The sequence below is a fragment of the Vibrio sp. 10N.247.311.49 genome (assembly GCF_041467655.1).
GTDB classification, from domain to species: domain Bacteria; phylum Pseudomonadota; class Gammaproteobacteria; order Enterobacterales; family Vibrionaceae; genus Vibrio; species Vibrio crassostreae_C.
On record NZ_JBFSVA010000005.1, the window covers coordinates 80566 to 195908 of the forward strand.

Below are 115343 nucleotides of genomic sequence, written 5' to 3' on the forward strand. Positions count from 1 at the left end.
TAAGAAGTAAGAAGTAAGAAGTAAGAAGTAAGAAGTAAGAAGTAAGAAGTAAGAAGTAAGAAATTAGATTCAAGGTACAAAAAAGCCCCTAATGATTAGGGGCTTTGAACAAATATCATTGAGTCGCTTTCGAGCTTATAGCTAAGCTATCAAGGTTATTGCTCGGCTATCAAGATTATAATTCGGCTATCAAAGTTATTGCTCAGCTTCTTCAATAAGCTCTTGAACTGGGGATGCCGGTTTGTTTTGAGCAAAACCGCGCAGGCCAACAACATGTACGTGTTCGTGGTCTTTGAAGACCTTACGAACCAGTTTGTAGGTTGTGCCTTTCTCAGGGCTAATGTTCTCTGGTGCTGCAATCAAAAGTTGCATACCTAAACGGTCACACAGTTCGAACAAGGTAGAGATAGATTTCGCATCCAGACGAGCTGCTTCATCAAGGAACAACAAACGACATGGAACGATGTCTTTGCTACGAAGTCGACGAGACTCTTCTTCCCAGCTCTGAACAACCATCAGTAGGATAGACTGACCAGTACCGATCGCTTCACCCGTAGACAGTGCGCCCGATTCCGCTTGTAACCAACCGTCTGAACCACGGTTAACTTCAACACTTAATTCTAGGTAGTTGCGGTAATCCAGTAGCTCTTCACCTAGAACTTGTGGAGAACGTTGACCCATATCGATATGTGGGTTAACACGTTGGAACAACTTCGCCATCGCTTCTGAGAAGGTAAAGCGTGTTGATTCAAACAAGTCTTTGTGTTGCTCTTGCTGAGTCGCTAGCCCTGATAGCAAGATCTCGTGGCTTTCACGAATCTTAACGTTCAGACGTACGCCCTTAACCTGACCAAAGTAGATGTTCGACAGCCCTTGGTTCAGCATTCGAATACGGTTCTGCTCGCGCTGAATCGTTTTCTTGATGATGCTTGCTACCGACTCAGAGCTGATCGCCAAGCGGTTTTCACGCTGCGTCAGTTCTTCTGTTAATCGAGCGAGCTCAACTTCCATCTCTTCGATTGCTTCAACCGGATCATCCGTATGAATGATGTCTTGGCGAATACGCTCGCGAAGGTGTTGATAAACCGCAATGTAGAACAGAACCTTACGCTCTGGATGTGCGTTGTCTTCAGATAGACGCAGCGAATCACGTAGGTCGTCATTGTCAGCTACAGCTAGACGTAAAGCACCCAGTGATTTATCCGACATAGAACGAAGCTCGCCCGCCGTTAGGTAAGCCAGTTCACGCTTATGAAGACGACGTTCAACATCATTTTCACGAGCTAAGCGAAGTACTGAACACCAGCCTGCTTTTGCTGCAACAACGAAAGTACGAAGCTCTGTGTACTCTTTCTGAACTTTCTTAAGACGCTTAGCCAAGGCTTTCATCTCAAGTTCTGTTGACGTAATCGTTCGCTCGTATTCGCTCTTACGGCTGCGAGATGTGTGCAGACGTTCTTGAAGTTCATCACGACGACGTACAGCACGCTCTTCAGCGCCTTCGTCAGCGTTTACGCCGAACTCTTGTAGCTCTTGTTTGAACTCTTGAACCGTCTCTTGCTTCGCTTGATGTGAGCTCTTCAGTGCCGCCAATACTTGGTTGTATTGGTTCATCTGTTCGCGAGCTTGCTTCAAGCCATCGCGGCCTTTGGTTCGAGCTTGTTCAGCTTGAACCAGTTTCGCTTTTAATTGCTCGCTCAGTTCACTGCTCTTGTTAAGCAAATCAACAGAATCTGCGTAAGCAAAGTAGTGACGACGCTCAATCAGATCAGACAGTGCGAACACTTTGCCTTTTAGCGTTTGTAGCGCGTTATCAGATTGACGATATTCGGCTTCCAAAGCTTCGAACTGCTCTGGGTCAGCGTCTAGTGCAGATACGATCTGTTCTAGAGAAGCAAGCGCCTTGCCGTGCGTATTCAAGTAAGACTTAGCTTCACTCAGACGTTCTAGTTGTGCTTCTAATTCAGCTAAGCGCTCAGCCAATGTTTCGTCTTCTAAAATACGAACCATTGGAGCTAATTTATCTAGCGCACCTAGTGCCTGCTTGCTTTGTAGAAGCTGGCTACGTTGCTGCTGCTCTTTAGAGTTAAGCTCAGCCAGAGAACGAACAATTTGATTACGCTTATCACGAATCGCAGCAAGTGCTTGTTCTGGGTCTGCGTTAAACGCAACGTGCAGGTGCTTCGCAACAAAGCTGTTGAATGCTTGATATAGACGATTCAGCTTTTGAGAGTCAAACGCGGCTTTCGCGTGGTTCTCAACAACAACGTCACGCTCTTCGCGCAATTTCTCTAGACGTTGTTCACGAGCCGCACGGCCAAACAGTGGGATCTCAGGGAAACGTGAGTAACGCATTTGGCGATCGTTCAGCTGAACACATACTGCGCCTTCAAGCTCATCGGCATTAAATGAACTGTCATCAAACGCGTCGACATCGCCTTCTAGGATGTAAAGGTCTTCTGGACAATCATCAAGATCCACCAGCTTCTCTTTAATACCATCAAGATCAGAAACCACAATTGCGTGACGAGCTGGGCCGTACATCGCACTGAAGTACGGCGCATCACCAATCGTGATGTCATCGTAGATCTCAGAAAGCAACACGCCACCAAGCGTATCCGCCAGACCTTTCAAACGAGGATCGTTAGAGCCACCTGGCGAAGCTAAACGCTCAATCTCTTGCTCAAGTTCAGCTCGGCGCGTAGCCAACTGATCTTTTGCTACCGCTTGAGATTTCTCATCTTCAAGCACTTGCTGCATTTGAGTCATCACCGCTTGGCTATCTTCTAGCTCAGCGTCGGTTTGATCTCTTAATGCTTCAAGCGCATCGTTTGCCGTGATCCACGCTGGAGCAATGGACTCAAGCTTTTGAATCTCTTGGTCGTGGTTTTGTTGCACACGACGTTGCTCACTCTTCGCTTCACGCAGCTCTTCTTGAGCGTACTCAAGAGACTCGATCTGCATAGCATGACGTTCACGTTCTTCATCGAAAACCGCTTCGTCAGTCAGTGAGATGTTGTGTTGCTTTTGGTATTCAGTCGCTAGCTCTTTTGCTTGACGCTGCTGAGCCACATCACGAGCCATATCGCGGTGCTGAGCACGCCACTGCTGTTCATTTTCAACAACGTGTTTTGCGTTACGGCCTTTTTCTAAAGCTTGCTTAGCGCTTTGAGACGCTTCTTTACGCTCAACGTCACCCACAATACTTTTAACAAGAGCGAGCGCTTTGTCGAACTGCGCAGAAGCAGCAGAAGACATGTCTAGTTTATGTTTAGTAGACAGCAGCGTTTGAGTGCTTGATTCTTCTTGTGCTTTTAGCTCAGAAACCAGAGTTAGTGCGCTTTCTGCCGTAATAGACTCATCACCAAGTAGCTGCTTAGTTTTCTCTAATGCTTGAACCGCTTGCTGGTATTGAAGTGCACGAGTCTGCTGAACATCCAATGCTTGTTGGTAATCAGCAAGCTGAGTTTTCAGGCTATCCACTTCTTCTTCAGTGATGGTTGCCTGCTCTTCAGCAAGAAGTACTCGTTCTTGAGCTTCTTCAACCACCATAATCTGCTCTTCTAGACGCTCATTCAGCTCTTCTAGATCTTCGCTGTAGCGAGCAATTTTTTCTTGCTGACGAAGTGCAGTTTGAACCAACTGAAGATGATCCGATGCCGCTTGGTAATCTTGCTCTAGTGCCGATTCTTGATCGACAAGTAGTTCTAGTTCTTCTTGAACGCGATTCAACAAATTGTTTTGATCAAGCAAGGTTTCACGAGAACCGAACAGTTCACCACGGAACTTCATGGTTTGATCTAACTTGTTACGACGATCGTTTGCATGGCGCATGTAGTCCGCAGCCACGTAGTTCGTAGATTCAGTGATCAAGTGCTTGAACAGGTCACGATCCGACTGAGTCGTCTTGATCGCTTCTAGCGTCATGCGGTTTTCACGTAGTGCTGATTCCATGTCTTGGAATGCTTTCTTCACACCACCGTTTTGCGGTAGAAGGTAATCACGCAGAGAGCGCGTAATTGCACTTGAGATACCACCGTAAAGTGATGCTTCAATTAAGCGGTAGAACTTAGAACGGTCGCTGCTGTTACGCAGTTTCTTCGGTACCACACCGTATTCAAACATCTGTGAGTGGTAATCAACAATCGAAGAGAAGGCTTTAAAATGCGCGCCTTCGTATTGTGCAACCGCCGCTTTCACATCATTCAACTGACATACGCGAGCGTGGCTGTCTGAAACATTCTGAATCAACACATCCGTTGGTTTCACATGGCTTGGAAGGCCTTGGATTACGAACGGTTTGATGTCTACTTTCTTGTCACGACCGGCAACTTGCTGCAGTTTTACTGCAAACAATAGGCGTTGATTACGAGAGTTCACAACATCTAGTGCAGCATAACATGCGCCAGGTTGAAGCTTACCGTAAAGGCCTTTATCACGAGATGACTGTGAGCTACCCGCTTCCGTTGTGTTACGGAAATGCAGAAGGCTTTGGTCTGGGATCAGTGCTGTGATGAATGCCGCCATTGTGGTCGACTTACCTGCACCGTTACCGCCAGAAAGCGTTGTAACCAATCCATCAATATCAAAAGTACGTGCGAAGAAACCGTTCCAGTTGACCATGGTTAATGATTGATACTTACCTCTTTCAATCATGCTTCACCTTCTACTTTTGTTTGTTCGCCATCATTTGACTCAAGGTCAAAGCCGGCTTGATCGTTAAAAATGTCTTGTTGACCGTTTTCGTCTACGTCTGAATCTACTTCTGATACAGTTTCCGCTTGTTCTTCATTTAGCAAGCTGCCTTGGTTTGGCTCTTGGGTATGAACTACAGCTTCACCATCACGGATAAGACGTAATTGCGCTTCTTTCATGTCGTCGCCAACACGAACATCAGCACCAAAGCGGAACACCGCTTCGCTAATACGAAACTTGCCCGTCTCGCCTATCGCAATCAGCATCCCGATACGGCGTAAACGACGTAAAGAAGTGCGCACTTTTTCAAACAGCTTTTCTTTGTCTAGGTCAGAACCAGACGCGCGGTTTGTTGCGAGCTTCATGAGTTTTTTCTCATCTGCTAACGACATCAATTCATCAAACAGTTCTTGATTGGTGAAGATACCTTCATGAGCAAGACGTTCAGGGCTTAGGTATAAGAAACACAACACTTTACCAACCAACATGTCTAGTTCAGACAATACACTACGACCAATCAGAGACGTAGAGCGCGGACGCAGGTAGAAGAAACCTTCTGGCGCTTTCACCAATTCCGTATTGTAGCGTTGGTAGAAATGCTGAAGCTCAACTTCAAAATCAGACAGCAACGCGTGGTTATCTAGGTCTTCTGTTGAAACATGCTTACCTGAACGCAGCATGCTGTCTAGCGCAGGAAACAGTGGGTTCGCTATCGCTTTTACCAGTTTCTCTGGCATGTAATCATCAGTACTTGTTAATGACATTTGCTTGTACCTTTGCACCGAAATCGTTGATTGCCTGCCAATCTGGCTGAATAGCCTGATAGTCAGACTCTGAATAACCTAAGCGCACGGCTCGGTCGACAACAATTCTGGCTAAATCAAAATGGTGTGTGCGAGGGTGTGCTGCGAGGTAATCACGTAGCACAAGGCCAAGATCAATTGGCGCACCTTGCTGTTTGTGAGCTTTTAACATCTCTGCAATTCGGTCTGAAAGCAAATCATTCACTTGCTCAAATTCTTCGTACTCTACGTCGATCGGCGCTTGTCCCATCACTTCGTCATCACGAAGCACAAGCGCTTCATCACGAAGATCAGTCAGTTTATCAGCATCGGCGTAGGTCAATAACCATGGCGCATCAAAGTAGTCGGTAACCGACTGGCGCAAGCGTTGGCTAAAGGCACGGTTTTTATCCATATCAATCGCGGTACGGATAAACTTGTGAACGTGGCGGTCGTAGCCGATCCATAAATCGATGGCTTGTTGGCCCCAACTGGTGATTCGGTCTAGCTTCATCTGCAAGCCGAACAGGGTTTCGCCAACGAACTCGAGTTCATCGTCACCGTAAACAATTTCTTGAATATCGAGGATCTGTGTTTGCAGTTCATCCCCCGCCGCTTGCAAGGTGTCTTGCAATTCTTTTAGTGTGGACGAGGTTTCTGAAAGCAAGGTTTCACAGTTGTTAATCGCCTCTCGCCAATCCTTGTTTAAAAGGTCGGCAATTTGCTGTTTAACGGTTTGCTGCTGCTCATCCATAACACGTTGGTTAAGATCAATCTGATCGAAAATTTCACCAACAGAATACCTGAGCACGCCGTAAACATTCTTTCTCCAATGTCCTGGAGTTCCGCCTTTTTGTGCTGCTTCAATGGCTTTTGCCATCTCGTCCGCAACCATAGAAAGCTGGATAGACAGTTTTAACTTAGAGAACTGACGGTGGCGTAAGTAATAATCTGAAATACCAATCGCCAATGGTGATAAGCGATAAATACTCGCACCATCGGTGATTTCGCTGGTAAAGCGGCTAATCAACTTCTGTTTAACTAACTCGTTGATGGCATTGTTGGCACGAAACGCGGACGCTTCGCCAGTATCTTCAAACAGTCGAGTGACGATGGTAAATGCATCGTGCAGTTCACCCTCGCCCAACTCTTCATCGAACCTTTCATTGCTTAGTACTGCGATAGCAATCAAAAATGCTAAGCGCTCTGGTGGCAAGTTTAATGAAAAATCATGCTGCTTGACCCAGCCCACCAACTCATCAATTGGCTGCTCTTCGGCAGTTTGAGTCATTTCACTCATTGTGGTTCCTGTTACTGTTCTTCGTCATATCGAATGTATTAGATATGACGCCTATTTCTTTATGACGCGGGCTTCTTACGATTGCATAGCGCATGTTGTGGCTTCTTTTACCACATTCACCGCTGTTATTGCGCAGGTTTTTGAGCCCAAACGTGAATATAACGGCCTAGTGACAGATATGGCTCTTGACGACATAGCTGTTTTTCCAGTTCCAATACATCTTCAAATTGGTAATCGCCCATGTACTCCATATTACCTATGTAGTCACTGAAAGAGCGAATGCCTGATTTACCACAGATTTCTAGACCAGCGTCTTCTATCCATTGATAAACCTCTTCCGGCTTCAAGCCTTTTTGTGGTTGCAGCTTAAACCGTTTTCGATGTGGCATCCCATTCAATACATGAGGAATGTTGCCACAAATCACATTTTTCAGGACTAATCCGTGGTGGTTGTAAAACATTATCGAGGCAGAACCACCTGGCTTAACTTGTTCAAGCAATAAATCAAGCGCCTCTTTAGGATCGGCTAACCATTCCATTACGGCATGAAACATCACAAAATCGACTTTCTCATCGAGATGTTCTGCGACTTTTTGTACCGGTGAATGAATAAATCGATATTGCTCTAGCAAACCCGCTTCGCTGATACTTTCTTCGGCGAGCTTCAGCATTTCAGAAGAGAGATCACACAGAGAAACGTTATGCCCAAGCGACGCAATTTTTTGCGACATCTGTGCAAGGCCGCCTCCAGCATCAAGCACATGCAGCGGAGAAGCTGATTGCTCAAACTTGCTCAAAGCTTGTTCTAAATCTTCCCATACGATGATCTGACGGATCTCTCCTTTGTCAGAGCCGTAAATATTTTTTGCAAATTTGTGGGCAATATCGTCGAAATTACGGTCTTCAGTCACGGCTACTTGAGTTATTATGTCCTATCGTGCCTGCTATTCTGTCACAGGAATTTCAGGAATAAAGAGGCGATGTCTCTTTTTACTACTAAGTGATGTTTTTTCGGACTATTCGGATATGTTTGAGCTGAAAAAAGTAGTGTCTTCGCTATTGATGCCACTGCCAGCAATGTTAATTCTCGCTTTTCTGGGTTTAGCCCTAGTGATGTTTACTACCAAAAGGAAGACGGGTTGCTTAATCACCCTTTCAGCCCTATGTGGTATTTTCCTAATCGCTTTCCAACCAGTTTCTAGTCAACTTTTAATGCCAATGGAAAGGCAACACACCGCTTTTTTACCTGTCGATGAAACCGTCGATTACGTAATGGTTCTCGGAAGTGGTCACGTCGTAGACGACCAAATTCCACCGACATCAGAACTTAGCCGCACCGGCCTGATGCGTTTAAGTGAAGGGATTCGTATTCTACGCCTTTACCCTGGTGCAAAACTCATTTTGTCTGGCTATGGCGCAGGCACTGAAGTCAGTAACGCAAGAATGATGGCTAAAGTTGCATTAGCACTTGGCGTAGCAAAGCCCAACATCATTCTGCTTGAAACCGCAAAAGACACCTGGGAAGAAGCTCGCCAAGCCGCTGCGTTCGTTAAGAATAAAAAAATGGTTCTGGTGACTTCAGCGAGCCATATGACTCGTGCACTCAATGAATTCCATGCAGCTGGTATGAAACCACTGCCTGCACCAACCAACTACCTTGCACAAGAAGGCGTTGTTGAGCCTTGGAATAAGTACATGCCAAAAGCTCTCTACCTTGAGCAGACTGAGCGTTACTGGCACGAAACCATGGGATTAGTTTGGCAAGATTTACGTGATTGGCTTGATACAAGCAATGACATTGTTGAAGAGCCGGTGATTCCAGAAGCTTCCAGCTTAGTTGAAGATGACGGTGAAGTTTCTGCGGCTCAGCCTCAGTAAGCCAATTGAATCTTTAAACTCATACTGAGCAGACTGAGTCGGCAAGTATTTTTAGGTTCTCTGTTCGTTAACAATGAAAGCTAAGCAATAAAAAAGCCGAGACATCAATGGTGTCTCGGCTTTTTACGTTTAAATGTCGTTGTTGATTAATCACTTCCGAAGGAAATCAATCACCAGCGAACATGTAACCTTCACCGTGAACCGTCACAAAAATTTGTGGGTTCTTAGGATCAAACTCCATTTTTGCACGCATACGACGAATCAATACGTCGATAGTACGGTCATTAGGCGCGTCCACTCGGTGGCTAATCATATTCAAAATACGTTCGCGGCTTAATACTTGGTTAGGGTAAGAAGACAATGCCACTAGCAGTTCGTATTCTGCTTTGGTCAATTTCACCGGTTCGCCGTTTTTGCTTAACGCACGACGAGGGATATCAAATGTCCACTCACCAAAACGAACCACAGACTCATCTGATATTTCTTCGACTGCGCCCGCTGCTGTTTTACGAGCAGCAGAAATACGCCAAAGTAGGTTTTTAACTCGAACTAATAACTCGCGAAGTTCGAAGGGTTTAGTAACGTAATCGTCAGCGCCCATTTCAAGGCCAACGATTTTGTCGATGCTATCCGTGCGTCCAGTAACTAAAATAATTCCAATGTCTGATTGACTGCGTAATTCGCGAGTTAGCATCAATCCATCTTCGCCTGGTAAGTTGATGTCCAGCATAATGAGGTCAACGTTGTTTTCTTCTAACACGTTTCTCATTTGAGCGCCGCTTTCTGCTTCGCTCACTGTGTAACCCTCATTCTGGAAGTATCCAACCAGTTTACTGCGGGTTACCACATCATCTTCTACGACTAATACGTGATAGCTCATCTACACCACTTTTCTTATTTAATAGTTTCAGTGACTATTCTATTCATAACTAGTAACAATTCTAGTGGTACAGAAGATAAAAGCCAGAAACATGGATTTTTTTTGATACAAGACAATCTTAAACCTTGCTATTTATCGTCCATCGCAATTCAATATAGGCATTACTACTAACGAGTAACTTTGCGTTTCGCAAATAACCTTGTTATTCAGCCTTGGTGTGCTTATGCCCAAGTGACTTCAAGATGCATATAAGCAACATCACAAGACTAAGTCAGGATCTAACAAATGAAAGATACGAAAGCGTTCAACGAGCAAAGAGCAGAAATATACTGGTGGCTATCAAGCTTATTTGCCAAAGAGCTCACTCAAGAAGAACTCGATCACTACCACTCTGTTGAAATTCGTTCTTTCCTAACTGGTTTAGGCGAAAATGAGACACTAAAGCCAGCGATTGATAAGTTAGTGGATGCGCTGAACCGCCTACAAACTCGTGAAGATGCTCAGCTAGAACTGTCTGCAGACTTTTGCGATCTTTTCTTAAAGACAGATAAGCACGGCGCTCTTCCTTACGCTTCAATGTATATCGGCGAAACTGGCCTTTTGAATGATAAGCCAGCAAAAGATATGGAAGAGATCATGGCTAAGCACAACTTAGTTGTGAACCAAGATCTAAAAGAGCCAGCAGACCACATTGCTATCGAACTCGATTTCCTTGGTAACTTGATCATTCGTTCAAACGAAACGAATATTGAAGAAGAACTAGAGAATTCATTTGCCGCTCAACAGCAGTTTATCGAACAACAACTGCTGACTTGGTTACCAAAGTTCAACGTGAAATGTCATGACGTTGATGAATTCGGTTTCTACGCCTCCGTCTCATCGTTGCTACTCGCATTCTGTCAATTAGACACTCAATATTTAGCTGGTGAATAGCTTATTGGATGACTCGTTAAATAAATTCAGAAGAATGTGACAATTCACCCGGATTTCCGGGTGAATTTTATTGCGAGTAATTTCTAGTCAGTCTAAAATTGTGACCGCAAACGATAAAATATGAAACATTCACGAAATGCTATGCTTATTATAGTTTTGAGCATTTCGGTGTTAAGACAAGCCGCTCAATAGCGGTTTTTTGTTTTTTAGCACTTTTAGTACCCAAAGAGCCCTACAAATTTAAGCTCTTAGTTAGGTAGCTTAACGGCTACTTTATTCCGTACTTTGGGAAAGTAGCTTCTAATAGGATAAAACCATGGCCACTATAAAAGATGTCGCTCGCTTAGCCGGCGTATCAACAACAACCGTTTCTCACGTAATCAATAAAACTCGCTTTGTTGCAGAAGCAACGCAAGAAAAAGTAAACAAAGCCGTAGATGAACTGAACTATGCACCAAGTGCTGTTGCTCGTAGCTTGAAGTGTAATACAACACGCACCATCGGCATGCTAGTGACTCAATCAACTAATCTATTCTTCTCTGAAGTTATCGATGGTGTTGAGAGCTACTGCTACCGTCAAGGTTACACTTTGATCCTGTGTAATACGGGCGGTATCTATGAGAAGCAACGTGACTACATTCGAATGCTTGCAGAGAAACGTGTAGATGGCATCTTAGTTATGTGTTCTGACCTAACTGAAGAACTAAGAGAGATGTTAGACCGTCACGCTGACATCCCTAAAGTTATTATGGACTGGGGCCCAGAGAGTTCTCAAGCTGATAAGATCATCGATAACTCTGAAGAAGGTGGCTACCTAGCGACCAAATACCTTATTGAACGCGGTCACTCTAAGATTGCATGTTTAAGTGGCCACTTAGACAAAGCAGCATGTGTTGAACGTATTGCCGGTTACAAGCGCGCACTTAACGAAGCTAAAATTTCTGCCGATGACAATATGATCATCGAAGGCAACTTCGAGTGTGATACGGCTGTTCTTGCTGCAGAACAAATCGTTGAGATGGAAGATCGTCCAACGGCGGTATTCTGCTTTAACGACACAATGGCACTCGGCTTAATGAGCCGACTGCAAGAAAAAGGCATCCGCATTCCTGAAGATATCTCAGTGATCGGTTACGACAACATCGAACTCGCTGAATACTTCTCTCCGCCGTTAACGACAGTTCACCAACCAAAACGTCGTGTTGGTAAGAATGCATTCGAAATTCTATTGGAGCGCATCAAAGACAAAGACCACGAAAAACGCGTCTTCGAAATGCACCCTGAAATTGTTGAACGAAGTACAGTTAAGACGTTAAATTAATTGATAATTCGAGTTTAATTTCATCAAGCGCACCTTTAGGTGCGCTTTTTTTATCAGCAACTATAATGAACCCTTATGCATAAATGAAAGATCATTAATTGAAGCAGTATCACATTTTGAAATATCAAGTGTGAGCTTCATTCAACAAAAACTTTATTCTATTCAATCAGTCACGCACAGGGCAAACCACTCGAAAGAGTGAGACGCAAAGCTTCCGGCCTAAACCACTCGTTGGTATGGTAGCGGGGTTACCGATGGCAAAATGCAGTAACTACTAATAATTTAGTAATTTACAGCTTATTGACAATTTAATTGCAACATTTTGCTAATCTCTCGGACCTGCTTATTTGGTGGCGTAGTTCAAATACACCGAGATAAATAACATGGATAAACCGATACTAAAGGACTCGATGAAGTTATTTGAGTCCCTAGGAAAAATAAAATCACGCTCAATGTTTGGTGGCTTCGGTCTTTTTGCTGATGACACTATGTTTGCTCTGGTTGTAAATGACCAGTTGCACATACGCGCAGACAAAGGCACAACTAAACAATTCGAACAACAAGGGTTTCAACCGTACGTCTACAAAAAACGTGGTTTCCCTGTCGTTACTAAATATTTCGCTTTACCTGAAGGCCTCTGGCAAGACCAAGAGAAAATCTTGCAGCTTGCAACCACGTCTCTAGGTTTTGCTAAAGAAGAAAAAGCTGAGCAGTCTTCTGCTAAGCCGACCCGACTCAAAGATCTGCCTAATCTTCGACTCGCTACCGAGCGTATGTTGAAAAAGGCAGGGATCGATTCTGTAGAACGTTTATATGAATCTGGCTCTGTAAACGCATTTAACGCCATCAAAGAATCGCATGCGTCTTCTGTCAGTATTGAACTACTTTGGGCGCTAGAAGGCGCGATTAATGGTACACATTGGTCTGTTATACCGCAGCAGCGTCGCGAAGAGCTTATCAATCGCGTCAATTAACATTGTCAGTGCAATCTATATACATAACTAAGCCGCATTTACTGCGGCTTTTTTTATATCTGCTGAAAGTTAATCTATGCTTTGCCTGTCTATCTATACTATCGGTATGCATTGAAAATTTAGAGGAAGTATCAATGAGTAAGAAAATGATATTGGGTATTGTGTTGGTCGTAACCATCGTCTTGTTAGGCATCAATTTCGGCCAGTACTTAACGCTTGAAAATGCTAAGGCCCAACAAGCTGTGTTAAATGACTACATTGACAGCAACTTTATTGCGGCTGCCGCTATCTATTTTGTCGCGTATGTAATGATTACAGCTTTCTCCATTCCCGGTGCCGCTGTTGTGACCCTATTAGGGGCCGCGCTATTTGGCTTCTGGAACAGCTTGCTGCTGGTATCTTTCGCAAGTGCGATCGGTGCGACCTTAGCCTTCTTAAGTAGCCGTTACCTGTTGCGTGACTGGATTCAAACCAAGTTTGGTGACAAATTGGCGACGATTAACAAGGGGGTTGAAAAAGACGGCGCATTTTACCTGTTTTCTCTGCGTCTGATTCCTGTATTCCCATTTTTCCTTATCAACCTATTGATGGGTCTAACACCCATGTCAGTGAGTCGTTACTACCTTACGAGTCAAATCGGGATGTTACCGGGGACGGCGGTTTTCTTGAATGCTGGTACTCAGCTCGCAGAAATTGATTCACTTTCGGGCATCGTCTCCCCTTCAGTACTATTGTCATTTGCGTTATTGGGTATATTCCCAATAGTGGCTAAATGGTTGATGGGTAAGTTTCGTTCAGCGCCCGTAGCTGAATAATTTATAATAACTAAATAACACAGATAGCCGAATAAGGTTCTAATTCAATGAAAATCTTCAGTGCATCGAATCCGACAGAAGCTCATATCATCTGTGGGTTGTTAGAAAGCGAGAATATTGCCTGTGAAGTCCGTGGCGAGGGGTTGTTCGGATTGAAAGGGGAAATCCCATTCACTGAAGAAACTGACCCTTACGTATGGTTATATGAGCCAGAATTGGCCAGTAAAGCTCGCATGCTTGTCAATGACTACCAAAAGCAGCAAGATTCGATCATCTATGAAGAGTGGCGTTGTGGTGAGTGTCATGAAGTCAACGAAGCGCAATTCGGCTCTTGCTGGCAGTGCGGTGCTGCCTCACCTGAATAGCAGGGTTTCAGTGACCTGATAGAACGATTCGGTCAGATACCTCCTCCAATTAAAAACGGGAAGCTAAAGTTAGCTTCCCGTTTTTATTTCAATTCGATTAACTCATCATCTTTGATTTCACGCCTAGAAAATCACTGAATTTGTTTTTGAATAAACGCAATCGAACGCTGATTAAACTCTTCAGGGTTTTCCACGTTACACACGTGTCCACAATTCGGAATTTCTACTAGCTCACTCGACTCATGCGCTGCGACCATTTCTTTTACAGGCTTGATGAACATGTAGTCACGTTCTCCCATTAAATAAAGGGTTGGGATCGGCAATTCTCTGTCTTTGAAATACTTCATCAATGGGTTTACATCAGCCGTTAAGATAAACCAACGCTTAAACTCTTTTTGACACAGCTTTTTAGCTTCGCGGATAAAAAGATGACGAGACTCTTTTTGGCTCTTTTGTGGCATCACAACATAAGCAAAAAGGCTGTATAACCACATGTAAGGAATGATGTGCTTGCTGAGGTTACCCAACTTGATTAACACTTGAGAGCGAGTATTTAGCTTGGTGACAGCGCCACCCAGTACCATTGAACGTACACGGCCAGCCGCTAGTTCCGCAACGTTACGCACAATAATCGTGCCCAAAGACATGCCAACGAAATGTGCAGAACGGATTTTAAGATGGTCTAACACTTTAAGAATATCAAGCGTCACCGATTTGAACGTATAGCGATTCGAAATCAGCCCTTTAAGTATATTGTCTGATTTACCGTGCCCTCTCAGATCAATGAGAAGTAAGTTGAAATGCTGTTTATACGCTTTGATCTGCTTGAACCAGATGGAGGAACTGCCTCCTGCGCCATGCACAAATACAACCCACTCATCGCTCGTAGGGTGAGTAAATGTTTTATGAAATAGTAAACTCTCAGACATACCTATCGCTTTAATTATTGGAATGGAGCTATGCCTCATCACGAGGCGATGACTAAGGATATCACGCTATTAAGAACTTTAAGTGATAATAGTGTCAAACCTATCATTAGTCATGTGAATACCTACCTCACCTTTTCTACCTGACTAAAATGAGTTTGCAAGCTTTGTCTTCGTAAACGTGATGTGCTCTGACCAGGAAACAAAAAGGCACTCTACAATTAGAGCGCCTTCATTTATTACGAGCGGTTGTTGCTCGCCAGCTAATTTTAAGACTAAGTCAACAAGTTAAAGTGCTGAATGGTACATATCCAAGTATTCTTTAGCCGCATCTTCCCAACTAAAATCTTGCTGCATAGCATAAAGCTGAGCACGCTTAATTTCAGATGGGTTTTGTGCGTAAAGCAGTAATGAACGATGTAACACAGCCAATAACGCCTGCGGTGTTGGCTCTTCAAAAGCAAACCCAGTCGCGACTTCAGGATCCTCATCGTAATCATTCACACTGTCTTTTAAACCTCCCACAGAACGAACAATCGGCAAAGTACCGTAAGCCATGCTGTAGATTTGGTTTAAGCCACACGGTTCAAATTCCGAAGGCATCAAGAAGAAATCAGAGCCTGCTTCAACCAAGTGCGCAAGTTCATTATTGTACGCTTCCACGAACGAGAACTTATCTGAGTGAAGCGCTGATAGCTCTTTCAATTGACTCGCTAAAACCGGATCGCCAGTACCGACAATCACGATCTGCAGATCATTTTTCAAAAACTGTTCGATGATAGGCAGTAAGTAATGAACACCTTTTTGATTCGTCAAGCGACAAACCATGCCATAAACCGCGCAGTCGGCAACGGGTAAACCTACATCTTGTTGCAGTTTTTGCTTACAAGCTGATTTTCCGCGAGCCATGCTGTGCTTGGTCGCTTTGTATTTACGAGGCAGGAAAGCATCAGTTTCCGGATTCCAAGCCCCGTAATCACACCCATTCAAAATGCCGAACAGATCAGCCGATCTGTGTTGGAATTCTGCAGCCATACCGTGGCTACCTAATTCCGTTTTCAACTCTTCTGCATAGGTAGGACTTACTGCGTTCACTTTATCCGCGCACATCACACCAGCTCTTAGCATAGTGACATGAGTGTCACTCACTGAAGCTTCAGGCGCATGGTAACTGTGCATCTCTGGCAGGAATTGAAGTTCATCGTATGCGAACACACCTTTGAAAACCGCATTGTGGATCGAGATAACACTGCGCGTATTTTCAAAGAAATCGTGTTCTTGATAACGCGATTTAAGCAAGAAAGGAACGAAACCAGTATGCCAGTCATTTGCATGAATGATATCCGGTTGAAAACCAAGCTTAGGAAGCATATCAAGACAGGCTGCACTAAAGAACGAGAAGCGCTCTCCGTTATCAGCATAAGCTTGATTGTTTTCTGCGTACATTTCCGGGCGGTCGAAATACTTGGCACATTCAATACCAAAAACTGGAACGCCTTCTACGCTCAGTTTTTTAACTTGATAAGCCGTATGAGGCCAATGATCGAGTTCAGTCGATAAAATAACTTCTGCTGAATCAATGTTTGGAATGTTTCTATATGCGGGGATAGTCACTCGAACGTCCTGTTCGAGTGTTTGCAACGCTTTCGGCAGTGCCTTGGCTACATCAGCCAAGCCACCACTTTTAATCAAGCCTTCAACTTCAGACGCTACAAAAAGTACCGAGAGAGTCTTAGTAACCAACTCGTGCTCCTTTAGAAATCACTACAACACCATCGTCAGATACGTGGTAATGCTTTTTGTCTTCTGTCAGATTCACACCAATCTGTGTACCCGGTGCGATGTCTGCATCTTTATCAATGATAACGCGGCGCAAGATACAACCCTCACCCACTTTTACATCACCGAGTAAGATACTTTCGCTGATATCACACGCTGATGCGATATTGCTGCGGAAGCCCAATACACTCTTTTCAATACGCGAACCACGTACATAACTACCGCTACACACAAGGCTATCAATGATCTGAATTCGACCATTTGCCGAATCAGTAAACGTAGCTGGTGGTAGTGGCGGGTAATAAGTGTGTAGAGGCCATTTACGGTTGTATAGCGAGAATGGCGCATCTTTCTTAAGAAGGTCCATGTGCGCTTGCCAGTACGCGTCAATCGTACCTACATCGCGCCAGTAAACTTCTTCTTTCTCACCAGTAATACGGTTGGTGCTGAAATCATAAACAAACACATCACCACGTGGGAACATGTTTGGAATAATGTCTTTGCCGAAATCGTGTGTCGAACCTTCTCTATCAGCATCTTCCGTTAGTTCGGCAAAAAGCTCTTTCGCTTCGAACACGTAGTTGCCCATTGAAACGAGCGCTGATTCTGGATCGCCCGGGATCGACTTCGGATTTGCAGGTTTCTCTTCAAAGCCAATCATACGGCCGTCAGCATCAACCTCAATAACACCGAATTCTGATGCTTCAGCTAGCGGCATGCGCAATGCTGATACTGTTAGAGCCGCTTTCTTCTCTTTATGGAAATCAAGCATCTGTTTGATGTCCATCTTATAGATATGGTCTGAACCAAAAATACATACTTGATCAGGTTCTTCCAACTCCATAAAGCCCATGTTTTGGTAGATAGCATCTGCTGTGCCTTCATACCAACGCTTTCCTTTACGCATTTGCGCAGGAATTGGGTCGATAAAACGGTCTGTTATGCCACTGATATTCCAGCCTTTTTTCATATGGTGGAACAGTGACTGTGACTTAAATTGTGTTAATACGTAGATCTTCATTAGATCAGCATTAACGAAGTTGTTCAAAGCGAAATCAATTAAGCGGTAACTACCACCGAAAGGAACCGAGGGTTTGCTGCGAGATTCAGTTAAAGGTCTTAAGCGAGAGCCTTCACCACCAGCAAGAATCATTCCCAATACACCAGCCATTTTATTCTCCATATATCTATAGCTTGTCGATGTTAGTACTCGTAGAGGTATCTTCCTCTGGGGGATGAGCACCAACACTTATTTCGGTATTTAGCGAATATCCATTCACATACAGTGACAATATCCTAAGCCAAACGTTGTTATGTGTGCACTATTCTTTGCACTTGGTTTTATATACGTTATCGACTTTTCGGCCGAATTCAATTTTTAATACGCCATTCTGTGGTACGTAAGCTGATTGCTTTCCTAAGACTTAAAGCAGCTCACACTACACCGTCCAGACGAAACATTACATTAACACCCGACACACATCAGGTATACAACTAAACGCTGATCTGTGAGTTACAATATTTTAATTAAGTTACATTCTCGTTAAAGTTGCATAAGAAGATATGATTAATTACCGCCATTAATTTCGCGGTGTGAATTTAATAAATTCCGGCCGACGAAATACTAAGTCAACAAGTTGCATATTTAGTCATATTGAGATCAAAAAAAAAGCAGCCATTAGGCTGCTTTTTCATCAATAACGTTCAGTTACTTCTCTTTAGGCTTTTTACGCTTATCCGTAACTTCCCACTTACCGTCGATGTACAACGCAGTCCAACCGGACGGTTTTCCATCTACTTCAGTACGAACGTAGTTTTCTTTAGTCTTACGACTAAAACGAACCACTGTCGGCTTACCATCAGGGTCAGCAACTGGCGCTGATGCTAGGTATTGGAACTTAGGTGAGATACGGTCTTTAAAACGAACCAACTCTTCCACTAATGGTGCACGTGTTTCACGTGATTTAGGGAAGTTGCTCGCAGCCATAAATAGACCAGAAGCACCATCACGAAGAACAAAGTACGCGTCTGAATTTTCACATGGAAGTTCAGGGAAATGTACCGGGTCTTCTTTCGGTGGCGCAACTTCGCCATTTTTTAGAATCTTACGAGTGTTCTTACAATCGTCATTGGTACAATCCATGTATTTACCAAAACGACCGTTCTTCAGAACCATGTCAGAACCACACTTGTCACACTCAACAAGTGGACCATCATAGCCTTTCACTTTAAATTCGCCGTGCTCAACCACATAACCTTCACAGTTCGGGTTGTTACCACATACGTGCATCTTACGCTTATCATCGATTAGATAAGCATCCATTGCCGTTTCACAAATAGGACAACGCTTTTTAGCTCGAAGTGCTGCTGTTTCAACGTCTTCTTCAAGCACGTTGATAATGCCTTCTTCATCACCAAGGTTGATTGTTGTCTTACAACGCTCTTTTGGTGGAAGTGCATAGCCAGAACAACCAAGGAATACGCCTGTCGAAGCAGTACGAATACCCATTTTACGACTACAAGTCGGACACTCAATATCGGTTTCCACGATATGATTTGGCTTCATGCCACCAGCGTCTTCGTCTAAATCTGCTTTTTCCAAATCGCCAGTAAAGTCTTCGAAGAAGTTATCTAGCACGCCTTTCCAGCTTGCTTCGCCTTCTGCGATTTGGTCCAACTTCTGCTCCATACGAGCAGTGAAGTCGTAGTTCATTAGGTCGTTGAAGCTGCCGTCTAGACGGTCAGTAACAATTTCACCCATCTTCTCAGCATAGAAACGACGCTGTTCAACTTTTACATAACCACGATCTTGAATCGTCGAGATGATAGATGCGTATGTTGAAGGACGACCAATACCACGCTTCTCAAGCTCTTTAACTAGCGCCGCTTCAGTGAAACGAGCCGGTGGCTTAGTGAAGTGCTGTTTAGGGTCTAGCGCGATCAGGTCAAGCTTATCGCCGATCTGAACTGCTGGAAGGATCGTATCTTCGTTCTTACCCATTGGACGCTGAACACGAGTCCAACCATCAAATTTAAGGATACGACCTTTCGCTTTTAACGTGTACTCATCGGCTTTAACGCTTACTGTCGTTGAATCGTATTGAGCTGGTGTCATTTGACACGCAACGAATTGATTCCAAATTAGCGAATAAAGCTTGTGTGCGTCTGCATCTACGCCGTTTAGGTCTTCCGACTTAACATCTACACTTGAAGGACGAATCGCTTCGTGGGCCTCTTGAGCGCCCTCTTTGCTGCCGTATACAAGTGCTTTAGGTGGAAGGTATTGCGCGCCGTACTCAGAACCAATGTATTCACGAGCGGCTTCTACAGCTTCTGAGCTCAAGTTAGTTGAGTCAGTACGCATATAAGTGATGTAACCCGCTTCATACAGGCGTTGAGCCAGCATCATGGTTTTCTTTACGCCATAACCAAGACGCGTACTCGCCGCTTGTTGCAGCGTCGACGTGATGTAAGGTGCAGACGGCTTACTCTTTGTTGGGCGGTCTTCACGTTTACATACTTCGTATTGCGCTTTTTCTAAAACGCTAACAGCAGCTTGTGTTTGCGCTTCATTTTCAGGTTTAAACGCAACACCGTCTTTCTGTGCAACTTGCAGTCTAAAGTCGGTTTTCTCTGCTGTTTTAGTATCAGCATGCACATCCCAGAACTCTTCAGGGATAAAGGCGTTGATCTCGCGCTCACGCTCTACCAGTAGTTTTACCGCTACTGATTGAACACGGCCAGCGGACAGGCCTCGTGCTACTTTTTTCCAAAGCAGAGGTGACACCATAAAGCCAACAACACGGTCCATAAAACGTCGTGCTTGTTGTGCGTTTACGCCATCAATATTTAGCTCACCTGGCGTTTCGAAAGCTTGTTGAATAGCATTCTTGGTGATTTCGTTAAAAACCACTCGCTTGTATCGCGTTTCATCGCCGCCGATGATCTCACGAAGGTGCCATGCGATAGCTTCTCCTTCGCGGTCCAAATCGGTTGCGAGATAAACATGGTCTGCGTTCTCAGCCAGTTTTTGCAATTCAGCGACGACTTTCTCTTTACCAGGTAGGATTTGATAGTTCGCTTCCCACTCTTTATATGGGTTGATACCCATCTTTTTGATAAGAGCTTTGCGATCTTTTTCTTTTTTGATACGAGCTTTGTCTTCTGGGCTCATACCCTTGGTTGAAACTGCAGCAGCCTTTTGACCAGTACTTTGACCTGCCGTTGGTAAATCACGTACGTGACCTACACTCGACTTAACGACAAAGTCTTTGCCAAGATATTTATTGATAGTTTTAGCCTTGGCTGGCGACTCCACTATAACGAGCGATTTACCCATATTGACTCTAACGTCCTTAATCACGATGCTTCAGCACCAACAATTTAGCTTGTGGGCTTTTACGCATGATATTCTAAATTCATTGCTTCTTTTTTTACTATTGTGCGAGATTACTAGAAGATCAACCGCTTTTTTCAAAATTGGATCTGATCGCTCGACAATTCGACGACTCATAGATAAAAGGGTCACAATATAAAGAAGCTATAAAGTACTCACTAAGAATACTTGCAAGAGCCTATTCATCAGGCATTACGTCTAAACGGGCTCATACTAAGCTTGTCCGCGAATCTAACGCGAGCCCCATTCAATTATTTTTGCCGTAAATCACAAAATAAATTGTGGATGTTTGAAAAGACTCTCTTAATCGGTTGTGAAATCATTGAATTTCTAGTTCGACACCATAAACTCAACGTTATATTCAGTTATCAGAGATAAACTCATGACAAAGAAAGTAATAGCAGAATTTGATTTACTGCTTATCGCAAACCAAATTATCCAATCACATGATGACTACATTGAAGGCATGCGCGCAAACAGCGTAGTAGAAAAAGACGATGTACTCGTCTTCAAAGGTGAATACTTCTTAGACAGCAATGGAATGCCGACCGAGAATACAACCGCGGTATTTAACATGTTTAAATACTTAGCGCACCACCTTTCGAAAGAATTTACAATTCAGCAATAATTAAAAAGCTTGCCACTTAGGCAAGCTTTTTTGTTCCTAAACCTTTACATACTAAGCATTTTTATAGACTTAGCATTTTCAGCTTGTCGAAGTAATCAGGGAATGTCTTTGACGTACAACCTGGATCATTAATCGTCACAGGCGTATCGCTCAAGGCAACCAGCGAGAAACACATCGCCATACGGTGATCATCGTAAGTATCAATCGCCGCATGAGTCAGTTCAGCCACAGGGTTAACAATAATGTAATCTTCACCCTCTTCCACTTCAGCGCCGACTTTGCGTAGCTCTGTTGCCATTGCAGCCAAGCGATCTGTCTCTTTCACACGCCAGTTGTAGACATTACGGATTGCCGTTGTGCCTTTCGCAAACAATGCGGTTGTCGCGATAGTCATCGCAGCATCTGGGATATGGTTATAGTCCATATCAATGCCTTTCAGCTCGCCACAACGAGAAATAACGTAGTCGTCACCCCATTCGATTTCCGCACCCATTTTCTCAAGCGCATCAGCGAATTGGATATCACCTTGGATACTGTTTTTACCAATACCAGTGACCTTAATCTCACCACCTTTGATAGCAGCGGCTGCAAGGAAATATGACGCAGATGATGCATCACCTTCAACCAAGAAATCACCCGGTGCCGAGTAAGATTGCCCGGTAGGAATCACAAACTCTTGGTAATCATTATTGATCACGTCCACACCAAATTGCTTCATGATGTGCAGCGTAATATCGATGTAAGGTTTAGAAACCAATTCACCGTCAATTTTAATGGTCACTTCACCTTCAGCTAAAGGCGCAGCCATCAAAAATGCCGTCAAAAATTGACTAGAGATCGAACCGTCGATAGAAACCGTACCGCTCTTCAAACCGGTACCTGTGATCTTCAATGGCGGGTAGTTTTCGTTCTCTAAATATTCAACGTCGGCACCGGCTTCTCGTAGTGCTGTTACTAAGTGGCCAATTGGGCGCTCTTTCATGCGAGGCTCACCAGTAAGAACGTATTCACCGCGACCTAAACATAGTGCAGCCGCCAACGGACGCATCGCCGTACCCGCGTTACCTAAGAAAAGCTCTAGGGCTTTGTCACTTGAGAATGCACCACCAACACCTGTCACTTCACAAACGGTTTTGTCTGCAGACAACTGATAATCAACACCTAACTGAGTCAATGCATTCAACATATGACGAATATCATCACTGTCTAGCAAGTTTGTTAAGCGAGTGGTTCCCGTAGAAAGTGCAGCCAAAAGAAGTGCACGGTTGGAAACGCTTTTTGAACCAGGTAGGTTAACTTCCCCGTTCACTTTTTGAATTGGTTGTAACGTAAGGCTTTCCATTAAATCTTATAGTCCTTGTACCACCCGAAGTCACTGGTGCGTATTTATTTTCGGGTGATGAATAATTCTTCGTACTTGCAGACTAACGAACTTTTCCAACGAACTCCAGAGCTAATCCGGCCCAAACCGGTGATTAATTAGCCAATCAATCGTATTTATATACTAGTACGCGAGATCAACTCGAACACCATCTGAAAAATAGAGAATTCGTACATCATCGCCTCGGTTGAACAGCATCGAGTTATCGACATCTTGGATAATGTTGACCAACTTGTCGTCTTTGGTTTTGACCAATAACTCGACCAGTTTGTACTCTACTTTATATTGTGTGTTACCTCGGTTACGAGCAATACCCGCACCTGCTACTGCACCTACAGCTGTCGCCACTTCTTTACCAGTGCCGCCGCCAAACTGGTTACCAATCAAGCCACCAATCGCCGCACCTAACAAGGTTTCCCAACCATTCGCTTTCGACTCAACGATCTCTTGCTGAGTGATGTATCTGACCGTATCAATCTCACCATAAACCACCTCGTTTACTGGTCGAGCTTGGTTTCTGTTGTAAGCTGCATTTGCCAACATGGGCAAAACAAGTAAAATCCAAAGCAACTTCTTCATGGTAAAACTCCTAAAGACCTCTTGGTCAGTGATTAATCTGTAATGCGGTACTTATGACTATATACCTAACCGAACTTGATACTACTAGTATAGAGTTTCCTTCGCCTTTCGACGCGCTTGATGACCCCAACGGTCTGCTCGCCTTCGGTGGTGATTTATCACCAATGCGAATTTTAAACGCTTATAGCCAAGGTATATTTCCATGGTATGGCCCAGGTGAGCCTATACTTTGGTGGAGCCCTGCACCGCGAGCGGTATTTAATCCTAAGACATTCGAACCGTCAAAAAGTCTTAAAAAGTTTCAAAGAAAGCACAATTACCGAGTCAGCATCAACCAAGCGACGGACAGAGTAATTGGTTATTGCTCTTCACTAAGACCCGAAGAAGAAACCTGGCTAAACAGCGACATGCAGTCAGCCTACCGCAAACTCGCTTCATTAGGTTTCTGCCACTCGGTTGAGGTTTGGCAAGATGATGAACTGATCGGTGGACTTTACGGCTTACAAAGAGGCCAAGTCTTTTGCGGTGAATCGATGTTCAGCCTAAAGACCAATGCCTCTAAAATTGCGCTGTGGTACTTTTGTAAACACTTTACCCGATTCGGCGGACAACTGATTGATTGCCAAGTCATGAACCCTCACTTGGAATCCTTGGGCGCTATCGAGGTTGATAGGGATGAATTCCTAGGCTCTCTGCAATTACTCAAAGAGTTCTCCGTTGACGATGCATGCTTTAAAACCCAATGGCTAAAGGAAATGCCTTAATGAATCCAGATTTACAACAAATCAGAATTGGATTAACAGACAATCACGCTTGCAGCTACTTACCTCACTTCGAAGAGAGAGTGGCGGTCACGCTTGACGAACACATGCACACCTCAGATAACTATGAAGTTCTGCTTGCGAATGGATTTCGCCGCAGTGGTTCAACCATTTATAAGCCACATTGCGATAATTGCTCAGCATGCCAAGCGATTCGGCTTTCAATTCCTGAGGTTAAGCTTTCCAAAAGCCAACGACGGATCCTTAACAAAGGAAAATCACTACGTTGGGAACTGAAAGATGAGATGGATGACAACTGGTTTGACTTATACAGTCGCTATATCACCGCTCGTCACCGTTCGGGAACCATGTACCCACCCAAGAAAGAAGAGTTTCTACAATTCTCTAAAAATGAGTGGCTTACTACAAAGTTCATGCACATCTATGATGAGAACAAGTTGGTTGGTATCGCCGTAACCGACATCATGGCTCACTGTACGAGCGCGTTTTATACCTTCTTCGCTCCTGATATAGACATTTCGATGGGAACACTTGGCGTTCTATTTCAGATCCAACATGCCCAGAAAGAACAAAAACAATGGTTATATTTGGGTTATCAAATCGATGAATGCCCTGCGATGAACTATAAAGTACGATTTCAACGTCATCAAAGGCTAGTAAATCAGCGGTGGCAAGGGTAGAATACGCGACAACTTTACATATTTTGATTTTAACGGCACAATCAAGCCGTTGAAAACCGCCAAATTTCGAAAGAGGATTAGATGGCTAAAGAAGACGTAATCGAGATGCAAGGCACTGTCCTTGATACTCTACCAAACACAATGTTCCGTGTTGAGCTTGAAAACGGTCACGTAGTGACAGCACACATCTCTGGTAAAATGCGTAAGAACTACATCCGTATTCTTACTGGTGATAAAGTAACTGTTGAGATGACTCCATACGACCTTTCTAAAGGCCGCATCGTCTTCCGTGCTCGTTAATTTTTAATTAGCGAATACAATAAGAAGCGGAGCTTAAGGCTCCGTTTTTTATTGCCTGAGCTTTTTACTACACAAGCACATCAATCTCGCATCTCGCATCTCGCATCTCGCATCTCGCATCTCGCATCTCGCATCTCGCAAGCATAAAAAAACGCACAACCTAAGTCATGCGTTTTATATTTAAGCCTTTGATTTATCAATCACTTCGTTAGTGCATGACCTCTTCTTTAGCACCAACATAGATGAAATCCAATTCGTCTTTTTTCAGGGATACTTTAACCGTACCGCCATCAACCAAGCTACCGAACAGTAACTCGTTAGCAAGTGGTTTCTTAAGCTTCTCTTGAATAACACGTCCCATTGGACGAGCACCCATGGTCTTGTCATAGCCTTTATCAGCTAACCAGTGACGAGCATCCTCAGAAACCTCTAAAGACACGCCACGAGCGTCCAGTTGAACCTGAAGCTCGACAATGAACTTATCAACTACTTGGCTAATCACACTTGGGTCAAGGCTGTTGAACCAAATGATATTATCAAGACGGTTACGGAACTCAGGAGTAAATACCTTCTTGATTTCGCCCATCGCATCTGGCGCATGATCTTGTTGGATCAGGCCGATCGATTTCTTCTCGGTTTCAGCCACACCTGCGTTGGTCGTCATCACTAGAATCACATTACGGAAGTCCGCTTTGCGACCATTGTTGTCAGTTAGCGTGCCGTTATCCATTACCTGCAGTAGCAAGTTAAAGATATCTGGGTGAGCTTTCTCGATTTCATCCAGTAACACAACAGAGTGCGGGTTCTTGATTACGGCATCCGTTAGCAAACCACCTTGGTCGTAACCAACATAACCAGGAGGCGCACCAATCAAGCGGCTCACTGAGTGTCGCTCACCGTACTCAGACATATCAAAGCGCAGAAGCTCAATACCCATCAACTTAGACAGCTGAACAGTCACCTCTGTTTTACCGACACCAGTAGGACCAGCAAACAAGAATGAACCAACAGGTTTATTGTCTGCACCCAATCCAGCACGGGTCAGCTTAATCGCTTCACTCAATACATCGATTGCAGGGTCTTGTCCGAATACCAACATTTTCATGCGCTCATCCAGTTTCTGGAGTGTATCTTTGTCTGAAGACGATACTGACTTTTCAGGAATACGCGCCATTTTCGCAACCATTGACTCAATATCAGCCACGCTTACCGTTTTCTTACGACGGCTTGCAGGTGCCAAACGACTACGAGCGCCCGCTTCATCGATTACGTCAATGGCCTTATCAGGAAGGTGGCGTTCATTAATGTATTTAGCTGACAGTTCCACAGCGGCACGCAACGCTTTGTTGGTGTAGCGCACTTCGTGGTGAGCTTCGTATTTTGGCTTCAAGCCAATCAGGATCTTGGTCGTATCGTCTAGCGATGGTTCAATAATATCTATTTTCTGGAAGCGACGAGCTAAAGCACGCTCCTTCTCAAAAATACTGCTGTACTCTTGGTACGTTGTTGAACCGATGCAACGTAATTTGCCACTGCTTAGTAATGGTTTAATTAAGTTTGCCGCATCAACCTGACCACCCGATGCAGCCCCGGCACCGATAATGGTGTGGATCTCATCGATGAACAGAATCGCGTCTTCTTCTTTCTCCAGTTGCTTAAGAATCGCTTTAAAACGTTTCTCAAAGTCACCACGATATTTGGTTCCGGCTAACAGTGAACCGATATCTAGAGAATAAATTACGCTGCTCTGAATGATTTCAGGCACTTGTCCTTCAACGATGCGCCATGCAAGACCTTCCGCGATGGCAGTTTTACCTACCCCCGCTTCACCCACTAACAGAGGGTTGTTCTTACGACGACGACACAGAACTTGGATAGTGCGTTCTAGCTCTTTGTCACGACCGATTAGTGGGTCAATATTGCCCTGCTTTGCGACTTCGTTAAGGTTAGTAGCAAAATTTTCTAAACGGTCTTCAGAGTTAGCTTCTTCAGCATTTTCTGCACCACCAAATGAATCGGATGATGAAGGACTGTCGCCTTCGTTGCTCGCTTTGGTAATACCGTGTGAGATGAAGTTAACAATATCTAAGCGACTAATGTCGTTTTTCTTAAGAAGATATGCCGCGTGAGATTCTTGCTCACTAAAAATAGCCACAAGTACGTTAGCACCTGTTACTTCGCTGCGACCTGAAGATTGAACATGAAAAACAGCGCGTTGAAGTACTCGTTGGAAGCTCAACGTAGGCTGAGTTTCGCGAGTTTCGTCGCTTTCAGGGATAAGTGGGGTCGTTTGATCGATAAAAATATCGAGCTCATTGCGAAGAGCATCGAGATCAGCCTGACAAGCTTGGAGCGCTTCCTTGGCCGCATCATTTTCTAATAATGCTAGTAGGAGGTGTTCGACAGTCATGAATTCATGTCGCTTGTCTCGCGCACGAGCAAATGCGCCATTTAAACTCGTCTCTAATTCTTTATTTAGCATAAGTACCTCCTAAGGGAACAACAGTGTTGTTCGAGCAATTTATACTTGCTCCATTGTACATAGTAGCGGATGCTCATTTTCCTTTGAGTACATCGTGACCTGCGCTACCTTTGTTTCCGCTATTTCAGCACTGTATGTGCCGCATATAGCTTTACCTTCATAATGAACCTTGAGCATCACTTCCGTTGCTTTTTCGATATCTAGTGAGAAGAATCGCTCTAGGATCTCGATTACAAAGTCCATGGGCGTGTAGTCATCGTTATTCAACACAACGTTATACATCGCCGGTGGCTTTACTTTTGTTGCTTCTTTCTCCAGTAAATCTGAGCCTGGAGATGCCCATTCAAAGTTTCTGCTCATATCGCTTTGCTAAGGGTTATTTTTCGGAAGTCGTGAGTGTTTACCTAACTCAAATTTACCACATTCACGCTTTACCGTGTACTAAGAAACTGCACCTAGAAACAGTACCAAAAAATATTCCTCTATACTGAGCCTAATCCACCATTTCCATCGCTGCAAATAAAAGATCTCGATTAACAAGATTAACATATGTGATTGATTAAAAAGACGCCATAACTATTGATACTAACGATAAGATTACCGCTAAGTTACTATTTGGTTAATAGTTTGCGGTTAATCTCGAATGTGATTTGTTATTAAAATTGATCACTTTTATACCAATTTACTATTGACTGTGCTCAATCATTAGCTACATTGGAGCTAAAAGGTTTTTTAATACACTTTTGCAACATGAATTAAAATCAGTAACACGCTTCAAAAATTAACAATAAGGAATAATTACGCAGGGTAGCGTTAATTTCCGTAAGCAATGTACGAGATTCAAGCTATTAGCTGAAATTCTTTAGCTGGTAGGAATGATATCAATCGCACTTACAACAATTGATATAACAACGTTAGTAACAAAATGCATGAGGGATGTATAGCATGGCTACAGGTACAGTAAAATGGTTTAACAATGCCAAAGGGTTTGGCTTTATTTGTCCAGAAGGTGAAGACGGCGATATTTTCGCGCACTACTCCACAATACAAATGGAAGGTTATCGAACCTTAAAGGCTGGTCAGCAGGTCGACTATGAAGTAGAAAGTGGACCTAAAGGCTCGCATGCTAGCTCCGTTGTTCCTGTAGAAGGCAGCGCCGCAAAATAGGCGAATGCAAACTCATGTTAACCTCCATCAGTCGTCATTAACGGTGACAGGTAAACAGAATATTGAAACCGCTCATTTAATACCTGTAACACAGGATTACGTGAGCGGTTTTTTTCGTTTTGGGGGCTCTAAAGTTGCTCACTGGACAATGAGCTCGAAGAGCTACTCCCCTTAAGCTAGGTCTTAAGAAGTATTAGACAGAAAAAAGACGCTTTAACATTATCGTTAAAGCGTCTTTCGTTTTGACTTTATCTATAACTTAGCTATCAGCCTAAGCAACTCGTTAGCAAATCACGTTCATGAGTGACTAACGATGAGTCCAATCACTATGCATCAATAAACGCGTTTAGCGTTGAGCTTGGGCGCATTAGTGTTGAAACCAATGCATCGTCAAGTAGGTAGTAACCACCTAAGTCGCCAGCCACACCTTGAGCGTTGTTCAGCTCTGCAACGATCGCTTCTTCACTTTCAGCCAGTTGACTTGCCACACCTGCAAACTCAGCAGCAAGATCAGCGTCAGCCGTTTGCTCAGCAAGCGCCTTAGCCCAGTATGCCGCTAGATAGTAGTGGCTACCACGGTTATCAAGCTCACCTACTCGACGTGAAGGAGACTTGTTGTTATCAAGGAACTCACCCGTCGCTTTATCAAGCGCATCAGCTAGAACTTGTGCTTTAGCGTTACCTGTTACTACGCTCAGGTGCTCTAGAGATGCCGCTAGTGCCAAGAATTCACCTAGAGAATCCCAACGCAGGTGGTTTTCTTTCTCTACTTGTTGAACATGTTTAGGAGCAGAGCCGCCAGCACCTGTTTCAAACAGACCACCACCGTTCATTAGTGGAACAATCGATAGCATCTTAGCTGATGTACCAAGCTCTAAAATCGGGAACAAGTCAGTTAGGTAATCACGTAATACGTTACCAGTAACCGAAATAGTATCTAGGCCTTCTTTGATACGAACCAGTGAGTATTGAGTCGCTTCAAGTGGAGCAAGGATCTTAATTTCAAGACCATCGGTATCGTATTCAGGAAGGTATGCTTCAACTTTCTTGATAAGCTGAGCATCATGTGCGCGTGACGCATCTAGCCAAAATACCGCTGGAACACCCGATGCACGAGCACGCGTTACCGCAAGCTTAACCCAGTCTTGGATTGGTGCATCTTTAACCTGACACATACGGAAGATATCGCCTTCCTCTACGTCTTGCTCAAGAAGCACAGCGCCTGAAGCGTCAACAACTTGAACCTGACCAGCAGCTTCAAGGATGAAAGTCTTATCATGAGAACCGTACTCTTCCGCTTTTTGAGCCATCAAGCCAACGTTTGGTACGCTACCCATCGTTGTTGGATCGAACGCGCCGTTCTCTTTACAGAAATCAATAACCGCTTGGTAAATGCTCGCGTAGCTACGATCTGGGATCATTGCTTTGGTATCTTTTTGCTTACCTTCTGGATCCCACATTTGACCAGAAGAACGCAGCATTGCAGGCATAGATGCATCCACAATGATATCGCTTGGTACGTGTAGGTTAGTAATGCCACGGTCCGAATCAACCATCGCTAGTGGTGGCTGAGTCTCGTATACCGCTTGCAGGTCAGCTTCGATTGCTTCTTTCTGCTCTTGAGGAAGCGCATCAATCTTCGCGTAGACATCACCGATGCCGTTATTTACATCAACGCCTAGCTCTTCAAACAGCTGACCGTGTTTAGCAAATACGTCTTTGTAGTAAACCTTAACCGCGTGACCAAAGATCACTGGGTCAGATACTTTCATCATCGTCGCTTTCAAGTGAAGAGAAAGCAGTACACCTTGCTCTTTAGCCGATGCGATTTCTTTTTCGAAGAATGCAACCAAAGCGGCCTTATTCATCACTGACGCATCAATGATCTCTTTATCTTGCAGTGCAAAAGCTGGCTTCAATGTTTTCTTCGCACCATCTTTGCCAACGAATTCAATGCTAACTTCTGTAGCACCTTCAATGGTTACTGACTTTTCGCTACCGAAGAAGTCTTTGTCGTCCATACTTGAAACGTGCGACTTAGAATCTGCAGACCAAGCACCCATTGAGTGTGGGTTCTTCTTCGCGTAGTTTTTAACAGAAAGTGGAGCGCGGCGATCCGAGTTACCTTCACGCAATACTGGATTTACTGCACTGCCTTTGATTTTGTCGTAAGTCGCTTTTACTGCTTTCTCTTCGTCAGTGTTTGCTTCTTCTGGGTAATTAGGAAGTGCGTAACCTTTTGACTGTAGCTCTTTGATTGTTGCTTGAAGCTGAGGTACAGATGCAGAGATGTTTGGAAGCTTGATAATGTTTGCTTCTGGTGTCTTAGCCAATTCACCTAGTTCTGCTAATGCATCACCAATACGTTGCTCTTCGTTCAAATAGTCAGGGAAGTTGGCAATAATACGCCCTGCAAGTGAAATGTCGCGAGTATCAACGTTAATACCAGAAGAAGCTGTAAAAGATTGAATGATAGGCAGCAGAGAGTATGTTGCTAGCGCCGGAGCTTCGTCTGTAATGGTATAGATGATCGTTGGTTTTTCAGTAGGCATGAAATTTCCCTATAGTTCTTACAAGCTCATTTAAAGTAGTGAGCGTGTTATAAATTGACCAGTAAGCCACTCTAAGAGTGAAAACTGCTTACTCGATAGTCGTACTCTATCTTATTTTTCATACAATCTTGATGACAGCATGAACCAAATCCGTGAGTGCGTTGTTATAATAAAACACGAAGGTATAATTAAACAAATCAGGCTTAAGAGTCCATCAACTTGTTCTATTTTGTGTCTTTTAGGCGCGCAAATGATAGCTCAATTCCGTTTCAGTGAAAACTTTTCAGCACACTTCGTTTACATTTTTGCAAGGTAGTTAACATGTCTACTCGCTCACGCAGCGCATCTCGTTCAGACAAACCGGCTCGTTCTGGTGCAACATTAAAACAAAGCGGTAATAGACAAAGCCGAAGCAGTGATAAGAATAACACTGGCAATTCGCACAACAAATCTCACTCAAGCAAGCACCGATATAAAGGCAAGCCTACCAATGCAAAACCTAAGGTTGCGCTCGAAGATCGCAAAGTAATTCTGTTCAACAAGCCTTTCGATACTCTAAGCCAATTTACAGATGGCGAAGGGAGAAAAACGCTAGCGGACTTTATTCCAGTGAAAGACGTTTATGCTGCAGGTCGCCTTGACCGCGACAGCGAAGGGTTAATGGTCTTGACCAACGATGGTATTTTTCAAGCTAAGCTAACTCAACCAAACTCAAAATCCCCAAAGACTTACTGGGTGCAGGTTGAAGGCGTACCTTCTGAGGAAGATTTAGATAAATTGAGAAAAGGTGTCGAACTAAAAGACGGCATGACACTGCCCGCTCAGGTTGAGGTGATGTCTGAACCTGTTGTGTGGGATAGAACCCCTCCAGTACGCTTCAGAGCCGCGATACCGACAACATGGTTGGCTATTACAATCATTGAAGGACGTAACCGTCAGGTAAGACGAATGACAGCCAATATCGGCTTCCCTACCCTGCGTCTTATCCGTTACTCAATGGGTAATATGAATGTGGGGCAGCTGCAGCCTGGTGAGTGGAAAGAGATTTAACTCATAGCAATATATTAAAGCGAGATTTACGTCTCGCTTTTTTGTACGTGAAGATTGATTACTCTTGGTCAATCATCCATTTACGGAATACTTTACGGTCTTCTTTTGAAGTGCTCAGATACAAAGCTTTAAGTTGTTTCAAAGACTCCGATTTATCTACAACCTGAGCTGATGTGTTAGCCGTTAAACCTTCAGCGTTTACTAGCGTGTTTTCTTCTAAACTTGTAGCATTAACCTTAACTGCAGGACGAACTTGGTTTTCTACAACTAAATAACTCATGGTTACAGCAGCAGCACCACCAACTTTATTATATTCTGTAGCTTCTTCAGAATAACTTCTATTTAGTTGAACTCCGTCACTAGCTAAAATGTCTTCATTTTTGATTAAGGCTTGTCCTTGCTTGTTTTTAATTTCCCAATTCAAGTTTCCAATGTTTTCTTGAGCAGAACGCAAGTTTTTAAACTCAGGCATAGATAAGGTAAGTTCTTCGTTTTTTGCCTCAAATTTAGCGATAATAACAGAACTGTAGACTTTCCTTTGATTATCTCTTTCATCAAATACTGGTTCATATTGAAAAACGATTTGGTTTTCACCGTCAGGTAAAAGCACTGTCTTATCTGCAGAAAACAACCCTTGTTCAAAGTCAGGAACACTCATGTTTACTGAAAGTAAATTTACATTTTCAGGGACATCCAATATTACTTCGGCATCAACTACTGTAGAAGCAACTAACAGCCCCAAAAAAGAATATTTGAAACTTTGCATTATTGTATCCATCCTTATAAAAAATAGGCAAAAAAAAGCCCAACTCTATGTTGGGCTTTTTCTAACAATATATCAAATTACCAGTAAACACGAGCACCGATACCGAAATTGTTTTCGCCCTCAACAGTCTGAGGCGCTACAACCATATCACTACCTTGAGCGGTGAAACCTAGAGTACTACCGTCTGCATAACCATACTCAGCATAGACACGTGCCCAGCTAGCGTACTTGTATTCAGCACCAACGTAAACAACGTTGCTATCTTCTAATAAATCGTGATCTTGAGACACGAACTCATAACCACCATATACTGTTGTTTTATCAGCAACGCCATACGTAGCAGCTACTGAGAAACCTGTTTGGTCTGCTTTATCAATAGCAGATTCAACAGAAGATGCCGCAACAGTTGCACCAACTGTTAGAACATCTTTAGAGTACTCAACAGTACCTTCGTAGTATGTGTTCTCAAGGCCTGTAAAACCAGAACCAGCTACATCATCAGTTGTTTGACCACCACCAACGTGGATATTTACGTCACCAACAGAAAAACCAACGTAAAGTTCAGCTAGCTCTTGATTAGAATCATCTTCTGCTAATCCGTATCCTGCTTTTACCCAGAAGTTGTCAGAATCGTAAGAGTACTTTACTTGTGAGTCATGAAGAGCACTGTTCAAAGCAGAGTAAAGCAGTGCAGAACCACCAAAGAAGTATGAGTAATCAGCGCCGTATACATCATCTGATGTAGTCCATTGCTTACCAAATTTGATTGTTCCCGCTTGATCGCTGCTAAAGCCAAAAATGTGGTTACGTACATACATGTCGCCACTGTCTTTCAATGCAAATTCTACTTTACCAAGAACTTTAAGATCATCAGATACATTATATTGAGCGTCAACACCAGCACGCGAAGAACCTGAACCTAATTTGGCATCTTGCCCGTCTAGGAACTTAAGCTCTGTACGTAGTTGACCGTAAAAGTCTACTGCGCCGTCTTCTGATTTATAAATTTCCGCTGCGTTTACTGAGCCTGCTGCTGCAACAACTGCAAGTGCTAATAGAGTCTTTTTCATAATAAATCCACTGCCTTTTCTAAGAATGGGAGATCCTTGCCCGGTTCCCTTTTATTTTTATGACTGGTCATTACCACTCTTTGTTGGTTAATCACCGTCACTAAATTTCGAGGTCTAGATTGCAAAAGATTATCCTGCGTGTCAAATAAACTAAAAACAAACCTAAAAAAAACACAAAGCAATCAAAATCAACCACTTACATTTTTTTTCATAGTTTTACGAGCAGCTTATCCTTAGTTTTATCAGGAAATATAATAATCCAAAAAAAGAACAAAACAGCATTTAACACCACAAACAACTTGTAAAAACGCCACATCTCAGGATTTAACACCTACAAGCAAGTCTTTTTTAATATTTATATTTCGCAACATAAATAAAATAGTTAAGTTCCTGATGGTTCAGTTTTTTTTTGTGAACAAGATCTACCTTTGATTCAAAAGCAAGCTATTTCACCGTAAATGTACCGACTAGTGATATGTGCTACTATCCTCGCTCCGTTACGTAGGTCACAGTATGCTAACTACTAAAATTCAAAAATCTATTCGCACCAGTTATCAAAACCTCCAAGATCAGTTGGACAACTTTGTACCTAGACGTGCTCAAAATTACCTTGTTGCAGAAATAGCGAAGACACTTTGTGGTCAATACCACAAAAGTAATCGCATGATTGTTGCAGAAGCGGGAACCGGGATCGGGAAATCACTGGCTTATTTAATGGCAACTATTCCTGTCGCTGTGCTCAATAACCGAAAAATAGTCATATCAACGGCGACGGTTGCGCTACAAGAACAGCTCGTCAATAAAGATCTCCCTCTATATAGAAGACTGACTGATCGAGAGTTTTCTTTCATATTAACGAAGGGCAGACAGCGTTATTGTTGTTCCGAAAAGCTAGCCGCTGCCTGCGGGGTTGATGGCGGACAAATGGCCATGTTCGAATCTAAGCCAAAGAAGAAGGATATCGACCAACTTCAAACCATGTATCGTAGCCTAACCCAAGGTAAATGGGATGGTGACCGTGATTCGTGGCCAAAACCCATCGACAACATGATTTGGCAGATGATTGTCAGCGATAAGCACAGCTGTAATAACAGTATGCCTACTCATAGAGACTGCCCTTTCCAAAAAGCGCGCTCAGAGCTAGATAAAGCAGACGTGATAATTGCCAATCACAGCTTGGTGATGGCGGATGCAGACCTAGGAGGCGGTGTGATACTGCCTGAGCCAGAAAATAGCATCTATATATTCGATGAAGCTCACCATTTACCGCATGTAGCCAGAGATCACTCTTCTGCGGCTGCGAGCTTAAAAGGCGCGGCGTCATGGTTGGAGCGTTTGAACCAATCCATCACTAAGCTTTCAGGCCTCGCTGACGAGAAACGTGTCCACCGGTTTCGAAATGAACTGCAAGACTCAGTGCAACAGCTGATCCCTACCCTGACTCAAATGAGTAAACAGTTTGACGCTAACCACTTTGAAGACGGCTTGTATCGCTTCGAACATGGCGACTTACCTGAGTGGCTAGAGAATGAATCTAAAGATCTTAAGCAACTCACACAAAAGGCGAGCCAAGCTGTTGCGAAGATTGCAGACCTGATAGCAGAACGAGTTAAAGATGGGGAGCTTTCAGCAAAACTTGCAGAGCCTGCGTTGGCAGAAATTGGCTTCTATATACAAAGAACAGAAAACCTTGCTCAAGTTTGGCGCTTAATGGCTGAACCGAAGAGAGAAAAAGGTGCTCCTTTGGCTCGTTGGCTCGAACTGAATAAAGAAAGCGAAGGCGATTTCGTTGTGAATGTTTCGCCACTAGAGGTAGGTTGGCAACTGGATCAACAAATCTGGAGCCGCTGTGTGGGTGCCTTATTAGTATCTGCGACCATGAGGGCGCTCAACTCTTTCAGCTTTTTCTGTCATCAAGCAGGTATCAGCCAAAAAGCAGAAGATGGAGTACAATTTTTGGCTTTGGCATCACCGTTTGATTACCAGAATCAGGCTGAGCTTATCGTTCCAGCAATGAAGTACGAACCACAAGCACCTCAGTTTACCGAATATCTTATTGAAATTTTGCCTAAGGTAATAGAAGACAAAAAAGCCAATCTCGTTCTATTCTCTTCTTACTGGCAAATGAACAAAGTTGCAGAGGCTTTAGCAACAGATTTCGTTAAAAAATCGTGGGCATTGCAGGTTCAAGGTGATACTTCACGAACTGAAATCCTAAAAAAACATAAAAAGCTAATAGACCAAGGTAAAACCAGCGTTCTTTTTGGAACTGGCAGCTTTTCTGAAGGTCTTGATCTACCGGGTGAGCTTCTTGAAAACCTCGTGATTACCAAGATTCCTTTTGGTGTTCCTACCTCTCCTGTAGAGCAAGCACATTCAGAATATATTGAATCACGCGGTGGCAACCCTTTTATGCAGATTACTGTTCCAGATGCGAGTAAAAAGCTTATTCAATCTGTGGGTAGACTACTGCGTAAGGAAAGAGATTCTGGTAAAGTCACGATCCTTGATAGACGCATAGTAACGAAGCGATACGGAAAGTCCCTACTCGATTCACTACCGCCTTTTAAAAGAACAATAAAATACTAATATCCCCTGCCCTTGAGGTAGTTATGGGCCTTCATCGCTAGGCCCTTGCATTCACAACCCAACATGACTAATCCATCGGTTTTTCATGTGGCTGCCCTATCAGCCGATAACGAGAACACTAGCTATTTATGGAAATGATTGAGCCAACCATGTTGGTCATACTTGCTCTGGTTGCATTTGCAGCAGGCTTTATTGATGCTGTCGCAGGTGGCGGAGGGATGTTAACCGTTCCAGCTTTGCTATCGCTTGGTTTACCGCCACACATCGCATTGGGTACTAACAAGCTTGCAGCAACCTTCGCTTCATCTACAGCTGCATTCACTTACTACCGTAAAAAGCTGTTCAAGCCTGAGTGTTGGGTCAATGCATTCATATCTACTTTAATAGGTGCGACCATCGGCACACTCACTGTTGATGCCATTAGCACCGAGTGGTTAGAGAAGGTATTGCCGTTAGTCATTCTTGCCGCAGCGGTCTATACCATTTTTCATAAGACTCCAGATGTGAGCCATAATGTGTCTCCTAAGCCATGCCCTGTGCTTAAGAGAAAACAAAAGTACCAAGGATTCATTCTTGGCTTTTATGATGGGGTTGCTGGCCCAGGAACTGGCGCGTTTTGGACGGTAAGCTCTATGGCGCTTTATCGCTTAAACATCTTACTTGCCTCTGGTCTATCCAAAGCCATGAACTTTACCAGTAACTTTACCTCTTTGGTGACCTTCGCGATTCTTGGTCATATTGATTGGGTTCTAGGTTTAACCATGGGCCTTTGTTTGATGGCCGGTGCATTTGTTGGCGCTCACTCTGCTATTCGGTTCGGTGCAACATTTATAAGACCTGTGTTTGTTACAGTTGTAAGCGTACTTGCAATTAAACTGGCATACGAAGCTTGGTTTGTGAACTTATAGGCAGTAGCCAACGGGAAGTGAAATGAATCAATTTTCAAAGCTAAAAAGTGTTATTGATACCTTGATTGGCCATTGCTCGCAGGTTGACAAATCTCGAGGGGCTTATCATCAAGCCTTGTTTGACCGAGCCTTATTTAAATGCGGCGCCTCTGTTTTGCTTCCCTATGCACTTGAAACTCAGGCAACGTACCGCACCATTGTACGTGAACAAACCTCAAATCAACTGACCGCGTCCAGAGCCAACTACCTGACAGAAAAGCTGACCAATCAGATTGCAGCAATCCAAAGAGAGTTAGCCAACCACGATTTACGCTTGGACCGAAAAAGCAAGTCAGGGAAAACCCTGAACGACCTATACAACGAACTCGCCCAGCACCAAGACTGGCAAAAGCGATTGGTCGATTTAGTACGAGTACGAAAGTTAACGTTTGATTCTGCGCCTCGCCACAGTAAGAAAAAAGCGGAAGAGGCTTGGCAGTTAGCAAAAGAGCGATTAGAACGCTGTGAAGACTCAATGAAAAATATTGAGAGACTGATTAACTTAGAGAACCCTAAGCGAAATGAACACTGATAACACACCATCACCACTGGATAACGCACCAGAAGAAGTTAAGTTAGCTGTCGACCTGATCTATCTGCTCGAAAGCAACGAAATCGATCCAAAAGTCGCGTTAGAAGCAATCAAAATTGTCCAGCAAGATTTACAAGCCAAACTAGCATCTAGCATCTAGCATCTAGCATCTAGCATCTAGCATCTAGCATCTAGCATAAAAATATACAGGATTCACATGTACCAACTCAGCTTTTCTATGCCCGAGTTTCTTGAAAACTACTGGCATAAAAAACCAACCATCTTAAAGGGTGGCTTCCAAAACTTCGTCGACCCAATTTCGCCGGAAGAACTTGCTGGTTTATCGATGGAAGAAGAAGTGGATTCTCGCTTTGTCTCTAACCTCGACAATCAGTGGACTGCAGAACACGGCCCATTCTCTGAAGAAAAGTTTGGCGAATTAACCGAAACTCATTGGCAACTGATCGTTCAAGCAGCGAACCACTGGCACCAAGGCGCAAATCAGCTGACTGAGGCGTTCCAAGCGTTACCAAACTGGTTATTCGACGATCTCATGATCTGCTACTCAGCACCTGAAGGCGGCGTAGGCCCACATATTGATCAATACGATGTCTTCATCATTCAAGGTCAAGGCAAACGTCAATGGAAGGTTGGCGCTAAAGATGTTGGCCAATACAAAGAGACTGTTCAAGCGTCTGCACTTCGTCAAATTGAAGGTTTTGACCCAATCATTGATGAAACTTTAGAGCCGGGCGATATCCTTTATATCCCACCAGGTTTCCCACATGAAGGGAGCACGTTAGAGCCGTCAATGAGCTACTCTATTGGCTACCGCTCGCCTAAAGAACAAGAACTGATCAGCAACTTTGCCGATTTTGTGCTTGCTCATGATATGGGTGACGTACACCTGCACGATCCAGAATTCAAAATGCAAGAAGGCTACGGAAAAATTCGTTCATCGGATTTAAGTAATCTCACAGGCATGTTGAAATCTGCACTAGAGCAACCTGAAACCATCAGTGAATTCATGGGTTGTCTGCTAAGCCAATCACGCCACCAGCTTGATATCGTTGCTCCAGAGCCACTATGGACTCAAGAAGAGATCGCTCAACACTTAGAGTCTGAAGGTGAGATTCACCGAGTATCAGGCTTAAAGGCGCTCTACCACGAAAATGAAAGCAACACTGCTTACATCAATGGCGAAGTGGTTAAGGTGGATGAAGCGGATTCTTCGTTACTCAACATACTTTGCGATGAGACCATGATTACCTCGGCTACTGCCCTATCTCCTTCGGGCATAACTGTCGTGACTGAATTGGTCAACAAAGGCTACTGGTTTATCGAAGAGTAAGCAGCGTCAACCGCTGGTTATTGCATAGCCTCTAAATAAACAATTAAAAAAGGGACAAATGAAATCTTCATTTGTCCCTTTTTCTATTCAAGAACTGGTTAAGGCTTAATGCTTATACCTTGAACTGATTGACCAACTTCTGTTGTTGTTGAGACAGTTGGTCAATTTCATTGCCGACTTGCTCAGAAGCCGCGGCTTGCTCCAAGATCTTCGCACTCAAATCGCGAATATTAACCACGCTTTGATTTACTTCACCGGAAACCGATTGTTGCTCTTCGGCTGCTCGAACGATCTGACTGTTCATATCACTGATCGCCTCAATAGAAGTAAAGATCGACCCCAGATCTTCAACTGCTTTCTGAACGTGTAGTGCTGTATCGTTAGCTAGGATATTGCCTTCTTGTATTGCTTCAACGACATCTTGAGTTCCAGCATGAACCTTGTCGATCACCGCTCTGATCTCACCAACCGATGACTGGGTGCGACTTGCGAGGTTTCTTACCTCATCCGCAACAACAGCAAAACCTCGACCTTGTTCGCCAGCACGAGCCGCTTCAATCGCCGCGTTCAATGCCAGTAAGTTAGTTTGCTCAGAGATCCCTTCAATCACACTTAAGATCTCGGTGATGTTTCCGTTATTTTTTGCCAATTCTTCAACAATAGGAACAGCACTCGACATACGCTCAACCAGCTTTCTCATTTCACCGGCTGAAAGTTCGATGACTTGTTGCCCTTGTTGAGCAGAACGATTCGCTTCACAAGCAGCATCAACGGCCACTTCTGCGTTTTGTACCACTAAGCCCGCAGTTTGAGTCATCTCTTCTGCCGCTGTCGCCACAAGATCCACTTCTTTAAATTGAGATTCACTGCTTTCTCGAGTGCTTGATGCCGATGCTTTAGCCTGGCTTGTCGTGCTCGCCACTTGCTCAGTGGTGTGAATCACTTCTTTGATCGTGTGTTGTAGCTTGTCTAAGAATAAGTTGAACCCTTTGGATAGCTGACCAATTTCGTCTTGAGATTTCACTTCCAAACGTTGGGTCAAATCACCTTCACCAGAAGCAATATCATTAAGTCGCTCAACCACTTGTCGAATAGGCTTCACAATTGAAAGGGAAGCAAATGCGATAATGGCTAAGCCAAAGATAATAAACACTGTACCGGCGATCACTTCTGTTTTGATGCCTTCACTTAGCTTAGTGCTAATGATGGAATCCAATTTATTTGCGTCAGCGACGACACTGTCTCTTGGGATCTCAAACAACACCCCCCAAGTTTGGTTAGCTGCAACAACAGGTGCAAAGGCAAGTAACCACTCACCGTTCTCGCTCCATTGCGTTGTCACTTCACCACCAAAGATAAAGTCGGTCATTAAATCACTGTTTGTATTGCCACTTTGGAAAGTTGAACCGACTGCAATGCTTGAATCATCAGAAGCGATGACCGAACCATCTAGACTAACCACGTAAGCTTTACCCGCACCGTTAAACAAGCTCTGGTCAGATTGAGTAATCACACTGGTTAAACCATCAAGTCTTAGATCAATACCAAGAAAACCAATAGCAACGTCGTCAACCAAAATAGGGACTGAAATAGAGGACGTAAGTAGTGCTACACCACCGCTGTTCAGGACTCTCGGCGTACTAATACACGTTTGCCCTGAAGACAAAGGACAGTAAAAACGTTCGCTATTGCTGTCATCATTCAAGATAGATTCTGAAAGAACGTTCGCTAGAACATTTTCACCGTTATCTGCCACCTTCCAGTAAGGAGCAAAACGACCTTTTTCGTTAGAACCAACATAATCAGCATCGACATAATTCGCATCTTCACTATCGAGCAAGTCAGGCTTGAAAACTAGATACGCTCCTTGAATAGAGTCGAAGTTTAAAACCGAGCGACGAACCATTTCATCCAAGGCGGTACGAAGCTCTTCACTTGGTGTAAAGTTTTCGTCTGCATTGTTTTTTAGAAACTGAGCACTGGCCGCAAGCATCTCTGCGCGGTAAATAGCTTCGTCTACATAACGTTGAGTTTCTTGAGCGTTTAGCTGAGAAACAGACGCCAGCAACTGCTGAGTTTTATTGATAACTGATTCTGAACTTTGAGATTTGATGACTTGTTGATTGCTCGTCGCGTTGTAGATCGAGAAACCAATAAGAGACAGTGACGTAATGATTAAACAACAACCTGCTAAGAGGGTTATTTTCCACTGTACCGATAGAGAGCGCATTTAATATCCTTATTTAAGCCAAAAGACTTCCATAACCATAACTATCACATCGACAACGAATTGCTGTACACAATGTAAATGAGTTAGACGAATAGCTTAGCGGATAATTACAGCACAAATTGCTTACATATAAAACGAAAGTTTATACAAATGTTAATAGAGCGTGTTTTCTTCCTTTTTTCTGTGATTTCAAATGATGTACTCATATAATCATTAGCTGTGTTGCTTAGGTTTTAGCGCTTTGGACATAGCCAGAACATCGATATTTAAAGGAAGCCCACTCCACCCTCTCCCTCTTTAAAATGCAGTAACTTCGGATTAGTTTTTGTAATCCAAGTTATAGATTTTTATCTTGCTCAACTTCACACTTTTTGATTGCTAAGCCCGCAATCAAGATCTAATATCTCGCGCCTAGATTCCCTGAACACTTTATTCATTTGGCTCTCCTTTAATGGAGCGCTAAGGCTTTTTACGTCTTAATTTTTGGAGAGATACGCAAATGTCCGCCTCGTTTCCATTAGCGAAACTTACCTTTTTAATCGCTATTCTGACTGCCGTAGGTCAAATGACTCAAACGATGTACGTGCCTTCTATCGGTCATATGGCAGGTGAGTTCTTAGTTTCGGCATCTTCACTGCAGGCAGTGATGGCGTGTTACTTGATCCCTTATGGTCTGTCGCAATTTGTTTACGGCCCACTTTCAGATCGCCTAGGTCGTAAACCGATCATCGTGATTGGTTTGATCATCTACATCATCGGTACTTTGGTAGCATTGTTCGCTCACGAATATGAATGGTTCTTAGCGGGCAGCTTTATCCAAGGTTTGGGCATCGGTTGTGGTGGTGCGATGTCTCGTACATTGACTCGCGACTGTTTTGAAGGCGCAGAGCTGCACCGTGCAAACAGCTTGATTAGCATGTGTGTGATTTTCTCACCATTGATGGCTCCTGTACTGGGTGGTTACCTAACAGAAGTTTTCGGCTGGCGTTCTAGCTACTTATTCCTTGCGCTGTTTGGTATTGCTGTTGTGATCACTATGATGACGAGCATGATGGAAACACTGCCGAAAGAACGACGCAAGCATGAATCGGTTGCCAACAGCTACAAGTTCGTTCTGTCTGATAAACGTTTCCAAGGTTTCTTATTGGTATTAGTCGCAACCTTTGCTGGTGTAGCCGTATTTGAAGCAGCGGCAGGTGTGTTGCTTGGTGGCGTACTTGGCTTACCGGCAACCACAGTAAGCTTGCTGTTTGTCTTGCCTATTCCAGGTTACTTAGTCGGTGCAGGCTTATCTAGTTACATCGCACAACGTCGCTCTGAGCGCCGTGCATTGAATGTTGGTCTGGTTGCGATATTGGTAGGCTCAACAGTGGTATTGATACCGGGTCTGTTTGGTCAAACAACAGCATTAACTTTGATTGGCGGTGCCACAATTTACTTCTTGGGCGCTGGCATATTATTCCCAGCAGCAACAACAGGGGCACTTTCGCCATTCCCGTACCACGCTGGTACTGGAGGTGCGATTTTAGGTGGTATGCAAAACCTAGGTGCTGGCATCGCAACACTATTGGCATCGTTCTTCCCAGCTCAAGACCAACTGCCACTCGGTTGCCTGATGATTGCTATGTCATTCATCGCTATGCTTGGTTTACGTTGGGTTAATCGTAAACCTGACCACTCAAACGAAATGCCATTGGCTATTTAACGTAAAACTCGAATCTTGCTAAACAAAGGAAAGGGACATACTGAAAAGTGTGTCCCTTTTTGTTGCACATTTATTCCTTCCACTCTCACGTATCAGTAATTTCATTTAACATTGCTTTGATTTTTTAAAAACAATAACAGACACTTACGATGAAGGTGCATATCCAGAATCCAATTATAAATAATATCACTGGAAGAACACCAACGTACCTGAACTCTCACAACAAAGGATGCTGGCATTAAAACGAGTAAGGTACACACTAAGGATATACAGATGCGTATCGCTTTAACCACATTAGCCGTATCAATAGCGCTTGTCGCCGGATGCAGCAATCAAGGAATCTCAACCATGAACCACTACTCTCAATCACAGCTCGTCGCTCAGCAAACCCAAGCACCCGTTGCTAAGAAAGTCCCTCACGCAATGACGATTCATGGTGACACCCGAATCGATGATTACTACTGGATGCGCAACGATGCACGCCAAGATCCAGAGATTTTGCAACAACTTGAGCAAGAGAATCAGTACGCAGATACAGTGTTGAAACATACAGAAGCAGCACAAAAACAATTATTTGAAGAGATCAAAGGCCGAATCGCAAAAGACGACAATTCGGTACCGGTTCGCAAAGGCAGTTACTACTACTCGAATAAGGTCACAGGTGACAACGAATACCCAGTTCACCTGCGTGAAAAAAACTTTTTAGGCACAGACAAGCAAGTCATCTTAGATGTTAACGAGCTAGCAAAAGAACATGAATTCTTCAGTATTGGTGGCTTAACGATCAGCCCAGACGAAAACTTGTTGGCCTATGGCGAAGATACGCTAAGCCGCCGCATTTACACCATCAAGATCAAAGACCTCACAACAGGTGAATACCTAAAAGATGAAATTGAAGGCGCTTCGAGTGCAATCGCATGGCAAAACGACAACCAAGCCTTCTACTACATCAAAAAAGATCCACAAACATTGCTGGGTTATCAAGTTTACCGCCACGTATTAGGCACAGATCAAGCAAGCGATGAGTTAATCTACGAAGAGACCGATAGCGCTTACTACACCTCTTTGAGCAAAAGCAAAGATGGTGAACAGGTCTACATTTGGCACTCGAGCACAGAAACCAGCGGTGTTTCAGTCATCGATGCCAACAACCCAAAGGCTACAGCTGAGGCTTTCTACCCAAAAGAGACCGGCATAGAGTACAGCATCGCTAAGCTAGGTGATTGGTATTACATCTACACCAACTACCAAGCGGTCAACTTCCGTTTAATGAAAGTCACCGCCGAAGAGATGCATGATCGCTCAAAATGGGTCGATGTCATCCCAGCAGACGATAATACTCAGCTTGTAGATTTCGAGTTGTTTGATGACCATCTTGTTTACGAACAACGCGCGGATGGCTTGTCTACAGTGAAAGTTCGCCAACTCTCAACAGGCAACGAGTTCCCACTTGAATTTAACGACACCGCATTTGCCGCTTACCTAACGCGTAACTATGAATTAGATAACGCAAAAGTTCGTATCTATTACAGCAGCTTAACCACGCCAGGTACTTACTATGATTTCGACCTAAGTACAGGTGAATCCGAACTCATGAAGCAAACACCCGTATTAGGTGGTTTCGAAGCGGATAACTACCAATCAGAGCGAATCATGATTACGGCTCGCGATGGTAAGCAAGTTCCTGTCTCTTTGGTTTATCGTAAAGACTTATTTAAGAAAGACGGCACTAACCCAATCTACCAATACGGCTATGGGTCTTACGGCTCTACGATTGAACCTACCTTCAGCTCAACTCGCCTAAGCCTACTGGATAGAGGTTTTGTTTATGCCATCGCACATGTCCGCGGTTCAGAAATGCTTGGTCGCCCTTGGTATGAAGATGGCAAAAAACTGACCAAACAAAACACGTTCAACGACTTTATTGATGTAACCAAAGAGCTTGTTGAAGAAGGCTACGGCGCGAAAGATAAAGTGTTCGCCGTTGGGGGGTCTGCTGGCGGTCTATTGATGGGAGCAATCATCAACCAAGCACCAGAACTGTACCGTGGTATTGGTGCACATGTTCCGTTTGTAGACATTGTGACAACCATGCTCGATGAATCGATCCCTCTAACCACCAATGAGTATGACGAATGGGGTAACCCGAACGATAAAGCCTACTACGATTACATGCTGGGGTACTCACCGTACGACAACATTAAGGTACAAAACTACCCGAACATGTTGGTAACGACAGGCCTGCATGACTCACAGGTGCAGTACTTTGAGCCAATGAAATGGGTTGCGAAGCTGCGTGAAATGAAAACAGACAACAACGTATTGCTGTTCAAAACCGATATGGAAGCCGGTCACGGTGGCGCTTCTGGCCGATTTAAACGATTAAAAGAAGACGCACTTGAATACGCGTTCTTTTTGGATTTACTTAAGACTCAATAGATTCTACGTAACTGTAAGTATTCACATCATTTAATGTCGCCATTTTGTCTCTACAAAGTGGCGACAGAAATTATTAAGCATGGTTAAATACGATGAACCATGAAATCCACCAAATCAAAAACCTTTAAAAACAAGCAGTGACAAAGGTTTACGAGAGGTATAAAAACAAATGAAAGTAATTAGCTTCAACATCAACGGTCTTAGAGCCCGCCTTCACCAACTGCAAGCTATTATCGACAAACACCAACCCGACGTGATTGGTCTGCAAGAGATAAAAGTGCACGATGAAGCCTTCCCAATTGCTGATGTTGAAGCAATGGGCTATAAGGTTTACTTCCACGGTCAAAAAGCCCACTACGGTGTGGCAATGTTGTGTAAGCAAGAGCCTATTTCTGTGCAGAAGGGTTTCCCAACAGATAATGAAGACCATCAAAAACGCATGATCATGGCGACGTTTGAAGATGAAAATGGTGAAAAGGTTACCGTGCTAAATGGCTACTTCCCTCAAGGGGATAACATCAAGCATGAAACAAAATACCCGTACAAACGCCAGTTCTACAAAGACTTGATGACTTACCTAAATGACTACCACAACAAAGACGAACAAGTCATTGTGATGGGCGACATTAATATCAGCCCTATCGACGCAGACATCGGCATCGGTGAACCTAATGCGAAACGTTGGTTGAAAACAGGTAAGTGCTCTTTCCAACCAGAAGAGCGAGAATGGTTGAAAACACTGATGGATTGGGGTTTTGTGGATAGCTTCCGCTTACTGCACCCTGAAGTAAACGACCAATACTCGTGGTTTGACTACCGCTCAAAAGGCTTCGTAGACAACCGCGGCCTGCGTATTGATGTAGTCCTAGCGACTCAAAAGCTTGCCGATAAGTGTACTGAAGCTGGCATCGATTACGAGCTACGCGGCATTGAAAAACCGTCAGATCACGCTCCGATTTGGTCAACGTTTAAGTAATCAACAGCAACAGAATCTGCTCATAAAAAACGGCGCTATAGAAGCGCCGTTTTGTTAATTATGATGTGTAATTAGCTAAGTGGTCTTAAGTAAGCTAAGAAACGTTTCTCTGCGAATTTGAAAATCGCAATGATGATAAACGTCAACCCCATGTAAAACAGACCTGCTGTTAGGAAAGATTCAAACGGAGCATAGTAGCGAGAGTTAACCAAACGAGCTGCACCCGTTAGATCCATAATCGTCACAATACCTGCAACGGCTGAGCCGTGAAGCATAAAGATAACTTCGTTACTGTAAGCCGGTAATGCACGACGTAATGCACTTGGCAGAATGATACGTCGGTATGTCTTAGGTGTGCTCATGCCATACGCTTTTGCTGCTTCAACTTCACCTTTTGGTAAGCCGTTAATCGCACCGCGAATGATTTCAGCTGTGTATGCCGATGTGTTAAGGATGAATGCCACCAAAGCACAAAACCATGCATTTTCCCATAGTGTATCTTTTACAGGGAAGAACTGATCCATTCCGTAGTAAATCAGGTACAACTGCACCAATAATGGCGTACCACGGAAGAAATAGATGAATGACCAAGCCGGAGCATTAATCAGCATATTTGGACTGTTACGAGCGATAGCTAGTGGTATGGCGACGAATAAGCCAATGATCAAAGCAACGCAAACCATCCAAGCCGTTGTCCATAAACCACCAAGGTAAATCGGCAGGCTTTCAATTATCAATGAAAAGTCCATAACTACCTCGCGTGGATACTGAATTTACGTTCAACCAGCTTAAGTAAGCCCGTTGAAACACTGGTGAAGAATAAGAAGATAATCGCCACAGTCATGTAGAAAGTGAATGGCATTTTGGTTGAACCCGCCGCCAGTGCACTAACACGTACCATGTCTTCTAGGCCAATAATCGAAACCAGCGCAGTGGTTTTAAGTAATACCAGCCAGTTATTCCCAAAACCCGGTAATGCGTGACGAATCATCTGCGGTAGCAGTATGCGGTGAAACGCCTTTACAGGGCTCATACCATAAGCTTTTGCCGCTTCCATTTCACCGCTGTCGACAGCCATGATGGCACCACGGAACGTTTCTGCCATATAGGCACCGAAAATAAAGCCTATGGTTAAGACACCAGCAACAAATGGGCTGACATCAATATAATCAGGTAGGTAAGAGGTCCATTCGTGGTTAGGATCACTGGATGCAAACCACTCGTTGAGCCACTCGTTGATGGAATACAAACTGTTGTTTAAAAGGATTTGTCCACCAAAGAAAATCAGCATCATCAATACGAGATCGGGAATACCTCGAATGACGGTTGTGTAGAGGGTTGCAATAGCACGAGCCCAGCGATAAGGCGCGAGTTTTGCTAAGGCACCTAGCATACCAAGAACCATAGCTAAAATTAGCGACAGCAAGGCAACTTCGATTGTGAGCACCGCCCCTTTCAGGATCGACGCTTCATATCCTTGTAAATCAAACATAATGGATTCCAACAGAACTGCGAAAAAGTTGGTAAGACAGGGAGAGGAGAACCTCTCCCTTAAGAATTGACGCTAAAGATTACTGACCGTATACGTCGTAGTTGAAGTATTTAGCCGCGATATCTTGGTAGATGCCTTTTTCACGTAGTGAAAGGATTGCCGCATCTAATTGCTTAGTCAGATCTTTGTCTTGCTTACGTAGAGCAATACCAAAACCTTCGCCGAACCACTTAGGATCAGTTAGTGATGGACCAACGAACTCGTAGTCTTCACCACCAGCTTTGTTTAGCACGCCTTCTTCTAGAGCAGATGCATCACCTAGTACAGCAGCAACACGACCGTTTGCTAGATCAAGGTAAGCTTCGTCGAATGAACCGTAACGAACGATCTCTACTGTATCGCCGTAGTTGTCTGTTAGGTATTTATCGTGAGTTGTTGCACGTTGAACGGCAATCTTTTGACCGCTTAGATCATCAAAGTTAAGGCCTGCACCTTTCTTAGCGATGAACTTGTTTGGGATAAGTGCGTATTTACCTGTGAAGTCGATTTTTTTCTTACGTTCTTCCGTGATAGACATTGCCGCAATGATCGCATCATATTTACGAGCAAGTAGAGAAGGAATGATACCATCCCAGTCTTGTGCAACGATCTTACACTGCACCTGCATTTCAGTACAAAGTGCGTTAGCCATATCGACATCGAAGCCTTTCAGTGAACCATCAGCTTCTGTCCAGCTAAATGGAGGGTAAGCACCTTCAATACCAAAGCGTACTGTTTTCCATTCTTTTGCTTGAGCTACGCCCGTTGCAGCAGTTGCAGCAAGTGCCGCGACTAATAACCACTTTTTCATATCCCTACTCCTGTGATTTAGGTTTTTATGTTTTGCTAGTTTTAATATTGTGTTTGTTGTTGCTTATTAACTTACTTGTTGTGTTTTATTGTTCACACCGTCGCTGTTTACCTTGGCAACGGCGTTTCAATTCTGATTAGTAAATCGATGAGATAAATTGTTGTAAACGTTCAGATTCAGGTTCCGTAAACAGTTTAGCTGGATCGCCCTGTTCTTCCACTAGACCTTGGTGCAGGAACATCACATGGTTTGATACGTCACGAGCAAAAGCCATTTCATGTGTTACCACAAGCATGGTTCTTCCTTCTTCTGCTAGATCTCGCATTACACCAAGTACTTCCCCTACTAACTCAGGGTCAAGTGCTGATGTTGGCTCATCAAACAGCATCACTTCCGGATCAACCGCTAACGCTCGAGCAATTGCCGCTCGTTGTTGTTGTCCACCGGATAAATGACCTGGGTAGTAATCTTTGCGCTCATACAAGCCTACTTTTTTAAGTAGTAGCTCTGCATTTTCAATCGCTTGTGCTTTAGGTACACCTAAGACGTGAACAGGCGCTTCGATAACGTTTTCGAGAACGGTCAGGTGAGACCAAAGATTGAAGCCTTGAAAAACCATCGCTAAGCGAGAACGGATTCGCTGTACTTGTTTTTCATTAGCAGGAACAGATACGCCTTGGCGGTTGTTTTTCATTTGAATTAATTCGCCATTAACCCAAATCTCGCCTGCAGTTGGTGTCTCTAAAAGGTTGATACATCTAAGGAAAGTACTTTTACCCGACCCTGAAGATCCGATAATCGATACAACATCGCCTTTGTGCGCAGAAAGTGAAATTCCCTTTAAAACTTCATTTTGACCAAACGTTTTGTGTAGATCCTTTATGTCCAGCGCTGGTACATCTTTCATGCGCTTTCTCTCCCAAGTTTGTGAAAATGCAAGGTACTCCGACCTTTTCATGCGATACAAACTAGCACCACACGAAACAACATGCAACAAATTATTAACCTAATAAATTGGAATAAATAGCGATTCACTCTGACTTATTATGCAAAAGGTAGCGTTTTCGCCTCAATTTAATGAATGAGTTCTATCAATAAGCTGTAATTACACCCTTTACATTGTTTAAATAAAGTTAACCAAAATGAGATTCACGTAGCTTGATGTCTCACAAGAAAAACAAGTTTTGTGAACTTAGATACGCCGAGATCTGCAAAATATAATCTGCACGCTCAACACTACATACACACCGTAAGGCACAATTATTTTAAGGTTATTACATTGTAAGCATTTCACTCGGAACAGTTGGGAAGCAAGTAATAGTGAAATAACTCAGTAAGAATTGAGTATTGAACTCAATCCATGACGACAAAGGCTCGAAGAAGATAGGTAAACGTCAATTTGTGAAAACTAATTACACGATTCATCAATGGGAAGTTAATGAATCGCTGCGTTTTGTAGCTTTCTTTCACATATACTCATAAAGTGATCAAGATCAATCACCCTAAAGGGTAAGCTTGTTAGACTCCTCAGCAAAGAATAAGGCATTAAAAATGCCAAACATTTCTTTTAACTTAGCTGCATAAAGCACATCAAAACCGTGCAACATGATGTTAATGAGTTATAACTAAGAAATAACGCAATTACGCAATTACGCGAACTTATAGAATTCAATTTTAGAATTACTAACATAAAATATGAGGAATCTATGTCAGACGTTGTGAACAATGCGAACTCTGAAGTAGAAGAGAAAAGCTATAAAGAGCTACACCGCCCTGCTTCTGAATTTGAGAACCGCTCAGATTATCTAGATCACGAACTTCAAATCATGAAGCCTCGCCGCTTTGGCCTAAACCTTCCTGGCCGTGACTTCCGCTTTGAACTAGAAGACCTTGTTCCTGCACTGGCTGGTACCATTGGTATCATCGCGATGTACTCTGCAGTAATGATGTCTTGGGCTGAAGGCCTAACTCAAGCTTGGGATCACGTAAACCTTGGTAAAGACTTTGCGATTGAAGTCGCTCGTGTAGAAATGCTTATCCCTGCACTGCTGTTCTGTATCCTTGCTTCTGGTTTCTTTAACCCTAAAGCTAACCTTGCCGGTAACCACGGCCCAATGATTCCTCTTATTGGTACCATCGCTCTTGCTGGTGCTCACCCTCTTGCATTGGCAATCCTTATCGGTGTCTTCGGTCTTATCCTAAGCTTCCTAAAAGGTGGGTCTAAACTTGTTAACCTTACCTCTGAAGGTACGGCGGGTGGCTTGCTCATCTTCTTGGGTCTAACCGGTACAATGAGCCAAATCAACTCAATTCAAGCTTGGGCTGTTGGTCTTCAGTCTGACACTGTCGCTGCTGGTAGCATGGGTTACATCGGTTTGATTGTTCTAGCCGTTACCATCGGTCTATATGCATTCCTTGCTAAAGTGAACAAGCGTTGGTTAGCAATCCCTGTTTGTGCTTTCACTGGTCTAGCTATTGCTCTAGTACTTGGTGCTGGTTTCGATATCAAATTCGTAACTGAAACAGGCATTCCAAACCTAAACCCAATCTACTGGTGGGGTTCTACTGAAGAAGGTTGGATGCTTGGTTTACCAAACGTTGAGCACTTCATCGCTTCTCTACCATTTGCAATCCTAGCAGTAGCAATGTGGTCACCTGACTTCCTAGGTCACCGTATCTTCCAAGAACTGAACTACCCTAAAAAGTCTGAAAAAGTACTGATGGACGTAGACGACACAATGACTATGTGTTCAGTTCGTCAAATGGTAGGTACAGCAGTTGGTGGTGGTAACATCACTTCATCTTGGGGTACTTACATGATCCCAGCAGCAATCGCGAAACGTCCAATCCCTGGCGGCGCAATCTTGCTTGGCTCTCTATGTATTATTGTTGCGATTCTTGGCTTCCCAATGGACGTAGCAGTATGGCCACCAGTGATGCGTGTTGCGCTACTTGTAGGTGTATCTCTACCTCTACTTGAAGCGGGTATGCAGATGGTTAAAGATTCAAAAGACTCTCAAGCAGCTGGTATCTGTATCTTCGGTTCAGCGGTTGTTAACCCAGTATTAGCATGGGCACTGACTATGCTTCTAGATAATAACGGTCTAATTGGTGATAAAGAGCGTGCGAAGCGTCTATCATTTGTAGATAAGATTGTTATCCCAGTTGGCGTTTTAGTTATCTGTCTAGTAGCAATGCTTGCAGTTGGTATGCTAGAAAGTCAATATGGCCTAAAAGCTTGGCTATAATGGTCCTTACTACACAAAAGTAGTATTAGGATTAAAAAAAAGTTTGGGTGGCAACCCCTGCCACTCAAATTTTTTCAACTTTTTTTGGCATTTATTGATTTAGTTTAAGGTTTACAGAAATTTTTTAGCGTAGTCTTGAATTCATAGAGTAAAGACAACATATAAAAGGTAGTGACAATATATATAACCATATGACGCTTATATGCTCATATATATTGTTATTAATAAGAGTGTACTACCCTTACGAGGGGCGCTGGCTCAACAGTGTTAATGTACGTATTTTTTCTACTAAAAAGGTAGGTATGTCATGGCAGAGCAATTTGCTAAAGCTTGGGAAGATTTTGCTGCAGGTGAGTGGCAAAGCGAAGTAAACGTTCGTGATTTCATTCAAAAGAACTACACGCCGTATGAAGGCGACGAGTCTTTCCTAGTTTCTGAGGGTACTGAAGCAACTAACAAGCTTTGGTCTTCGGTAATGGAAGGTATCAAACAGGAAAACGCAACTAAAGCACCTGTAGATTTCGATACTTCTGTTATCTCTACCATTACTGCTCACGATGCAGGTTACATTGAGAAAGATCTTGAGACTATCGTTGGTCTACAAACTGAGAAGCCACTAAAACGTGCAATCATCCCTAACGGTGGTGTGCGTATGGTTGAAGGTTCTTGTAAAGCATACGGTGAAACTCTTGACCCAATGGTTTCAAAAATCTACTCAGAATACCGCAAAACACACAATGCTGGCGTTTTCGATATCTACACTCCTGATATCCTAAAATGTCGTAAGTCTGGTGTTCTGACTGGTCTTCCTGATGCTTACGGCCGTGGTCGTATCATTGGTGACTACCGTCGTGTTGCACTTTACGGTATTGATTTCCTAATGAAAGACAAGCAAGCTCAATTTGCTTCTCTTCAAGAGCAATTCGAAAACGGTGAAAACCTAGCAGAAACAATGCAACTGCGTGAAGAGATCTCTGAGCAACATCGTGCTCTAGGTCAAATCAAGCAAATGGCTGAGAAATACGGTTTCGATATCTCTGAGCCAGCTCAAACAGCTCAAGAAGCTATCCAGTGGACTTACTTCGGCTACCTAGCTGCTGTTAAATCTCAAAACGGTGCTGCAATGTCTCTAGGTCGTACTTCGACTTTCCTAGACATCTACATCGAGCGTGATATCGCTGCTGGCAAGATCACTGAAGAACAAGCACAAGAAATGATCGACCACTTCGTAATGAAACTGCGTATGGTTCGTTTCCTACGTACTCCTGAGTACGATGAGCTGTTCTCTGGCGACCCAATCTGGGCAACAGAGTCTATGGGTGGTATGGGTATCGACGGTCGTACGCTAGTAACGCGTTCGAACTTCCGTTTCCTAAACTCTCTATACACTATGGGTCCTTCTCCAGAGCCAAACATCACTGTTCTTTGGTCTGAGCAACTACCTGACGGCTTCAAGCGTTTCTGTGCGAAGGTATCTATCGATACTTCTTCTATCCAGTACGAAAATGATGACCTAATGCGTCCTGACCTAGAGTCTGATGATTACGCTATCGCTTGTTGTGTATCTCCAATGATCGTTGGTAAGCAAATGCAGTTCTTCGGTGCTCGTGCTAACCTTGCGAAAACAATGCTTTACGCAATCAACGGCGGTGTGGACGAGAAACTTAAGATGCAAGTTGGTCCTGTTTCAGACAAGATCACTGACGAAGTTCTTAACTACGATGACGTAATGGGTCGCCTAGACACATTCATGGACTGGTTAGCTAAGCAATACGTGACTGCACTAAACAGCATTCACTACATGCACGACAAGTACAGCTACGAAGCGTCTCTAATGGCTCTTCATGACCGTGATGTTCGTCGTACTATGGCTTGTGGTATCGCTGGTCTATCTGTTGCAGCTGACTCACTGTCTGCAATTAAGTTTGCTAAAGTGAAGCCAATCCGTGACGAAGACGGTATCGCAACTGACTTCGAAATCGAAGGCGATTACCCTAAATACGGTAACAACGACTCTCGTGTAGATGATATTGCTTGTGAACTAGTTTCTACGTTCATGAACAAGATCCGTAAGCTTAAGACTTACCGTAACTCTATCCCTACACAGTCAGTTCTTACTATCACGTCTAACGTTGTATACGGTAAGAAAACTGGTAACACTCCAGACGGTCGTCGTGCTGGCGCTCCTTTCGCTCCTGGTGCAAACCCAATGCACGGTCGTGATGAGAAAGGTGCTGTAGCATCACTAACGTCTGTAGGTAAACTACCATTTGCTGACGCACAAGATGGTATCTCTTACACGTTCTCTATCGTGCCAAACGCACTAGGTAAAGAACAAGACAGCCAACGTGCTAACCTTGCAGGCCTAATGGATGGTTACTTCCACCACGAAGCTGGCATTGAAGGTGGTCAACACCTTAACGTTAACGTTCTTAACCGCGAAACTCTTGAAGACGCAGTTAAGCACCCTGAGAAATACCCTCAGCTAACAATCCGTGTATCTGGTTACGCTGTTCGCTTTAACTCTCTAACTGCAGAGCAACAAGCTGACGTAATCGCACGTACATTTACTGAGTCTCTATAAGCTCACGCTCAATAGACAGTAAATAATATTAGCCTCGCCAATGTGCGGGGCTTTTTTATATCTGAAATAAATCGCACTACACTCACCTATCCCGCGAAATGTTAGGTTGAGCAAAAAAGCACCCTGCCATTCACTTTTTTTCCACAAATTCTGTCAAATTACGGTAATATCGCGGTTCATAATTTAAGAGTAACTGCTCCATGAAATACCTGCGTTGTTTACCCCTGATTCTTCTCTCTTTCTCATCTTTAGCCTCTGAGCGTTCTACGTTAACTTTTGCTTTAGATAATGATGGTATTTTTGGTGTCGACCAAGACTATACCAACGGCTTATTTCTGGGTTACACATCATCAAGTATTACGCCATATAACTGGGTAAAACCATTGAGTCTTTCCTACTGGGGCGCAAGCTCTCTAGACAAGTGGGAAATCACCATTGGCCACAAGATGTATACGCCTTCTGACATTGAGTTAGAAACGCCATCGCCTAATGATCGCCCATACGCAGGTTACCTTCACACTGAATTCAATTACATCAGCTTAAACCCACAGCAAGCCCAGCGTTTTAATATCACGTTTGGTACTACGGGCGAACGTGCACTGTCTGAAGATGCTCAAAAGCTGGTTCACTCAATCACTAAGTCGGATGAGCCGATGGGTTGGGAATACCAAGTTGATGATGAGTGGGCGGGAAGCGTTGGTTACCTAAGCCATTTCAACCTAATGCGTAATCAAGCTCTTGCGAATACTGACTACGAAATCTCTAACGTTTCTGAAATCAACGTCGGTAACTTTAGAAGTGATATCTCGACTGGTTTTATGTTCCGTTGGGGTACGGACTTAGGCGGTAACTTTGGTGCAGCTAACATCACCACAGAAAACCCATTCAAACCTGGCATGATCGGCGCATCAAACGCTGGTTGGTTTACCTATGCCGGCCTTGAAGGTCGCTACCGATTCAACGACCTGACTATCGAAGGTGATCGTTCTGAAATCGAAGATAATTGGCCGAATCCAGAACAATACGATGTGACTTTAGAGAACATTCAGGCTACTGCTGTGCTTGGTGTGGCTTGGTATAACCAATACGTTGGTGCATCTTTCGCGCTAACAGCAAAAACACCGGATTACGAAGAAGCGAAAGAGTCAGTGTACACCACTGGCGGTATCACAATGTTTGCTTTCTTCTAGCCACCAGTAAGGGCTTTCGTCCTTTACTTTTCAAGTTTAATAAAGGCAATCATCTTCACAGGTGGTTGCCTTTATTTTTAAAGGTCTCGTTACCATTTGACCCTATTTTATGTACCGATTTTGTAATAAAATAAACGGTATAAATTCCTCTACGAGAATAGCTCATGTCTACAACTGGTCGCATTCACTCATTCGAATCTTGTGGTACTGTCGATGGCCCTGGTATCCGCTTTATTGTGTTTCTTCAAGGCTGCTTAATGCGTTGTATGTACTGTCATAACCGTGATACATGGGATCTTCATGACGGAAAGGAAGTAACGGTCGAAGAGATCATCAACGAAGCAAAATCATACCGTCATTTCATGAAAGCTTCGGGCGGTGGTATCACCTGTTCTGGTGGTGAAGCGATGCTACAACCTGAGTTTGTTCGTGATTTTTTCCGCGCAGCTCAAGCTGAAGGCATCCACACTTGTCTTGATACTAATGGCTACATTCGTAAGCACACTGAAGTGGTTGACGAAGTACTAGAAGCCTCTGATCTAGTGATGCTCGATCTTAAGCACATGCGAGATGAGATTCACCACGATTTCATTGGTGTATCAAACAGACGTACTCTGGATTTTGCGCGCTACCTACACAAAATCGGTAAGAAGACGTGGATTCGTTATGTGATTGTCCCTGGCTACACGGACACGCCTGAAGATGCTCATCTGCTAGGTGAATTCATCAAAGACATGGATAACATCGAGAAAGTAGAGCTGCTTCCATACCATAAGCTGGGTGCACATAAGTGGGAAGCACTTGGTTTTGACTACCCTCTTGAAGGTACAAATCCGCCAAGCAAAGAGAAAATGGATGAGATTGTTGCTGTTCTTAGCCAGTATCATTCAAACGTAAAATACTAATACTGCAGACGATGCTCAACCTCTATTTTAAACGCCTTATTTTCGATTGGGGCGTTTTCTTTTCTAGCGCTAACTATCCTTTCACTTTTCTTTACAACTTTTTTTTATCAACTCAAAAAATCATATTAAATCCGTGTTGAGATCATGTTTCCACTCGTAGGAATGCTGTTACTCTTACTGCAACAAAAGAATACAACATTTAGTTTTTAGTGAGGCTCCTCCCATGGAAATGACCAATGCTCAGCGTCTAATTCTATCAAATCAATACTACCTAATGTCTCAAATGGATCCTGAGAACTCCGCGAAATACCAGCGTCTACAAACGATTGTAGAACGTGGTTACGAACTCCAAATGCGTGAACTTAACAAAGAGTTTGGTTGTTTGACTGAAGCAGAATGTCGCGAAATTATCGACATCATGGAGATGTACCATGCAATGCAAGAGTCGAACAAAATGCTTGCAGAACAAGAGCGTGCTGAAGTAGACCAACGTCGCCTGCAGTTCTTAGGTTTTGATATCGCTTCTGAAGCGCAGATCGTACACTACGTGCGTTTCCTTGTTGATTCTGAAGGTCTTTACCCTCAATTCGACAAAGCCGATCACCACTTCAATAGCCAGATGCCAATGCTAGAGAAGTACCGTCGCATGCTAACAACATGGCGCAACTGCCCTCGTCAGTACCACCTATGTGCGACAGAGCTATCTCAAATCTTTAGCGCTTAATTCGTTAATAGATCAGCGATAACTTTTAAAAAGTTTCAAGAAAAAGGGTTACTCATCATGAGTAACCCTTTTTTTAATGTTCGCACACAAAGAGAAAAACCAAAGCAACTAGAAAACGTAAGCAACACCAACGTTCGCGGCCATGTTGATACCACTTTCAAGTATTGGGCTATTCTCTATATCACCTTCAAGGTTGGTATAACGAACGCCACCAGTTACTCGAACATTTGGCGTAACATGCAGATAGCCACTATTTTGAACCCATTATTCTTCACTACATCTACCTATTTATTGAGCAATTTTTGATAACTTAGCGCATTATATGGTACCCCATTCCAAAAATCAATAGAGCCCAGTTATACATCTAATGCACATAAATCCATTGTGAGTATTGTTAAGCGACCTAAAATCTCAAAACAAACGGCCAGATCCCCTCGAATGTAAAATAATTTGATTCTACGCGCCTCAAGTTGCCTATTGCGCTCGCCACGTTTTTCACACGCAAAATTGTAAATAAATACATAATTGTTAAGCAAAATTGTGGAAGCGGGTCTAACCTTAAAATGTAGGGAGAGCCTATTTTTCAATCGCTCGTCAGTTTTGACTGGTTAACAAGGGGAATGTGACTATGAGTATCTTTGACCACTATCAATCACGTTATGAAGCAGCCAAGGAAGAAGAGCTGACATTGCAGGAGTTCTTAGGGCTGTGTAAAGACGATAAAAGTGCTTACGCTAATGCTGCCGAGCGCTTATTACTAGCCATTGGCGAACCAGAGGTTATTGACACTGCTCAAGACCCTCAACTGAGTCGTATTTTCTCGAACCGTGTCATCTCACGCTACAGCGAATTTAAAGATTTCTACGGTATGGAAGATGCGATTGAACAGATTGTTTCTTACTTAAAACATGCTGCGCAAGGTTTAGAAGAACGTAAACAAATCCTTTACCTACTTGGCCCTGTGGGCGGTGGTAAATCTTCTCTCGCTGAAAAACTCAAAGCCCTGATGCAGAAACTACCAATCTATGTATTGTCTGCTGACGGTGAACGAAGCCCAGTAAACGATCACCCATTCTGTCTATTCGACGTTAACGAAGACGGCGACTTATTGAAGAATGAATATGGCATTGAGAAACGCTATCTTCGCTCAATTATGTCTCCGTGGGCAGCGAAACGTCTGCACGATTTTGGTGGTGATATTTCCAAATTCAAAGTCATCAAACTGCGCCCTTCTATTCTCGATCAAGTTGCGATCGCGAAAACGGAGCCAGGTGATGAAAACAACCAAGATATCTCGTCTCTGGTTGGTAAAGTTGATATTCGTAAACTTGAACACTTCTCTCAAGATGATCCTGATGCCTACAGCTACTCTGGTGCGCTTTGTAAAGCCAACCAAGGTGTGATGGAATTCGTGGAGATGTTCAAAGCGCCAATCAAAGTATTACACCCTCTACTTACGGCAACACAAGAAGGTAACTTCAACGGTACCGAAGGGCTTTCTGCACTGCCATTTGACGGTATGATTCTCGCTCACTCGAACGAATCTGAGTGGCAGACCTTCCGTAACAACAAAAACAACGAAGCATTCCTCGACCGTGTGTACATTGTAAAAGTCCCTTACTGTCTGCGTGTGTCTGAAGAAGTTAAGATCTACAAGAAACTGCTTGAGCACAGTGAGCTATCCCAAGCGCCTTGCTCACCAAGCACACTCGATCTGCTATCGCAATTCAGCATTCTTTCGAGACTAAAAGAGCCTGAAAACTCATCTCTATTCTCTAAGATGCGTGTTTACGATGGTGAGACTCTAAAAGACACCGATCCAAAAGCGAAGAGCTACCAAGAGTACCGAGATTATGCTGGCGTTGACGAAGGCATGTCTGGGCTATCAACGCGTTTCGCCTTTAAGATCCTGTCTCGTGTGTTTAACTTCGACCAAGCCGAAGTGGCCGCGAACCCAGTGCACCTGTTCTACGTTATTGAGCAGCAAATCGAACGGGAGCAGTTCCCTCAAGAGACCGCCGAGAAGTACCTAGAGTTCTTGAAAGGATACCTAGTGCCACGCTACGTAGAGTTCATCGGTAAAGAAATTCAAACCGCTTATCTAGAGTCTTACTCTGAGTACGGTCAGAATATCTTCGACCGCTATGTCACCTACGCAGATTTCTGGATTCAAGACCAAGAGTACCGCGACCCAGAAACAGGCCAACTATTTGACCGTGCTTCTCTGAATGGCGAACTAGAGAAAATCGAGAAGACAGCCGGTATCAGTAACCCTAAAGACTTCCGAAATGAGATTGTGAACTTTGTGCTTCGTGCCAAAGCCAACAATAACGGTCAAAACCCAGTGTGGACGAGCTACGAGAAACTGCGCACTGTGATTGAGAAGAAAATGTTCTCTAACACAGAAGAGCTACTTCCTGTTATTTCGTTCAATGCTAAGACCTCAACGGATGATCAGAAAAAACATGACGACTTCGTTGCTCGTATGATGGAAAAAGGCTACACCGAGAAGCAAGTGAGACTGCTATCTGAGTGGTACCTAAGAGTTCGTAAATCCTCATAACTAAACGGTATTGAGCTGCTCAACTGAGCAGCTCGTATAAACCAATAACTTTTATACCTTAGTAAATCAATAACTCTTATACCCGAATAAAAAGTAGGATCGCGACATCAGCTGAGAGGGAGTTCTTATGGCACAATTTATCGATCGGAGGCTCAATGGCAAAAATAAGAGTGCTGTGAATAGACAGCGTTTCTTACGACGCCATAAAGAGCAAATCAAAGAATCTGTGGCCGATGCAGTTAACCGACGCTCAATCACCAATACAGAAACAGGTGAAGACGTCACTATTCCCCATAAAGACATCAAAGAGCCGAACTTTCACCAAGGTCAAGGCGGCGTAAGAGAGCGCGTTCACCCAGGTAATGATCAGTTCATCACTGGCGATAAAATCGAACGCCCTAAAGGTGGTGGTCAAGGTGGTGGCTCAGGCCAAGGCGACGCAAGCCCTGACGGCGAAGGCCAAGATGAATTTACCTTCCAAATTTCAAAAGATGAGTATCTTGATATTCTCTTTGAAGATTTAGCTCTACCTAATCTAGAGAAAAATCAGGTCAACAAAATCACCGAATGGAAAACTCACCGCTCTGGTTACCAAAGCGCGGGGATTCCATCCAACATCGCTATCGTTCGTTCACTACAGCAATCTCTGGCTCGTAGAACCGCGATGACAGCAGGTAAAAAGCGCGAGCTTAACCTACTGATGGAACAGCTTGACCAAGTTAAAATGACGGAGCCGGCACAACCTTTTGAGGAAGGTCGCCTCAAAGAAGAGATTGCCGAGTTACGTAAAAAGATTGAAAGCGTGCCGTTCATTGACACCTTCGACTTACGTTTTAAAAACTACGAGAAGCGCCCTATTCCATCTAGCCAAGCCGTGATGTTCTGTCTAATGGATGTATCGGGCTCTATGGATCAGGCCACAAAAGATATTGCGAAGCGCTTTTATGTTCTTCTGTATCTGTTCTTAAATCGCACCTACGAAAACGTCGATGTTGTGTTTATTCGTCACCATACTCAGGCTAAAGAGGTCGACGAACATGAGTTTTTCTACTCACAAGAAACGGGTGGCACCATTGTTTCGAGCGCACTGAAACTGATGAAGGAAATTGTCGCAGACCGCTACCCTGCTAATGAGTGGAACATCTATGCAGCACAAGCCTCTGATGGCGATAACTGGGCTGATGACTCTCCTCGTTGTAAAGAGTTACTGGTCAATACGCTTCTGCCAACTTGCCAATATTACTCTTACATCGAAATAACACGCCGCTCTCATCAAACGCTTTGGCACGAATACGAAAAACTCGAGAGTAGCTTTGACAACTTCGCCATGAAAAACATTAAAACGGTGGATGATATTTTTCCTGTGTTTAGAGAACTGTTCCAGAAAGAGACAGCGTAAGGGAGTTTGCCATGACAGCGAAATCAAACGTTGCAGAGAAAGACAAAGCTGCAAAGAAGAAAAACGACAAGATGCTGCCTGATGGTCCAGATTGGACATTCAACCTCTTGGAGAAATACCACGTAGAAATTAAGCGTGTGGCGCAGCATTACCGTTTAGACACTTACCCAAACCAGATTGAAGTGATTACTTCAGAACAGATGATGGATGCCTACTCGAGCATTGGTATGCCTATCAATTACAACCACTGGTCTTTTGGTAAGAAATTCATTCAAACCGAGCAAAACTACAAGCATGGCCAAATGGGCTTGGCATACGAAATCGTAATCAACTCCGATCCTTGTATCGCTTACCTGATGGAAGAGAACACGGTCACAATGCAGGCGCTGGTAATGGCTCACGCTTGTTATGGCCACAACTCTTTCTTTAAAGGCAACTACCTGTTCCAAACATGGACCGATGCCAGTTCCATCATCGATTACTTGTTGTTTGCTAAGAAGTACATCAGTGGTTGTGAAGAGAAATATGGTGTTGCTGAAGTCGAGCAGCTCCTTGATTCTTGTCACGCACTGATGAATTACGGCGTAGACCGATACAAACGCCCTGAGAAGATTTCCATTGCAGAAGAGACAGCAAGACAAGAAGAACGCGAAGCTTATCTGCAATCTCAAGTGAATGAGCTATGGCGAACCGTTCCTCAAAATAAAAGTAAGGAAGAAGAGACCAAGATCCGCTTTCCTAGCGAGCCTCAAGAAAACATTCTCTACTTTATCGAGAAGAACGCACCACTGCTTGAACCTTGGCAACGAGAGTGTGTTCGCATCGTTCGCAAAGTGAGCCAATACTTCTACCCTCAAAAACAAACTCAAGTGATGAACGAAGGCTGGGCAACCTTCTGGCATTACACCATTCTTAACCACCTTTACGACGAAGGCTTGGTGAGTGATAAGTTCATCTTAGAATTCCTACACAGCCATACCAGTGTCGTCGCACAACCCGCCTACAACAGCCCTTATTTCAGCGGAATAAACCCTTATGCGCTTGGCTTTGCGATGTTTAGAGACATCCGACGCATCTGTGAAGAGCCAACCGATGAAGATAGAGAGTGGTTCCCTGAGTTAGCAGGAAGTGATTGGTTAGAAGCGGTGCACTTTGCGATGCACAACTTCAAAGATGAAAGTTTCATCAGCCAATACCTTTCTCCAAAAATCATTCGAGACTTTAAGCTGTTCTCTGTACTCGACGACGACCGTAAAAATACCATTGAGGTGAGTGCTATTCATGATGATCCGGGCTATCGCCTGATTCGTGAGAAGCTTGCGGCGCAATACAACCTAAGTAACCTTGAACCAAACATTCAGGTGTTTAATGTCGATGTTCGTGGTGACCGCTCAATGACACTGCAATATGTGCCTCACGACCGCATCCCGCTTGATAAAGGCTACGACGAAGTGATGAAGCATCTCTATCGCTTGTGGGGCTTTGATGTGATTTTGGAAGAGCTCAAAGACACGGGTCATCGAGAAATCCTGACGACTTGTCCGAAACGCAATGACTATGGAGCCAAGATTTAATACCCATCATAGTAAGTAGATTATGGGTATAAAACTCCGCTCCCCCTACAACATAGTGGTCACCCGCTCGGAAGTGGAGCAATAAAAAAGCGCATAAGTCTGATGACTTATGCGCTTTCTTTTTAAGGCTCGAACTAAATAAGCTTAAACAATCGGCTTTTGACCGCGTTCAATCAGCTTCATCAGCACGCTGTCTGCAGATTTACCTGCCACGCCAGCTAGCTTGTCTGACAGCTTTTTCTTCTGTACATAGTGAATCGCTAAAACCGTCTTGTCTTTGCATGCTTCAACAACTAAGTCATCAGAAGTACGGATCTCATCCACCAGCCCAAGTTCATGTGCTTGTGTACCAAACCAGTGCTCACCCGTTGCAACCTTATCAAGGTCTAGCGCTGGACGATGGTCACGAATGAAGTCTTTGAATAAGCCGTGTGTCTCTTCTAGCTCTTCTTTGAACTTCTCACGTGCTTTATCGCTGTTCTCACCAAACATAGTCAGTGTGCGCTTGTACTCACCCGCAGTTAGCTGTTCAAACTCAATGTCGTGCTTTTTAAGCAGTTTATTGAAGTTTGGTAGTTGAGCAATCACGCCAATAGAACCAACGATAGCAAAAGGTGCTGATACGATTTTGTCTGCGATACATGCCATCATGTAACCACCGCTTGCTGCTACTTTGTCTACCGAGATAATCAAAGGCAGGCCAGCCGCTTTGATACGATCAAGTTGAGAAGACGCCAGACCATAGCCATGAACCATGCCACCGCCAGATTCAAGCTTAAGTAAGACTTCATCGCCTTCACGAGCCACAGCCAGAACCGCCGTTACCTCTTCACGCAATGAAGCCACTTCTTTCGCATCAATGCTGCCGTTAAAATCAAGAACGAATAGATGTGGTTCACGCTTGCTATCAAGCTCACCCTCTTTCGCTGCTTTCTTCACTTCTTTACCGCGTGATTTTACTTTCTCTTTTTCCGCTTTCTTTTCTGCTTTATCACGGGCTTTGATGAAAGCATCATCGTGTAGATGGTGCTCTAATTGTTCAATCGTCTGTTTATGGTGTTCAGATAGGTTCGTGATTTCCAGCTCACCTTTAATCGCGCTTGATTTTCCACCCACAGATTTAGCAATGACTAAAATTGCAATGATGGCGATTACAACGGTCGCAATCTTGGCTAAAAACAAGCCGTAGTCCAACAAAAATTCCAATGTCATATCCCCTATTGTATGAATTAGTGTATTGTAACCATCTTGTCACGATTACCAAGAATTTCTCATCATTCCTGCGGTTATCTGTGTGATTAAACATCAATGGAATGACGAACATAATAAAAGAAAGAAGGATAAGCACAGTGGATTACCCAATCTCTACAGATGCCCTCAAAGATAAAGTAATTTTGGTTACAGGTGCCGGTGCTGGCATTGGTCGCCAAGCTGCACTAAGCTTCGCTCAACATGGCGCAACTGTCATTCTGTTAGGCCGCAATGTTAAAAACCTAGAATTCATTTACGATGAAATCGAAAGCGCTGGTTACCCGCAGCCTGCAATTATCCCATTGGATTTAAAAGGTGCGACAAAGCAGAACTACGTTGATATGGCTGAAACCATTCAATCACAGTTCGGTCGTTTAGACGGCCTACTTCATAATGCTGGCGTTCTTGGCACTCTGAGCCCGTTTGAGCAGATTGATGAAGAAACCTTTGATGATGTTATGCAGATCAATGTGAAGTCTGAGTTCTTGATGACTCAAGCTCTGCTACCTGCACTTAAAAAAGCAGAAGCAGGTCGTATCGTATTCACCTCTTCTACCGTTGGTCACTCTGGCCGTGCATTCTGGGGCACTTACGCGATTTCTAAGTTTGCTACCGAAGGGATGATGCAGATCTTAGCGGATGAGCTTGAAGACACAAACATCCGTGTTAATGCGATCAACCCAGGCGGTACTCAAACACGTATGCGTGCAAAAGCGTACCCAGGTGAAGATGCGAACAAGCTGAAAACGCCACTCGACATCATCCCACTGTACCTACACTTAATGAACCCAAGTGTGACAGACATTAATGGCCAATGTATCGATGCTCAACCTAAGTAACTGATATCATTGACCAATAGTAAAAAGTCGCTTCCATAGCGGCTTTTTTGTATCTAAATCAATCAACTATTACTGCCGCTAATTTTCATCATTTCTCTTTGCATCTTTTTCATTGTTAAATATACTGTATAAATATACAGGTATTTAATTATGCATGAACTAATAAAAAACTTACAAGACCGCCAGCTAATCTGGAAAGGGTTACAATCAACAACGCAAGGAAGCACCACTTCAACAGGCTATCCTCAACTGGATAAACAGCTTGATGGCGGCTTCCCGACGCACGGCGTTATTGAAGTTGAATCACAACAAGGGATCGGCGAGCTTCGCCTACTGACGCCCTATTTATCTCAACAAAACTCGCAAAAACTGGCCATATTCATTAACCCGCCAGGGAAGATCTGTGCTGAGTTTTTTAACAGCCAAGGCATTGAATTAGAAAACATTCTCGTTATCCAGCCTCAACGCGATCTCGATGCGTTGTGGGCAGCTGAGCAGTGCCTCAAAAGCGGCGCTTGTCACTCTGTATTGCTATGGGGAGCCGATCTAGAAATACACCAAACAAAGCGCCTACAAGCAGCCAGTGAAACCGGTAAGTGCCTGCAGTTTCACTTTAAAGCCACCAGCCATAATCAATTATCCCTGCCCGTTTCCTTAAGCATGAAACTCTCTTCTCACGCGCAGGGATTAAAGGTTGAAGTGACTAAGAGAAAAGGCAGCTGGTCGTATGGCAGCTTTATTCTAGACATGACACACTACTGGCCGTTACTCACAGAGAAAGTCGTTTATGAAGACAATTCAGACCGCGCTTTGTCTGGTAACACTGTGCTGGCTTTTCCTATTGCGAAGCAAGGCTAACGTATGTTGTGGCTTTATCTGCACTTTCCATCTCTGCAGTTGGATACCTTGTTTAACTCTAATGAATTGGGTTCGAGCGAAGACTCACGCGAACAACCTATTATCATCGTGGATGAAAAAGATCACCATGTACTGCAAGCAAACCCAGCTGCGCTGCAATCGGGAATTTCGCTTGGTATGGGCTTAGGGTCTGCAGCAGCTTTGTGCCACAACTTACACGTCCACCCTTACAGTATTGAACTGGAGAAAAGTAAGCTTAAAGAGATCGCTCAATGGGCGTATCTGGTCACTTCCGACATGGCGTTATTGCCACCTAATGGTTTGTTGATTAAAGCCTCTAACATGCTGTCACTTTACGACGGGCTAGATAACTACTGGCATGAGCTCAAAAGCCACTTAGAAACGCTCAATATCCAGTTCAGCTTCGCTACGGGTTATTCGCCGCTTTCTGCGATCCTTTTGGGTAAGCAAGCGATCAACCAAGCAACAAACAATATTGAGCAGATGAAAACTTGGGTCAATCAACAAGCATTAATTTCCAGTGAGCTACCGACCAAGCAAGTGGAACGCCTGAACCGTGTCGGTATCAATACCGTTGAAGACTTATTAAAGCTGCCTTTGCAAGAGGTCGCACGCCGCTTTGATATCGACTTGGTGAATTATGTCGGTCGCCTTAACGGCCAGTTCAAGCACCCGATTGATTTCTATCATCCACCAGAGAATTTCCAGCAATATTTGGAGCTATTGTTTGATATTGAAAACATCCTATTTATCGAAAAGCCGTTGCTGAAATTACTGAATCAACTCGAATGTTTTTTGAAGCTACGCGATCGAGTGGCTTTCGAGTTAACTCTGACTTTACACCTAAGAGATAAAGACGATCACCCTGTCTCTTTTTATTCGGCACAAGGTGATTACCTTGCTGAAAAATGGGCGAACCTTACTCATCTCACCTTAGAGTCACTCAAGCTCACCGCACCGGTTCAAGGACTGACCCTCAGCTTGGTTCGTCATGGAGAACCCCAAATGGCCTACCATGATCTTTTTGATGGTAATACCGGAACACTTGCCGCGTTAGATTTGCTCTCACTACTGCAAGCAAAGCTTGGACAAGCCTGTATTCAAACACCAAAAATACAGCACGACCCAAGGCCAGAAAAGGCCAATCAGTATTCGCTCCCAACACTGAGTAAGTCTGTGACAAAAAGGCAAACACCCCCAGAGAGCGAGCAACAAACCATAGCTCTCAGCGTCGTTCAACAGCGGCTCAGGCCCAGTATTTTACTGCCAGAGCCCGAAGCCTTAACCGAAAGCGTCACCTTATCTCAAGGCCCAGAGCGCATTGTGTCTGGCTGGTGGGACGGAGAGAAGGTCATTCGTGACTACTTTATTGCTCACAGCGAAAACGGTCGGTGGCTCTGGATATTTAGAACGCCAGATAAACAGTGGTTTTTGCACGGCTTATTTAGCTAGTCGGTAAGAACGTAAGTCAGCAAGAAACTTTGTTAGCTCCTCCGTTCTACTTATTCAATTTCAGCGTCCCTTTTCAATCATGTTCACTCGCAATGGTTAAGTGAGATTACGTTATGTCTCAGCAATACTCAGAGCTATTTTGCCAAAGCAATTACTCCTTCCTTGAGGGAGCCTCACACGCAGAGGAGCTTGTTTTACAGGCCGATTTCTTGCGTTACAAAGCACTCGCGGTTACTGATGAGTGCTCAGTCGCGGGCATCGTTAAGGTTCACTCTGCGATCAAGCAACATAAACTATCACTCAAGCAAATTGTCGGGAGCATGTTTTGGCTAAATGAAGAGTGCCAAGTGGTCTTGATATGCCCAAACAGACAAGCCTACGCCGAGCTGTGCCGTATTATTACCAACGCGAGACGTCGTAGCAGCAAGGGACATTATCAGCTCTCTGAGTGGGATATCATGTCGGCTAAGCACTGCTTTATTCTTTGGCTTCCTCAACAGAAAAATGAAGACGCGCACTGGGGGCAATGGCTATCTCAGCACCATTCAGGTCGGCTTTGGATCGGCTTACAAAGACACCTAAAGCAAACCGACCAGCAGTACACAGATTACTGCGTTGAGCTGTCACAACATCATCAACTGCCGATAACAGCTTGTGGTGGCGTGCTAATGCACAATGCTAACCGCTTACCCTTACAGCACTCACTCACTGCGATAAAGTACCAAAAGCCCATTACCGAAGTGGGCAGTCACTTACTCGCTAATGCCGAGCGCTGTTTACGGAGTATCAATAAGCTCTCTCATATCTTCAAAGCGGAGTGGCTAGAAGAGAGCAACCGTATCGCTGAGCTGTGTGAATTTGATTTAAATAGCTTGCGATACGAATATCCCAGTGAGCTGATTCCTCAAGGGGAGACACCCATGAGTTATCTGCGCATGTTGGTCGAAAAAGGAAAACAGACTCGCTTCCCACAAGGTGTACCTAACGACATCCAACAAATCATAGATAAAGAATTGGGATTAATTGACGAGCTTGACTACCCTTTCTTTTTTCTCACCATTCATGACATCGTGATGTTTGCCAAAAGCCAAGGCATTCTTTACCAAGGTCGAGGTTCAGCGGCCAATTCCGTGGTCTGTTACTGCTTAGAAATCACCTCTGTCGACCCAAGACAGATCTCGGTGCTGTTTGAGCGTTTCATCAGTAAAGAGCGCGATGAGCCGCCTGATATTGATGTCGATTTTGAACACGAACGTCGTGAAGAAGTCATCCAATACATCTATAAAAAATACGGTAGAGAACGGGCTGCACTTGCTGCAACAGTCATCTCTTATCGCTTCAAAAGTGCGGTGAGAGATGTCGGGAAAGCATTAGGGCTACAAGAAACTCAGCTCGACTACTTCATCAAGAACACCAATCGCAGGGACAAAAGCTTAGGTTGGCAGGCTCAGCTCACTCAATTAGGGCTACAACCTGATTCTTTGAAGGGGCAGCAGTTTATCCACTTGGTTAATGAGATTATCGGCTTCCCACGTCACTTATCTCAACATGTCGGTGGCTTTGTCATATCCTCAGGGCCTTTGTATGAGCTGGTTCCCGTCGAAAATGCAGCGATGCACGATCGAACCATTATCCAATGGGATAAGGATGATCTAGAAACCTTAGGCTTGCTGAAAGTTGATGTGCTCGCGTTGGGTATGCTCTCTGCGATTCGTAAATGTTTCGACCTGATCAAACGTATTCACGGGCGATCACTGACCATTGCTGAGATCACTCGCCTTAAGGACGATCCTCAGGTTTACGGCATGATTCAGCGAGCAGACACAGTCGGGATATTCCAAATTGAGTCACGCGCACAAATGAGCATGCTGCCAAGGCTTAAACCGAAGACTTATTACGACTTGGTGATTCAAATCGCTATCGTACGCCCAGGCCCTATTCAGGGTGATATGGTGCATCCGTTTCTCAAGCGTCGAGATGGCATTGAGCCAATCAGTTATCCATCTAAAGACGTGGAATCAGTACTGTCGCGCACCTTAGGTGTACCGATATTCCAAGAGCAAGTGATCAAACTCGCGATGGTCGCTGCAGGGTTCACAGGCGGAGAAGCAGATCAACTCAGACGGGCAATGGCCGCTTGGAAGAAAAATGGCAACGTCTTTAAGTTTAAAAACAAACTCATCGAAGGAATGCAAAAGCGCGGCTATGAGACAGAGTTTGCTGAGCAGATCTTTAAACAGATATGCGGCTTTGGCGAGTACGGTTTTCCTGAAAGCCACTCCGCTTCGTTTGCGGTGTTAGCGTATTGCTCCGCTTGGTTGAAATGCTACTACCCAGAGTGCTTCTACGCTTCTTTACTGAACAGCCAACCCATGGGCTTTTACAGCCCTTCACAGTTGGTACAAGACGCACAACGACACAATGTGGCGATTCTTCCAGTATGTGTGAACGCCTCACAAGACAACCACATAGTCGTTGAACATCAGAACGGCTTAGCGATTCGCTTAGGGCTGCGACAAATCAAAGGATTCAGCGAGCATGGGATTCAAAGCGTGCTCGCCAATCGTCCACAAACCGGTTATCGCCACCCTAGCCAGGTGAAACAGTTATCGATGAATAAGAAAGATATCGAGATACTGGCATCAGCCAATGCGCTACATAACGTTTCTGGAGACCGCTTCCAGACTCGCTGGGCGATCATGGACTCCGCTTCTGATTTACCTCTGTTTAGCCAAGCCTATGACGATGCTGAGGCAGGACATGACGAACATGTACTGCACAAGCCCAATGAGATGCAAGATCTACTCGAAGACTTCACCAGTGTCGGAATTTCATTGAACAAGCACCCCATCACTTTGCTCGAAGAAGCAGGACGATTAGGTCGATTCACACACATGAAAGATTTAATACAGCAAAGACACAAATCTATGGTCACCGTTGTCGGATTAGTCACAGGTAAACAATCTCCCGGCACCGCGGCAGGTGTCACCTTTGTTACGCTGGAAGATAGCACTGGCAATATTAATGTCGTGGTATGGGGAGCAACCGCACGCGCTCAACAGCAAGCTTATCTCACAGCCAAGGCGTTAAAAGTACAAGGGATATTAGAAAAAGAAGGTGAAGTCGTGCATGTTATCGCGGGAAAACTTATCGATATTACCGATGAAATTGTTGGCTTGAAAACCAAATCTCGGGATTTTCATTAGCGAAGTACCAACTGTTCTCAATCGATCATTGGCTAAAGAAAAGAGAGAAAGAAAAACGAAAAAGGGAAGCATCCGCTTCCCTTCAATTCCAGTTGTTGGGTTATGACTCAACTTCAGCTTCCGTACGTCTTTTCTTAAATTCCCTATACAGTAATAAGCTCAAAGTCATGACGACTTTAGACGTTAACCATATCATTAAGAGGAACTACCTTAGATTGTGTGTGAAAAATTACGCTAGTAGTTGAGCATATTTCGTTAAGAAAAATATGCTGCGTGAATATTAGCAAGCGTTTTCTATAAGGTCACTCAAAACAAACCGTACAGCAGCATTAATTATAAAATCTGACGCATTCGCTCTTGAGTCACTTCAACCAAGAGGTCTGGCTGGAACTTAGAAATAAAGCGGTTACACCCTACTTTCTCAACCATAGCTTCATTAAAACTTCCACTTAATGAAGTATTTAGCGTGATGAATAGGTCATGCATTCTTGGGTCAGTACGTACTTCGTGTGTCAGCTTGTAGCCGTCCATTTCAGGCATTTCAGCATCGGTGATCATCAACAATATTTCTTGATTGATGTCTTTGCCTTCATCACACCAGCCCTTAAGTAAGGTCAGTGCTTCTAAGCCATCACAACACTCAATAATGTTCAAACCCAACTGCGACAAGGTGCCTTTGATCTGGTTACGCGCTGTTGAAGAGTCATCAACGATAAGCACATTGCGTCCTATCATCTCCTGAGCTAATTGTTCATCTAAAACGCCTTCAGAGATCGAGACATCGTAATCAATGATCTCAGCCAACACTTTCTCAACATCGATGATCTCGACGATCTTGTGCTGCTCTTCTTCTTGAATATGCGTAATAGCGGTTAGGTAGTTTGCACGGCCTGTTGTCTTTGGCGGCGGCTGGATTTCTGTCCATGTCGTGTTCACGATATTACGAACTTGCCCAACCAAGAAACCTTGTACGGTTCGGTTGTATTCCGTAATAATCAGGTTGCTCTCTTGAGACTCCGCACGAGATGGCGGAAAGCCAATGGCACTGCGTAAATCGATAACAGGCACCGATTCACCACGTAAAGACGCAACACCCGTAATATGATGATGAGAGCCCGGTAAGCGAGTGAGTACTGGCACTTTGAGGACTTCTTTCACTTTAAATACGTTAATCGCAAATAGTTGACGACTATTTAAGCTGAATAACAAGAGTTCCAGACGGTTTTCACCGACCAGTTTGGTTCTCTGATCAACCGAATTTAAAACGCCAGACATACAACACCTTAGTGACAAATAATAACTGTGGCTACAATAGCCTACTTCAATAGGTTAAAGCAAAGCGCCAATGCACAGAATGCTTAAACTAAGTACAACAAATGATGTTATACAAAGCTTAAGTACATGGAAAGGTTCAAGGTAAGGCTACAAGACGAGAAAAAGGGGTTAACCTTCAATAACTTTCATTAACAGTTGGCCATCGTATAAGGCCTGCTTGATGAGCGCAGCACCTGGCATGGTTGCCTGCTTATAAAAACGAGATTCCACCAGCTCTAAGTCTTTATGGTAAACCGATAGACTCTGCTCTTCGATACACTTTTGAATCGCCGGGTATAACACGCTCTTCGCCTGATTGATAACACCACCCACCAAGATTTTCTCTGGGTTGAACAGGTTAATCACAATCGCAATCGCAGAACCTAGATAACGGCCTAACTGTTCAATCACTTCGACAGCCAGCGGATCCCCATTAGCAGCGGCAGCACAGATCTGTTCAATAGTGACGTCTTCAAACACCGTTAGCGTTGATTCTTCACCATTTACCAATCGCTCTTTGACTTGCTCACGGATTGCCTGAGAACTCGCCACCGTTTCTAAACAGCCTCGATTACCACAGTGGCAAAGCTTGCCTTCCTTGTCGATCTGGATATGCCCCAACTCACCGATGTTACCGTGACGTCCTTGCAGAACGCGACCATCAAGAATGATCCCGGCACCTAAACCGTGGTGAATCGAGATAAGAACAGAGTTGTCGTTGTCTTGTGAGTTACCAAACAGCTTTTCTGCTAATGCCCACGCTCGGGTATCATTGGCAATAAAAACTGGCAAACCGGTTTCTTTGTAGATCTCCGGCCCCAACGCTAAGTTTTCAACGTTATAGTGCGGCATCTGCAACACAATACCTTGCTCTGAATTCACCAGACCTGGCAGTGTGATAGCGATACTCGTCACCCTGTCGAGTTGCTCGGCATAGGTTTGGAAGAACTCATCGATTTCATGGAGAAGACGCGCAAGCACATCGTCTTGATCACGTTCATGGATATCAATCTTGGTATCGATAAGCACGTCGCCGCCCAATTCATGGAGCGCGATCGTCAAGTATCCGCGACCAAGACGCATCGACAAAAATTGCCAACCTTCGTTATTGGTTTGCAGACCGACAGCAGGACGCCCACGAGTCGTGGCTTCTTGAACCGTCGTTTCGTGAATAAGGTGAGCTTCAATGAGTTCACGGGTAATTTTAGTAATACTCGCCGGAGCCAACTCACTTTGCTTGGACAGATCGATACGAGAAATAGGACCTTTAAGGTCAATTAGTTTATATACACGACCAGCATTGACCTGTTTGATATGATCAATATGGCCCGGTTGAGCCATGTACATTTTACGCTCCAGAAATCATCAACGAGGTAATTTTTTTACTTTGCGAAGTAATTGTGAAGTCACTTGGTATATCGCCGTGACCAGTATCACGTATATACATGAATCTTTGTGTATCGAGTCAAATAGTTCGAGGAAAATTAACACCCACATCGATAATTTGCGACTTAATTTTCAGAATAAAACATCGCATTTGAGCCCTGAATTCAATAATTAAAGGCAAATCAAGAAATATCCTCCTAGCTCCCAATAAATTATCAATTAATGCATATACTTAATTCAGTCTTTTAAAAGATTACTTGGCCTCACTCTAGGAGTATTCATGACAGCCGAATTAAGAAAAACGAAAATCGTCACAACGCTAGGCCCTTCTACTGATAAAGGTAACGTGCTTGAAGAGATCATCAAAGCCGGTGCCAATATAGTCCGTATGAACTTCTCTCACGGCACCAGCGACGACCATATACAACGCGCAGAAAAAGTCAGAGCAATAGCAAAAAGACACGGTACTCAAATCGCCATTCTCGGAGACTTACAAGGTCCCAAGATTCGTGTGTCGACATTCAAAGATGGCAAAATCCAACTTGCCGTAGGCGACCTGTTCACTCTCGATAGCAGCCTAGGTTTAGGTGAAGGCAATCAAGAAGCCGTTGGCCTTGATTACAAAGAACTGCCTAACGACGTATCCGCCGGCGATATACTGTTGCTTGACGATGGTCGTGTTCAACTCAAAGTAACCAAAGTGGAAGGCTGTCGCGTTCATACCGAAGTCATCATTGGCGGCCCACTCTCAAATAACAAAGGCATCAACAAAAAAGGGGGTGGCCTTTCCGCAGAAGCGCTAACAGAAAAAGACAAGCGCGACATCGTCACCGCCGCACAAATCAAAGTGGATTACCTAGCGGTGTCTTTCCCTCGTAATGGTGAAGACATGCACTATGCTCGTCAGCTTGCACGAGAAGCCGGCTTAGAAGCTCACCTCGTCGCAAAAGTGGAGCGAGCAGAGACAGTAGCTACAGTTGAGAACATGGATGACATCATAATGGCCTCAGATGTGGTCATGGTGGCTCGTGGTGACCTCGGAGTGGAAATTGGCGACCCTGAGTTAGTCGGAGTACAAAAACAGCTTATACGCCGTGCCAGAGCGCTTAACCGAACTGTCATCACCGCAACTCAGATGATGGAATCAATGATTTCTGCGCCAATGCCAACCCGTGCCGAAGTTATGGATGTTGCCAACGCCGTACTCGATGGCACCGATGCTGTGATGCTGTCTGGTGAAACTGCAGCTGGTGACTACCCAGTCGAGACCGTAAAATCGATGGCTGAAGTCTGTATTGGTGCGGAAAAAATGGCAGGCATTAATAACCAATCCAATTACCGTATTGACCGCACCTTTGTTACTGCCGAAGAAACCGTTTCGATGGCGACCATCTACTCTGCAAACCATATGGAAGGCATTAAAGGCGTTGTCACTCTCACCGAGTCAGGCCGCACCGCATTGATGATGTCTCGCCTGAGTGCCGACATGCCGATCTACGCGCTGTCTCGTAACGAAGGAACGCTTAATCGCTGTACCTTATACCGAGGTGTGACACCAATCTACTTCGAGACAGAAGCCGAAGACAGCTTTGACATTGCACTATCTACACTCACTTGCTTGAAAGAGAAAGGACACCTTAAGTTTGGTGACCTAGTGATCGTCACTCAAGGCGACATTATGGATGTAGCAGGGTCAACCAACTGTATGAGAATCTTGCCTGTCACCTAATATTTGACCTTAAGGCGAAACGATTCGCCTAATCTCAAAAACTTAAAAGGGTTATCGAACCAAGTTCAATAACCCTTTTTCATTTCAGAACACGACTCACTAAAATCTGCTTAAACAGCATAACGAGCTCACAGCATGCTAGCTCATCAACTTCGGGAATTAGTTACCCGCAGCAATGGTGGCTAACTGTGGCATATGCGAGTTGCGAGCGTTTTCCGTTGAGGTATAGGTCTCCACAAATCGGTAACCGGCTTCTAAACCCAATTCGTAATCATGCAGTAAATCATCTTTATGACTCATTAATGAGCTCGATTTAAGCGTTTGACTAGGTGCTATCTGAACCACAAACGCGTCGTCTGGTGGCGAATTCAAAAAATCCTGAGTCAATGAGTAGGTCTGATAATGCACCATCAGCATGTCAGCCAACCCTGAATCAAACTTATCTCCGATTAAATGACTTAAGCGATAAATATCATCTGCACCAAATAGCCAGCGACCACCGTTCAGCAGGTCTAAATGCCCACGGTCACGCTTCTGCTCTTTTGAGCGCATAATTTGTTGTTGGAAGAAAGAGGTCCAGTCGGTTTTCCACTGTTCCACTTTCTGTTGCCAATGGCCTTGAACACTGTCGAAAGATTCGCGGAACCACTCCAGTTCTTCTGCAGATATAGGTTTAGGCGCTTTGACTGAAGATCCCTTAACTGGTGCTTCAACCAAATGGGTATTACCTTCCTCCACCACTGGCTCAGTACGAATCACCACAATAGAACGAGCTTGTCTTCGCCACGCTTCCTGAACTGGGATACACGCCGATACACCACCGTCCACATAAGCACTGTCACCAATAAAGACTTCGTCATTGTACAAGCGAGGAATAGCACAGGTCGCAATCATCACCTTGTACCAATCTTCGCCCAATAATGGGAAGTAGTGGTCTCGTAAGTCTTTGGAATCCGTTACAGCCGCATAGAAGTGGCGATCGCCTAGCGTTTGTCGCCCTAAATCCAGATCGAGCTTATATGGGTAAGCCATGATTTGTTCTAGCGCCCATTCTAATCCTAGGTTCTTTCTGTGTCGTATATAGGAAAAGAGATTGAAGAACTCTGGTGAGGTTGTGAGGTCGAGAACAAAAGAACGTCCAAGGCCTTTATCACGGCACAGATAAGCACATAAGTTGAGAGCACCTGCTGAGGTACCAAAAAATTCGTCGAAGGGGTCAAAATTTGAGAGAAGAAAGGCATCCAGCACTCCAGAAGTAAAAATACTTCTCTGTCCGCCACCTTGAGCGACCAGTGCTGTTTTTCCAGCAATAAACTTAGCGTAATAATCCAAGTCTATTGCTGTATCAATATTGGTTATAATCCCACTATTCATTATTCATTATTCATTATTCCCTGAGTATCAAAACTCAGCCTCGCAATAGATGGTATTAACTACCAATCGCAATAAAGCCAAATGAAAGAATGATCATGTAGATAAACACGGTAATTTGTAGGGCATTTTTCAGATTATGGTCCATAGACACCTCTGGCTTATTATTAATTTGTCGAGTCTCTATTTAAGTACTATCAGGTGTGTGAAGTATCTTCAAGAATCGTCGAAATTAGTCGCACAATATTGATGTAACCATCACAATTAGTAAGTGTATGGATAAGGATATACTCATGAATAACAAAGCAAATATGATGGCACTGATTACGCTTCTCTCCGTTTCAAGCGCGTATGCTTCGCCGGAGATCATCATTACACCTATGGTAGGTTATACCGGCGGTGGCAGTGTCGAAGACCAGGACGGTAAAACCTATGACATGAAAGGCTCTGAAAATTACACCTTTGCCATTGAAACGCCACTTGAAAAAGGACGCATCGGCTTCTTCTACTCCAATCAGAGCTCGGAATTAGAAACGCTTAACCTAAGCTCCTCCATCCAATACCTGCACCTTCAAAGCAGCATCTACTACCCTGCTTCGCCTGTGTTGTCGGGTTATCTAGGGCTAGGCCTGGGTGCTTCTTACGTCGATGTAGACTGGGCAAAAGATAAGTATGGATTCTCAACTTCTATCTTTGGTGGCTTAGAGTACAAATTTAGTGACCGACTAGCGTTGAACACACAAGTACGTTGGTTAGGCACGGTTGTCGACAACGATACCTCCGGTGTTTGTAATATCCCAAATAACGGGCAAGAGTGCATCATTCGCTTTGATACCGACTGGATGAACCAATTCCAAGCCAATGTCGGACTGAGTTTTACTTTCTAAGCGGCTCAATGAAGCAAAAATATAAGATCGGCCCAAACTAAAAAACCAGCTAAATGCTGGTTTTTTCATTATTAAAACGGTTTTAGTTCAGGTTAGAACTTATAGGTAACACCTAAAGCGCCGCCCACTTGCAACTCAACACCTTTATACATATCGAGTTCAGGGTGAACTTGAGCGTAAGCATTCCAACCTTCGTAGAAATTCACTTTCACGCCTAACGGCAAGCGTAAGCCAAAGTCGTCATTCCATTCAGCCCAAGCACCAGCACCGACGTACCAGCTCAACGGAGCTTCAGTCTCGAACTGACCACGCTTCAAAATGTAATCAAAGGCAGCGCCGTCATTGCCAATCGTAGCACGGTATTTCTGATCAAATTCCACAACGACACTCAGGTCTTGGTCAATGGCGAGTCCAACTTCCAAAGCTGGAGCTTCAGAAGCTTGAGCAAACGAGGCTCCGCTGCAGCACATAAGGCCGATCAAGTAACGATGTTTCATAATATTCTCAGACTGTACTTAAAAAACGGAAGTCTACTGGAATCTCAGCAAAAGGTGTCATCGCTGGGTAAAAGATAAAAGACACGAAAAATTTGGGAACGACCATCAAATGATCGAGTTGAATGATAAGTACCTGAGTTAATGGAGATTAAGCACAATAGATCTTTCATAGAGCAGAAAACAAAAAAGGAGGCCTTTCGGCCTCCTTTCAATTTATTGAATCAGAGAATTAACCGTTGTTACGGATCCACTCATCCATGTCTGTCTTAAGGTTGTCAGACTTAGTACCGAAGATAGCTTGTACGCCACCCGCTACTACTACAACACCTGCAGCGCCTAGTTTCTTCAGCTTGTCTTGGTCAACAAGAGCTGTATCAGCTACTGCAACACGTAGACGAGTAATACAAGCGTCAAGACCAGTGATGTTCGCTTTGCCACCGAATGCAGCAACTAGCTCACCAGCAAGTTCAGAACCAGTCGCAACTGACTCTTCTTCAGTCTCGTCTTCACGGCCTGGAGTTTTAAGGTCTAGAGCTTTAATCACAGTGCGGAATACGATGTAGTAAATTGCAGCGTAAGCAATACCACATACAACCATTAGGCCCATCTTAGACGCGTGGCCAGATAGAACTAGGAAGTCGATTAGACCGTGTGAGAAAGATGTACCGTGTACAAAACCTAGAGTGTTCGCAAGAACGTATGCAGAACCAGCTAGTAGAGCGTGGATTGCGTACAGTACTGGAGCAACGAATAGGAAAGAGAATTCGATTGGTTCAGTGATACCCGTTAGGAATGAAGTCAACGCAGCAGAAGCCATGATGCCCATTACTTTAGCGCGGTTTTCAGGCTTAGCTGAGTGTGCAATCGCGATTGCAGCAGCAGGTAGACCGAACATCTTGAACATGTAACCACCAGCTAGCTGACCGAAGCCATTGCCCGCTGCACGAGATGCGTCATCAGCAACTAAGTAACAAGTAAGAACACCGTTTTGAGTTTCGCCAGCAGCGTTTACACAAGTACCAGCTTCAAAGAAGAAAGGTACGTTCCAAACGTGGTGAAGACCAAATGGAATTAGAGAACGCTCAACGATACCGTAGATACCAAACGCCACTTGTGGGTTTTGGTGAGCAGCCCAATCAGAGAACGCAGAGATAGCGCCGCCAACTGGTGGCCATACTACAGATAGTAGGATTGCTAGACCAATCGCAGAGAAACCTGTGATGATTGGCACAGCACGCTTACCAGCGAAGAAGCCAAGGTACTCTGGTAGTTGAATACGGAAGAAACGGTTGAATGCCCAAGCAGCAACACCACCGACTAGGATACCACCTAGTACACCAGTATCGATTTTATCAACGCCCATTACACCAGCCATTACGCCAAGTGTAGCAGTCATGATGCCATAACCAACGATAGCAGCTAGACCCGCTACACCATCGTTGTTAGTAAAGCCAAGTGCAACACCTACTGCGAACAGTAGTGCCATTTGACCGAATACTGAACCACCAGCTTGTTCCATTAAGTTTGAAACGATTTCTGGAATGAAAGGAAGATCTGCTGCACCGACACCTAGCAAAATACCCGCAACTGGTAAAACTGATACTGGAAGCATCAGAGACTTACCAACTTTCTGCAGGCTAGCAAAAAGGTTCTTAAACATGTTTATGCTCCTGATAAAGATAAAATAATTATATTGGGTTCTAACGGCACACCCCCGTAGCCTATATGTTAGCACCCTGCGAAAATGTAACCATGTATTGCATTATATTTTCTGCCGCTAAATATATATTGATGGGGAACTAACTTTCTAGTCACTTACGAAATTTAGTTTCAAAACACGTCTTGGATCACATGTCAAATCTAGAAATGCAATGCTTTACAAGTGTTTAATGCATTGAAATATATAAGTATTTTTCAAGAGCCCTATTATTTTACTGGGTAAATAAAATAGGAGCGAATGTTATTTTTAGTAACAAAATTACAAATGTTATAATTAGCGCTCTCAAGTTCAACATAATTCGTAAACATTAAAAAAAAACGTATTTTTGGTGATCAAAAACACAAAAAGGGAGCTTTTGCTCCCTTTTATTTGTTTACTTAGATTTTTATCGCAAAAAAAGTTTTTGGTAATTTTTGGTCGTTTGTTCGGCAACCTCTTTCATCGACACACCTTTTAATTGCCCAATGTAGGCCGCCACTTCGACGACATATGCAGGCTGATTCTGCTTCCCACGATATGGAATGGGCGCCAAATATGGAGAATCTGTCTCGATCAGCAACCTGTCTAGCGGTAGGTTCTTAACAACTTCTTTAAGTTCTGTAGCCTGCTTAAAGGTCACAATGCCTGAAATTGAGATATAGAAACCTAGTTCCATTGCTGCTTCAGCGAATGCTTGATCTTCGGTAAAGCAGTGAATCACACCGCCACACTTCTCAGCTCCGCCATCACGTAAAATAGCTAATGTGTCTTCACGTGCGTTACGAGTGTGAATGATCAAAGGTTTATTCAGCTCAACGGCTAACTCAACATGCTGCTTAAATCGTAGCTGTTGCAGCTCCGCCGTCTCTGGTTGGTAGTGATAATCTAAACCTGTCTCTCCAATCGCCACAACCTTAGGGTTGCTCGCGTATTCACGCATTGTCTCTAGGCTGAAATCACTTTCAACATCGAGAGGGTGAACGCCACAAGAGGCTTTAACGTTATCAAACGGCGAGATCATCTCGAGCATATTTTCAAACGAATCGAGTGTCACACCGACAGAAAGCAATTGGTCTACATTAGCAGCCTTCGCCTTGTTAACCACATCTTCTACGCTGGTGTGTAAATCTTGGTAATCCAGTTTGTCTAAATGACAGTGGGAATCTACGAACATGTTTCCTCGCAAGTGGCTATCAGCCAATTCATTATGAGTAGCTCCGTATTGAGCCCAGGGTGTTGCTTTAACTGCTCAATCAATGTCAGCAGTTTATTCGATGCTGCATAAGCACTTTGATAAGACATCGCCTCACACAGTGCTTTCGCACTCGGAGTGAAAGCCTGATTCGCCAAACCAAAATGCAGCTTCTGTACATCTGACAATAGATGCCAAAGCCAGCCAAGTTGAATCAAAGGGTCTTTGCTAAGCTCTGTAGAGAACTTTAGCATGTCAGGTTGAGTGCCTTTTATCACATTCACAAAGCCATCGAGCGCTTTTGTTGAAGCTTCAACGCCACCTTGCTCAAACATCGCTTTTGCTTTTAAAGGCGCGTTGTCATTGAGTGCTAAAATATACTGCGGTACCGCTTTGCCCACTTCACCATCTAACCACGCTGATGCTGTCTCTAACTGCGGACTAACCACATTGAATTGCTGACAACGGCTAATAATAGTCGGCATTAAGCGATTACTGTTACGAGTAGACAGAATGAAGATGCACTTGCTTGATGGCTCTTCCAGAGTTTTCAATAGTGCGTTGGAAGCCGATTCGTTCATTGCTTCAGCAGGGTTAAGCAAAATAACGCGCAAACCACCTAACTGAGAAGACTCTTGAGCCCAGCGGTTACTGGCACGCACTTGATCAACCGTGATCGACTTACCTTCTTTCTCGGGTGAGATCACATGAAAATCAGGATGACTGCCCGACTTCATTAACTCACAGCTGTGGCAAAACCCGCACGACTCGCTTTCATAGTTCGTGCACATCAATGCGTCGGTAAGTTGGCTAATCAAAGCATCAACGCCGAGCCCTCCCGGTGCATTAACAATCACAGAGTTAGGAAAACGCTCCGCATCGAGACTTTTTTTCCACTCACTCCATACCGGTGTGAGCCAAGAATACACTTCAGCCATGACTACCTACTGTTTGTCGAGCCAAGCAGTTAGCGCGACTTTAATATCAGCGGCTACTTGCTCAATTTCTTGCTGCGCGTTAATCACAAGTACAGAATCATCTTGTTCTGCAATTTCTAGATAGCGCTCACGCGTTCGGTCAAAAAATGAGATGTCCATCTTTTCAATTCTATCAAGCTCACCACGGCCTCTAGCACGCTCTAGCCCTACTCTAGGGTCTAGGTCCAAATATAGCGTTAGATCGGGTTTAAAGCCGCCTAGCGTGGTTGCTTTCAGTGATTCCATAGTCGTGCGCGCGATCTGGCGACCACCACCTTGGTATGCCTGTGAAGACATATCATGACGATCACCCAATACCCATTGACCATTGGCGAGTGCCGGCTTGATGACGTTCTCGACTAATTGAACACGTGCTGCATACATCAACAGCAATTCAGTCATGTCTTGAAGCTTCTCGCCTTCGTGCTCTTCTTTAACCAATGAACGCATCTTTTCAGCTAAGACAGTACCACCCGGCTCGCGAGTATTAACAATATCTTCAACACCCGATGCTTTTAATGTCTCAACGATGGCATTGATTGCTGTGCTTTTGCCAGCGCCTTCAAGGCCTTCAACCACGATAAATTTCGACTGATTCATAATTATTTCTTTATCTGTTTTTTCTTAATTGCTTTAAGTAAGCTCGCACTGCACGGTTATGCTCAGTCAAACTCTTTGAAAATACGTGCCCACCTGTTCCACTCGCAACGAAATACAAGTAGTTGCTCTTCTCTGGATTCAACGCCGCGTTGATAGACGCTTTGCCTGCCATAGCGATAGGTGTCGGTGGCAAGCCACTCATTGTATAGGTGTTGTAAGGCGTTGGCGTGCGTAAGTCTTTCTTACGGATGTTGCCATCGTAGCTGTCACCCATGCCATAGATAACCGTTGGGTCAGTTTGCAAACGCATACGCTTGTTTAGACGGTTAACAAACACAGAAGAAACACGCTCACGTTCTGACGCAACAGCGGTCTCTTTCTCAATGATAGATGCAAGAATTAACGCTTCGTATGGCGATTTAAGAGGCAGCTTATCCGCTCGATTTTCCCACTCTTCATTCACCACGCTCATTAGGTCTCGATGCGCGCGCTTCAACAAATCTAAATCAGTGGTGCCATAGGTGTAGTGATACGTTTCTGCTAAGAAGAGACCTTCTAGCTTTTCGTTTTCAATACCCAACTTTTCAGCGATCTCTTTTTCAGAAACGCCATCCAATGTCTGTTGAATGAATTCGTTGTCTTTTAGCTGAACAAGCCATTCGTCAAAACGACTGCCTTCAACAAAGGTAATAGTAAACTGGTGTTCTTTCCCTTCTACAAGCACCTGTAGCGCTTGCTCTAAGGTTAAACCCGGTTCAAGCAGGAAAGTACCCGCTTTTACGTCTACAAGCTCAGGATGTAACTTACGGATTAATTTCTCGTAAGGAGAAGCCTCAAACAGCCCCTCGTTAATCAACTGGGCTAGAACGCGGTTAAAGCTGCTACCTGAAGCAACAGTCACGACTTGTGGTTTTTCTAATTGAATAACTTGTTTCAGGTTATCTTGCGCTTGGTTGTAAACATAAAAACCAGCAGCACCGGCTGCAATTAAGCACAAGATAATAAAAATAAATAACTTTTTGATCACGAGTTTAGTTGTCCTTGAAGGCTACGAGTAATGGTTCCAATGTTAAATTGGGTATCACTAATACGGGTAACTGGGGCAACCCCTAAAATGGAGTTTGTCATGAAAACCTCATCAGCTTGCATGAGTTGAGATAAGCAGTAGTCACTAATTGTAACGGAAAGTTCAGCCTGATTCAGCGCGGTTAACACTTGCTTACGCATAACCCCCGCGACACCACTTTGAGTGAGTTGAGGTGTGTATATCGACTGACCTTTGCGCCAGAACAGATTGGCCATGGTGGTTTCAATCACATTGCCCGATATATCAAGAACCACGCCATCCACTTCATTAGCTTGATCCATTTCATCTTTCATCAAAATCTGCTCAAGGCGATTATTGTGCTTATGGCCAGCCAGTAGTGGGCTCAAACCTAGCGCTTGATGGCAGATACCGAGTTCAACACCGGAGTCTTGCCACGCTGAATAATGGCTTGGGTAATCAAAGGTACTGATGGTGATTGTCGGCTTGGCGATATTCTTGGTACTGTAGCCACGCCCACCCGCTCCACGACTAACGTGCAGCTTGATCCCTGCTTTTTGATTATGAGGCTTGTTGGCGTTATGGAGCTTCTTTGAACCATCAAGGCTCTTTGTGCCATGAAGAGCGTTATGTTGGATGTGTTGAAGCGCAGTATCGAGCCAAAGACTAACAACATCCCAATCAAGAGCAGAAATGCGTAGCGCTTTAAGGCACTCGTCGACACGGTGCTGATGATCGTGAAGATGTTGTATCTCACCATCACTCACGAGCATTGTCGTAAAACAGCCGTCTCCGTACTGAAACGAGCGATCCAAAATATCGATAGTTTGCTGGCTTTCTCCATCAACCCAAAACATGTTTTTCCCCATAAAAAGAAACGGCTCAATGCTAAAGCATCAAGCCGTTTAAAAACAAGTCTAATTGTGACTATCTACGAGTGTTTACGTCTTTAATAAGATGATTAAATCTTTTTGAAGATCAAACAGCCGTTTGTACCACCGAAACCGAATGAGTTACATGCAGCATATTCCATGTTGCTAACTTCACGCGCAGTGTGAGGTACTAAGTCAATATCTAAGCCTTCTTCAGGATCATCTAGGTTGATTGTTGGTGGAACAATTTGGTCAACCAGAGACATAGCCGTGATGATAGCTTCAGCAGAACCAGCAGCACCTAGAAGGTGGCCTGTCATTGATTTCGTAGAAGAAACCAATACTTGCTTGCTGCCTGCTTCGCCAAGAGCACGCTTGATGCCCTTAACTTCCGCTACGTCACCTGCAGGAGTCGAAGTACCGTGTGCGTTTACATAACCGATTTGTTCACCAGTAATGCCAGCATCACGCATAGCCGCTTCCATTGCTAGTGCGCCACCTGAGCCATCTTCACTTGGAGATGTCATGTGGTAAGCGTCACCCGACATACCGAAGCCAACTAGCTCACAGTAAATCTTAGCGCCACGAGCTTTCGCATGTTCGTACTCTTCAAGAACCATCATGCCTGCACCGTCGCCAAGAACGAAGCCATCACGGCCTTTGTCCCATGGACGAGAAGCTTTTTGAGGCTCATCGTTACGAGTAGAAAGTGCTTTAGCCGCACCAAAACCGCCCATACCTAGTGGAGTTGATGCTTTTTCAGCACCACCCGCTAGCATTGCGTCTGCATCGCCGTATGCAATCATACGAGCCGCGTGACCAATGTTATGTAGGCCAGTCGTACATGCAGTAGAAATCGCGATGTTTGGACCGCGTAGGCCACGCATGATAGACATGTGACCAGCAATCATATTCACGATCGTCGACGGTACGAAGAACGGGCTGATCTTACGAGGGCCTTTTTCAGTTAGAGCTTGGTGACCGGCTTCGATCAAACCAAGACCACCAATACCAGAACCGATAGCAACACCCACACGTGGAGCGTTTTCTTCAGTAATAGTTAGGGCTGAATCATCTAAAGCTTGAATACCTGCTGCGACGCCGTACTGGATGAACAAGTCCATCTTACGAGCATCTTTTTTAGTCATATACTCTTCGCAGTTAAAGTCTTTAACTAGACCTGCAAAACGAGTTGAGAAATTGGTTGCATCAAAATGATCGATATTAACGATACCACTTTGACCAGCTAGCAGGGCTTTCCAAGAAGATTCTACAGTGTTGCCTACCGGTGACAACATACCCATGCCAGTGACAACTACACGACGCTTGGACACGATTTTACACTCCGGGGATTGAGGTGATTTAAGATGAGGATAGATGAGTTAGATAAAACACAGGCGGTCGAGGTGACCGCCTGGGAGAGATTATTACTGAGCGCTAGTTACGTAATCGATAGCTGCTTGAACAGTAGTAATTTTCTCAGCTTCTTCATCTGGGATTTCAGTGTCAAATTCTTCTTCTAGAGCCATTACTAGCTCTACTGTGTCTAGAGAATCTGCACCTAGGTCATCAACGAAAGAAGCTTCGTTTTTAACTTCAGCTTCGTCTACACCTAGCTGTTCAACAATGATTTTCTTTACGCGTTCTTCGAGGTTGCTCATTTTTTCTTTTCCTTTACAGAGTTCGCTTTATGCGATGTTTTCCGTAGTTTATTCAATCTATTGAAAGTTGCAAGGTCAACTTTTCTGGTCAAACCACAATTTTCACGATTTTAACCGAAATTACGTATGATCTTGACTTAAATCATGCACAAATGTTGCACATAATTTACACCATGTACATACCGCCATTGACGTGAAGTGTTTCACCTGTGATATAAGCTGCCGCAGGTGACGCCAAAAATACCACAGCTTCAGCGATTTCGCGAGGGTCACCTAGTCGACCTGCTGGTACATTCGCCAAAGTTGCTGCACGTTGGTCATCATTTAGCGCTTTAGTCATGTCAGTTTCGATGAAACCAGGAGCTACAGTGTTCACTGTAACGCCACGAGACGCAACTTCACGAGCCATTGATTTAGTAAAACCAATTACGCCTGCTTTTGCAGCTGCGTAGTTAGCTTGACCAGCGTTACCCATAGTACCTACTACAGAACCAACGTTTACGATACGGCCTTGACGCTTCTTCATCATGCCACGCAATACGGCTTTAGACATGCGGAAGATAGGCGTTAGGTTAGTATCGATGATGTCATTCCATTCGTCGTCTTTCATACGCATCAGTAGGTTATCACGAGTGATACCTGCGTTGTTAACTAGAATGTCAATCGCACCGAATTCATCGTTGATGGTTTTCAGTGTAGCAGCAATTGAGTCAGTATCCGTTACATTAAGAGCAAGACCTTTACCGTTCTCACCAAGGTACTCGCTGATTGCAGCTGCGCCGCCTTCAGATGTCGCAGTACCGATAACTTTAGCACCACGCTCAACTAAAAGTTCAGCGATTGCACGACCGATGCCACGGCTTGCGCCTGTAACTAGTGCAACTTTGCCTTCTAAATTCATCATAACTTCTCTATTAAGTGGTTATTTACTTAGCAGCTTCTAGTGATGCAGTGTCATTAACTGCAGCAGCTGTCATAGTTTTTACGATTCGTTTTGTTAGACCAGTAAGAACTTTACCAGGGCCTAATTCAAGTAGCTTCTCAACGCCTTGCTCATTCATCGCTTGTACGCCTTCAGTCCAACGAACTGGGCTGTACAGCTGACGAACAAGTGCGTCTTTAATTTTTGCAGGATCTGTTTCAGCGATAACATCAACGTTATTGATAACAGGCAATGCTGGCGTGTTGAACTCTAGAGCTTCTAGAGCCACCGCTAGCTTGTCTGCTGCTGGCTTCATCAGTGCACAGTGAGACGGCACAGAAACAGGTAGCGGAAGTGCACGCTTAGCGCCCGCTTCTTTACAAAGTGCACCAGCACGCTCTACTGCCGCTTTGTTACCCGCGATAACAACTTGGCCAGGAGAGTTAAAGTTAACTGGAGACACAACTTCGTCTTGCGCAGCTTCTTCACACGCTTTAGCAATCGCTTCATCGTCTAGACCGATGATTGCGTACATTGCACCAACACCTGCAGGAACCGCTTCTTGCATCAGTTGACCACGTAGTTCAACCAGCTTGATCGCTTCTTTAAAGTCGATAACGCCGGCACATACAAGAGCAGAATATTCACCTAGGCTGTGACCTGCTAGATTTACAGGTTGCTCTAGGCCAAGCTCTTGCCATACACGCCAAATTGCAACAGACGCTGTTAATAGAGCCGGTTGAGTGCGAAAAGTTTCATTTAGATTTTCTACAGGACCATCTTGAACCAATGCCCATAGATCGTAACCAAGTGCTTCTGAAGCTTCAGCAAATGTCTTTTTAACAACATCATACTGTTCGCCTAGGTCAGCAAGCATACCGATAGCTTGAGAGCCCTGGCCTGGGAATACGATAGCAAATTTGCTCATTGTAATTTTCCTTTAAGCAAAGCAAAAAATTGAATAAGGCACATAAGTTATGTGCCTTGTTTGTTGATTATCGCTTAGGGTTAGAATTTAACTAACGCAGAACCCCAAGTGAAGCCGCCGCCAAATGCTTCAAGTAGAAGCGTTTGACCACGTTTAATTCGCCCGTCGCGAACAGCCTCATCTAGGGCCGTTGGTACGGTAGCTGCCGACGTATTGCCGTGCTTATCAAGAGTAATCACTACTTGATCAAGCGACATCGTCAGCTTTTTAGCGGTTGCCGAGATAATACGGTAGTTCGCTTGGTGTGGAACTAACCAATCAAGCTCTGACTTATCCATATTGTTCGCCGCTAAGGTGTCTTTAACTAGCTTAGAAAGCTGAGTTACCGCCACTTTAAATACTTCGTTGCCCGCCATGTGCAGCCATTTGTCTGCATCACCGCCGCGCTCTGGTACTTCTAGGCTTAGAAGCTCACCGTATTTACCATCAGAGTAAATATGAGTAGACAAAATACCTGGCTCTTCGCTTGCGCCTACAACCACCGCGCCTGCTGCATCACCAAATAGGATGATAGTAGAGCGGTCAGTCGGATCACAGGTTTTTGACAGTGCATCAGCACCAATTACCAAAACGTTCTTACACATGCCAGTCTTGATGTGTTGATCAGCAACAGACAGTGCGTAGACAAAACCAGAACACGCTGCAGCCAAATCAAACGCAGGGCAGCCTTTGATACCAAGCTTGCCTTGTACCTGACATGCCGAAGACGGGAATGTGTGGCTACTGCTGGTTGTCGCAACGATGATTAAATCAATCTCTTCTTTGTCGATACCTGCCATTTCAATGGCATTTTCAGCAGCGTAAAACGCCATATCAGCAACGGTTTCGTTTTCCGCTGAAATACGACGCTCTTTAATACCCGTTCTAGCAACGATCCACTCATCGCTAGTCTCTACCATTTTCTCTAAGTCTGCGTTAGTACGCACCTGAGATGGCAAGTAGCTGCCAGTACCTAAAATTTTGCTATACATGAAGACTAATAATGCCTCTCGAGTAAAACCGCTTCCAAACGATCGCTAATGCGGCTGGGGACTTGTCGTTTGACCTCGTGTACTGCTTCACCAATCGCGTTGACGACTGCAGACACATCAGCACTTCCATGACTTTTAATGACAATGCCGCGCAATCCTAACAAACTTGCGCCGTTATACTGGTCGGGGTTCAAGGTTTTTAATTCAGTAAATAGCTCAGAAAACAGCATTCTGGCTATCCAACCCTTTATTGTTGAAGCCATCATGCGCGTTTTTAGCTTATCAATAAAGAGCTGAGCCGTACCTTCGCACGTTTTTAAGCAGACATTGCCCACAAAACCATCACATACGACGACATCAGCAGCATCTTGAAGTAATTGATTACCTTCAATATAGCCTATGAAGTTCACAGACTGAGTATTAGACAACATTTCAGCGCATCGTTTTACAAGGTCATTGCCTTTAATTTCTTCTGCACCGATATTCAAGATAGCGACACGTGGTGCGCGACCTAAATGTTGTTCTGCTAATGCACTGCCCATGACAGCAAACTGAAACAGTGAATCTGCGTCACTAGAAACGTTCGCCCCTAAATCAAGCATCCATGTGCGATTTCCGGATGCAGTAGGCAAAGCTGAAACCAATGCAGGCCTATCAATACCGGGAAGAAGCTTGAGTCTGAAACGGGATAAAGCCATCAGTGCGCCAGTGTTACCACCACTCACACAAGCATCAGCCTGTGATTCGGCAACCAGATCGATAGCGGCACGCATAGAGCTACCCTGACTATTACGTAAGGCTAGTGAAGGTTTTTCAGAATTGGAAATGACTCGATCACAATGCTGGATACTCAAACGAGAATCAGGCATTCGACCTAATGAAGATAATTGAGATGTGATCGCGTTTCGATCACCTATTAGAATGACTTTTAGCTCTGGGAAATACGACAGTGCCTGCACGGCGGCAGGCACTGTTACACGAGGACCGAAGTCCCCGCCCATTGCATCAAGCGCAACGGTTAGATTTTGCAAAGGTCAACCTTACTTGTTGATAACCTTTTTGCCGCGGTAGAAACCTTCGGCAGTCACGTTGTGACGTAGGTGAGTTTCACCTGAAGTTGCGTCTACAGAAAGTGCAGCTGTAGTTAGCGCATCGTGTGAACGACGCATGCCACGCATTGAACGTGATTTCTTGCTCTTTTGTACGGCCATTGACCCTACTCCTATGTAAATTCTTAAAGAAGCAATTACTTCTTTAAGCTTTTTAAAACATCAAATGGATTCGGCTTTTTGTCTTCCTCAATTTCTTCAGGAAGTTCACCAAACACCAAGTTATTTGAGTTAACGCTACATTTCGCATCGTCGTGCATTGCTATTTGTGGCAATCCAAGGATGAACTCGTCTTCAACTAATTGAATCAGGTCTAACTCACCGTACTCGTTCAGATCTACCAAATCGTACTCTTCCGGTGCTTCCTCTTCACTTTTCTCACTGTAAACAGGAGTATAAGTAAATTGGACATCGCACTCATGTGCGAAAACCTCATTACAACGTTGACACTCTAAATCGACTTCGACGTTAGCTTTACCAGAGATAACGACTAATCGTTGTTCATCAAGCCCAAATGACATTGAGACTTGCGCGTCACGTTTTACGCCTTCAGTTGCTTCAGTTAAACGCTTCAAAAGACTGACCTGGATGATACCATCCATATCGAGTCGTTTTTGAGCCGTTCTTGCCGGATCAACTGTACGCGGTATTTTTTCCTTTTGCATAGGGCGCGAATCTTATCTTCCAAATCGTGTTTAGTCAAAGGAAATGGCAAAAAAAATGTACTTTCCTGCCTTTCCTATTCAGAGCATTATGAATAGCAGGACAAGTTACGTTATCCTGAGATAAATGCTTCCTTGAATTGTAAATTAAAATGAGAAATTACCAACTAGTTTTAGCCTCTACATCACCATTTAGGCAAGAGATCCTCAAAAAACTACAGTTAAGCTTCATTACAGCCAAGCCAGACTGCGATGAAACGCCGCTTCCAGAAGAGACACCACAACAGTTAGTGATGCGTCTTGCTGAGACCAAAGCTAAGTCTTGTGTTGTGGAGCAACCTAGCTTAGTCATTGGTTCTGATCAGGTTTGCGTAATTGATGGAGAGATCATTGGTAAGCCTCACACTCGAGAAAAAGCGATCGAGCAGTTATCTCGTCAAAGCGGCAAGAGCATTATTTTTTATACTGGGCTTTCGGTTTGGAACAACGAAACCAATGAAGCTGACACGCGTCTCGACACCTTTGTAGTGCATTTCCGCGATTTAACTAAGCAACAGATCATTAGTTATGTTGAGAAAGAGCAGCCTTATTACTGCGCAGGTAGCTTTATGTGTGAAGGGTTAGGCATCGCGTTGTTTAAACAGATGGAAGGGAAAGACCCAAATACTTTGATCGGCTTACCGCTGATCGATCTAGTCGATATGTTAGAAGCGCAAGGAATGGGTGTACTATAACGGATACGCTCTCTTTGTTAGAGATCCCTACTCCTTCCTTCGTCAGTCTAGGGAATGGCGGAACACGCAATTTTATCTAACCAACTAATGATATAGAGCGTGATTTTAAAAAGTCGTCATCCTCAAGAGCGAGGAACGAGCGACTTGGGGATCTTCTACAACAGATGAAAACAAAAAAGGTTGACGATATTCGTCAACCTTTCTCATTTATGGATACTGAAGAACAAATTTAGAGGCACTCTATACCTTCGTATCTCGTATCTCGTATCTCGTATCTCGTATCTCGTATCTTCTTAAAGCTTACGTAAACCAGTTAGGGCTTTCTCTAGCCTTCTTTCCATTGGCGCCGAGATATCCATCTTCTCTTCACTACCTGGGTGTGTGAACTTGATGTTTGCTGCATGTAGGAACAGACGATCAAGACCAACCTTACCCGTGTAAGCGTCAAAACGACGATCACCGTAGCGATCATCCCAAGCAATTGGGTGACCAGTATACTGAGCGTGCACACGAATTTGGTGTGTTCGGCCTGTAATTGGGCTTGCTTGAATCAACGTCGCCTCTTGGAATTTTTCTAAAACCTTAAAACGGGTTTCAGAAGCTTTACCATTCGGGTTAACTCGAACAATGCTGTTCACTTCATTTTTCAACAAAGGTGCGTTGACGACTTTGCAGCTGTTCTTCCATTCGCCCATAACTAAAGCGAAGTAGTATTTTTGAACCGTTTTTTCACGGAACTGTGCTTGAAGGTGTCTTAGCGCCGAGCGCTTCTTAGCAACAAGCAAAATGCCAGACGTATCTCTATCGATACGGTGCACTAATTCAAGAAAACGAGCATCAGGGCGAAGAGCACGTAATGCTTCAATCGCGCCAAATTTTAATCCGCTACCACCATGAACAGCAGTGCCAGACGGTTTGTTAAGAATTAGCATGTGATCATCTTCATAAATGATGCACTGTTCTAATTCTGAAACCTTGTTGAGTTTCGTGCTCGGCACGTTCTCTTCTGTTTTCTCTTCAATAGTAACCGGAGGGATACGAACTAAATCGCCAGCTTTTAGTTTGTACTCAGCCTTAATGCGTTTTTTATTTACGCGGACTTCGCCTTTACGCACGATTCGGTAAATCATGCTTTTCGGGATGTTTTTTAATTGGTTGCGTAAGAAGTTATCAATACGCTGACCAGCCATATCTTCGTCAATGTCGACGAATTGGACTTGGGTTCTAATTTCGCTCATTGCGCTATTGTATCACTGTCACTTTTGATAATTGAGATTTTCTTAGCCCTATTCCGAACTTATTTATCCCTAATCCTTACCGATCTATCCCAAAATGGTCGCCGAAGTTCTATATTTCTTTGATTCTTCGAACAAAAAAGCACCAAGATTCCTGCAAATTAAAATATCAATTGATAAATTATTTATAGACAGTGAGTTAGAGCTATCAAAACCCAAACAAAAACTGTTTTTTTTACAGCATTCCGACAAAGCAGATTGCTGTGTTTACCGACCGCTGCTATAGTTCACAGCTGCTATCAGTGGTTTGACTATTATTTAAACAGCTAACCATTCATAAGCAAGTAAATGAGTAGATAACTCAGATTAGACAGTGCTGCAATCGGCGTAAGACACGGTCAACTGAGTTCCTTATCGCTCTACTCACGTACACTCATGTTGAGTATTCACCGCCACATCGCGGATCATAGGCTAACTCCCTATGATGACTGACGTGCCCCAGAGCATCCCTCTCCAGCCGGGAGGCTGCACCGATAAAGCCATGGGATCTGGCACCATGAGAAACGAAATAAAGCGATAAGAACAATGATGAAAATAAGAAAAGACAATGAGAACTTCTAAATGAAAAGAATGTTAATTAACGCAACTCAAAAAGAAGAGTTGCGTGTCGCTTTGGTTGATGGCCAACGACTGTTCGATCTAGATATCGAAAGTCCAGGTCACGAGTCAAAGAAAGCGAATATCTACAAAGGACGTATTACCCGTATTGAACCAAGCCTAGAAGCGGCATTCGTTGATTACGGCGCAGAACGTCACGGTTTCCTCCCTCTTAAAGAAATTGCCCGCGAATACTTCCCTGAAGGTTATACATACCAAGGCCGTCCTAGCATTAAAGAAGTGCTAAAAGAAGGCCAAGAAGTAATCGTACAAGTAGAGAAAGAAGAACGTGGTAGCAAAGGTGCTGCACTGACAACTTTCATCTCTTTGGCTGGTAGTTACTTAGTTCTTATGCCTAATAACCCTCGTGCTGGCGGTATTTCTCGTCGTATCGAAGGTGATGAACGCACTCAACTGAAAGCAGCATTAAGCACTCTTGAGCTTCCTCAAGGTATGGGCTTAATCGTGCGTACAGCGGGTGTTGGCAAAAGCGCAGAAGAGCTAGAGTGGGACCTGAATGTTCTATTGAACCATTGGGGCGCTATCAAGCAAGCTTCTGATTCAAATGCAGCTCCTTTCCTAATTCACCAAGAGAGTAACGTTATTGTTCGCGCAATTCGTGACTACCTACGTCGTGATATTGGCGAGATTCTAATCGACAGCAATACTATTTTTGAACGTGCACAAGCGCACATTCAATTAATACGCCCAGATTTCATGAATCGCGTTAAGAAATACGATGGTGAAGTGCCACTATTCAGCCATTACCAGATTGAAAGCCAGATCGAATCTGCTTTCCAACGTGAAGTTCGTCTTCCATCTGGTGGTTCTATCGTAATCGACCCAACAGAAGCACTGACTTCTATCGATATCAACTCTGCTCGTGCAACAAAGGGCGGCGATATTGAAGAAACAGCACTTAACACTAACCTAGAAGCTGCCGATGAAATTGCACGTCAATTACGTCTACGTGACCTAGGTGGTCTTGTTGTAATCGACTTTATCGATATGACCCCGGTTCGCCACCAACGCGAAGTAGAAAGCCGTCTACGTGATGCCGTTCGTTTAGATCGCGCACGTGTTCAGATTGGTCGTATTTCTCGCTTTGGTCTTCTAGAGATGTCTCGTCAACGTTTGAGCCCATCACTAGCAGAAGCAAGCCACCACATTTGTCCTCGTTGTACAGGTACTGGTGTTGTTCGTGATAACGAATCTCTAGCACTTTCTGTTCTACGTTTGATTGAAGAAGAAGCTCTAAAAGACAACACAGCACAAGTACTTGCTGTTGTGCCTGTTCCAATCGCTTCTTACCTTCTGAACGAAAAACGTCGCTCAGTAAACCACATCGAGAAGAACCAAGAAGTTAAGATCACTGTTGTTCCTAACTCAGACATGGAAACGCCGCATTTTGAGGTTATCCGTGTTCGTGAAGGTGAAGAGTTCGATCTACTATCTTACTTGCTGCCTAACAAGCTAGAAGCTCTAAAAGAAGCGGAAAGCAAAGAGCCTGCTGAACAGACTATTCGTCCTAAGAAGATCGAAGAACCTGCTCTGAAAGGCTTCGCAGCTCCTGCTCAATCAGCACCAACTCCTGCTCCAGCACCTAAAGCTGTAGAAGAGAAGAAAGCTGAACCAGCAGCGACTCAAGAACCAGGCCTAATTGGTCGTTTCTTCAAAGCTATCGGTAGCTTCTTATTTGGCTCTTCAACTCAAGAAGAGAAAAAAGAAGAAGAGAAGAAAGAAGAAGAAAAACCTAAAAACAATCGTAACAACGGCAACCGTCAACGCCGTGATCGTAACGATAACCGTCGTCGTAACCAACGTGGTGAGCGTGGCGAACAACGTAACGAGCGTGGTGACCGTAGCGAACAACGTAACGAACGTGGTGACAATCGTAACGAAAACCGTGACAACAAACGCCGCCGTAAGCCAGCTCGTGATGAGAAGCCTGAAGAGCAAAAAGAAGCAGCTCCACAGCAAACTCGTCAGCCTCGCAAGCCTAAGCAAGACCGTCGCAACAAGCCACGTGATGAGCAGAAGCAACGCGAAGAGCAAGCACCATCTAAATTAGCAGAAGAAGGTCTACAGCTAGCAGCAGAAGCACAAGCTGGTAAACCGGAAGCGCCTAAGGCTAAACCTGAAGCGAAAGCAGCTAAGATTAAAGAGCGTCGTCAGCGTCGTAAACTGAACAAGCAAGTTCGTGTTAAAGACCAACAAGCTCAAGCTGAAGATAACGCTTCAAAAGAGCAGGTTGCTGCTAAAGAACTATCTGTTTCAAAAGAACAGTCAGTAGCTCAAGAGCAAAAAGTTGCGGAACAAGTAGAAGCAACTCAAGCGAATGCAGAGCAAACTGAACAGGAAGAACCGAAACAACGTCGTAACCGTCGTTCTCCACGTCACCTACGTGCAAGTGGTCAACGTCGTCGTCGCGGTCGTGATCGTCGCCCTAACCCATTCCGCCTACGTAAAGGTGGTGTAGCTTCTCCAGAGATGGCTATGGGTAAAGTGATGCCTCGCTTCATTCCAAAACCTCACCACAAGCTGGCAAAGCCTGAAGTGGCTGAAGTTCAAGTAGCAGCTGAAGCTCGAACATCTGTTCAAGAGCAGAATGTTGCTCTAGAGACGGCACCACAAAGCAACGTAGCAATGACTGGCGGCTTCGCGTGTCCAGAGCTTGCAATGGGTAAAGTTATCATCCGTCGTGAAGATGCTGCTGTTGAAGCTCAAGTAGCAGAGACTCCTGCTGCAGTTGAAGCTCCTGCAGTCGTTGAAGAAGCACCAGTGGTTGTTGAAACCGCGAAAGTTGAAGCTCCAGTGATTGCAGAAGCGACGAAAGTTGAAGCGCCTGTTGTAGCAGAAGCTGTGCAAGCAGAAGCAACACCAGTTGTTGAAGCTGAAGCGCCTAAAGCTGAAAGTGCAAAAGTTGAAGAAGCACCTGTTGTTAAAGCAGAAGCTCCTAAAGCGGCACCAAAGGCAGCTGTTGCTAAGAAGCAAGCCGGTTCACCAATGACTAAAGCTCCTGGTCCTCAAGAGATCAAAGAGATTGAAGTGATTGCAGCTCCGTTCCGCACTGAACGTTTTGTATCGAAAGGTGCAGGCAGTCAGGCAGCGTCGAACAAAGCTGGCGCGGCGATGACTAAGCCAAACTACTAGTGATTACTGATAGGTAATCGCGAGTAAATAGAATCAAAGGCTGCTTATTAAAGCAGCCTTTTTCATATCTACTAATCGAATAAAAATTAACAGATATATTACTCAAAGTTAGGTTCAACCTTGAACTTAATCACATTTTTGGGTAGCATTCGCGCACTTATCTTTTCGACACTTCGCTATTGCCGCTCTTTTCCATCACTGTTTGGCTACGCAATACACCCGTGTCGGTAAATCCATCTTAAGCATAGCTGAGCAAACATGTTCGAATTCCCACAATTTTCAAAGCACTCTGTAAAGAATGACGTGCTTTCAGGTCTTACAGTAGCCCTGGCTCTGGTACCTGAAGCTGTAGCATTCGCCTTTGTTGCTGGCGTTGACCCAATGGTTGGTCTTTATGCAGCATTCATCGTAGGTTTAATCACTTCTGTCTTTGGCGGCCGTCCAGGTATGATTTCTGGCGCAACCGGCGCAATGGCCGTTGTAATGGTGAGCCTAGTGGCAACCCATGGTGTTCAATACCTATTCGCAGCCGTTATGCTGGCTGGCCTTCTGCAAATTGCAGCAGGTGTATTTAAACTAGGTAAATTTATCCGTATCGTTCCACACCCAGTAATGATTGGTTTCGTGAACGGTTTGGCCATTGTTATCTTCCTAGCTCAACTTGGTCAATTTAAAGCGCCAGACGTAACAGGTGCGTTGACTTGGTTACCAAGCGGTCAAATGACACTAATGCTAGGTCTAGTAGCCCTTACAATGGCTATCATCCACTTCCTACCTAAGCTAACAACAGCAGTACCATCTTCATTAGTTGCTATTGTTACAGTAACGGCTTTGGTTGTGGGTCTTGACCTTGAAACTCGCACTGTTGTCGACTTCCTACGTACAATGTCTGGTGACGAAGCTGCTACGCTAGCGGGCTCTCTTCCAACATTCTCAATTCCTGCTGTTCCGTTTTCTTTAGATACACTACAGATCATCCTGCCTTACGCAATTATCCTTGCGGCTATCGGCCTGATTGAATCTCTGCTGACACTGACAGTACTAGACGAAATGACAAACACTCGTGGTCAATCTAACCGTGAATGTGTTGGTCAAGGTATGGCTAACGTAACGTGTTCTGTATTCGGTGCGATGGGTGGTTGTGCGATGATCGGTCAATCGATGATCAACGTAAACTCAGGTGGTCGTGGTCGTCTTTCAGGTATCGTCGCCGCAGTTGCACTACTGATGTTCATCCTGTTCGGTTCTGCACTGATTGAAATGATTCCTCTAGCAGCACTTGTGGGCGTAATGTTCATGGTTGTTATCGGCACATTTGAATGGGCAACCTTCAAGCTTGCGCGTCGCGTTCCTAAACAAGACTTCTTCGTTATCGTTCTTGTTACCGTAGTAACAGTACTGACTGATCTTGCTGTGGCAGTAGGTGTTGGTGTTGTCGCTTCTGCGCTAATGTTTGCTTGGCAACATGCTAAACACATCTACGCAGATACATCAGTAAACGCTGAAGGCTCAAAAGAGTACAAAGTTAACGGCCCAATCTTCTTTGGTTCAACGGCTAACTTCCTAGAGTTGTTTGACGCATACAACGATCCACAAGATGTAATCGTTGATTTCGCAAACTCACGCGTGACTGACCACTCTGCAATTGAAGCGATCGACACGATTGCTGACCGTTACGCGGCGCTAGGTAAAACACTTCACCTTCGCCACCTAAGCCAAGACTGTGTTGCTATGCTGCACAAAGCAGGTAGCTTAGTTGAAGCGAACGTTGCAGAAGACCCAATCTACAAAGTAATGTCTAAGTAATCTTAGCTGTAGCTTTAAGTTAGATTTAGAGAGGCCGACATTCAATGTCGGCCTTTTTTATACCTATCGGTCAGCCCTTACGCTGATAACAAAACGACGTACGTTGTTCCTACACTACATCGAACGCAGTATCGCTTCGCTAGACTCTTCGATTAAATCCAACACCAATTCAAAACCATTTCCCTCACCATAATACGGATCGGGGATCTCTTGATATTGTGACTCTCCAAAGCTCAAAAATAATGCGAGCTTGTATTGGAGGTGAACTGGGCATTGGCTCATTAAGTCGTCTAAATTCGCCCTATCGGCCGCGAGTATCAGGTCAAATTCTTCGAAGTCATTATCTACCACTTTACGAGAAGTAATCCCCTTAAAGCTGTAGCCTCGCTTCTCTCCTGCAGATTTGGATCGCGAGTCTGGCGGGTTGCCTTGATGAAAACCAATCGTCCCCGCAGAGTCGACCACAACATCAATATCCAGCTGTTGCGCTTTCTTCCTTAGCACCGCTTCACCTGTTGGCGAGCGGCAAATATTCCCCATACAAACTACGAGTATCTTTTTCATCCCTAATCACCTGTTCTTCCGATGGTTTTTGCTATCGTTAAGTTAGGCTATGATAGACGCAATCACAACTTAAAAGGATTTGTTATGTCGACTGAAGACAACAAAGAACAACGCCACAAAGCAAGACAACAGAAAGTAAAAGAACAAGTCGATGCACGTGTCGCTGCAGCACAAGAAGTAAAAGGCCTATTGCTGGTCATCACGGGTAACGGTAAAGGTAAATCAACATCCGGTTTTGGTACGATTACACGTGCAGTTGGTCATGGTAAGAAATGCGCCGTTGCTCAGTTTGTTAAAGGTACCTGGGATAACGGCGAAAAAAACGTTCTGCAAAAGCTTGATGTCGAGTTCCAAGTCATGGGCACAGGCTTTACTTGGGAAACTCAGAACAAAGCGCAAGATATTGAAGCTGCGCAGCGTGTATGGAAAGAGTGCCAACGCATGCTGGCTGATGAGTCGATCGATGTGATTCTGTTTGATGAACTGACTTACATGGTTAGCTACGGTTACATCGAACTCGATGAAGTGGTTGAGGCGTTGAATAACCGCCCGAAGATGCAGTCTGTCATCATTACAGGTCGTGGCGCGCACCGTACTCTTACTGAGATAGCAGATACAGTATCTGAAGTTCGCAATGTGAAACACGCTTTTGAATCTGGTGTTAAAGCGCTACAAGGCGTTGACTGGTAATCACCTTCAACCAGAGATCCCCGACTCGGTCATTCTTCCCTCTCGAGGATGACGACCACTAGGCCGTTACGCTCTTGAACAAAGGACGACGGCCTATCGTCATTCCCTAGAGCGAGGGACGAGTGTCATAGGGAATCTCTCTTGAGTATTATCGAGCCAAAAATAAAAAGCGCCATTCCTACAACAGGAGTGGCGCTTTGTTCATTTTTAAATGAGATGAAGACTAGTTAAACAAACCTTTTAGTAGACCGTTTACTGCGTCTCTTGTTTTCTCATCTTTGATCTTGTCACCGTACTTTTCGTCTAACTTTTCTAAACCACGATCAATTTCTTTCTGTGCTTTCTGTTTCAATACATCATCAAAAACAAGTGCAAATTTCGGGGCTGCCCACTGACCTGTTACCTTAATTGGGATAGTCACATCTTTCAGGTCGTCGATGCTCTTACCGCCCTGACCTTCAAGTGAACCCACAATTGATGTACGCACAAGGAAGTCGACCGTTTCATTGATGAAGTTTGCTTTACCTTGACCTGTCACACGTAACAGTGGCGACTGTGCTGATAAGTCGTTAGTTGAAACCCAACCTTTATCCACTTTCAGCGTCGCTTTCATTGCACTGAAGTCCGTTTTTTGAGCTTCATTTGTGCTTTCAACTTTCTCGCCCTTGATCTTAGCGTAGTTTTCTCGAATCAGTTGAGCTACGTTGATGCCGTTAACTGCACCATCTTCAAAGTTAATCGCGATAGTACCGACTAGGTTTTTCTTGATACCCATCGGAGTTAGACTCTTACCTTTCACGTTGACATCAATATTACCGGTACCTTCCAGCATATCGTTATCTGCAACATCAACCAGTAACGGTTGTACTTTCACGCCTTTGATTTTCTTCTTAGCCGTGTAAGTCGCTGGTGTTTTACGAGCGTCTAACTTTGCAGTAGCAGAAATAGAACCTTGGTAAAGATTCGAGGTGAATGAGGTTAGCTCTGCGATACCACGGTTAACCGAAAATGCGGTTTTAACATTCTGCATCTTCGCGTTGTTCGCCTTGAACTTATCAATCGTGATGTCACCTTTCACGTCTAACGTTTTCAGAGCCGACAGATCAGGTTCCACTTCTTTAGCTGGATCTGAACTACCAGAACTTGACGTTGAACCACCAGCAGAACCAGAAGGCGCTGTGCTCGCTGTTTCTGTTGTATTGCCTAAGCCTAAGAATTCATCTAAATCAATATTCGGGCTATGAAGAGAGAAACGAACCTTTGGTATTTCAGATAGGATTACGTCTGCTTTACCGTCTAATGCAATAGCGTTAGCTTGTAGCTTCTCTAACACAAAGCTCAGGTGGCTCTTGTTAAGATCGAAGCTTAAGTCAGACAGCATGTCGACTTTCATTGGAGACTGAGGAAGCGTGTCGCCTTTGAATGTTGAGTCTAACGTTAACTTGTTCAGCGTTACTTTTGAAATCGCGCTATCAACAGTAAGTTCACCGCCACCTTTAAGATCAAGGTCAAGGCCAGCTGCATTACCGATTACAGCGTAAGTCAGTTGGTTTACCTTATCGAACTCAAACGTATTCAAGCCAATTTTTGCTGACTCAATCGACGTCGCTGGATCATTGAACTTAGCGTTTAAGTCGATATTACGAAGTGCGTAACTTGCAAAGCCTTCAGCTAATTTGAATTCTGCACTGCCTTGTGCAGAGAACTTCTGTTGATTGTTCTCACCAGAAGCCGCAAATGTCGCGGTTGTCCATGTATCAACGGCAAATTCAGAAAGATTCAAAGACACATCGTATAGCTTAGTGAATGAACCCGCTTGCTTGTCGTCCATTTCAAACAATGCGTTTGATACAGTTACGCCTGCAAGGTTGATCGTCCAACCCGATGCGTCTGTGGTAGTTTGCTCTTGAGGGGCAGGCGCTGATTCAGAACTTGTGCCTGCTGCAGGCTCAGATTCTTGAGGCGCTGACGCTTGCGTTAGTGCATCAATGTTCTTGCGACCATCTTTAAGCGTTTCTAAATAGAATTCTGCACCATCTAGAGTAATGTTGCCGATCTCTAGTTGGTTGCTAAATAGCGGAGTAACCGAAACGTCAACGCCAACGGTATCAACCTTAAATAGGTTAGGTTGCGTAAAACCTTCAGGGTTGCGTAATTCAGTTTGACCAAGTTCAAAGCCAATGGATGGGAAGAATTGCCAGCTGATATCACCCTCGATCACTAGCTCTAGGCCTGTGTGTTTTTGGGCTTGTTCGACAATTAATGGCTTAAATTGGTTGGGATTCACTAACAGCACTAGTGCCAGAATTGCTGCAACGACAACAAACACTGGTACAGCTATGAAAATGAGTAGTTTCTTCATCCGCATATTCCTTGCTTAGATTCCAAAAGAAAGTGGCACTATAAAAGTGCCACTGATTCGGTAAAAAATAAAGCTAAGTGAGTCACTTAGGCAAAATTTTATTCGATTAAGACTTCAACAACTTCGCAATGTGCGCTTTTAGCACATCAATCGCAATACGGTTTTTACCACCACGAGGAACGATGATGTCTGCATGTTGTTTTGAAGGCTCGATAAACTGCATGAACATTGGACGTACTGTTTCTTGGTATTGCTTAAGTACAGTGTCCATTGTACGACCACGCTCTTCTACATCACGCTTAACACGGCGTAATAGACAGATGTCTAATGGTGTATCCATAAACACACTTGCGTGCATTAGTTTACGAAGACGCGGGTCTGTTAGAAGCAGAATACCCTCTAAAATGATCACTTTCTTTGGAGTAAGTGTAGTCGTTTCAGAAGTACGTGTGTGCTCTGTGTAGCTGTATTCAGGAACTTCTACGGCGTTGCCACTCATTAGCTGCTGTAGATGTTCACATAAAAGATCATGATCTAGTGCATTTGGGTGATCGTAGTTAGTTTTAACACGCTCTTCCATACTCAAGTGGCTTTGGTCGCTGTAATAGCAATCTTCCGTGATAACACCAATTTGATGGTCGCCTACTTTTTCGCGCAATTCATTATAAATTGTACTAGCAATCAGACTTTTTCCTGAAGCTGAAGCGCCAGCGATACCTACGATGACACATTGATTATTATCAGACATTAATTTTGCACCCGATATGGTTTGGTGGTGGGAAGAGATAAACCGCCTGATTATAGGGGCTAAAGCACATAGATTCTAGTCGCCATTTTAGCTAATTGCAGTCAAATTGATGATATCAATGCATTTAATGAATGCAATCGTTTGCTTTCAAATAACTTGCCTACAACTATTTGCACAAGCCCAATGGATATTGACTTAAATCCACCGCTGTTTATCTAATCCAAACTATATTTAAACGACTTTGTGATTAACTTGCGCTATTCAACCATAGATTCGTTATTCAACCATAGAGAAGTTAATCGCTTCTGGTCTCGCCTTGCCGGTCCAGAACATCTTCGCAGCCACATTCTCTGCAAGCTCTAAGTAGTGACGTGTATGTTCACTATCTGGACGACGAATCACCGTCGGGCAACCTGCATCGATATCTTCTCGCACATCAATATGAAGAGGGATCTGTGCCAAAATATCGAGGTAAAACTCTTCTGACATAGCTTCGGCACCACCAACACCAAAGATATGCTCTTTCTCACCACAGTGACTACAAATATGATAGCTCATGTTTTCAACTAAGCCTGCGACTGGCACACTCACCTTATCAAACATCGCTACGCCTTTACGTGCATCCGCTAGCGCCAAATCTTGAGGAGTGGTCACCACTACAGCCCCGGTCACTGGGATCTGTTGCGATAACGTCAGCTGAATATCGCCCGTGCCCGGTGGCATATCAATAACTAGATAATCCAACTCTGGCCATACGGTTTCGTTAACAAGCTGACCTAAAGCCTTGGCCGCCATTGGACCGCGCCAAATCGCAGCGTCATCTTTCGACACAAGATAACCGATAGAGTGAGTGAAAATACCGTGCGCTTCGATTGGCATCATCCACTTGTTATTCTGGACTTCTGGTTTCGCATCTAATTGGCCAAGCATCATAGGTACAGAAGGACCATAGATATCCGCATCCAACAAACCCACTTTTGAACCAGACTTAGATAAAGCCAAAGCAAGGTTGACTGAAGTGGTCGATTTACCCACCCCACCCTTTGCAGATGTCACGGCGATGATGTTCTTCACCCCCTTCAATGGTGTCGCAACCGTGGTTTCTAACGCAGACGGCTTCACCTTCACTTCAAACTGAAAAGCGCTAACAAGCTGTTGTTCAATCTGAGAGTGAATCCACTGTTCCAATTCAACCGCAAGCTGATTAGCGGCAAAAGGTAAGGTGATAACAAATGATCCACGCGGATCAACCGATACAATATTTTGGTGTAGCGCCCACTCTGGGATGAGGATTGGTGACTCGAACTCATTCAACCATGAACAGAAATCTTGCTTAGAAGTAAAGTTACGCATTGGGACTCCTTTTTTTATTTATGCTATCACCCACGAGATGAAGACTGAACCCCTAAAAAACTAGGGGAATCCTTAGTCTGATACCTTGGCGTATCACACGTTATAAAGTAGTATTACCTCTCAAATTTATACCTATCAAAAAAGCGAATTATTAAGTATGGCAACTGATCCAAGACAACTTTTGGTAACTTGTGCGCTTCCGTACGCTAACGGCTCTATTCACCTTGGCCATATGCTTGAGCATATCCAAGCTGATATCTGGGTTCGATACCAGCGTCTACGTGGCAACACTGTAAACTTCATCTGTGCTGACGATGCTCACGGCACGCCAATTATGCTTAAAGCTCAACAGATGGGTATCACGCCAGAAGAGATGATCGCTGCTGTTAGTGAAGAGCACCAAAAAGACTTCGCTGGCTTTGATATCAGCTTTGATAACTACCACAGCACACACAGCGAAGAGAACCGTGAACTGGCTTCTCACATCTACTTAGAACTTAAAAAGAACGGCTTCATTTCTAGCCGCACTATTTCTCAGCTTTTCGATCCTGAGAAAGAGATGTTCCTACCAGACCGCTTCGTAAAAGGTACTTGCCCTAAGTGTAAGTCAGAAGACCAGTATGGTGATAACTGTGATAACTGTGGTGAGACATACAGCCCAACTGAGCTAATTAACCCTAAATCAGCGGTTTCTGGCGCAACTCCAGTAATGAAAGACTCTGAGCACTTCTTCTTCGACCTACCTCAGTTCGAAAGCATGCTTAAAGAGTGGACTCGTTCTGGCTCTCTACAGAATGAAACTGCAAACAAAATGCAGGAATGGTTTGAGTCTGGTCTGCAACAGTGGGATATCTCACGTGATGCACCTTACTTCGGCTTTGAAATCCCAGGCGAAAAAGACAAGTTCTTCTACGTATGGCTAGACGCACCTGTTGGCTACATGGCTTCTTTCAAGAACCTATGTGACAAACGTGACGATCTAAACTTCGATGAATACTGGAAGAAAGACAGCACAACTGAGCTTTACCACTTCATCGGTAAAGACATTGTTTACTTCCACAGCCTATTCTGGCCAGCAATGCTAGACGGCGCAGGTTTCCGTAAGCCAAACAACGTATTCGTACACGGCTACGTAACAGTGAACGGTGCGAAGATGTCTAAGTCGAAAGGCACATTCATCAAAGCAAGCACGTACCTAAACCACCTAGACCCTGAGTGTCTACGTTACTACTACGCTGCGAAACTAAACAGCCGCATCGATGACTTAGATCTTAACCTTGAAGACTTCACTCAACGTGTAAACGCTGACGTAGTAAACAAGATTGTTAACCTAGCTTCTCGTAACGCTGGCTTCATTACTAAGCGTTTTGAAGGCAAGCTAGCTGCTGAATTTGCAGAGCCTGAGCTATACAACGAATTCGTTGCTGCTGCTGAGCGTATCGGTGAGCTATACGAAACTCGTGAATTCAGCCGTGCTATCCGTGAAATCACTGCACTAGCGGATAAAGCTAACCAGTACATCGACGAAAAAGCACCTTGGGTTCTTGCAAAAGAAGAAGGCAAAGAAGCTGAGCTTCAACAAGTTTCTTCTGTAGGTATTAACCTATTCCGCGTACTGATGGCTTACCTGAAACCAGTGATGCCAGAGCTTGCAGCTCGCACTGAAGCTTTCCTAAACGAAGAGCTAACGTGGGAAGCGATTGCTACTCCGCTAACTGATCACGAGATCACTAAGTTCAAAGCGCTATTCAACCGCATTGACCCTAAGAAAGTGGAAGCAATGGTTGAGTCTTCTAAAGAAGATGCAGCCGCTGAAGCAGCAGCGAAAGAAAAAGCAGAAGCTGAAAAAGAGCAAGCAAGCCAAACTGAGCTAGACAAAGAGCCAATCGCAGACGAGATTGAGTTCGATGCCTTTGCAGCAGTAGACATGCGTATCGCTCGTATCATCTCTTGTGAAGAAGTACCAAAAGCGAACAAACTACTGAAGTTCCAACTAGACATCGGTGGTGAGACTCGCCAAGTATTCTCTGGTATCAAATCAGCATACAAACCTGAAGAGCTAGAAGGCAAGCTAACTGTAATGGTAGCAAACCTAAAACCTCGTAAGATGAAGTTTGGTATGTCTGAAGGCATGATCCTAGCAGCGGGCCCTGGCGGCAGCGACCTATGGATCCTTGAGCCACACGAAGGTGCTCAACCTGGTATGCGTGTAATGTAATTCTGACTCCAGTCAGATAACAAGCACCCATCACTAAATCCCTAATGCATTTTTGACTTGAAAGAGTTAATCAGCATTGGGGATTTTTTATATCTACCGAAAATTAGCGTTCTCTGTTAGAGTCGCCGTCAACTATGCTATGTAGAGTAGAAATTGGTTCGTCGACAAAAATAGGCTAAACCAACACCTCTTTACTCTAAAACCCTTTTTAGGAATCCCCAGTGACTAACAACGAAATCTTGCGTCGTATTCAACACGCACTAAACCTTAAAAATGCACAAATCATCAAAGCTATCGAACAAGCTGATGTGACTGTTGCTCATGACCAAGTGATTAACTGGCTAAAAGATGACAACGACAAGTCATGCTCTAAGATGAAAGATAAAGAGTTAGCGGTATTCCTAAATGGTTTCATCAACCTTAAGCGTGGCAAAAAAGAAGGCGAGCAACCTAAACCTGAAGTTGCACTGACGAACAACATGATCTTCATGAAGCTTCGTATCGCATTGAACATGAAAGCAGAAGATGTTTTGGACGTACTAGAAGTGGTTGGCATTAGCTTGAGCAAGTACGAAATCGGCGCTTACTTCCGCAAGCCAGAAAACAAAAACTACAAAGTGTGTGAAGACCAACTACTTTGCGATTTTCTAAACGGTGTGCAATTTACCAACCGTCCAGACTCAGAAGAGTTTGCGGGTTAAGTTACTACTCCTAGATAAATTTTAAGTTGCTACACATAGATAAATTACTCGTCATAGGTAAGTAACTGACCCACTGATAATTTTCTAGTAACGACAGATAAATAAAAAGCGGCGAGATAATTGAATTATCTCGCCGCTTTTTCGTTTTCTTTACGTCACTGACTAAACAGGAACAACAATAGTAAACCTATGCCTTAGCTGTCGTCTTCAGTGAAGTTCGTCGGCAATGTCGTTTTCATTTCATTCCAAACTTGTGCACTTGCGATACCGTAGTTACGAATCACTAATGGCAAAGTTTCGCGCTCGCCACTTTCACAGATAATGAACAACTCTTTATAAAAGTCCATCGCTAAACGTCGTGCTTCTGGGTTAGAGAAGTAGTAGCTACCGATACGGTCATAAAGTTTACGCACACCGTTAAAGATCAGGCCGTAAATCTGGTTGCCTGAGTGGAATGCCAAACGTTGGAAAAGCATGTAATCATAGAAGTTGAAAGTCTTCGCGATTAAGATCGTCTGACGTTTCGCTTCATCTTTTTCTGAATCTTCTTTTACCGCTTGTTTGATCTTGTCAGCGTATGGCGACGATTCTAGGAACTCATCCCAAGTTGGTGCCGCAAGTAGCGCTTCACAAGATTCAATCACGTTACTGATAGTACGCTCTGAAGCTTCTTTGTTTGCTTTGAATGCATAACGCATAAAGATCGGGCTGATATTAGTACGAGCAGCAAGCAGGTCTTCTACCATTTTGCTTGCGTTATCAACGTCCAACGTCATTAGCGTATCAAGGATATGAAGACCTGAGGTTTCCATAAACTGGTTAACTTTAGTTGGTTTGCCATGTTGGATTGTCAACCAACCATCACGAGCAAGACGTTGTAGTACTTCACGAAGCGTAGTACGTGTAACACCAATCAGCTCAGAAAGCTCACGCTCTGCGGGCAAGATAGAACCTGGAGGGAAACGGCCATTCCAAATACTTTCAATGATATACTTCTCTGCAAATCCTGCCGGGCTCTTCGCCTTAATGACCATCTACACTTCAATCCAATTTAATTATTCTGTTCTAATTTACTCATCATACCACTAGTTCACACCTAGCGGAAACACCCTCAAAAATTTTACTCACCCTAAACACCGTTAGAGTTATAACTCTAAAGTTCAGCACACGTTTGCACCTCAGGTTTGTAAAGCAAGCGACTCTAAACCACCATTTAAACAAACCGTTAACACAACAATTTTTCTTTAAAATCAATGGGATTGGTCATATTTTTAAAGCTATTAATTTGCAATATTAAGTTGTAATAATCATATATAAGCCGTCGTTATTCTGTAATTTTCAATCATTTCGCTGAAATATTGATTCTAGTCGGTTTTTATCACATTTTAAGTGGTATGCTTGCGCTACTTTGATCGCGTTTCTCAACAAAAAAGAGGTATTTTTAGGGCTACAGGGCTTTTCCTGTTGACTAAATGTTATCTAAGAGTAAAGTTGCGCTCAAAAATAAGCAGTGCTTGAGTTTCTAAGGGAGTGACTTGGCAAGACCACAGAACATTACATGGAATGTAGTTTTTCTAAGTCACTGTTAGTCATAGTTTTTAACAATTTCTATAGCTCGATTCTCAAAATGTTGTATTGCTTGTCTATTCATAATCAACATAAAAGAGTATTAACATGCCGATGTCTCTCGGAAACGCTTTTATCAAGAACTTCCTTGGTAAAGCTCCTGATTGGTATAAACTTGCCATCATTTCCTTTTTAATCATCAACCCGTTTGTTTTCTTCCTAGTTGACCCATTTGTTGCGGGCTGGCTATTGGTGGTTGAGTTTATTTTCACTCTAGCTATGGCTCTCAAATGCTACCCACTTCAACCGGGTGGTCTATTAGCTATTCAAGCAGTCGCCATTGGCATGACCAAACCAGAAATGGTTTATCACGAGCTGCAAGCAAACCTTCCTGTATTACTCTTGCTCGTATTCATGGTTGCTGGCATTTACTTCATGAAAGAACTGCTTTTGTTCATTTTCACGAAGATCTTGCTTGGCATCCAATCTAAAATTTTACTCTCCGTTGCCTTCTGTGTTGCTGCCGCTTTCTTATCAGCATTCCTAGATGCACTAACAGTAATCGCCGTAGTTATTAGCGTTGCGGTCGGCTTCTACTCTATCTACCACAAGGTTGCATCAGGCAAGGGCACAACGTCTTCGCACGATCATACTCATGATGAAGAGATCTCAGAGCTAACTCGTGATGACCTAGAAAACTACCGTGCTTTCCTACGTTCACTGCTAATGCACGCTGGTGTGGGTACAGCACTGGGTGGTGTAATGACCATGGTAGGTGAACCACAAAACTTGGTAATTGCTAAGCAAGCAGGTTGGGAGTTCGGTGAATTTATCATCCGTATGCTGCCAGTAACACTACCTGTTTTCTTCTGCGGTATTTTAACTTGTGCACTTGTCGAGAAATTCAAAGTGTTTGGTTACGGTGCTCAACTACCAATGAATGTTCGCCAAATCTTAGTTGAGTTTGACAACAAAGAACGTGCAAACCGCACAAAGCAAGACGTAGCAAAACTATGGGTTCAAAGTGCAATCGCAGTTTGGCTTATCGTCGGCCTTGCACTTCACGTTGCTGAAGTAGGTTTGATTGGCCTGTCTGTGATCATCTTAGCTACAGCATTTACGGGTGTTATTGAAGAACACTCTATGGGTAAAGCCTTTGAAGAAGCGCTGCCATTTACTGCACTTCTTGCCGTTTTCTTCGCTGTTGTTGCTGTGATCATCGACCAAGCTCTATTTAAGCCAGTCATCGATGCAGTACTTCACGTTGAAGATAAAGGCGCACAGCTCGCACTCTTCTATATTGCCAACGGTATTTTATCGATGGTTTCAGATAACGTGTTCGTCGGTACGGTTTACATTAACGAAGTGAAAACTGCACTGGTTGAAGGCATCATCACTCGTGATCAGTTCGACCTACTTGCTGTTGCTATCAACACCGGTACTAACCTACCTTCTGTTGCAACGCCAAACGGCCAGGCTGCATTCCTATTCCTATTAACATCAGCACTTGCTCCGTTAATTAGATTGTCTTACGGTCGCATGGTTATCATGGCGTTGCCATACACCATCGTATTGGCACTGGTTGGCCTAGCAGGCATTGTGTTCTTCGTAGAGCCAATGACAGCATGGTTCTACGATGCTGGTTGGATCATTCAACGCACTGGTGAAGTCGTTGCTCCAGTTATCTCTGGTGGACATTAAGCTAAACATTGTGTCGCAAACCACAATAAGTGTGTCGAGGGCGTGTTGACCTTTCGAGCTGATTTTTGCAGCGAGTTGCTGGGTATTTATACAAGGCAGAGGCTTTGATGTGTAGCTAGCCTACATGAGAAGCCGATAACGTAGTAGAAATGACCAGCAAACACTGCCCGAAGGGTTCGAGCTGGGCGCCCCCGCAAAAAGCGTTTTACTCTTTGTTGAGGGGGATTTGCTTAGAATGACTAGGCTACTTCCCCCTCGCCGCGATTAAAACGCTTTTATCTCGAACAAAATTTAATCGCGAAAGGTCAACACGCCCTAGCTAATCAAAAATATTAGTTGATTAGGAAACTTATCCAAGATAAAAAGCTCTGAGTAATCAGGGCTTTTTTATTTTATAGACAGGATTCAATTCGTGAACTTTTTAGCAATGATCAAAGACTTCTCTAAGGGACGTTTATCTTGGCTTTTACTGCTGGCTTTTATTGTCTTTTTTGAAGCGTGCGCTCTCTTCTTCCAACACGTGATGATGCTTGGTCCTTGCGTGATGTGTATCTATGAGCGCGTTGCTATGCTCGCTATCGGTGTTGCCGCCATGATTGGTGCGATTGCCCCGAATAACCCAATATCACGCTGGTTAGGCCTTGCTAGCTGGGGATTTGGCGCATACAAAGGTTTGATGCTTGCTTTAGAGCACGTCGATTACCAGTTCAATCCGTCCCCTTTCGCAACCTGCGACTTATTCGTAACCTTCCCTAGCTGGGCGCCTTTAAACCAATGGGCTCCGTGGATGTTTGAGGCTTACGGCGATTGCAGCAAGGTTGTGTGGCAGTTCTTCGATCTTTCTATGCCTCAGTGGCTAGTAATTATCTTTGCAGGTAACTTGGTTGCTTTCGGTATTGTGGTTATTTCTCAATTTGTGAAGTCGAAAAAGGACTTGCAGTAAGCCGTTGACACTTGGACAACAAAAAAGTCGACCACGAGGTCGACTTTTTTATTACTTAAGCTTTTGAACATATTAAGAGAGTCTGTTATTCACACAAACTAAGTTGCTCAACAAGCCGTGATTAGCTGCTTTTACCGCAGCATTGTTTAAACTTCTTGCCGCTTTCACAAGGGCAAAGGTCGTTTCGACCAATGTCTTTAAACGGGTTCACGCTCTGGGACTTATTGCCCAACATAGCTTCATCCGCTGCCATTGCCACTTCTGAGATCATCAGATCGACTTGACCCACTAAATCGGCAAGCGATGGTGGGTTAGTAAGCCCTGCAGCGATCATTTGTTGTTGAGTTTGCTCTTCATCAATCGCAAGCATCAAGGTGGTTAAGAGCGCTTGCAACATGCGCAGAGTACCATCCGCGACTGTCACGCTCTGCCACAGCTCTTCCACTGTTGGCCAAACCATCATGAAGCCTTCAGAAAAATCAGCGAACTGTTCGTTAAAGTCACCTTCAGCCAGTACGTCTGTTAATAGGTATTCATTACGCTGAATCAGGTTGTGCTGGCGATTAATCTGTTCTGTTACCGTTGTTACCAGCTCTTTACCCGCTTCAGGCGCAACGATAACCAGCCACTCTTCTGGATCGAGTGGTTTGGTCGCTAAGTTAGAGGCAAGGATTGCACCTTCCATAAACTGCGGAGTAATGTCAGTGATTGATTCTGGTAGGCTTAATAATTGATATGTCATGAAAGCTCTGGATATTGGGCATTTTCGATATTATAACGCCATCCTCCCAAAGATGTCGCTATTAAGAGACGAAACCATCATTAAGACATGCACCACACTCATAGTGACAATTCTGTAAGCACACCGTACAATCACGCCTCGAATTTTTCGGTTCATTCAGTTTTGGTAAAGCAACATGCGCGTAATACTTGGCCCTATGGAGGGCGTTCTAGACCACCTAATGCGTGAAATTCTCACAGAGATTAATGATTACGATCTCTGTGTGACAGAGTTTGTACGCGTCGTAGATCAACTTCTTCCCCCGCATGTGTTCCACCGTATTTGCCCTGAGCTACATCAAGGCTCTCAGACCATGGCTGGTGTGCCAATCCATCTCCAACTTCTAGGGCAACACCCAAATTGGATGGCCGAGAATGCTTTTCAAGCTGCTAGCTTAGGCGCGAAAGGGATCGATCTTAATTTTGGTTGCCCAGCAAAAGCGGTCAACAAAAGTAATGGTGGCGCTTCATTGCTAAAAGAGCCAGAGCTCATCTATCAAGTGGTGAACGCCTGTCGAGAAGCGGTACCGGCACACATTCCTGTGTCCGCAAAGATTCGATTAGGTTGGGAGCATCCGGAAGAGTGCTTTGAAATCGTCGATGCCATCGAACAAGCCAAAGCTGACGAACTCACCGTGCATGCAAGAACCAAAGTTGGCGGCTATAAAGCCAGCGAAATCAAATGGGACTTCATCAATCAAATAAGAGAAAAAACATCTCTGCCGTTGATTGCTAATGGGGAGATCTGGAACTATCAAGATGGTCAAGATTGCATAGAAGCAACAGGCGTCGATTCATTAATGGTCTGCCGTGGTGCTTTCAATATTCCAAACCTTGGTAACGTCGTTAAGCACAACCACCAGAAAATGCCGTGGGATAAAGTCATTGAACTTTTGCTGCGCTATTCAGAGTTTCAAATTAAAGGGGACAAAGGCATGTACTACCCCAATAGAGTGAAGCAGTGGTTTGTTTATCTAAGTAAAGGCTACCCTGAAGCGAACGAACTGTTTAAAGAAATTCGTACTTTCAAAAAGGCGCCACCGATTGTAGAACGCCTTCAGCGTTATCAAGAAGAACGCCGCCAACCTGTTTAAGATTATGTTTAGGGTTAAATACCCAACGCTACAAACGTGTTTACCGGTGCAAATAAGCTTTGCTTGGTAGACACGTTCGCTCTTCCCTCTTTCATTTTCATTTTCATTTTCATTTTCATACAAAGCATCGATTCAATAACGTGGTTAAAATTTAAGACGGTCTTTACCCGTCGTCTTAGCCACGTACAGCTTTTCATCGGCGTACTTAAATATCTCATCGAAGTTAAGTTTACTTTGCTCAGTTTCAACAATGCAGACACCGCCAGACACCGTAAATCCATTTGGAATAATGTCGGCTGAAGTGGAACAAATCGCATTCTTCACTCGCTCTAATGTTCTCATCAAAGTTTCACGATCTTCGCCTTTCATATAAACGACAAACTCTTCACCGCCAAACCGTGCTGCAACGTCACTGCTTCGAATACTGTTGCTGATCTGACGCGACATATAACGAATCACATCATCCCCCTTATCGTGGCCGTAGGTGTCGTTAATTGACTTAAAATCATCAATATCGAAGACGGTTAATGCAAACAGTTGATCGTGCTCTACACTGCGCCAGAACGCTTCTAAGCCACGACGATTCAATAACCCTGTCATAGGGTCTTTGGCTGCGAGATCTTTGAAGTAACCACGTTCAATATTGGAATTGACGTAGAAGAAGATGGTTACTGAGAACAGATACACAATGATGGCAACAATAAGGCTGTCTTTCTCGTAGACGAAAAAGTGCTCAACCTCTTTCGCGATGTCTAATTTGTAATACATCGCATGGTGAGACGAGACACCATCCAGTTTGATCTCGTGATAAAAAGCCGCAGAATCTACCGGAGTCGCTAAAGTGGTATCAATGATATCGATCCGACCTGCAAGATGCTCATTCGAGTTTGCGAGCAGCTTGTCAGCATTAATATCCACCGACAGCATCCCTTGGTGAACGCCTTTATGGAATACAGGGATCGTCATACTGATTATACGGTCAAGGGAATCAAAACGATAACCAGGGCCTGAAAGGGTAAGTTGGTCAGGGTTGTTGGCTGTTTTCTGCCAATAAGGACGACTCTTTATGGTCGAGAGTAACTCTTTGCTCAGCCCTTTGGCAAAACCTTCAGGTGAAGAGATCACATAGCCGCTCGTATCAATAAAGTGCACGCCGGCATGGTATTCATCAAGCTGGGATAAAAATGAAAGAATAGGAGCTAACGCTATTTTTTCTGACGCGCTCTTATAACTATCACTGCTTTCAGAACAAAGAGACTCTTGACCAATTAGCATATAGTCGATATCGACAGAGGGAATGTCTGAGGTTTTACCGTCGGCAAGTAGCAATACATCAATAGGCCAGATTTGGCAAAGACCATCCACAACATGTTTGTTGTGATCAAGAAAGAGAGGGTTTCCTGATTTATAATAGTTGGAGAAGCTGTAGTCTAGGGCTGTCGCCACTTTTGTGGTTCTTTTGAACACATCTTCAATACGATGAAACTCACTACTGATATCTTTTTCTACCGCGTCAAAATGATTCTTTCCTATTAGGCCAAGTAACATCGCGGCGATCACAGCGGGAAACCCGAAAACAAAGGTTAGGCTAAAGTGCCTATTTACTTTCATATAATGTGCTCTTAGCGTTCAGCTATTTTCATTTTCCCCATTAATATTATTACATTAATCGGCAATTCGCTCGACGTAAAATAATGTAAATTGATATTAACGACACACCTAACGGTCAAATAACCGCTTACAAATGAAT

The 115343-nt window shown here is 44.1% G+C and carries 92 protein-coding genes, 1 pseudogene and 1 riboswitch; of the genes and pseudogenes, 43 read left to right on the forward strand and 50 right to left on the reverse strand.

Going from position 1 to position 115343, the window contains the following annotated elements:
* Window positions 1–195 precede the first annotated feature (195 nt).
* The 4 genes from mukB to cmoM all read right to left on the reverse strand — a co-directional run bounded on the left by mukB (window position 196) and on the right by cmoM (window position 7688).
* Entirely contained in the window at window positions 196–4656 is a 4461-nt protein-coding gene (gene mukB / locus AB6E54_RS07405) for a chromosome partition protein MukB (RefSeq protein ID WP_372107053.1), read from the reverse strand.
* Complete coding sequence (gene mukE / locus AB6E54_RS07410; protein ID WP_016768409.1) at window positions 4653–5459, reverse strand: chromosome partition protein MukE; 807 nt, start codon at window positions 5457–5459, stop codon at window positions 4653–4655. The genes mukB and mukE overlap by 4 nt, the downstream gene beginning before the upstream one ends.
* Window positions 5440–6777 (reverse strand): chromosome partition protein MukF, encoded by a 1338-nt coding sequence (gene mukF, locus AB6E54_RS07415; RefSeq protein WP_372107055.1) that lies wholly within the window; start codon window positions 6775–6777, stop codon window positions 5440–5442. Before mukF ends, mukE begins: the two co-directional genes overlap by 20 nt.
* Window positions 6778–6902: 125 nt before the next feature.
* A complete protein-coding gene (gene cmoM / locus AB6E54_RS07420; protein WP_372107056.1) occupies window positions 6903–7688 on the reverse strand; it encodes a tRNA uridine 5-oxyacetic acid(34) methyltransferase CmoM in 786 nt (261 codons plus the stop codon).
* Between the two features lie 115 nt (window positions 7689–7803).
* Between cmoM and elyC the strand changes: the two genes are divergently transcribed.
* The gene (gene elyC, locus AB6E54_RS07425) at window positions 7804–8655 is read left to right on the forward strand and encodes an envelope biogenesis factor ElyC (RefSeq protein WP_372107057.1); all 852 of its coding nucleotides are present in this window, start codon (window positions 7804–7806) and stop codon (window positions 8653–8655) included.
* A 166-nt stretch (window positions 8656–8821) separates the two neighbouring features.
* Here elyC and torR read toward each other — a convergent pair whose 3' ends face one another.
* Entirely contained in the window at window positions 8822–9535 is a 714-nt protein-coding gene (torR, locus tag AB6E54_RS07430) for a two-component system response regulator TorR (RefSeq protein ID WP_017062094.1), read from the reverse strand.
* Between the two features lie 285 nt (window positions 9536–9820).
* Between torR and torD the strand changes: the two genes are divergently transcribed.
* From torD to AB6E54_RS07455, 5 genes are all read left to right on the forward strand, one after another.
* Entirely contained in the window at window positions 9821–10468 is a 648-nt protein-coding gene (gene torD, locus AB6E54_RS07435) for a molecular chaperone TorD (RefSeq protein WP_017062095.1), read from the forward strand.
* Between the two features lie 316 nt (window positions 10469–10784).
* Entirely contained in the window at window positions 10785–11789 is a 1005-nt protein-coding gene (gene purR, locus AB6E54_RS07440; RefSeq protein WP_017063507.1) for an HTH-type transcriptional repressor PurR, read from the forward strand.
* 170 nt (window positions 11790–11959) lie between these two features.
* Window positions 11960–12045: riboswitch (cyclic di-GMP riboswitch) on the forward strand.
* Between the two features lie 127 nt (window positions 12046–12172).
* A complete protein-coding gene (locus AB6E54_RS07445) occupies window positions 12173–12763 on the forward strand; it encodes a TfoX/Sxy family DNA transformation protein (RefSeq protein WP_019820997.1) in 591 nt (196 codons plus the stop codon).
* Window positions 12764–12897: 134 nt separating this feature from the next.
* Complete coding sequence (locus AB6E54_RS07450) at window positions 12898–13578, forward strand: TVP38/TMEM64 family protein (RefSeq protein WP_059020315.1); 681 nt, start codon at window positions 12898–12900, stop codon at window positions 13576–13578.
* 47 nt (window positions 13579–13625) lie between these two features.
* Window positions 13626–13943, forward strand: coding sequence for a DUF2007 domain-containing protein (locus AB6E54_RS07455; protein ID WP_017062099.1), 318 nt, complete (start codon window positions 13626–13628; stop codon window positions 13941–13943).
* 131 nt (window positions 13944–14074) lie between these two features.
* Here AB6E54_RS07455 and AB6E54_RS07460 read toward each other — a convergent pair whose 3' ends face one another.
* From AB6E54_RS07460 to topA, 4 genes are all read right to left on the reverse strand, one after another.
* Window positions 14075–14872: an alpha/beta fold hydrolase gene (locus AB6E54_RS07460; protein ID WP_017062100.1), complete on the reverse strand. Its 798-nt coding sequence runs from the start codon at window positions 14870–14872 to the stop codon at window positions 14075–14077.
* A 285-nt stretch (window positions 14873–15157) separates the two neighbouring features.
* A complete protein-coding gene (glgA, locus tag AB6E54_RS07465) occupies window positions 15158–16612 on the reverse strand; it encodes a glycogen synthase GlgA (RefSeq protein WP_102332491.1) in 1455 nt (484 codons plus the stop codon).
* Window positions 16602–17831, reverse strand: a complete 1230-nt coding sequence (gene glgC, locus AB6E54_RS07470; RefSeq protein WP_080582251.1) for a glucose-1-phosphate adenylyltransferase — start codon at window positions 17829–17831, stop codon at window positions 16602–16604. The genes glgA and glgC overlap by 11 nt, the downstream gene beginning before the upstream one ends.
* Window positions 17832–18356: 525 nt before the next feature.
* Window positions 18357–20987 carry a type I DNA topoisomerase gene (gene topA, locus AB6E54_RS07475; RefSeq protein WP_048612738.1) on the reverse strand — a complete coding sequence of 877 codons (2631 nt, stop codon included), beginning with the start codon at window positions 20985–20987 and terminating at the stop codon, window positions 18357–18359.
* 439 nt (window positions 20988–21426) lie between these two features.
* Here topA and AB6E54_RS07480 point away from each other — a divergent pair, with 439 nt between their 5' ends.
* Window positions 21427–21672: a YciN family protein gene (locus tag AB6E54_RS07480; protein WP_017062104.1), complete on the forward strand. Its 246-nt coding sequence runs from the start codon at window positions 21427–21429 to the stop codon at window positions 21670–21672.
* A gap of 61 nt (window positions 21673–21733) precedes the next feature.
* On the opposite strand, the gene aroA is transcribed toward AB6E54_RS07480, so the two are convergent.
* Together aroA and AB6E54_RS07490 are read right to left on the reverse strand one after the other, a co-directional pair.
* Window positions 21734–23014 carry a 3-phosphoshikimate 1-carboxyvinyltransferase gene (gene aroA / locus AB6E54_RS07485; RefSeq protein WP_017062105.1) on the reverse strand — a complete coding sequence of 427 codons (1281 nt, stop codon included), beginning with the start codon at window positions 23012–23014 and terminating at the stop codon, window positions 21734–21736.
* A 162-nt stretch (window positions 23015–23176) separates the two neighbouring features.
* A complete protein-coding gene (locus tag AB6E54_RS07490) occupies window positions 23177–23632 on the reverse strand; it encodes a glycine zipper 2TM domain-containing protein (protein WP_050634895.1) in 456 nt (151 codons plus the stop codon).
* Between the two features lie 53 nt (window positions 23633–23685).
* Here AB6E54_RS07490 and aat point away from each other — a divergent pair, with 53 nt between their 5' ends.
* The 3 genes from aat to infA all read left to right on the forward strand — a co-directional run bounded on the left by aat (window position 23686) and on the right by infA (window position 25394).
* Window positions 23686–24396, forward strand: coding sequence for a leucyl/phenylalanyl-tRNA--protein transferase (aat, locus tag AB6E54_RS07495; RefSeq protein WP_017063504.1), 711 nt, complete (start codon window positions 23686–23688; stop codon window positions 24394–24396).
* Window positions 24396–25094 carry an arginyltransferase gene (locus AB6E54_RS07500; RefSeq protein WP_017062107.1) on the forward strand — a complete coding sequence of 233 codons (699 nt, stop codon included), beginning with the start codon at window positions 24396–24398 and terminating at the stop codon, window positions 25092–25094. Before aat ends, AB6E54_RS07500 begins: the two co-directional genes overlap by 1 nt.
* An 81-nt stretch (window positions 25095–25175) precedes the next feature.
* Entirely contained in the window at window positions 25176–25394 is a 219-nt protein-coding gene (infA, locus tag AB6E54_RS07505) for a translation initiation factor IF-1 (protein WP_001040192.1), read from the forward strand.
* A 208-nt stretch (window positions 25395–25602) separates the two neighbouring features.
* Here infA and clpA read toward each other — a convergent pair whose 3' ends face one another.
* Together clpA and clpS are read right to left on the reverse strand one after the other, a co-directional pair.
* Window positions 25603–27876: an ATP-dependent Clp protease ATP-binding subunit ClpA gene (clpA, locus tag AB6E54_RS07510; RefSeq protein WP_017062108.1), complete on the reverse strand. Its 2274-nt coding sequence runs from the start codon at window positions 27874–27876 to the stop codon at window positions 25603–25605.
* A gap of 39 nt (window positions 27877–27915) precedes the next feature.
* The gene (gene clpS, locus AB6E54_RS07515) at window positions 27916–28236 is read right to left on the reverse strand and encodes an ATP-dependent Clp protease adapter ClpS (RefSeq protein WP_004737430.1); all 321 of its coding nucleotides are present in this window, start codon (window positions 28234–28236) and stop codon (window positions 27916–27918) included.
* A gap of 585 nt (window positions 28237–28821) precedes the next feature.
* On the opposite strand from clpS, the gene cspD reads away from it, so the two are divergent.
* The gene (gene cspD, locus AB6E54_RS07520) at window positions 28822–29043 is read left to right on the forward strand and encodes a cold shock domain-containing protein CspD (RefSeq protein WP_004736548.1); all 222 of its coding nucleotides are present in this window, start codon (window positions 28822–28824) and stop codon (window positions 29041–29043) included.
* A 326-nt stretch (window positions 29044–29369) separates the two neighbouring features.
* Here the strand turns inward: cspD and AB6E54_RS07525 are convergent, their stop codons facing one another.
* Window positions 29370–31595, reverse strand: coding sequence for an NADP-dependent isocitrate dehydrogenase (locus AB6E54_RS07525; protein WP_017067848.1), 2226 nt, complete (start codon window positions 31593–31595; stop codon window positions 29370–29372).
* Window positions 31596–31916: 321 nt separating this feature from the next.
* Here AB6E54_RS07525 and AB6E54_RS07530 point away from each other — a divergent pair, with 321 nt between their 5' ends.
* Complete coding sequence (locus tag AB6E54_RS07530; protein WP_102332492.1) at window positions 31917–32645, forward strand: pseudouridine synthase; 729 nt, start codon at window positions 31917–31919, stop codon at window positions 32643–32645.
* A gap of 58 nt (window positions 32646–32703) precedes the next feature.
* Here the strand turns inward: AB6E54_RS07530 and AB6E54_RS07535 are convergent, their stop codons facing one another.
* Together AB6E54_RS07535 and AB6E54_RS07540 are read right to left on the reverse strand one after the other, a co-directional pair.
* The gene (locus AB6E54_RS07535; RefSeq protein ID WP_017062111.1) at window positions 32704–33411 is read right to left on the reverse strand and encodes a DUF2057 family protein; all 708 of its coding nucleotides are present in this window, start codon (window positions 33409–33411) and stop codon (window positions 32704–32706) included.
* A gap of 77 nt (window positions 33412–33488) precedes the next feature.
* The gene (locus AB6E54_RS07540) at window positions 33489–34481 is read right to left on the reverse strand and encodes a porin (protein ID WP_102332493.1); all 993 of its coding nucleotides are present in this window, start codon (window positions 34479–34481) and stop codon (window positions 33489–33491) included.
* A gap of 513 nt (window positions 34482–34994) precedes the next feature.
* Between AB6E54_RS07540 and dinG the strand changes: the two genes are divergently transcribed.
* The 5 genes from dinG (at window position 34995) to AB6E54_RS07565 (ending at window position 39900) form a co-directional block, all read left to right on the forward strand.
* Window positions 34995–37070, forward strand: coding sequence for an ATP-dependent DNA helicase DinG (dinG, locus tag AB6E54_RS07545; RefSeq protein WP_102332494.1), 2076 nt, complete (start codon window positions 34995–34997; stop codon window positions 37068–37070).
* A 128-nt stretch (window positions 37071–37198) separates the two neighbouring features.
* A complete protein-coding gene (locus AB6E54_RS07550; RefSeq protein WP_017062114.1) occupies window positions 37199–37978 on the forward strand; it encodes a TSUP family transporter in 780 nt (259 codons plus the stop codon).
* 22 nt (window positions 37979–38000) lie between these two features.
* A complete protein-coding gene (locus AB6E54_RS07555; protein ID WP_017062115.1) occupies window positions 38001–38549 on the forward strand; it encodes a primosomal replication protein in 549 nt (182 codons plus the stop codon).
* A complete protein-coding gene (gene rsmS, locus AB6E54_RS07560) occupies window positions 38539–38709 on the forward strand; it encodes a pleiotropic regulatory protein RsmS (protein ID WP_017055021.1) in 171 nt (56 codons plus the stop codon). The genes AB6E54_RS07555 and rsmS overlap by 11 nt, the downstream gene beginning before the upstream one ends.
* Before the next feature lie 57 nt (window positions 38710–38766).
* Window positions 38767–39900, forward strand: coding sequence for a cupin domain-containing protein (locus AB6E54_RS07565; protein ID WP_102332495.1), 1134 nt, complete (start codon window positions 38767–38769; stop codon window positions 39898–39900).
* 112 nt (window positions 39901–40012) lie between these two features.
* Here AB6E54_RS07565 and AB6E54_RS07570 read toward each other — a convergent pair whose 3' ends face one another.
* A complete protein-coding gene (locus AB6E54_RS07570) occupies window positions 40013–42130 on the reverse strand; it encodes a methyl-accepting chemotaxis protein (protein ID WP_102332496.1) in 2118 nt (705 codons plus the stop codon).
* Between the two features lie 499 nt (window positions 42131–42629).
* Between AB6E54_RS07570 and emrD the strand changes: the two genes are divergently transcribed.
* From emrD to xthA, 3 genes are all read left to right on the forward strand, one after another.
* Window positions 42630–43835, forward strand: a complete 1206-nt coding sequence (emrD, locus tag AB6E54_RS07575; protein WP_017065927.1) for a multidrug efflux MFS transporter EmrD — start codon at window positions 42630–42632, stop codon at window positions 43833–43835.
* Between the two features lie 348 nt (window positions 43836–44183).
* A complete protein-coding gene (locus AB6E54_RS07580) occupies window positions 44184–46274 on the forward strand; it encodes a S9 family peptidase (RefSeq protein ID WP_372107098.1) in 2091 nt (696 codons plus the stop codon).
* A gap of 169 nt (window positions 46275–46443) precedes the next feature.
* Window positions 46444–47250, forward strand: coding sequence for an exodeoxyribonuclease III (gene xthA / locus AB6E54_RS07585; protein WP_010437369.1), 807 nt, complete (start codon window positions 46444–46446; stop codon window positions 47248–47250).
* A 71-nt stretch (window positions 47251–47321) separates the two neighbouring features.
* Here the strand turns inward: xthA and AB6E54_RS07590 are convergent, their stop codons facing one another.
* From AB6E54_RS07590 to AB6E54_RS07605, 4 genes are all read right to left on the reverse strand, one after another.
* A complete protein-coding gene (locus tag AB6E54_RS07590) occupies window positions 47322–47999 on the reverse strand; it encodes an ABC transporter permease (protein WP_017063494.1) in 678 nt (225 codons plus the stop codon).
* A gap of 2 nt (window positions 48000–48001) precedes the next feature.
* Entirely contained in the window at window positions 48002–48742 is a 741-nt protein-coding gene (locus AB6E54_RS07595; RefSeq protein ID WP_017063493.1) for an ABC transporter permease, read from the reverse strand.
* 79 nt (window positions 48743–48821) lie between these two features.
* Entirely contained in the window at window positions 48822–49592 is a 771-nt protein-coding gene (locus tag AB6E54_RS07600) for an ABC transporter substrate-binding protein (protein WP_010437364.1), read from the reverse strand.
* 136 nt (window positions 49593–49728) lie between these two features.
* Complete coding sequence (locus tag AB6E54_RS07605) at window positions 49729–50499, reverse strand: ABC transporter ATP-binding protein (protein ID WP_004736532.1); 771 nt, start codon at window positions 50497–50499, stop codon at window positions 49729–49731.
* A gap of 799 nt (window positions 50500–51298) precedes the next feature.
* Here AB6E54_RS07605 and AB6E54_RS07610 point away from each other — a divergent pair.
* The 5 genes from AB6E54_RS07610 to AB6E54_RS07630 all read left to right on the forward strand — a co-directional run bounded on the left by AB6E54_RS07610 (window position 51299) and on the right by AB6E54_RS07630 (window position 58243).
* Window positions 51299–52840 carry a DUF3360 family protein gene (locus AB6E54_RS07610; RefSeq protein ID WP_008220142.1) on the forward strand — a complete coding sequence of 514 codons (1542 nt, stop codon included), beginning with the start codon at window positions 51299–51301 and terminating at the stop codon, window positions 52838–52840.
* A 307-nt stretch (window positions 52841–53147) separates the two neighbouring features.
* Window positions 53148–55424, forward strand: a complete 2277-nt coding sequence (gene pflB / locus AB6E54_RS07615) for a formate C-acetyltransferase (RefSeq protein WP_017063492.1) — start codon at window positions 53148–53150, stop codon at window positions 55422–55424.
* Between the two features lie 200 nt (window positions 55425–55624).
* Complete coding sequence (locus tag AB6E54_RS07620; protein ID WP_102332498.1) at window positions 55625–56614, forward strand: lipid A deacylase LpxR family protein; 990 nt, start codon at window positions 55625–55627, stop codon at window positions 56612–56614.
* Window positions 56615–56778: 164 nt separating this feature from the next.
* Entirely contained in the window at window positions 56779–57519 is a 741-nt protein-coding gene (gene pflA, locus AB6E54_RS07625) for a pyruvate formate lyase 1-activating protein (protein WP_010437353.1), read from the forward strand.
* Window positions 57520–57742: 223 nt separating this feature from the next.
* Complete coding sequence (locus tag AB6E54_RS07630) at window positions 57743–58243, forward strand: YfbU family protein (protein ID WP_017066932.1); 501 nt, start codon at window positions 57743–57745, stop codon at window positions 58241–58243.
* A gap of 108 nt (window positions 58244–58351) precedes the next feature.
* Here AB6E54_RS07630 and AB6E54_RS07635 read toward each other — a convergent pair.
* Window positions 58352–58492, reverse strand: a pseudogene (locus AB6E54_RS07635) (MipA/OmpV family protein); the annotation flags it as partial.
* A gap of 379 nt (window positions 58493–58871) precedes the next feature.
* On the opposite strand from AB6E54_RS07635, the gene AB6E54_RS07640 reads away from it, so the two are divergent.
* The 3 genes from AB6E54_RS07640 to AB6E54_RS07650 all read left to right on the forward strand — a co-directional run bounded on the left by AB6E54_RS07640 (window position 58872) and on the right by AB6E54_RS07650 (window position 63779).
* Complete coding sequence (locus AB6E54_RS07640) at window positions 58872–60806, forward strand: PrkA family serine protein kinase (protein ID WP_017062132.1); 1935 nt, start codon at window positions 58872–58874, stop codon at window positions 60804–60806.
* Between the two features lie 127 nt (window positions 60807–60933).
* Window positions 60934–62205, forward strand: a complete 1272-nt coding sequence (locus AB6E54_RS07645) for a YeaH/YhbH family protein (RefSeq protein ID WP_017062133.1) — start codon at window positions 60934–60936, stop codon at window positions 62203–62205.
* Between the two features lie 11 nt (window positions 62206–62216).
* Window positions 62217–63779: a SpoVR family protein gene (locus AB6E54_RS07650; RefSeq protein WP_050634858.1), complete on the forward strand. Its 1563-nt coding sequence runs from the start codon at window positions 62217–62219 to the stop codon at window positions 63777–63779.
* Window positions 63780–63923: 144 nt separating this feature from the next.
* Here AB6E54_RS07650 and sohB read toward each other — a convergent pair whose 3' ends face one another.
* Window positions 63924–64991 carry a protease SohB gene (gene sohB, locus AB6E54_RS07655; RefSeq protein ID WP_065583981.1) on the reverse strand — a complete coding sequence of 356 codons (1068 nt, stop codon included), beginning with the start codon at window positions 64989–64991 and terminating at the stop codon, window positions 63924–63926.
* A gap of 137 nt (window positions 64992–65128) precedes the next feature.
* Between sohB and AB6E54_RS07660 the strand changes: the two genes are divergently transcribed.
* The 4 genes from AB6E54_RS07660 (at window position 65129) to AB6E54_RS07675 (ending at window position 71406) form a co-directional block, all read left to right on the forward strand.
* Window positions 65129–65869, forward strand: coding sequence for a YciK family oxidoreductase (locus AB6E54_RS07660; protein WP_017062135.1), 741 nt, complete (start codon window positions 65129–65131; stop codon window positions 65867–65869).
* A 150-nt stretch (window positions 65870–66019) separates the two neighbouring features.
* Complete coding sequence (gene imuA / locus AB6E54_RS07665) at window positions 66020–66727, forward strand: translesion DNA synthesis-associated protein ImuA (protein WP_017063488.1); 708 nt, start codon at window positions 66020–66022, stop codon at window positions 66725–66727.
* Between the two features lie 3 nt (window positions 66728–66730).
* A complete protein-coding gene (locus AB6E54_RS07670) occupies window positions 66731–68200 on the forward strand; it encodes a DNA polymerase Y family protein (protein ID WP_102319685.1) in 1470 nt (489 codons plus the stop codon).
* Between the two features lie 113 nt (window positions 68201–68313).
* Window positions 68314–71406, forward strand: coding sequence for an error-prone DNA polymerase (locus tag AB6E54_RS07675; RefSeq protein ID WP_372107059.1), 3093 nt, complete (start codon window positions 68314–68316; stop codon window positions 71404–71406).
* A gap of 333 nt (window positions 71407–71739) precedes the next feature.
* Here AB6E54_RS07675 and AB6E54_RS07680 read toward each other — a convergent pair whose 3' ends face one another.
* Both AB6E54_RS07680 and AB6E54_RS07685 read right to left on the reverse strand, forming a co-directional pair.
* The gene (locus AB6E54_RS07680) at window positions 71740–72681 is read right to left on the reverse strand and encodes a chemotaxis protein CheV (RefSeq protein ID WP_017062139.1); all 942 of its coding nucleotides are present in this window, start codon (window positions 72679–72681) and stop codon (window positions 71740–71742) included.
* A gap of 168 nt (window positions 72682–72849) precedes the next feature.
* Entirely contained in the window at window positions 72850–74067 is a 1218-nt protein-coding gene (locus AB6E54_RS07685; RefSeq protein WP_017062140.1) for an ROK family protein, read from the reverse strand.
* A 319-nt stretch (window positions 74068–74386) separates the two neighbouring features.
* Between AB6E54_RS07685 and pyk the strand changes: the two genes are divergently transcribed.
* Window positions 74387–75835, forward strand: a complete 1449-nt coding sequence (gene pyk / locus AB6E54_RS07690; RefSeq protein ID WP_017062141.1) for a pyruvate kinase — start codon at window positions 74387–74389, stop codon at window positions 75833–75835.
* 159 nt (window positions 75836–75994) lie between these two features.
* On the opposite strand, the gene AB6E54_RS07695 is transcribed toward pyk, so the two are convergent.
* Both AB6E54_RS07695 and AB6E54_RS07700 read right to left on the reverse strand, forming a co-directional pair.
* A complete protein-coding gene (locus AB6E54_RS07695; protein WP_017063485.1) occupies window positions 75995–77209 on the reverse strand; it encodes a patatin family protein in 1215 nt (404 codons plus the stop codon).
* Between the two features lie 55 nt (window positions 77210–77264).
* A complete protein-coding gene (locus AB6E54_RS07700) occupies window positions 77265–77354 on the reverse strand; it encodes a YnhF family membrane protein (protein ID WP_100214626.1) in 90 nt (29 codons plus the stop codon).
* Window positions 77355–77499: 145 nt separating this feature from the next.
* Between AB6E54_RS07700 and AB6E54_RS07705 the strand changes: the two genes are divergently transcribed.
* Window positions 77500–78093 (forward strand): outer membrane beta-barrel protein, encoded by a 594-nt coding sequence (locus AB6E54_RS07705; protein WP_017067207.1) that lies wholly within the window; start codon window positions 77500–77502, stop codon window positions 78091–78093.
* A gap of 92 nt (window positions 78094–78185) precedes the next feature.
* On the opposite strand, the gene AB6E54_RS07710 is transcribed toward AB6E54_RS07705, so the two are convergent.
* The 15 genes from AB6E54_RS07710 to yceD all read right to left on the reverse strand — a co-directional run bounded on the left by AB6E54_RS07710 (window position 78186) and on the right by yceD (window position 91291).
* A complete protein-coding gene (locus tag AB6E54_RS07710; protein WP_017062144.1) occupies window positions 78186–78590 on the reverse strand; it encodes a hypothetical protein in 405 nt (134 codons plus the stop codon).
* A gap of 229 nt (window positions 78591–78819) precedes the next feature.
* On the reverse strand, window positions 78820–80250 hold the full coding sequence (ptsG, locus tag AB6E54_RS07715) for a PTS glucose transporter subunit IIBC (protein WP_102332502.1): 1431 nt from the start codon (window positions 80248–80250) through the stop codon (window positions 78820–78822).
* Between the two features lie 445 nt (window positions 80251–80695).
* Entirely contained in the window at window positions 80696–81463 is a 768-nt protein-coding gene (locus AB6E54_RS07720; protein WP_017067206.1) for a TatD family hydrolase, read from the reverse strand.
* Window positions 81454–82419 carry a DNA polymerase III subunit delta' gene (locus tag AB6E54_RS07725; RefSeq protein WP_372107061.1) on the reverse strand — a complete coding sequence of 322 codons (966 nt, stop codon included), beginning with the start codon at window positions 82417–82419 and terminating at the stop codon, window positions 81454–81456. The genes AB6E54_RS07720 and AB6E54_RS07725 overlap by 10 nt, the downstream gene beginning before the upstream one ends.
* 6 nt (window positions 82420–82425) lie before the next feature.
* Complete coding sequence (gene tmk, locus AB6E54_RS07730; RefSeq protein ID WP_017062148.1) at window positions 82426–83058, reverse strand: dTMP kinase; 633 nt, start codon at window positions 83056–83058, stop codon at window positions 82426–82428.
* A 10-nt stretch (window positions 83059–83068) separates the two neighbouring features.
* Window positions 83069–84085 carry an endolytic transglycosylase MltG gene (gene mltG / locus AB6E54_RS07735; protein ID WP_017062149.1) on the reverse strand — a complete coding sequence of 339 codons (1017 nt, stop codon included), beginning with the start codon at window positions 84083–84085 and terminating at the stop codon, window positions 83069–83071.
* Window positions 84082–84960: an aminodeoxychorismate lyase gene (gene pabC / locus AB6E54_RS07740; RefSeq protein ID WP_017062150.1), complete on the reverse strand. Its 879-nt coding sequence runs from the start codon at window positions 84958–84960 to the stop codon at window positions 84082–84084. Before pabC ends, mltG begins: the two co-directional genes overlap by 4 nt.
* A gap of 104 nt (window positions 84961–85064) precedes the next feature.
* Window positions 85065–86309 carry a beta-ketoacyl-ACP synthase II gene (gene fabF / locus AB6E54_RS07745; RefSeq protein WP_010437291.1) on the reverse strand — a complete coding sequence of 415 codons (1245 nt, stop codon included), beginning with the start codon at window positions 86307–86309 and terminating at the stop codon, window positions 85065–85067.
* 93 nt (window positions 86310–86402) lie between these two features.
* Complete coding sequence (acpP, locus tag AB6E54_RS07750; protein WP_004737381.1) at window positions 86403–86636, reverse strand: acyl carrier protein; 234 nt, start codon at window positions 86634–86636, stop codon at window positions 86403–86405.
* 166 nt (window positions 86637–86802) lie between these two features.
* Entirely contained in the window at window positions 86803–87537 is a 735-nt protein-coding gene (fabG, locus tag AB6E54_RS07755; protein WP_029235138.1) for a 3-oxoacyl-ACP reductase FabG, read from the reverse strand.
* A 25-nt stretch (window positions 87538–87562) separates the two neighbouring features.
* Window positions 87563–88486 carry an ACP S-malonyltransferase gene (gene fabD, locus AB6E54_RS07760; RefSeq protein WP_017063479.1) on the reverse strand — a complete coding sequence of 308 codons (924 nt, stop codon included), beginning with the start codon at window positions 88484–88486 and terminating at the stop codon, window positions 87563–87565.
* An 80-nt stretch (window positions 88487–88566) separates the two neighbouring features.
* Window positions 88567–89517 (reverse strand): beta-ketoacyl-ACP synthase III, encoded by a 951-nt coding sequence (locus AB6E54_RS07765; RefSeq protein WP_017054985.1) that lies wholly within the window; start codon window positions 89515–89517, stop codon window positions 88567–88569.
* 5 nt (window positions 89518–89522) lie between these two features.
* Window positions 89523–90548, reverse strand: coding sequence for a phosphate acyltransferase PlsX (gene plsX, locus AB6E54_RS07770; protein ID WP_017062152.1), 1026 nt, complete (start codon window positions 90546–90548; stop codon window positions 89523–89525).
* 9 nt (window positions 90549–90557) lie between these two features.
* Window positions 90558–90728 carry a 50S ribosomal protein L32 gene (gene rpmF, locus AB6E54_RS07775; protein WP_004737376.1) on the reverse strand — a complete coding sequence of 57 codons (171 nt, stop codon included), beginning with the start codon at window positions 90726–90728 and terminating at the stop codon, window positions 90558–90560.
* A gap of 35 nt (window positions 90729–90763) precedes the next feature.
* A complete protein-coding gene (yceD, locus tag AB6E54_RS07780) occupies window positions 90764–91291 on the reverse strand; it encodes a 23S rRNA accumulation protein YceD (RefSeq protein WP_017062153.1) in 528 nt (175 codons plus the stop codon).
* A gap of 149 nt (window positions 91292–91440) precedes the next feature.
* On the opposite strand from yceD, the gene AB6E54_RS07785 reads away from it, so the two are divergent.
* Window positions 91441–92022: a nucleoside triphosphate pyrophosphatase gene (locus tag AB6E54_RS07785; RefSeq protein WP_372107063.1), complete on the forward strand. Its 582-nt coding sequence runs from the start codon at window positions 91441–91443 to the stop codon at window positions 92020–92022.
* A gap of 293 nt (window positions 92023–92315) precedes the next feature.
* Here AB6E54_RS07785 and rluC read toward each other — a convergent pair whose 3' ends face one another.
* Window positions 92316–93260 carry a 23S rRNA pseudouridine(955/2504/2580) synthase RluC gene (rluC, locus tag AB6E54_RS07790; RefSeq protein WP_017054981.1) on the reverse strand — a complete coding sequence of 315 codons (945 nt, stop codon included), beginning with the start codon at window positions 93258–93260 and terminating at the stop codon, window positions 92316–92318.
* Between the two features lie 618 nt (window positions 93261–93878).
* On the opposite strand from rluC, the gene rne reads away from it, so the two are divergent.
* Window positions 93879–97067, forward strand: a complete 3189-nt coding sequence (gene rne / locus AB6E54_RS07795) for a ribonuclease E (RefSeq protein WP_372107064.1) — start codon at window positions 93879–93881, stop codon at window positions 97065–97067.
* A gap of 258 nt (window positions 97068–97325) precedes the next feature.
* Complete coding sequence (locus tag AB6E54_RS07800) at window positions 97326–98873, forward strand: SulP family inorganic anion transporter (RefSeq protein ID WP_017062156.1); 1548 nt, start codon at window positions 97326–97328, stop codon at window positions 98871–98873.
* Between the two features lie 114 nt (window positions 98874–98987).
* Here the strand turns inward: AB6E54_RS07800 and AB6E54_RS07805 are convergent, their stop codons facing one another.
* Window positions 98988–99437 (reverse strand): low molecular weight protein-tyrosine-phosphatase, encoded by a 450-nt coding sequence (locus tag AB6E54_RS07805; RefSeq protein WP_017067202.1) that lies wholly within the window; start codon window positions 99435–99437, stop codon window positions 98988–98990.
* Between the two features lie 84 nt (window positions 99438–99521).
* Here AB6E54_RS07805 and cobO point away from each other — a divergent pair, with 84 nt between their 5' ends.
* A complete protein-coding gene (cobO, locus tag AB6E54_RS07810) occupies window positions 99522–100127 on the forward strand; it encodes a cob(I)yrinic acid a,c-diamide adenosyltransferase (protein ID WP_017062158.1) in 606 nt (201 codons plus the stop codon).
* Window positions 100128–100350: 223 nt separating this feature from the next.
* Here cobO and AB6E54_RS07815 read toward each other — a convergent pair whose 3' ends face one another.
* The 3 genes from AB6E54_RS07815 to apbC form a co-directional block, all read right to left on the reverse strand.
* Window positions 100351–102489: an AsmA family protein gene (locus AB6E54_RS07815; RefSeq protein WP_372107065.1), complete on the reverse strand. Its 2139-nt coding sequence runs from the start codon at window positions 102487–102489 to the stop codon at window positions 100351–100353.
* Window positions 102490–102595: 106 nt separating this feature from the next.
* Window positions 102596–103237, reverse strand: coding sequence for a uridine kinase (gene udk / locus AB6E54_RS07820; protein WP_004734002.1), 642 nt, complete (start codon window positions 103235–103237; stop codon window positions 102596–102598).
* 276 nt (window positions 103238–103513) lie between these two features.
* A complete protein-coding gene (gene apbC / locus AB6E54_RS07825) occupies window positions 103514–104590 on the reverse strand; it encodes an iron-sulfur cluster carrier protein ApbC (protein ID WP_017063474.1) in 1077 nt (358 codons plus the stop codon).
* 157 nt (window positions 104591–104747) lie between these two features.
* Between apbC and metG the strand changes: the two genes are divergently transcribed.
* Window positions 104748–106808, forward strand: coding sequence for a methionine--tRNA ligase (metG, locus tag AB6E54_RS07830; protein ID WP_017062160.1), 2061 nt, complete (start codon window positions 104748–104750; stop codon window positions 106806–106808).
* A gap of 221 nt (window positions 106809–107029) precedes the next feature.
* Window positions 107030–107509 (forward strand): DUF1456 family protein, encoded by a 480-nt coding sequence (locus tag AB6E54_RS07835; RefSeq protein ID WP_010437231.1) that lies wholly within the window; start codon window positions 107030–107032, stop codon window positions 107507–107509.
* A gap of 194 nt (window positions 107510–107703) precedes the next feature.
* Here AB6E54_RS07835 and fadR read toward each other — a convergent pair whose 3' ends face one another.
* Window positions 107704–108543: a fatty acid metabolism transcriptional regulator FadR gene (fadR, locus tag AB6E54_RS07840; RefSeq protein WP_017062161.1), complete on the reverse strand. Its 840-nt coding sequence runs from the start codon at window positions 108541–108543 to the stop codon at window positions 107704–107706.
* Window positions 108544–109183: 640 nt separating this feature from the next.
* On the opposite strand from fadR, the gene nhaB reads away from it, so the two are divergent.
* Complete coding sequence (gene nhaB, locus AB6E54_RS07845; protein ID WP_136973544.1) at window positions 109184–110776, forward strand: Na(+)/H(+) antiporter NhaB; 1593 nt, start codon at window positions 109184–109186, stop codon at window positions 110774–110776.
* 427 nt (window positions 110777–111203) lie between these two features.
* Window positions 111204–111719, forward strand: coding sequence for a disulfide bond formation protein DsbB (dsbB, locus tag AB6E54_RS07850; RefSeq protein WP_029235613.1), 516 nt, complete (start codon window positions 111204–111206; stop codon window positions 111717–111719).
* Window positions 111720–111840: 121 nt separating this feature from the next.
* On the opposite strand, the gene AB6E54_RS07855 is transcribed toward dsbB, so the two are convergent.
* A complete protein-coding gene (locus AB6E54_RS07855; RefSeq protein WP_372107067.1) occupies window positions 111841–112461 on the reverse strand; it encodes a YecA family protein in 621 nt (206 codons plus the stop codon).
* 175 nt (window positions 112462–112636) lie between these two features.
* Here AB6E54_RS07855 and dusC point away from each other — a divergent pair, with 175 nt between their 5' ends.
* Window positions 112637–113593, forward strand: a complete 957-nt coding sequence (gene dusC / locus AB6E54_RS07860) for a tRNA dihydrouridine(16) synthase DusC (protein WP_017069187.1) — start codon at window positions 112637–112639, stop codon at window positions 113591–113593.
* 144 nt (window positions 113594–113737) lie between these two features.
* On the opposite strand, the gene AB6E54_RS07865 is transcribed toward dusC, so the two are convergent.
* Window positions 113738–115204, reverse strand: coding sequence for a sensor domain-containing diguanylate cyclase (locus tag AB6E54_RS07865; protein WP_017069188.1), 1467 nt, complete (start codon window positions 115202–115204; stop codon window positions 113738–113740).
* Between the last annotated feature and the right edge of the window lie 139 nt (window positions 115205–115343).

Excerpts from the sequence above, each read along its gene's own strand:
- mukB (WP_372107053.1), bottom strand. The coding sequence starts at position 4,656 with ATGATTGAAAGAGGTAAGTATCAATCATTAACCATGGTCAACTGGAAC.
- mukE (WP_016768409.1), bottom strand. The coding sequence starts at position 5,459 with ATGTCATTAACAAGTACTGATGATTACATGCCAGAGAAACTGGTAAAA.
- mukF (WP_372107055.1), bottom strand. The coding sequence starts at position 6,777 with ATGAGTGAAATGACTCAAACTGCCGAAGAGCAGCCAATTGATGAGTTG.
- elyC (WP_372107057.1), top strand. The coding sequence starts at position 7,804 with ATGTTTGAGCTGAAAAAAGTAGTGTCTTCGCTATTGATGCCACTGCCA.
- torR (WP_017062094.1), bottom strand. The coding sequence starts at position 9,535 with ATGAGCTATCACGTATTAGTCGTAGAAGATGATGTGGTAACCCGCAGT.
- torD (WP_017062095.1), top strand. The coding sequence starts at position 9,821 with ATGAAAGATACGAAAGCGTTCAACGAGCAAAGAGCAGAAATATACTGG.
- purR (WP_017063507.1), top strand. The coding sequence starts at position 10,785 with ATGGCCACTATAAAAGATGTCGCTCGCTTAGCCGGCGTATCAACAACA.
- AB6E54_RS07445 (WP_019820997.1), top strand. The coding sequence starts at position 12,173 with ATGGATAAACCGATACTAAAGGACTCGATGAAGTTATTTGAGTCCCTA.
- AB6E54_RS07450 (WP_059020315.1), top strand. The coding sequence starts at position 12,898 with ATGAGTAAGAAAATGATATTGGGTATTGTGTTGGTCGTAACCATCGTC.
- AB6E54_RS07455 (WP_017062099.1), top strand. The coding sequence starts at position 13,626 with ATGAAAATCTTCAGTGCATCGAATCCGACAGAAGCTCATATCATCTGT.
- AB6E54_RS07460 (WP_017062100.1), bottom strand. The coding sequence starts at position 14,872 with ATGTCTGAGAGTTTACTATTTCATAAAACATTTACTCACCCTACGAGC.
- glgC (WP_080582251.1), bottom strand. The coding sequence starts at position 17,831 with ATGGAGAATAAAATGGCTGGTGTATTGGGAATGATTCTTGCTGGTGGT.
- topA (WP_048612738.1), bottom strand. The coding sequence starts at position 20,987 with ATGGGTAAATCGCTCGTTATAGTGGAGTCGCCAGCCAAGGCTAAAACT.
- AB6E54_RS07480 (WP_017062104.1), top strand. The coding sequence starts at position 21,427 with ATGACAAAGAAAGTAATAGCAGAATTTGATTTACTGCTTATCGCAAAC.
- aroA (WP_017062105.1), bottom strand. The coding sequence starts at position 23,014 with ATGGAAAGCCTTACGTTACAACCAATTCAAAAAGTGAACGGGGAAGTT.
- AB6E54_RS07490 (WP_050634895.1), bottom strand. The coding sequence starts at position 23,632 with ATGAAGAAGTTGCTTTGGATTTTACTTGTTTTGCCCATGTTGGCAAAT.
- aat (WP_017063504.1), top strand. The coding sequence starts at position 23,686 with ATGACTATATACCTAACCGAACTTGATACTACTAGTATAGAGTTTCCT.
- AB6E54_RS07500 (WP_017062107.1), top strand. The coding sequence starts at position 24,396 with ATGAATCCAGATTTACAACAAATCAGAATTGGATTAACAGACAATCAC.
- infA (WP_001040192.1), top strand. The coding sequence starts at position 25,176 with ATGGCTAAAGAAGACGTAATCGAGATGCAAGGCACTGTCCTTGATACT.
- clpA (WP_017062108.1), bottom strand. The coding sequence starts at position 27,876 with ATGCTAAATAAAGAATTAGAGACGAGTTTAAATGGCGCATTTGCTCGT.
- clpS (WP_004737430.1), bottom strand. The coding sequence starts at position 28,236 with ATGAGCAGAAACTTTGAATGGGCATCTCCAGGCTCAGATTTACTGGAG.
- cspD (WP_004736548.1), top strand. The coding sequence starts at position 28,822 with ATGGCTACAGGTACAGTAAAATGGTTTAACAATGCCAAAGGGTTTGGC.
- AB6E54_RS07525 (WP_017067848.1), bottom strand. The coding sequence starts at position 31,595 with ATGCCTACTGAAAAACCAACGATCATCTATACCATTACAGACGAAGCT.
- AB6E54_RS07530 (WP_102332492.1), top strand. The coding sequence starts at position 31,917 with ATGTCTACTCGCTCACGCAGCGCATCTCGTTCAGACAAACCGGCTCGT.
- AB6E54_RS07535 (WP_017062111.1), bottom strand. The coding sequence starts at position 33,411 with ATGCAAAGTTTCAAATATTCTTTTTTGGGGCTGTTAGTTGCTTCTACA.
- AB6E54_RS07540 (WP_102332493.1), bottom strand. The coding sequence starts at position 34,481 with ATGAAAAAGACTCTATTAGCACTTGCAGTTGTTGCAGCAGCAGGCTCA.
- dinG (WP_102332494.1), top strand. The coding sequence starts at position 34,995 with ATGCTAACTACTAAAATTCAAAAATCTATTCGCACCAGTTATCAAAAC.
- AB6E54_RS07550 (WP_017062114.1), top strand. The coding sequence starts at position 37,199 with ATGGAAATGATTGAGCCAACCATGTTGGTCATACTTGCTCTGGTTGCA.
- AB6E54_RS07555 (WP_017062115.1), top strand. The coding sequence starts at position 38,001 with ATGAATCAATTTTCAAAGCTAAAAAGTGTTATTGATACCTTGATTGGC.
- rsmS (WP_017055021.1), top strand. The coding sequence starts at position 38,539 with ATGAACACTGATAACACACCATCACCACTGGATAACGCACCAGAAGAA.
- AB6E54_RS07565 (WP_102332495.1), top strand. The coding sequence starts at position 38,767 with ATGTACCAACTCAGCTTTTCTATGCCCGAGTTTCTTGAAAACTACTGG.
- AB6E54_RS07570 (WP_102332496.1), bottom strand. The coding sequence starts at position 42,130 with ATGCGCTCTCTATCGGTACAGTGGAAAATAACCCTCTTAGCAGGTTGT.
- emrD (WP_017065927.1), top strand. The coding sequence starts at position 42,630 with ATGTCCGCCTCGTTTCCATTAGCGAAACTTACCTTTTTAATCGCTATT.
- AB6E54_RS07580 (WP_372107098.1), top strand. The coding sequence starts at position 44,184 with ATGAACCACTACTCTCAATCACAGCTCGTCGCTCAGCAAACCCAAGCA.
- xthA (WP_010437369.1), top strand. The coding sequence starts at position 46,444 with ATGAAAGTAATTAGCTTCAACATCAACGGTCTTAGAGCCCGCCTTCAC.
- AB6E54_RS07590 (WP_017063494.1), bottom strand. The coding sequence starts at position 47,999 with ATGGACTTTTCATTGATAATTGAAAGCCTGCCGATTTACCTTGGTGGT.
- AB6E54_RS07595 (WP_017063493.1), bottom strand. The coding sequence starts at position 48,742 with ATGTTTGATTTACAAGGATATGAAGCGTCGATCCTGAAAGGGGCGGTG.
- AB6E54_RS07600 (WP_010437364.1), bottom strand. The coding sequence starts at position 49,592 with ATGAAAAAGTGGTTATTAGTCGCGGCACTTGCTGCAACTGCTGCAACG.
- AB6E54_RS07605 (WP_004736532.1), bottom strand. The coding sequence starts at position 50,499 with ATGAAAGATGTACCAGCGCTGGACATAAAGGATCTACACAAAACGTTT.
- AB6E54_RS07610 (WP_008220142.1), top strand. The coding sequence starts at position 51,299 with ATGTCAGACGTTGTGAACAATGCGAACTCTGAAGTAGAAGAGAAAAGC.
- pflB (WP_017063492.1), top strand. The coding sequence starts at position 53,148 with ATGGCAGAGCAATTTGCTAAAGCTTGGGAAGATTTTGCTGCAGGTGAG.
- AB6E54_RS07620 (WP_102332498.1), top strand. The coding sequence starts at position 55,625 with ATGAAATACCTGCGTTGTTTACCCCTGATTCTTCTCTCTTTCTCATCT.
- pflA (WP_010437353.1), top strand. The coding sequence starts at position 56,779 with ATGTCTACAACTGGTCGCATTCACTCATTCGAATCTTGTGGTACTGTC.
- AB6E54_RS07630 (WP_017066932.1), top strand. The coding sequence starts at position 57,743 with ATGGAAATGACCAATGCTCAGCGTCTAATTCTATCAAATCAATACTAC.
- AB6E54_RS07640 (WP_017062132.1), top strand. The coding sequence starts at position 58,872 with ATGAGTATCTTTGACCACTATCAATCACGTTATGAAGCAGCCAAGGAA.
- AB6E54_RS07645 (WP_017062133.1), top strand. The coding sequence starts at position 60,934 with ATGGCACAATTTATCGATCGGAGGCTCAATGGCAAAAATAAGAGTGCT.
- AB6E54_RS07650 (WP_050634858.1), top strand. The coding sequence starts at position 62,217 with ATGACAGCGAAATCAAACGTTGCAGAGAAAGACAAAGCTGCAAAGAAG.
- sohB (WP_065583981.1), bottom strand. The coding sequence starts at position 64,991 with ATGACATTGGAATTTTTGTTGGACTACGGCTTGTTTTTAGCCAAGATT.
- imuA (WP_017063488.1), top strand. The coding sequence starts at position 66,020 with ATGCATGAACTAATAAAAAACTTACAAGACCGCCAGCTAATCTGGAAA.
- AB6E54_RS07670 (WP_102319685.1), top strand. The coding sequence starts at position 66,731 with ATGTTGTGGCTTTATCTGCACTTTCCATCTCTGCAGTTGGATACCTTG.
- AB6E54_RS07675 (WP_372107059.1), top strand. The coding sequence starts at position 68,314 with ATGTCTCAGCAATACTCAGAGCTATTTTGCCAAAGCAATTACTCCTTC.
- AB6E54_RS07680 (WP_017062139.1), bottom strand. The coding sequence starts at position 72,681 with ATGTCTGGCGTTTTAAATTCGGTTGATCAGAGAACCAAACTGGTCGGT.
- AB6E54_RS07685 (WP_017062140.1), bottom strand. The coding sequence starts at position 74,067 with ATGTACATGGCTCAACCGGGCCATATTGATCATATCAAACAGGTCAAT.
- pyk (WP_017062141.1), top strand. The coding sequence starts at position 74,387 with ATGACAGCCGAATTAAGAAAAACGAAAATCGTCACAACGCTAGGCCCT.
- AB6E54_RS07695 (WP_017063485.1), bottom strand. The coding sequence starts at position 77,209 with ATGAATAGTGGGATTATAACCAATATTGATACAGCAATAGACTTGGAT.
- AB6E54_RS07700 (WP_100214626.1), bottom strand. The coding sequence starts at position 77,354 with ATGGACCATAATCTGAAAAATGCCCTACAAATTACCGTGTTTATCTAC.
- AB6E54_RS07705 (WP_017067207.1), top strand. The coding sequence starts at position 77,500 with ATGAATAACAAAGCAAATATGATGGCACTGATTACGCTTCTCTCCGTT.
- AB6E54_RS07710 (WP_017062144.1), bottom strand. The coding sequence starts at position 78,590 with ATGAAACATCGTTACTTGATCGGCCTTATGTGCTGCAGCGGAGCCTCG.
- ptsG (WP_102332502.1), bottom strand. The coding sequence starts at position 80,250 with ATGTTTAAGAACCTTTTTGCTAGCCTGCAGAAAGTTGGTAAGTCTCTG.
- AB6E54_RS07720 (WP_017067206.1), bottom strand. The coding sequence starts at position 81,463 with ATGTTCGTAGATTCCCACTGTCATTTAGACAAACTGGATTACCAAGAT.
- AB6E54_RS07725 (WP_372107061.1), bottom strand. The coding sequence starts at position 82,419 with ATGGCTGAAGTGTATTCTTGGCTCACACCGGTATGGAGTGAGTGGAAA.
- tmk (WP_017062148.1), bottom strand. The coding sequence starts at position 83,058 with ATGAATCAGTCGAAATTTATCGTGGTTGAAGGCCTTGAAGGCGCTGGC.
- pabC (WP_017062150.1), bottom strand. The coding sequence starts at position 84,960 with ATGTTTTGGGTTGATGGAGAAAGCCAGCAAACTATCGATATTTTGGAT.
- acpP (WP_004737381.1), bottom strand. The coding sequence starts at position 86,636 with ATGAGCAACCTCGAAGAACGCGTAAAGAAAATCATTGTTGAACAGCTA.
- fabG (WP_029235138.1), bottom strand. The coding sequence starts at position 87,537 with ATGAATTTAGAAGGCAAAGTTGCACTAGTTACAGGCGCAAGCCGTGGC.
- fabD (WP_017063479.1), bottom strand. The coding sequence starts at position 88,486 with ATGAGCAAATTTGCTATCGTATTCCCAGGCCAGGGCTCTCAAGCTATC.
- AB6E54_RS07765 (WP_017054985.1), bottom strand. The coding sequence starts at position 89,517 with ATGTATAGCAAAATTTTAGGTACTGGCAGCTACTTGCCATCTCAGGTG.
- rpmF (WP_004737376.1), bottom strand. The coding sequence starts at position 90,728 with ATGGCCGTACAAAAGAGCAAGAAATCACGTTCAATGCGTGGCATGCGT.
- yceD (WP_017062153.1), bottom strand. The coding sequence starts at position 91,291 with ATGCAAAAGGAAAAAATACCGCGTACAGTTGATCCGGCAAGAACGGCT.
- AB6E54_RS07785 (WP_372107063.1), top strand. The coding sequence starts at position 91,441 with ATGAGAAATTACCAACTAGTTTTAGCCTCTACATCACCATTTAGGCAA.
- rluC (WP_017054981.1), bottom strand. The coding sequence starts at position 93,260 with ATGAGCGAAATTAGAACCCAAGTCCAATTCGTCGACATTGACGAAGAT.
- rne (WP_372107064.1), top strand. The coding sequence starts at position 93,879 with ATGAAAAGAATGTTAATTAACGCAACTCAAAAAGAAGAGTTGCGTGTC.
- AB6E54_RS07800 (WP_017062156.1), top strand. The coding sequence starts at position 97,326 with ATGTTCGAATTCCCACAATTTTCAAAGCACTCTGTAAAGAATGACGTG.
- AB6E54_RS07805 (WP_017067202.1), bottom strand. The coding sequence starts at position 99,437 with ATGAAAAAGATACTCGTAGTTTGTATGGGGAATATTTGCCGCTCGCCA.
- cobO (WP_017062158.1), top strand. The coding sequence starts at position 99,522 with ATGTCGACTGAAGACAACAAAGAACAACGCCACAAAGCAAGACAACAG.
- AB6E54_RS07815 (WP_372107065.1), bottom strand. The coding sequence starts at position 102,489 with ATGAAGAAACTACTCATTTTCATAGCTGTACCAGTGTTTGTTGTCGTT.
- udk (WP_004734002.1), bottom strand. The coding sequence starts at position 103,237 with ATGTCTGATAATAATCAATGTGTCATCGTAGGTATCGCTGGCGCTTCA.
- apbC (WP_017063474.1), bottom strand. The coding sequence starts at position 104,590 with ATGCGTAACTTTACTTCTAAGCAAGATTTCTGTTCATGGTTGAATGAG.
- metG (WP_017062160.1), top strand. The coding sequence starts at position 104,748 with ATGGCAACTGATCCAAGACAACTTTTGGTAACTTGTGCGCTTCCGTAC.
- fadR (WP_017062161.1), bottom strand. The coding sequence starts at position 108,543 with ATGGTCATTAAGGCGAAGAGCCCGGCAGGATTTGCAGAGAAGTATATC.
- nhaB (WP_136973544.1), top strand. The coding sequence starts at position 109,184 with ATGCCGATGTCTCTCGGAAACGCTTTTATCAAGAACTTCCTTGGTAAA.
- dsbB (WP_029235613.1), top strand. The coding sequence starts at position 111,204 with ATGATCAAAGACTTCTCTAAGGGACGTTTATCTTGGCTTTTACTGCTG.
- AB6E54_RS07855 (WP_372107067.1), bottom strand. The coding sequence starts at position 112,461 with ATGACATATCAATTATTAAGCCTACCAGAATCAATCACTGACATTACT.
- dusC (WP_017069187.1), top strand. The coding sequence starts at position 112,637 with ATGCGCGTAATACTTGGCCCTATGGAGGGCGTTCTAGACCACCTAATG.
- AB6E54_RS07865 (WP_017069188.1), bottom strand. The coding sequence starts at position 115,204 with ATGAAAGTAAATAGGCACTTTAGCCTAACCTTTGTTTTCGGGTTTCCC.